Here is a 115343-nt window from a genome sequence, read left to right on the forward strand (position 1 = left end):
GACTATGGCACGAAGGTTCCACCTCTTCCCATTCCGAACAGAGAAGTTAAGCTTCGTCACGCCGATGGTACTGCGTAAAAGTGGGAGAGTAGGTAGTCGCCGTCTTATCAAGGCCCCGAGGTCAGTCCGACTTCGGGGCTTTTTTTGTGCATGTTACTCTGATATTTGTTTATTTTCCCGTTTTTTTATTTTCTATCGTTTTTAATTTGCACTTTCTTAATAAAAAGAATATCTTTAAATGTTTTTGTAATAGACAACTTCAAATAGTTATTGTTATCAATCTGAAACAATATAGATATTTTGCAGCATATTTAGGTTGGATTATTAAATATCGGATATTGTCCTGGTTATGAAAAAGTGTATATTTGGAGAAAATTGTATATGTTATTTTTTAGTGAGAGTTTAAATTAATTTTATATTTTAAGATCATGGGAAACAATATTCAGAAGCTTACTGATAAAATCTATCGTGAGGGTGTTGAAAAAGGAAATGAAGAAGCTCAGCGATTGATAAATGAAGCTCAACAAAAGGCTCAGAAATTGATTGCCGATGCACAAAAGGAGGCTGAGTCTATTATTGCCGATGCTCATAAATCGGCTGATGAGTTGGCCGAGAATACAAAATCGGAGCTTAAATTGTTTGCTAGACAGGCTGTCAATGCATTGAAGACTGAGGTGACTGATCTGTTGACGAATCAGACTGTAACCGATGCAGTGAAGGGGGTTACGGCCGATAAGGATTTTCTGAACAAGTTTATTCTGTCATTGGCTGTCCAATGGGCCGAGAAAGAGGAAATTGTGATATCTGTCAATGATGCGGAAGCCTTGAAAAAGTATTTTGCTTCTAAAGCTAAGGCGCTGCTTGACAAAGGAGTCAGGATAGAGGAAGTGAACGGTATGAAGTCCTTATTCTCAATTACACCTGCTGACGGTTCATATAAGGTGACATTCGGAGAAGAAGAATTTGAAAACTTTTTCAAGGATTTCCTTCGTCCGCAATTAGTTGAAATGTTGTTTTAACCTTAAATTATGAGTACGTATTATTGTCTGGTGGCTGGCTTGCCCGATATTTCATTGGAAGACGGGAAGCTCAGTTATTCAGTAGCTGATTTTAGGATGGATCTGTATCCGGAGCTGTCGGGCAAAGATCGGAGGTTGGTAGATCTTTTTTATCTGCAGTATGACAATGCCGATTTATTGAAGCTTTTGAAGAGCAAGGATGCTGAGACTGGTGGAAAAGGAAACTTTTCTGCGGAGGATCTGGTGTCTTTGATTGATGTGGTGCGTGACGGAGATGTTCCGGATAAGAAATATCCTTCTTACATGGCTGACTTTATCACTCGGTACATACAGCTTCCTGCAGAAGAAATATATAGGGCAGAGGATATGCTTTCTTCCTTATATTACGCTTATGCGATGGCATGTAGCAATCCGTTCATTTCTTCCTGGTTCGAATTTAATCTGAATGTCAATAATATTCTGGCAGCTTTGGTTGCACGTAAGTATAAGATGGATGTGGTGGAATGCATTGTTGGAAATACAACGGTATGTGACCAGCTACGTTCTTCGAATGCCCGTGATTTCGGATTGACGGAAATGGTCGGTTATTTTGAACCGGTGCAACGTATTGCAGAAATTGAAGATCTGGTGGAACGTGAAAAGAAGATTGACCAGCTGAAATGGAAATGGCTGGAGGATGAGTCTTTTTTCCACTATTTCACTATTGAACGTTTGTTCGTTTTCCTGCTGGAGCTAGAGATGATTGGACGTTGGGTATCGTTGGATAAGGAAAAGGGAAATGAATTGTTCCGTCGGATGATTCAGAATCTGAAGAATGAGGTTCAGATTCCCGAAGAGTTTAGAAAATAGTAAAATTAAATAAAATGGCAACAAAAGGAACTGTTTTAGGTGTTATTGCTAATATGGTAACACTGACTGTCGACGGTCCGGTATCCCAGAATGAAATCTGTTATATCCATACCGGAGGTGACCGTTTGATGGCGGAAGTTATCAAGGTGGTAGGCAAGAACGTATATGTCCAGGTGTTTGAAAGTACCCGTGGACTTAAAGTGGGAGCTGAAGCCGAATTTACCGGTCACATGTTGGAAGTGACATTGGGACCAGGCATGCTGTCGAAAAATTACGATGGCTTGCAGAATGACCTCGACAAGATGGAAGGCGTTTTCTTGAAGAGAGGACAGTATACTTATCCGTTGGATAAGGAAAAGAAGTGGCTGTTCAAGCCTATAGTGAAAGAAGGAGATGAAGTGGGTCCTTCAGCTTGGTTGGGCGAAGTGGAAGAGAATCATCAGCCATTGAAAATTATGGTACCGTTCCAGTTGACAGGAAAATATAAAGTAAAATCAATAGTACCGGAGGGTGAATATACGATTGAAGATACTGTTGTAGTCCTGACAGATAAGAATGGTAAAGAAATTCCTGTGAATATGATCCAGAAGTGGCCGGTCAAGAAGGCTATGACCAATTATCTGGAAAAACCGCGTCCCTATAAATTGCTTGAAACCGGTGTGCGTGTCCTTGATACGTTGAATCCGATTGTTGAAGGGGGAACAGGGTTTATTCCCGGTCCGTTCGGAACAGGAAAGACCGTTTTGCAGCATGCTATATCCAAACAGGCTGAAGCCGATATCGTTATTATCGCTGCCTGTGGTGAACGTGCGAATGAAGTCGTTGAAATCTTTACGGAGTTTCCGGAACTGGTCGACCCTCATACAGGGCGTAAGCTGATGGAACGTACTATTATCGTTGCGAATACGTCAAATATGCCGGTTGCTGCCCGTGAAGCTTCTGTCTATACGGCAATGACGATGGCCGAATTCTATCGGGCTATGGGATTGAAGGTCTTGCTGATGGCCGATTCTACTTCACGTTGGGCACAGGCGTTGCGTGAGATGTCTAACCGTATGGAAGAGTTGCCTGGACCGGATGCGTTCCCGATGGACCTGTCGGCTATCATTTCCAATTTCTATGGACGTGCCGGTTATGTGCATCTGTATAACGGGCAGACTGGTTCCATTACCTTTATCGGTACGGTATCACCGGCCGGAGGTAATCTGAAGGAGCCTGTGACCGAAAATACCAAGAAGGTTGCGCGTTGTTTCTATGCTTTGGAACAGGAACGTGCCGACCGCAAACGTTATCCGGCTGTCAACCCTATTGATTCTTATTCTAAATACCTCGAATATCCGGAATTTGAAGATTATATAACCAAACGTATCAATGACCAGTGGATCGGGAAGGTAAATGAATTGAAGACACGTTTGCTTCGTGGTAAGGAAATTGCCGAACAGATCAATATCTTGGGTGATGACGGAGTTCCTGTAGAATACCATGAAACATTCTGGAAATCGGAACTGATAGACTTTGTGATTTTGCAGCAGGATGCGTTTGATGAGGTCGATTCGGTTACTCCGATGGAACGTCAGGAGGAGATTGTAGATATGGTTATCGATATTTGCCGTGCTGATTTCAAGTTTGATAACTTCATAGAGGTTATGAACTATTTCAAGAAGATGATCAATATCTGTAAGCAGATGAACTACTCCAAATATAAGTCTGAACAATATGAGGAGTTCCGTAAACAGTTGGATGAACTGGTTGCCGAGAGGCGTGTGAAATAATAGGGCAAATCATTAATTATCAGAAAGAAAATGGCAACAAAAGCTTTTCAAAAAATATATACTCAAATTAGCCAGATAACAAAAGCTACCTGTTCCCTGAAGGCTACAGGAGTAGGATATGATGAGCTGGCTATGGTAAACGGCAAACTGGCCCAGGTGGTGAAGATTGCCGGTGATGATGTAACGCTTCAGGTTTTTGAAGGTACGGAAGGTATTCCGACCAATTCTGAAGTGGTATTCTTGGGAAAGGCACCTACGTTGAAAGTCAGTGAGCAGTTGGCCGGACGTTTCTTCAATGCTTTCGGAGAGCCGATTGATGGAGGTCCGGAAATTGAAGGAACGGAGGTGGAAATCGGTGGCCCTTCGGTCAATCCGGTCCGTCGTAAACAGCCTTCCGAACTGATCGCAACCGGTATTGCCGGTATTGACTTGAACAATACACTGGTTTCAGGACAGAAAATCCCGTTCTTTGCCGATCCGGACCAGCCTTTTAACCAGGTTATGGCAATGGTGGCTTTACGTGCGCAGACCGACAAGATTATTTTGGGTGGTATGGGTATGACAAACGATGACTATCTGTATTTTAAGAATGTATTTTCTAATGCCGGTGCACTGGACCGTATCATCAGTTTTATGAATACTACCGAGGATCCTCCGGTAGAACGTCTGTTGATTCCAGATATGGCTTTGACTGCAGCTGAATATTTTGCTGTAGAGCATAATGAGAAGGTTCTGGTTCTATTGACCGATATGACATCGTATGCCGATGCGTTGGCTATTGTATCAAACCGTATGGATCAGATTCCGTCGAAAGATTCCATGCCGGGCTCTTTGTATTCCGATTTGGCTAAGATTTATGAAAAGGCTGTACAGTTTCCAAGTGGAGGTTCCATTACCATCATAGCTGTAACTACATTGTCGGGAGGTGATATTACTCACGCTGTACCGGATAATACCGGTTATATTACTGAGGGACAGCTTTTCTTGCGTCGTGACAGTGATATCGGTAAGGTAATTGTAGACCCATTCCGTTCATTGTCACGTTTGAAGCAGTTGGTAAGCGGTAAGAAGACGCGTAAGGATCATCCGCAAGTGATGAATGCGGCCGTTCGTCTGTATGCCGATGCCGCCAATGCGAAGACTAAGATGGAAAATGGTTTCGATCTGACGAATTATGATGAGCGTGCTTTGGCTTTTGCTAAGGATTATGCAAACCAGTTGCTGGCTATCGATGTCAATTTGGATACGACCGAGATGCTGGATGTAACTTGGGGGTTGTTCAGCAAATATTTCAAACCGGAAGAAGTGAATATCAAGAAGGAGTTTGTTGACCAGTATTGGAAGAAGTGATTCATAAACAGACAGAAATATGGCTATAAAGTTTCAATATAACAAGACTTCGTTGCAACAGCTTGAGAAACAGCTCAAGATCCGTGTGCGTACGCTGCCTATTATCAAGAATAAGGAGAGTGCGTTGCGGCTGGAGGTAAAGCGTTGTAAGACTGAGGCAACGGAGTTGGAAGAAAGTCTGGAAGAACAAATCCAGATGTACGAAGCCATGTTCGCCCTTTGGAATGAATTCGATACTTCATTGATAAAAGTGAAGGATGTTCATCTGGGAGTTCGCAAGATTGCCGGAGTACGTGTACCGTTACTCGAAGATGTAGATTTTGAAATATCTCCTTTTAGTTTGTTCAGTAGTCCGAAATGGTATGCCGATGGTATCCATATCTTGAAAGGATTGGCGAGAACGGCTATTGAACGGGAATTTACGCTGGCAAAATTAGGCTTGCTGGAACATGCGCGTAAGAAGACGACGCAGAAAGTGAATCTGTTCGAAAAAGTACAGATTCCGGGATATCAGGATGCTTTGAGAAAAATCAAACGTTTCATGGAAGATGAAGAGAATCTGTCGAAATCGTCTCAAAAGATTCTGAAATCGCTACAGGAAAAAAGAAAGGAGGCTGAAGTATGATTGCTAAAATGAAAAAGCTGACGTTCCTTGTCTTTTATAAGGAATATGAAGATTTCCTGAAAGGTATCCGTGATTTGGGGGTGGTACATGTCGTTACCAAGTCTCAGGGATCTGCTGAAAATGTCGAATTGCAGGATACTTTGAAACTGTCGGCCCGGTATGCATCTGCCATAAAGATGTTGCAGGGGTTGAATGTGGAAAAGGATGGTTTGCATTCTGATGATTCCCGGAAGGGGGAAGATATTCTGGCAGAGATAGAAAGCCTGCAGCAGAAAATGCAGCAGCTGATGTATCAGAAGCAGTTGCTGGATAAGGAAATCGCGACCCTTGATCCTTGGGGAAATTTTGATCCGCAAAATATAACGCGTTTACATGATGCAGGTTATAATATCAGTTTCTTTGTCTGTTCTGAGAAGCAGTTTAAGGAGGAGTGGACAGAGATGTACCATGCAACAGTAATTAATACAGTCGGGTCTAAGCTCTATTTTATAACGGTGACACCTGTAGGTGAAGTCGTGGACCTTGATGTGGAAGCTGTTCGTCTGCCTGAAGTTTCTTTGGATACCTTGCAGCATAAGGTTGAAGATCTGACGGCTATGGAAACAGAAATCAACGGAAGACTAAAAAATATTGCAGCATCTTCAATACCTGGCTTGCAGAAAGCTCAGGCTGAAGTTTGTTCCCGCATTGAGTTTTCTAAAGTCGTATTGAATACCGATTCTTTGGCAGACAATAAGCTGATGCTGTTGGAAGGGTGGATTCCGGTCAAACAGCTGGAAGAAGTGAAAAGGTTCCTGGATACACAGGAAGTATATTATGAAGTTTCCGATCCGACACCGGATGATGATGTCCCGATTTTATTGGACAATAAAGGATTTTTCCGACTGTTCGAACCGATTATGCGTTTGTATATGCTTCCGAAGTATAACGAACTGGATCTTACTCCATTTTTTGCTCCGTTCTTCATGTTGTTCTTCGGCTTGTGTCTGGGAGATTCGGGGTATGGGGCCTTTATTTTGTTGGCAGTGACTTTATACCGTCTGTTTGCCAAAAAGATCAGTCAGTCTATGAAACCAATATTGACGTTGGTGCAACTGTTGGGTGCCGCGACAATGGTATGTGGTTTGTTGACTGGAACCTGTTTCGGCTTCAGTCTTTATGATATCCATATACCGTTCTTCCAGCATATGAAGGATACTGTGTTCCTGGACAACCAGCAGATGTTTAATCTTTCGTTGATTTTAGGAGCTGTACAGATTATTTTTGGTATGATTCTGAAAGCAGTGAACCAGACCATCCAGTTAGGGTTCAAGTATGCTGTAGGTACCATCGGATGGTTATTTATCCTGGTAAGTTCGGCAGTTGCATTTGCCGCTCCGGGACTTATGCCGATGGGAGGTACGGTGCATTTGGGCATTCTGGCTATCGGTGCATTGATGGTATATCTCTATAATAGTCCTGATAAGAATGTATTCGTCAATATCGGACTTGGCTTATGGGACAGTTATAACATGGCAACCGGTCTGCTGGGTGATATCCTTTCGTATGTGCGTCTGTTTGCTTTGGGATTATCAGGTGGCATCCTGGCAAGCGTATTCAACAGTCTGGCTGAGGGAATGAGTCCGGACAATATTATTGCCGGTCCGATTGTGATGGTCTTGATATTTGTAATCGGCCATTCAATCAATATGTTTATGAATGTTTTGGGTGCGATGGTTCATCCGATGCGTCTGACTTTCGTCGAGTTCTTCAAGAATTCGGGATATGAAGGTGGAGGTAAAGAATATAAGCCATTTAAAAAATAACAGAGTATAAAACTAATAAAATCGAATAAAATTATGGAAATGAATCTTTTGATTGCCTACATCGGCATTGCAATTATGGTAGGTTTGTCGGGTATCGGTAGTGCTTATGGTGTAACTATCGCAGGTAATGCTTCTATCGGCGCTTTGAAGAAGAACGACAGTGCATTTGGTAACTTCTTGGTGCTTACAGCTTTGCCAGGTACACAAGGTCTGTATGGATTTGCCGGTTACTTTATGTTCCAAAGTATCTTTAATGTGTTGACTCCGGAAATTTCGGCTATTCAGGCATGTGCTGTGTTAGGTTCCGGTATCGGTTTGGGACTTGTCGCTTTGTTTTCTGCCATCCGTCAGGGACAGGTATGTGCAAATGGTATAGCAGCTATCGGTCAGGGACATAATGTTTTCGGTAATACTTTGATTCTGGCAGTATTCCCTGAATTGTATGCAATTGTTGCTTTGGCAGCTACATTCTTGATGGGTTCAGCATTGGCTTGATAGTCTTTTGTAGGTCTTATAATTGAGGGCATCTTGTGGTCTTGTGGGTCGCAAGATGCCTTTTTTTGTAATTATTTGTAAAAAAGTGATACAATATGTGCATAAAAAAACATTTCGTTTTTCCCGTAATACAATATTTTTTTCCTAACTTTGGCGCTGATTAGAAATAATATAGACAAAAATGAAGGAGCTATTGAAACCTGATTACATTTTCGAATCTAGTTGGGAAGTGTGCAATAAGGTTGGCGGCATTTATACAGTCTTATCTACAAGGGCAAAAACCTTGCAGGACGCATTTCCTGACAGGATTTTCTTTATCGGGCCTGATTTTTGGCTGGAAAAGGAGAACCCATTGTTTTCCGAAGATGAAAAATTATTGGAAGCATGGCGTAGGCATGCTATAGAGCGGGATGGGTTAAAAATAAGGATTGGCAGATGGAATATACCTGGGAATCCTATCACTATATTGGTAGACTTTACTCCATTTTATGCTCAGAAAAACGACATTTATACCAAAGCGTGGGAAGATTTTAAAGTAGATTCACTTCATGCATATGGCGATTATGATGAAGCTTCAATGTTTTCATATGCTGCAGGTAAGGTCGTTGAAAGTTTTTATCGGTATAATTTGAGTGTACAGGATAAAGTCATTTATCAGGCACATGAATGGATGACCGGTATGGGAGCTTTGTATCTGAAAAAACATGTTCCGGAAATAGCGACGATTTTTACAACACACGCAACTTCTATCGGACGTTCCATAGCCGGGAACAATAAACCTCTGTATGATTATTTGTTTGCTTATAACGGTGACCAAATGGCACGTGAGCTTAATATGGAATCCAAACATTCTATAGAAAAGCAGACTGCTCATAATGTGGATTGTTTCACTACCGTAAGTGAAATTACCAATAATGAATGCAAAGAATTGTTGGATAAGCCGGCTGACGTTATTCTGATGAACGGTTTTGAAGATGATTTTGTCCCGAAAGCAAATGTCTTTTCCAAAAAGCGTAAGCATGCTCGGGAGATGTTCCTGAATCTGGCAAATAAACTGTTGGGAACGAGATTAAGCGATGATACATTAATTATCGGAACGAGCGGACGTTATGAGTTCAAGAATAAAGGTATCAATGTGTATCTGGAATCGTTGAACCGCTTGACGCGCGACAAAAATCTCAAGAAGGATGTTCTTGCATTCATATATGTTCCCAGTTGGGTCGGCGATGTCCGTGAAGACCTGCTTGAACGGTTGAAGAGCGATAAGGATTATGATACTCCTTTGGAATGTCCGTTCATTACCCATTGGCTGCATAATATGAGCCATGACCAGGTTCTGGATATGTTGAAGTATATGAATATGTCGAATGCGGCAGATTCAAAGGTGAAGGTGATTTTTGTGCCCTGCTATCTGGATGCCAGGGATGGTATTTTGAATGAAAGCTATTACGACTTGTTGATAGGACTTGACTTGAGTGTATATCCTTCCTATTATGAACCGTGGGGATATACTCCTTTGGAAAGTATTGCTTTCAAGGTTCCTACTATTACCACCGATCTTGCCGGATTTGGATTATGGGTGAATTCATTGAAGGGAGGAAAATATTCGGAACTGAAAGATGGTGTGAAAGTGATACACCGTACCGATTATAACTATTCTGAAGTAGCTGATGCTATCAGGGATACTATATCTGAATTCTCAAATCTCTCGAATGGGGAAATAAATAAAATCAGAAGGAATGCGGCTGCTATAGCTGAAAAGGCTTTGTGGAAACATTTTATCCAGTATTACTATGAAGCGTATGACGTTGCTTTGCGCAATAGGGATAAACGCTTGTCTGCTAATTAATAACGTTGAATCATTATTATACTAAATTAAAAGTGATATGAAAGTAAAAACTAATAATGCTAACGCTCCGGTTTGGAAAGAGATTACGGTCAAATCTCGTATCCCGGAATCATTAAAGATGCTGCAGATTATGGCCCGCAATCTCTGGTGGTCTTGGAATGATGAGGCAATTGAAATGTTTCGTGAATTGGATCCGGAGTTGTGGCAGGTCGTTGGACAGAATCCAGTAGCTTTGTTGGAAAGATTAAGCTATGAAAAGCTGGAGGCATTGTCGGAAGACAAAGGAGTTTTGGCTAAGATCAATAAAGTGTATGACAAGTTTGACGCATACATGAAAGAACCTGTGAACAAGAACCGTCCGTCTGTAGCCTATTTCTGTATGGAATATGGTTTGACCCATGTCTTGAAAATCTATTCAGGAGGTTTGGGTATTCTTGCCGGTGATTATTTGAAGGAGGCTTCAGACAGTAACGTTGATATGTGTGGTGTAGGTTTCTTGTATCGTTACGGATATTTCACCCAAAGTTTGTCCATGGACGGACAGCAGATTGCAAACTATGAACCTCAGACTTTCGGGAGCCTGCCGATTGAGCGTGTGACCAATCCGGATGGAAGTCAGATGGTTCTGGATGTTCCCTATCTGAATTACTATGTACATGCCTATGTATGGAGAGCAAATGTAGGACGGGTTCCATTGTATCTGTTGGATACTGATAACGAAATGAACAGTGAATATGACCGTCCTATCACTCATCAGCTTTATGGTGGCGATTGGGAAAACCGTTTGAAACAGGAAATCCTGTTGGGTATCGGTGGTGTATTGTTGCTGAAGAAATTGGGTATAAAGAAAGATATTTATCATTGCAATGAAGGACATGCCGCATTATGTAATGTCCAGCGTTTGTGTGATTATGTAGAAAGCGGAATGACATTCGATGAGGCATTGGAAGTGCTCCGCGCTTCTTCATTGTATACTGTACATACTCCGGTTCCTGCCGGTCATGACTATTTCGATGAAGGTCTGTTCGGCAAGTATATGGGTGGTTATCCTCAACGTATGGGTATTTCCTGGGATGACCTGATGGATCTGGGCCGTATAAATCCGGGTGACCATAATGAACGTTTCTGTATGTCTACCTTTGCATGTAATACTTGCCAGGAAGTCAATGGTGTAAGCTGGTTACATGGAAAAGTTTCCCAGCAGATGTTTTCCGGTATCTGGAAAGGTTATTTCCCGGAAGAGAATCATGTGGGATATGTTACAAACGGTGTACATTTCCCTACATGGTGTGCTTCTGAATGGAAAAAACTGTATAACAAGTATTTCGATAAGGACTTTATGAATGATGAGTCGAATCCGAAGATCTGGGAAGCTATTTACAATGTTCCTGATGAAGAGATCTGGAAGACTCGTCTGGCATTGAAGAACAAACTGATCAATTACATCCGTAATCAGTTCCGTGATACGTGGTTGAAGAACCAAGGCGATCCTTCACGTGTGGTTTCTTTGATGGATAAGATTAATCCTAATGCATTGCTTATCGGTTTTGCGCGTCGTTTTGCCACTTATAAGCGTGCCCATCTGCTGTTTACCGATTTGGACCGTTTGTCTAAGATAGTCAATAACCCTGATTATCCTGTCCAGTTCCTTTTTGCCGGTAAGGCTCATCCGCATGACGGTGCCGGTCAGGGACTGATCAAGAAGATTGTTGAAATTTCTAAGCGTCCTGAATTCTTGGGTAAGATTATTTTCCTGGAAAACTATGATATGAAGTTGGCACGTCGTCTAGTATCTGGAGTAGATATCTGGATGAATACACCGACACGTCCGTTGGAAGCATCTGGTACATCGGGTGAAAAGGCGTTGATGAACGGTGTAGTCAATTTCTCTGTACTTGACGGATGGTGGTTGGAAGGTTACCGTGAAGGTGCCGGATGGGCATTGACCGAAAAACGTACTTACCAGAACCAGGAACATCAGGATCAGCTGGATGCAGCTACCATCTATAGTATCCTTGAAACTGAGATCTTACCGTTGTATTATGCTCGTAACAAGAAGGGTTATTCTGAAGGATGGGTAAAGACAATCAAGAACTCCATAGCCCAGATTGCTCCTCATTATACAATGAAACGTCAGTTGGATGACTATTTCGACAAGTTCTACGGGCGTGAAGCCGAAAGATTCCATGCATTGGAAGCTAATAATTTTGCTAAGGCAAAAGAAATAGCCAAATGGAAAGAAGAAGTTGCTGCCAAGTGGGACTCAATCAAAGTCGTTTCTCTCGAGAAATGCGAGGAACTTCTGCAGGGTAACGTTGAGAGCGGTAAGGAATATACCATTACCTGTGTAGTGGACGAACAGGGATTGGATGATGTAATTGGCATTGAAATGGTTGTAACATACACCAATGAGGAAGGTAAGGAATATGTTTATTCTGTAACTCCGATGGAAGTGGTGAAACATGAAGGTAATCTGTATACATTCCAGATGACTCATAGCTTGTCGAATGCTGGAAGCTTCAAGGTTTCATACCGTATGTTCCCGAAAAACGCTGATTTTGCTCATCGTCAGGATTTCTGTTATGTACGTTGGTTCAATGAGGGTAAATTGAATTGATTTCATTTACAATCTTGATATATTAAAGCGAGGCGCAGTCTTCATGAAATCATGAAGGCTGCGTTTTTTCTTTGAAAAATTAAACTTTTCGAAAAGTTTTTTTGTTTATTCCATGCAGTCTTTGGTATATTAGCTCATTTTATAGATGAAACTTTAAATATAGAAAGGACAATATTATGGGAAAACTAAAAAGATATTGGATATTAACGTTTGTTTTTCTGACCGTTTTCCTGCAATCCTGTAGTGATGATGACGGTTATTCAATCGGGGATATCGGGATTGACTGGGTTACGGTCCATGTGGAAAGTGACGGTCTGTATACTTTTACAGGTGATACATGGGGAACTATGTTTCCGGCTGCCAATGCCATTTGGGGATATTATCCGGTAGAAGGTCAGCGTGCTTTGCTTTATTTCAATCCGCTTTATGACAATTACGGAGGTTATGATGTAGGTATCAAGCCTGAAATGATATATCCTATTCTGACAAAGTCTGTTGAGAGTCTGACTGCAGAGAATGATAAAGAATTGGGGGATGATCCTGCTTATATTACCGATTTATGGATTTCGGGCGGTTATATGAATCTGATGTTCAAGCAGAAGGCTCCGGAAAAGTTGAAGCATCTGGTCAGTCTGGTCAAAAGAGCATCGGAACCGGCCATTGCAGACGATGGATATATCCATCTCGAATATCGGTATAATACATATGGAGATACGTTGGACTATGTAGTGCCGGGAGTGGTTTCCTATAATTTGGACAGTTTGCCGTTAAATGAGGCAAAAGGTATCAAATTACGTGTCAACGATGCTATTTACGGTGAACGCTTCATAACCTTCACTCAGAAGGAAGAACCTCTTCCGGAATCGGCAAAACAGGTGATTGAATCGGATGTGATAAGGATCAAATAAGTTTTAAGTAAGATAGAATGAAAGGAAGTATCATTGTTCCTCTAGGGGAAGGTGATACTTTTTTCTTTATAGGCTTTGCCATGTATCTGATTTTTTTATTTTTGCAGATAAATTACATGGATTATGAAAATTCTGATTGTTGAAGATGATAAGGATTTGAGGGAAATCACTACTACTTCCCTGGAAAAGGAACGTTATGTGGTTTCTCAGGCTCCCGATTACCGGACTGCCTTGCAGAAGATTGAAGATTATGATTATGACTGTATTTTGCTTGATATCATGTTACCGGATGGAAACGGGCTGGATCTGTTGCAAGAGCTGCATGATTTAGGCAAAAAGACGAGTGTCATTATTCTTTCCGCACGTGATTCATTGGAGGATAAGGTTCAGGGGCTGGATTTGGGAGCCGACGATTATCTGCCTAAGCCCTTTCATTTGGCTGAGCTTCATGCCCGTATAAAAAGCCTGCTCCGTCGTAACCAGCGGGAAGGCGACCGGAAGGTTCAGTTCGGCAATATTGAACTTTTTCCGGATTCATTTAAGGTACAGGTGGGTGGAAAGGATGTAGAATTGAACAGGAAAGAATACGATATCTTATATTATTTCATGTCCCGTCCGGGGAGGTTGGTCAATAAGAATATATTGGCTGAATCGGTTTGGGGAGATCATATAGATCAGGTCGATAACTTCGATTTTATCTATGCTCAGATAAAGAATTTGCGTAAGCGGTTGAAGGAGGCGGGTGCGACCCCCGAACTGAAGTCGGTTTATGGTTTCGGATATAAATTTGTGGTTGAATGAAACTTTTTCATCTTGTATTATGGCGTATGTCTCTTGCTCTTATGGTAATTCTTACCGTATGGGCGGGATTGTTCTATATGGCCGTAATGGAGGAGGTGAATGATGAGGTGGATGACTCACTTGAGGATTATGCCGAGGCTTTGATAATACGTTCTCTGTCGGGAGAAACATTACCTGCGTCTAGTAACGGTTCCAACAATCAGTATTATCTGTATGAAGTGAGTAAGGCTTATGCTGAGGCTTATCCACATATAACCTACAGGGATGAAGATGTCTATATCACGGAGAAAGGGGAGAAGGAACCGGCGCGTGTCTTGATGATCATTTTCCAGACAGATGACGGTTCCTACAGAGAACTGGTTGTATATACGCCTACGATAGAGAAGTTGGATTTGCAACGCGCTATTTTAGGATGGATCATTTTTCTATATGTATTTTTGCTGTTGGTTATTATAGTTATCAATGCATGGGTATATAAATGGAATATGCGTCCGCTATATGTTTTGCTTGAGTGGCTGGACAATTACAGGTTGGGGCATAAGAATGATCCTTTGGAGAATACTACAAAGATTACGGAGTTCAGCCGTTTGAATGAGGCGGCAATTGAAGCTGCACGCCGTAACGAGTATTTATATGAGCAGCAGAAAATATTCATAGGAAATGCGTCCCATGAAATGCAGACGCCATTGGCTATTTGCCGCAATCGTCTGGAGTTGCTGATGGAAGAGGAGAATCTGACGGAACATCAATTGGAAGAACTGATGAAGACACATCAGACACTGGAAAACTTGTCTCGGATGAACCGTTCTCTATTGCTGTTGTGTAAGATTGAGAACGGACAGTTTGCCAATGTTCACCGCATCGCATTGAATGATTTGCTCGAGCGGTATATTTCGGATTATAGGGAGGTATATGCATATCGGAATATTGGACTGGATATGGAGGTGAAGGGTGTCTTTTATGTGGACATGGATGATTCGCTGGCTTCTGTTCTGGTGACAAATCTGTTGAAAAATGCGTTTGTCCATAATATAGATAGTGGAAAAATTCTGATTACTGTTACAGCCGACAGCTTTTGTATATCTAATACCGGTGGACATGAACTGGACGGTCAACGTATTTTTGAGCGTTTCTATCAGTCCCATAAAAAGGAAGGTTCTACAGGATTGGGTCTGGCCTTGGTTGATACGATTTGTAAGTCCAACCGGTTACGTGTAGTCTATCGGTATTCCGATGGCATGCATCAGTTTGAGATTAATCATCAAAACGATTGATTTTTTTCTCTGTTTTCAAAATCTTTTCAGATTTGTCTCTCATATTTGCAATACAATAATAATTAATAGAGTATTAATCCTAAAAAATGATTGCGATATGAAAAAGCTGATTTTCTTGTTAGTATGTCTTTTTTCAATTCAGACAGTGGCTTTTGCCGATAGTGACAAACCTATCCAGATCGGTCAGTTGCCGACTAAAGCCCAGCAGTTTATAACTACTTATTTCAAGAGCCATAAGGTTGCACTTGCCAAAGTAGAATCGGGTGTGTTCAGCAAAAGCTATGATGTTATTTTTACCAATGGCGAGAAACTTGAATTTGACAAGTCGGGTGATTGGACAGAAGTAAGCTGTGAGAAGACAAAGGTTCCGGCTGCCGTCATTCCGTCGGCCATTGCTTCTTATGTGAAAAGTACTTATCCAGATGCTTTCATCACTAAAATTGAACGGAACTCTAAAGAATATGATGTTGAGTTGTCTAACCATCTGGAAATAACTTTCGATACACAGTTCCGTGTGATAGACATTGACGATTGATTTGCTTTCGGATATAATGAATGGATAAGAGTGGATGCTCCTGGGCCGGGTACAGGTCCAGGAGCGTTTTTTATTTGAAGTCGGCCGGATAGGCAAGCAACTGGTACATGATGGCTTTTGCCATTCTGTAATGTCCATTTACATTCGGATGTAAACGGTCGGTAGTTGCGTCATGAAAGTATTGTGCATGCTCATCAAACATCGGGTAGAGTCCGCAAATGCTGTTCAAGTCAATGACAGGGACAGCCCATACATTGGCTGCTTCTTTAATGACATTTACATATTCGTCGACATACAGTCCTAGTTTATTAGGAAAAGCCTCTTCAGGCTGGATATTTTCATTGCTGAACCGGGCCTGTGCGCGGTGGATAGGTGTCATCAGGATTATCTGTTTTTCAGGGAAGTTGTGTTTCAGGTAACTCATCGCTTCGTTGATACGCCCGCGGAAAGTATTCTGGTTCATGTCGGCAATCCGTTTTCTGCGTATTTCCTTTCCTCCTCCTTTTACTGTTGTTTCTTCATAACTGTAGGTATACCATTCACCCAAAGGAATACCGGCATTATAGTCGTTTGTGCCGGCAAAGATAATGATTGCGTCAGGGTCGGTACCGGTTTCACTGTGGAGTGTCTGGGCCTGCTTCAGGATTCCGTTCCATTGATTGCCGTTGATCCCGTAGACCAAAGGTGTGATACCGAGCATTTCGGCCAGGTATTGCCAGTAGTTTTTGGTTGTTCCTACGTGTTTCTTATCGGTAATGGAATCTCCTAGAAAGGCTACTTTTTTCCCTTTCCATTGGTTGCCAATAACAGCAGTAGTATCCGGTTCAGAAGGTTGGGATGATGCGGATACCGGAAAAACCGGTGTCATGGCAAATAATCCGGAAAGTAAGTAAGTTACGCATTTCATGTACATGTTCTTGAATGGTTTAGGGTTAGAAATATAAGTATGAATAAAGCGAAGTTCCTCTGTTACGAGGCGCTTCGCTTTATAGTTATGAAAAAAGTCCGTAATCTATTATAGCAGGAGTTCTTTATTCCCACTCGATTGTGGCAGGTGGTTTTGAAGATATATCATAACATACGCGGTTTACACCTTTAACCTTGTTTATGATATCGTTTGAAACCTTTGCCATGAATTCATATGGCAGATGAGCCCAGTCGGCTGTCATGGCGTCGGTACTTGTTACGGCACGTAAGGCAACGGCACGTTCATAAGTGCGTTCGTCCCCCATCACTCCTACACTCTGTACAGGCAGCAAGATGACTCCGGCTTGCCATACCTGATCATATAGCGCTGTTTCTTTTCCGGTGCTGTCTGTTGTTTTCCAGTCACGCAGACCTTGGATGAAAATATCGTCCGCATCCTGCAGGATACGTACTTTTTCGCGCGTAATGTCACCGAGAATACGTACTGCAAGTCCTGGTCCCGGGAAGGGATGGCGGGTAATAAGATGTTCGGGCATGCCGAGCTCACGTCCTACACGCCGTACTTCATCCTTGAACAGAAGGCGGAGAGGTTCACAAAGTTTCAGGTCCATCTTTTCAGGAAGACCTCCTACATTATGATGGCTTTTTATTACAGTACCGGTAATTGATAATGATTCAATGCAGTCGGGATAGATTGTTCCTTGAGCCAGCCATTTGACATCCTTGATTTTGTGGGCTTCTTCATCGAATACATCGATGAATCCTTTACCGATAATCTTACGTTTGCGTTCCGGTTCGGTTACACCGGCCAGTTCCGAGAAGAATTTTTCACTGGCATCAACGCCGATAACATTCAGTCCCAGGCATTCATAATCATGGAGGACATTCTTGAATTCATTTTTGCGGAGCATACCGTGGTCGACAAAGATACATGTCAGGTTCTTGCCGATAGCTTTATTGAGCAATACGGCAGCTACGGATGAGTCTACGCCGCCGCTCAAGCCTAGCACAACTTTGTCATCGCCGAGCTGTTGTTTCAACTGTGCTACTGTTGTCTCGATGAATGAAGCTGCACTCCAGTCCTGTTTCCCTCCACAGATTCCAACAACGAAGTTTTTCAGCAGTTGGGTACCGTCTTCGGTATGGAAGACTTCCGGATGGAATTGTACACCCCATAATTTTTCTCCTTTGGCCTGATAGGCTGCAACGGCAACTTTATCCGTTGAGGCGATGATTTCGAAATTCTCAGGGATGGTAGTGATGGTATCTCCATGGCTCATCCACACTTGGGAATTGTCGCGTATATCCTTGAGCAGAGGATTGTTATGATCGAATTTGGTCAAGTGCGCGCGTCCATATTCACGGGTATTGGCCGGTTCCACTTTTCCTCCGTTGACGTATGCCATGAACTGTGCACCGTAACAGATACCTAAGATAGGATATTTGCCGCGGATATCACTTAAGTCAACCTTGAAAGCTTTTTCGTCATAAACTGAAAAAGGACTACCTGAAAGTATGACACCGATAACAGACGGATCATTGTGTGGAAACTTGTTGTAGGGGACAATCTCGCAATACATGTTCAGTTCACGGATACGGCGGCCGATAAGCTGGGTAGTTTGTGAACCGAAATCAAGAATAATAATCTTTTCCTGCATATTGTGTTCTGTAAATGATATGTTCAATACTGCAAAGGTACTGATTATTTTTTATATATGCTAGAAGTGGAAGTAAAAACATGACACGCCTTATGTCTTGCCGGAGGATGCCTAAGGAGCATATGCCACACCTATTTTATTATTAAAGGAAGAAGGGGAGAAGACGTTCAAGAATCAGCTTGAAATCCTGGAGAGCATGATAAACGCCTCGATGTAATGTATAGATAGCAAAAAGGTAGGGTGTTCTTTTGATAAATTGTTTTTATTGGAAAAATAAGTGAAAAACGGGGCTTTTTTTACTTAAATTTAATGCTTGACGTGTTTTTTCTTTAGAAAGAAATAGTTATTTTTGCATCGCAATTGAGAGAGGAAGGAAAGCAAAAGACCTCTTTCGGTGCAGCGTTTTTTAAACGAGTGTTTATAAATTTATTATAAAACCTTAAAAATTAAACAAAATGATTAAAGTAGGTATTAACGGTTTCGGTCGTATTGGCCGTTTTGTATTCCGTGCTGCTCAGAGCAGAAACGATATCCAGATCGTAGGTATTAACGACTTGTGCCCAGTAGATTACTTGGCTTACATGTTGAAATATGATACTATGCACGGTAAATTTAATGGTACAATCGAAGCTGATGTTGAAAACAGCAAATTGATCGTTAATGGTAAAGAGATCCGTGTAACTGCTGAAAAGAATCCTGCTGACTTGAAATGGGATGCAGTTGGTGCTGAATATGTAGTTGAATCAACTGGTCTGTTCCTGACTAAAGAAAAAGCTCAGGCTCACATTCAGGCAGGTGCTAAATATGTTGTAATGTCTGCTCCTTCTAAGGATGACACTCCGATGTTTGTTTGCGGTGTTAACGAAAAGACATATGTTAAAGGTACTCAGTTCGTTTCTAACGCTTCTTGTACTACTAACTGCTTGGCTCCTATCGCTAAGGTTTTGAACGACAAATTCGGTATTGTAAACGGTTTGATGACTACAGTTCACTCAACTACTGCTACTCAGAAAACTGTTGATGGTCCTTCTATGAAAGACTGGAGAGGTGGTCGTGCTGCTTCTGGTAACATCATCCCGTCATCAACTGGTGCTGCTAAGGCTGTAGGTAAAGTTATTCCTGAACTGAACGGTAAGCTGACTGGTATCTCTATGCGTGTTCCGACTTTGGACGTTTCTGTTGTTGACTTGACAGTTAACTTGGCTAAACCGGCTACTAAAGAAGCTATCTGCGCTGCTATGAAGGAAGCTTCTGAAGGCGAATTGAAGGGTATCCTGGGTTACACTGAAGATGCAGTTGTTTCTTCTGACTTCTTGGGTAACACTCACACTTCTATCTTCGATGCTAATGCAGGTGTTTACTTGACTGATACTTTCGTTAAGGTTGTTTCTTGGTATGACAATGAAATCGGTTACTCTAACAAAGTATTGGATCTGATTGCTCACATGGCTTCTGTAAACTGCTAATCAGTAATAAACAGTTTAATATAAGGGGTGTACCGTTGGTGCACCCTTTTTTTATGTTATTTCCTCTTCTTTATCCGTAATTTCTACTTTGATATCTTTATCTCTTTGGATTGTGTGGTCTGTCTGTTGTGGGAAATCTGGTTTCTGTTCGTCTTTATTGCATTCCGTTTTGTATGATCTTTGTTCCCGATACTTACTTGTAATACATACTTGAATGCTTGGGTAGATTTATCTTACAAGTCTTTGAGGTCTCTGCATCGGTATATGTGATTTAAGAGTATGTAAGAGGTAAGGCTCTTATAGACCTCTTTCAAAGTTTAAAAGTTTCCATTAAAGTGTAGTATAAGAGAACATAGTGGATGTATTGAAGCGATTAAAGGGGCTTACGGTAATTATGCTATCCGACCAGTAGTGTTTGCCGGTCGGCTTTTCCTGGTACAAAAAAAGCCACTTCAATTTGAAATGGCTTTTTGATTTATAAAAATTCTAAGAAGGACTTCCGAATTTACAGCAGATCAGTTCAGGTTTGATGGATTGGTATAGATCACGTTCATTGTTACTCGGTTTTCCGGATTTGTTGAAGTTTCCGGATTTTCGCCTCTGATGAGGGTTGCCGAGTTTACGTTCAGGTTGTTTTCTATTCCAATAACGTTACCTTGTGAGTCTGTTTCTGTTGTTACCGGAACCAGTAGGACTTTGTTCCAGTTTTTATTGTTTTCTTTCCATGTACTCCAATACGGTTCTCCTTTTTCAATTTCCGGACGGATTTCACTGAATATCTTGCTGACCAGCCGGTTCAGCTGGGAAAATGAATAGGAATTGTTTGAACTATTGTATGATGAAAGGAATGATGTCTTGTTGTCATATGTTTCGTTATTCTCAAAAAATTTCTTCATCTGGTCCTTTCTGACCATCAGCAAGGTTGGGGGAGTTCCCATTAGATATGGGCTTGTACTTGCATCTCTCAACTTGGTGAAGGATACAGAAATGGAGTTCAAGGTATCTTTGCTGTGGGCCTTATACATTTCTTCGATGGGCAATGTAACTTCTGTACAGAGCCCGGCCGGAGTCTTCAGGTAGGTACATTCCTTGTTGTCCTTCAGTGATGCCAGATTTGAATTCTTGAAGCGGGTTGACATGAACACTTCCTTGGTTGTGGCCATCGGCACTATGGTATGTACAAGTGTATCTTTGGTGGTATTGGTACTTTCGTTGGTAATTGTAGTCCAATACTTCACTGTCAGTTGCAGGTATATGTCCGAAATGTACAGGATGGATCCTTCACCTGCTGTGGTGTGGACATAGAGTCCTTTCAATACATTGTTTATAAATGCTTCCGAATCCTTGAAATATGGATGGACTGTCTTTCCGTTCTGCTCTATGGTATAGTTATATTTGTCCAGCATGTATTGGCAGAAATCCTTGTTGAGGTTGACGCTCACATGTGGATAATAGTCGGATGTATTATGCAGTGAGTCACTTACGGTTAGGTCGTATGCCGTGTAATCCTTGATTGCCAATGGTGTAGCCTGGGGGTTGTAATATTTCGCCGGATCCAGATTGCTGTAGTATAGATTTTTGTCTTTTCCGTCATCGGCGATTGCAGTAGTCAGTGTATCTACCTGAAGGCGGAGAGTTGCCAATGAATCCCCGAAATAGCTGAGATAGTAGAAACTCAGGGTTGCGTTAGTGATGTCTACTATACGGTCGGGTAGGGTAAAGTCTTCCGGGCAGGAAATCTGTGTCAGGAAATCAGAACTGAAAGTCCCGTAATCTTTATCCGTGAATTTTCCCAGATAGGCCGTACTTGAACGGGAGAATACCGAATCAAGCAGATGTGTTTCTGTTATAACAGAATACGATGTCGCCTTAGCCGGAATATAGTCTTCATCTACAATAAACTGTCCGATGCCGACTGTTTCATCATCGCAACCGTAGAGTGCAGCAGCGGCTAGTGCTATCGCTGCCAAGAACTTGAATTTCATTTTCGTTAGTTTTGAATATTTAAGTTATTCAGCCTTTCCTTCACATACCTGGTCATACAAGGTCTTGCATGCGTCGGCATAGGAATCTTCGGGCTGAAAGTCAACTACCGGGATATTCAGACTACGCGCATAGTCCATGATAGCCGGATCTATATTTTCACTGTTTTGGATAACACCGTCAGAGTATGCTATGGCCAATTTGCACAGCTCGGTATAGTTTACCGGGTCTTTGGCGATTTGGGCATCTTCGGCGGTAACGTCTCTGAATTCCAACTGTTTTTTGAAATTGGATGCCAGATCGGATTTGAATCCGTCACCGTAAACAGAGAAGATGACCTTTGAGTCTCTGAACGAGGGTTCGTCGTTATAGGCTTTCTTGATGTACAAAGGTACCATTGCACTCATCCATCCGTGGCAGTGGATGACATCAGGACACCAACGGAGTTTTTTCACCGTTTCCAGAACGCCTCTCGCATAAAAAATAGCACGTTCGCCATTATCTTCATACTCTTTACCGTTTTCATCGGTTGTCATCAGGCGGTGCTGGAAATAATCGTCATTGTCGATAAAATAGACTTGACGGCGGGCAGCCTGGATAGAGGCAACCTTGATGATAAGGGGATGATCTGTGTCATCGATGATGATATTCATACCTGAAAGGCGGATTACTTCGTGAAGCTGGTTGCGGCGTTCGTTGACATTTCCCCATTTAGGCATGAATGTACGGATTTCCAGACCTTTGTCCTGGATTGCTTGTGGTAGATTTTGACCGATTAGGGATAATTCACTTTCGGGTACGTAAGGAGTAATTTCTTGTGTAATGAATAAAACTTTTTTCGCGCTCATGTTATTATTATTGCTCATAAAGATTTTGCAAAGATATAAAAAAAATAGAGGTTTTGGGCAAGTTGGCTTTGTGAATTATTCTTTATAGTATGTTAATGAACTTTAGATAACGGTCGAGGAAAGCGGTTCTGAGTTTTTTTTCTGCTATTTTTAAATACTTTTTGCCGGTATGTTGCGCTATCTCCGGAAATATGGTTAAATTTGTCCCCAATTTTTAGAATTTAAAAACCAACTGGAATGAAGTTAATTCAAACAATCAACGAGCTTCGTGCGGAACTGGACGTTCTACGGAACGCCGGTAAGACTATCGGGCTGGTTCCGACCATGGGAGCCTTGCATGCAGGGCACGCTTCATTGGTGAAACGCGCCGTTGCCGAGAATGATGTAGTAGTGGTGAGTGATTTCGTTAATCCTACTCAGTTCAACGACAAGAATGATTTATTGAAATATCCCCGGACATTGGATGCCGACTGTAAACTTCTGGAAGAATGTGGGGCTACATTTGTCTTTGCTCCTTCTGTTGAGGAAATCTATCCGGAGCCGGATACCCGTCAGTTCAGTTATGCTCCTTTGGATACTGTGATGGAAGGGAAGTACCGTCCGGGACATTTTAACGGGGTGTGCCAGATTGTAAGTAAGTTGTTTCTGATTGTGGAGCCTACACGTGCTTATTTCGGGGAAAAGGATTTCCAGCAACTGGCCATTATCCGTGAAATGGTGCGTAAATATCCTTTCAACCTGCAGATTGTGGGATGTCCGATAGTACGTGAGTCCGACGGATTGGCTTTAAGCAGCCGCAATGCACGTTTGTCGGCTGTACAGCGTATGCAGGCCTTGCAGATTTCGAAGACTTTGTTTGCCAGTGTCGAATATGGAAAGAACCATACGCTGGCCGAAACCAAGGCGTTTGTCGAGAAATGCATAGATGAGGCCGAAGGTTTGCGTCTGGAATATTTTGAGGTGGTCGACGGCAATACTCTGCAGACAGTATCTGCATGGGATGAAAGCAGCTATATTGTTGGTTGTATTACCGTTTTCTGCGGTGACGTAAGATTGATTGATAACATTAAATATAAGGAATAAGAGAAATGATGATAGAAGTCTTGAAGTCTAAGCTTCATTGTGTGACTGTAACGGAGGCTAATCTGAATTATATGGGTAGCATAACCATTGATGAGGATCTGATGGATGCAGCCAATATGATTGCCGGCGAAAAGGTATATATCGTGGATAACAACAATGGTGAACGCTTTGAAACCTATATAATCAAAGGCGAGCGCGGATCGGGATGTATCTGTCTGAACGGTGCTGCTGCCCGTAAGGTACAGGTAGGCGATATAGTTATCATTATGTCGTATGCTCTGATGGATTTTGAGGAGGCGAAATCGTTCAAGCCGACTGTCGTTTTCCCTGATACGGCTACCAACCGGCTGGTGTGAAATTCTTCAAGTTCTTTTAATGAAAACGTCTTGATGTTTTTCGGAGAAGTTCAAGTTCTTTCTGAAAAAACATCAAGACGTTTTTTGGTATTGTACCAGAACATGTGTTTACAATGATTTTTCCTTTATCAGGCCCATACGGTAAGCTACCAGCAGGTTCTTCAAATCTTCTATCTGAATCGAAAGTTCCTTCCCTTTATCGGTGTCTTTTACCATAACCCGTTTGCTGCTCAGTTCAACCACCTGGATGGTTGATTTGATGTCCAGGCCTTCTTCTATGGCCCGCTGGGTAGAAGTGAAGGGTTCATGCTGTACAAGCTGGAATCCTCTGGAGTGGTATACCAGGGTGTATCCGGCGATACCGGTTTCCGGTTGATATGCTTTTGAAAATCCCCCGTCTATAACCATCATCTTTCCGTTTGCTTTGATAGGCTGTTCACCTTTTACTGCCTTTACCGGTACATGTCCGTTGATGATGTGGCGGTGTTCTCCTTCCACGTCGAATTCGTCCAGAATCATGTCGCATATATCTTCCCGTTCACGCAAGGTATAGTAGGCTCCTTTCTGTTCCTTGTGGGTTTCCTTATCTTCAATAAAGTATCGTTCGAAAGTGGCCATCTTGCTCTTGTCGAATGCAGGAGAGTCTTTACCGCACCACAGGTACCAGAGATAATCCATGGCGAAGGCTTTCTCTTCATTGTCTTCTTCCGAAAAATAGGCTGTACGTATGAGTTGTCCTACCCGGTTAAGCAGACTGCGTCCTTTATATTTCTTTCCCAATATTTCAATCTCTTTCAGGGTGCCGTCTTCATTCAGTGGCATGGATGCGTGGTACAGCAGGTTAGAGTTACATACATTATACATACATCCGAAACGGAACAGGCATTTCATGTGCTTGGCCAGTTTTTCACTGCTGGTAAAGGAATTATGTAATTTTTCTACTATTTCGGCTTCTTCTTCTGTCAGCCTGTAGGGATCGGCCGGATCGATGGTAGGGAAGTAGCCGTCGCGTAAAGGATATTCCTTACCGTTAAGTGTAATGGTTTTCTTATCGTAGTTTATCTTGTCCAGCAACAGGCGGTCTTTCATTCCGAATTCCGGACGCCGGCGTATCGTTTCCGCTTCCAGTTTGAACTGGATGATGCATATGGCCTTGTGCATCTGTGCAATCAGGCGGATGGTCTTGTCGTTGAACGTGGTCGATTCCTTGTCAATCTTAGGGCTGAAATATACGCAAGGGTCATCGGCGTATGCTTCCATGGCAAAGGTTGCCAGAGGCAGCAGGTTGATTCCGTATCCGTCTTCCAAAGCCGACAGATTACCATAGCGCATGGACAGGCGCAGTACATTGGCTATGCTGCAGTCGTTTCCCGAGGCGGCTCCCATCCAGAGGATATCATGGTTTCCCCACTGGATATCGAAGTTGTGGTAGTTGCAGAGTGTGTCCATAATGATGTGCGGGCCCGGACCACGGTCGAATATGTCACCGAGTATGTGTAACGAGTCGATGGTGAGCCGTTGTATCAGATTACACATGGCGATGATGAAGTTGTCGGCACGATGGGTATCGATAATCGTACTGATGATGACGTTGATATATGCCTGTTTATTGGGGTCCATGCTGCTTTCATGCAGCAATTCCTGTATGATATAGGAGAACTCCTCAGGTAGCGCCTTACGTACTTTGGAGCGGGTATATTTGGATGATACGTTCTGGCAGACTTTGACGAGTTGGTTCAGCGTAATGACATACCAGTCGACAAGGTCGTTTTCCACTTCTTTTACCAGCCGGAGTTTCTGTTCCGGATAGTAGATGAGCGTACAGAGATCCTTCTTTTCTGTTTCACGCAGTGTATTGCCGAAAATCTCATTGACTTTACGTTTGATGGCTCCCGAAGCGTTCCGTAACACGTGGCTGAATGCTTCGTATTCTCCGTGCAGGTCGGCCAGGTAGTGTTCCGTTCCTTTCGGAAGATTCAGAATTGCTTCGAGGTTGATGATTTCTGTACTGGCGGCAGCAATAGTCGGAAATTTATGGGACAACAGTTCCAGGTATCTCATGTCTTTCTGGATTGCTTCCAGTGTGGCTTGCTGATTTTTCATTTTATGATAAGGTTATTGTTCTTTATGGTTATAAAAATATCATCAGTATCAGTTGGGCAATGATTACACGGGTAAACATGCCTAACGGATAGACTGTGGCGTAACTTACGGCTGGATTGTCATTGGGAATGATGTCGTTTGCGTAATTCAGTGCCATCGGATTGGCCATACTGCCGCAAAGCATACCGCATGTATTGCCGAAATCCATCTTGCAGACCCGCAAAGATACCAGTGCCATAATGACAACCGGTATAAAGGTAATCAAAAATCCGATACCTACCCACAAGGCTCCTTCTGGGCGTACTACCGTTTCGAAGAAATGTGCTCCGGCGTCCAGACCGAGGCAGGCCAGGTAGAGTGCCAGACCGATACCTCGGAGCATCAGGCTTGCGCTCCGGGTAGTATAGGTTAGCATGTGGAAACGCGGGCCGTATGCTCCGATCAGTATTCCTACGATAATAGGCCCTCCGGCAAGACCCAGTTTGACGGGTGAACTGATGCCTGGAATGGCGATAGGAATGGAACCGACGATGAGTCCCAATACAATTCCGATAAAGATGGATGCAAGGTTCGGATCCTTCAATGTCTTGACGGTATTTCCCAATATCTTTTCTACGTTATGGATGGCGGCGGCTTCGCCTACTACAGTCAGACGGTCGCCTAATTGGAGGATAAGTTCAGGAGTAGCCAGCAGTTGCACTCCACTTCTGAGTACACGGCTGATGTTGATACCGTAATTATTACGCAGACGGAGTGAACCCAGTCTCTTGCCGTTTATTTCGGCGCGTGAAACTACAATATGCTTGGAAATCAACTGGCTGTCGATGGCATTCCAGTCTATGTCCTCTTTATTCCAGTCGCGGTTTTCCTGTTCACCGAACAGGATAGTCAGTGCTGGAGCATCCTTTTCGGTAGTGATTACCAGCAGACGGTCGTTCTCTTTCAATATTTTATCGGAAGTGGGAATACTTACTATCCCGTTTCTCCAGATACGTGAGATGACGAATTTAGGATAGCTCATTTTGGCTATATCCTGTATGCTTTTATTGAATATGGCTGGATTGTGTACCTGGAATGTAGCGATATAGGTATGGTTCGGATCGTCTTGTAAATGCTCTTCCATGTCGGACGGACGTACAAATAATTTCCTTACGACCACAATAGCCAGAATCACTCCTACAACGCCGAGCGGGTAGGTTACAGCACAACTTAAAGCAGCTCCGCTGGTTGGCTCACCTAACTGTTTCAGTGTCTGCTGGGCAGCTCCCAGGGCAGGAGTGTTGGTGGTTGCTCCACATAGAATGCCTACCATGTCTGGTAGCCCTATAGGGGTTACAAAGCTTAGTATCAGTGCCATTATAGTACCTAATACGATGACTCCCAGACCTAGCATATTCAGCTTGTATCCTCCTTTGTGGAAGGAGCTGAAGAAGCCGGGACCTACCTGCAGACCCAATGCGTATACGAAAAGTACAAGTCCGAAACTTTCGGCATACGACAACATCTGAGGGTCTATTGAAAAGCCGAGATGACCGGCGAAAATCCCCATAAAGAATACGAATGTTACGCCCAGGGAAATTCCTAATACTTTGATTTTTCCGAGAGCAAGTCCCACAGATATGATGAGGGACAGAATAACCACTGCCTGTAACGCGGAGTGGTCAAAAAATAGATTGTATAGCCATTCCATGCCGCAAAGATACGGACTTTTTATTTTTATTGATTGCTAATGCGTTTTTTTTTACGGTTCAGGTTATGTACTGATTCCAAATCGTGTTGTGTAGAAACAGAAAAGACTTGCTTCTGCCGTGCGGAAGCAAGTCTTTTATAAGATGTAACAGTCTTTTAACGGATGAAGAGCAGTTCACGGTATTTGGGGAGTGTCCACATCTGGTCGTCAACGATCAGCTCCAGTTTGTCTATGTGGTAGCGGATTTCTTCCAGCATCGGTTCGATGTTGTCGTGGTAGGCGATTGCCTTTTCACGTTCCTCTGTAATCTTGTTGGCTACTTTCCGTGCTTCAACCATGGCATCAACCTTTTCCTTGATGAAAGCGGTATGCTCGGCAATACGTTTGATAATGGCGACATTTTCAGCCGAAAGTTTTTTTGCTTCTTCTTCCGGGAAGATGGATTTCATCTTATATACATTGTCTACCAGTTTACTCTGGTATTCGATAGCTACCGGAACAATATGGTTCATTACCAGGTCGCCCAATACACGTGCCTCAATCTGGATTTTCTTTGTATAGGTATCCCATTTCACTTCGTTACGGGCTTTCAGTTCTTTCCGGTTCATCACATTGGTTGATTCGAACATCTGGATTGTTTCCGGTTTCAGGTAATTGTCGAAGATGACCGGACAGCTTGTTTCACAGTCCAATCCGCGGCGTGCTGCCTCCTGCTGCCATTCCTCACTGTAACCGTTACCGTCAAAGCGGATAGGTTTGCATGCTTTGATATATTTACGGATAACGTGGATAAGAGCTGAAATTTTGGGTTCTCCCTGTTCAATCAGTGTGTCGACTTCTTTCTTGAACAGAGTAAGCTGTTCGGCTACGGCTGTATTCAGGGCAATCATTGCACTGGCACAGTTCGCTTCAGAACCTACGGCACGGAACTCGAAACGGTTACCGGTGAAGGCGAACGGTGAAGTACGGTTACGGTCGGTATTGTCGATGAGCAGTTCCGGAATCTGAGGGATATCCAGACGCATGCTCTGCTTGCTGCCCAAAGAGGCCAGTTCGTTAGTTGAACTATCTTCCATGTGATCCAGTACCTTACTCAACTGAGTACCCAGGAATGAAGAGATGATGGCGGGAGGTGCTTCATGGGCCCCCAGACGGTGAGCGTTAGTGGCACTCATGATGGAAGCCTTCAGCAATCCGTTATGACGGTATACCGCCATCAGTGTATTGACTACGAATGTGATGAAGCGCAGGTTCTCTTCCGATGTCTTTCCCGGAGCCATCAACAGGATGCCCGTATCTGTTCCCAATGACCAGTTGTTGTGCTTACCCGATCCGTTGATACCCTTGAACGGTTTTTCATGCAGCAGTACGCGGAATCCGTGGTTACGTGCGATTTTGCGCATCAGTGACATGATAAGCATGTTATGGTCGACTGCCAGGTTACATTCTTCATAGATAGGAGCCAGTTCGAACTGGTTAGGGGCAACCTCGTTGTGGCGTGTCTTGACCGGAATACCCAGTTCCAGAGCCTGGATTTCAAGGTCCTTCATGAATGCGGCTACACGTGGAGGTATTGCACCGAAGTAATGGTCTTCCAACTGCTGGTTCTTAGAAGCTTCATGTCCCATCAGTGTACGGCCTGTAAGCAGCAGGTCGGGACGTGCGGCGTAAAGTCCTTCATCGACCAGGAAATATTCCTGTTCCCATCCCAGGTAGGCAACTACCTTCTTAACGTCAGTATTGAAATAATGGCATACATCTACCGCAGCCTTGTTTACGGCCCGCAGAGCCTTCAGCAACGGAGCCTTATAGTCAAGTGATTCACCGGTATAAGCAATGAAGATTGTAGGAATACACAACGTGTCGTCCACTACGAATACAGGAGATGACGGGTCCCATGCACTGTAGCCACGGGCTTCGAATGTATTACGCACACCGCCATTAGGGAAAGATGAACCGTCGGCTTCCTGTTGAACCAGCAGTTTTCCTGAAAATTCCTCCAACATTCCACCCTTGCCGTCGTGTTCTACAAAGGCGTCATGCTTTTCGGCTGTGCCTTCAGTTAGTGGCTGGAACCAGTGGGTATAGTGGGTGACCCCCAGTTCCATGGCCCATTTTTTCATTCCCTTAGCGACTTCGTCGGCAATACTGCGGTCCAGATTGGCTCCGTTGTCGATTACATCTACCAATTTGGCATACACCTTGCTAGGCAGATACTTGAACATCTTCTCACGGTTGAACACATACTTTCCGAAATACTCACTCGGGCGTTTCTCCGGGGAAACGACTTCAACCGGTTTCTTGTGAAACGCTTGTTCTACTACGTTAAATCTTAGTTTTGACATAATACCTCAAATATTCTATGGTTGTTATTTTTATGGCTGTTATTTTGTTCTTATCGTTTTTTCATTTTCATTGCTTTGTCTTACAGGTATCTGCAAATGCGTTGTACTGCCTCTTCGCATCTCTCTTTACGTTCGAATGCGGTTAATCTTATAAATCCTTCTCCTCCCGAACCGTATGCAATGCCTGGTGTGGAAAGTATCTGTGCATCGAATAGTAGTTTCTCAAAAAATTTCATGGACGACAGCGGCCTTGGTACCTTGACCCATAGATAGGGTGCATCTTTGCCCCCATATACTTTTAGTCCCATGTTTTCCAATGCCTTTTTTATCATGCGGGCATTGTTCATGTAATATATGATGTTTTTTCTGATTTGTTCTTTGGCTTCAGGTGAATAGAGTGCTTCGGCACCCTTTTGTGAAATATATGAAGTTCCGTTGTACCGTATCTTCTGATATTGCTCCCATATGGGGTTCAATTGTACTCTTTCTCCCGATAAGGTTACCGCTGTCAGTTCCTTTGGTACGGTTGTGTATCCGCAGCGTATACCAGTGAATCCGGCGCATTTGGAAAAACTGCAAATTTCAATTGCAACTTTCCGTGCTCCTTTGATTTCATAGATGGAGTGTGGAATATCCGAGCCTTGTATATATGCCTTATAGGTAGAGTCACATATTAATAAGGTGTCGTTTTCGAGTGCATAGTTGACCCACTTTTTCAGCTCGTGTCTAGGAAGTGCTATTCCGGTAGGATTATTGGGGTAGCAAAGATAGACGATGTCTACACGTTGGGACGGGAGTTCGGGTATGAAATGGTTGCTTTCTCTGCAGGGAATATAAATGACATTACTCCAGCTGCCGTCTTTTTCCATTTCTCCGGTTCGACCACTCAAGACACTTGAGTTGATGTACATGGGATGTGTCGGATCGGTTATACCAATCGTGTTGTCATGACGGAGAATGTTTCCGATATTTCCGATATCACATTTAGCCCCGTCATTGATGAATATTTCGCCGGGCTCGAATTGTATACCATATGGGGCATAGTCATTTTTCAGAATAGCATCAATGAGGAAGTTGTATCCCTTTACCGGACCGTATCCGCGAAATGTCGATTCTTTTCCCATTTCGTCAATGGCACGTTGCATGGCATCGGCTGCTGTTGCCGGGATGGGAAGTATCACGTCTTCTGTCCCTAAATGTATCAGGTCAGCCTTAGGATGGATGACTTTGAACGAATTCACTTTTTTTTCTATTTCCGAAAAAAGTGAGTTATCCGATAATTTGAGAAAATGTTCGTTCAGCAATGCCATTTTATCAAGTAATGATTATGAATTAAGCCCAATTGGTTACAAAAGTATGAAAAATATCCCATTTACAAAAACCGGCTTCTTGAATTAACAAAGAAATTTGTCAGAATGAAGGTTTTGATGCTGAATTTTTGTAAACTGAAGATATAGCGGGTAGAAAAATCAGATTGCTGTTGTTCCGGTGTGGATGTCATGAATAACCTTATTATATTTTTTTCAGAATATCATATTTTATTTTTACCTTTGTAGGCAAAATAAATCATATAAGATGGAAAAGTTGAGTTCTACTGGAGGCGTTTATAAGTTTTTTAGAGAAACGAAAGATTACGTCATGATTGCGTTAGGGATGTTGACTTATGGTATAGGGTGGACTGTTTTTCTATTGCCTAATGATATTCCTTCGGGTGCCGTTCCGGGAATTGCTTCAATCATTTATTGGGCTACCGGCTTTCCGGTCCAGTATACTTATCTGATTATTAATTTCTTGCTTTTGTTGCTTGCATTGAAAATTCTGGGGTTACGTTTTTGCCTGAAGACTATTTGGGCGGTAGCCGTCCTGACTTTGTTGTTGGCTGTCATCCAGGAAGTGGTGAAAGGAAGTCTGATTCATGACCAGCCATTTATGGCCTGTGTGTTAGGTGCTTCATTCTGTGGTGCAGGTATAGGCATTGCGTTTTCATCGAACGGAAGTACGGGAGGTACTGATATTATAGCTGCCATTGTGAATAAGTATCGTGACATATCGTTGGGAAAGGTTATCCTGATTTGCGATGTGATTATCATATCATCAAGTTATCTTGTCCTTCATGACTGGGAAAAAGTAGTGTATGGTTATGTTGTATTGTTTATTTCCAGTTTTGTTTTGGATCAGGTGGTGAACAGTGCCCGTCAGTCGGTACAGTTCTTCATTATTTCGAACAAATATGAGGAGATAGGACAGCGTATTAATAAAGATTTACATCGCGGAGTGACGTTTATTGACGGGGTAGGATGTTATACTCATAATAATGTAAAGATGATGTTTGTGTTGGCCAAGAAAAGGGAATCAACAGTGATTTTCCGGCTAATCAAAGATATTGATCCTCATGCTTTTGTCTCTCAAAGTGCCGTTATCGGAGTATTCGGAGAAGGATTCGACAGAATCAAAGTGAAATAAAGAAAGGTCTATTGTAAGTAAAACAGTCTGATGAACAGTATGATGACAAACGTGGAAGTAGCTAGGCGTATTGTTGCCGAAAATAACGGACAGTTAGAGCGCGAAAGTCTGCATGCTTTTGCAGATATTCTTGTTTACAGGAAATATAAGAAGGGTGAACGGATTCTTGATGAAGGTGAAGTCTGTACGTGTATGCGTTACATAGAAAAAGGGTTGACCCGTCAGTTCTATTATAAGCATGAAAAGGATTTGACTGAACACATTGCTTATGAGGGTGGACTGGTTATATGTTTGGAAAGCTATCTGAAACAGGCACCGACACATCTGATGATCGAGGCGTTGGAGCCTACTGTATTATGGGAAATCAATAAAGCGGATATTGAACAGCTGGCTGCCACCTATAATGATATAGGGGTTTTATACCGGAAATTCTTTGAATTTTCATTGATTGAATCCCAAGTCAAGGCTGATACTCTCCGTTTCGAACCTGCTCACGAGCGGTATAACAAATTGCTTCAGCTTCATCCGGAAATACTGAAACGCGCACCTTTAGTCTACATTGCTTCGCTTTTACAGATGACGCCCGAAACCTTAAGCCGCGTCCGTTCTTCTAATTTGAACAGCTGATTATTCTTCTTAGAAGAATACAAGTCCCACTTCAAAGGAGGGATGGTGTCTGTAGATTGAGCTGTGCCCATATTGCTTGGCCCAGCTATAGCCTCCCGAAACGAATATTCCGAATTTGTCGGTTATGTGATATTCCAGATTGAGACGGGGTTGTATTGCATACAATCGTGCGGGACACTCATTTGTGGGAGTATGGTTATCCAGTGTTTCGATATGGTAGAATCCGGCATCAGCACCGATGTCCATTCGGTGGGTTATCGGGTAGTATATGCCGGCACGATAAAATCCCGAAACGCTGAACTGATTGAAATCAAGTGCATAGGCTCCTGCTCCAAATTCCGTGTAGGTATATCGGTTCTTGAAGCGAATACCTACATTGGCTTTGTTGAGGTTACTTCCGGACACAAACATTTGGACACGGGTAGAAGGATTGATGTTGATGCATCCTATTTGCCGTGCATGTATGCTGTCTCTATTTATATTTATGAATCCGACTTGCAACCCTCTGTTGTTGTCGGCCGAAATGTTGGCTATACCTAACTGTAATCCGGTATTGGTTTCTGCATAATTGGCTAGGGCGGTTTGTACGCCACGGTTCTTGACTGCCACATTGCCAATTCCTGCCAGTTGTATTCCGTTGCATGTGTTTCCCGTGATGTTCATCAGAGCCGTAATCTGCATTCCTCTGAGTGTATCACCTGTTACGTTCATTAGTCCGGCTATAGCCACACCTTTTTGTTGTTTTGCTGCGATATTGGCCAGTCCGCCAACCATAAGACCTCCACTGTTTCCGCCACTGATATTCATTATACCACTGATAGCCAGTCCTCTTAACTTCTCTCCGGAAAAGTTTCCTAACGCTGAAACAGCCAGCCCATCGGTATTTTTACCGTTGACGTTTATAAGACCTGCCAAAGCAATTCCTCGTGTTGTCCGTCCTGTAACATTGGTAATGCCTGAAATCTGAAGGCCGGCCGCGTCAAGTCCCGTAATGTTGGTTATGCCTGCCAGTTGGATTCCTTTGGAATAATGATGGGAAATGCTTGATATGACATTGAAACCGAAACCGTTCAAACTCTTGATATTACTGAACAGCCCCAGGTTAAAATAAGTCTGCGGAGGGTCTTTCTTTTTATTGGTGATACTGACAGCTATGCTGGGGCCTTCCTTCAGCCCTTTTCTTTTGGACTGTGCATATAGAGAAGAAGTCCCTGTCAGGACAATACCCGACAGGAACAGTACTATTATTCTAGAATTGAATTTCATGAGATTTATTTTACATCTTGATATAGGAAGCGCTTGATACTCTTCTTCGGGGTCTTTTCAAACTCTTCCGGGTATATTTTTACTCTTGCTATCTGTGAATAAGCCGGTAGTTCCGCATTCAGATTGACACGGTTCGTTTCCATTGCGGCTTCTATGTCCTGATTACTCATTCCTTGTGCATAGGCCTCTTCGAAATCGGGATATATCAAGGCCATCAGTTTATGGTCGGTTTGCTGTATGATGATACTTTCGGCTACAAAAGGCATGTTGTTCAGTTGCTCTTCGATCTCTTCCGGATAAATGTTTTGTCCGGAAGGTCCCAGCAGCATGTTTTTGCTACGCCCTTTGATAGTGACATTCCCGTCCTTGTCCATAATTCCCAAATCGCCGGTATGGAGCCATCCGTCGGCTTCCAGTACCTGGGCGGTAGCTTCCGGATTTTTATAATACCCCAGCATGACATTGTCGCCTCGTGTCATGATTTCTCCAACAATGTTTTCAGGGTCGGGACTGTCTATCTTCACTTCCATGCGTGGAGCGGCTTTGCCGCATGATCCGGCACGGAACCGTTTCCAGTCTTCATAACAGATGATGGGGCCACATTCGGTCATTCCGTATCCTACCGTATAAGGGAAATCCAGACTTCTCAACAGCTTTTCGACTTCCTGATTGAATGCTGCGCCTCCGATGATGATTTCATAAAAGTTCCCGCCGAACCCTTGGATCATGTGTTCCCGCACTGCTGCCTTGATCTTGTCATTGATGATTGGTACTTTAAGCAATACTTTCATTTTCAAGGTCTCCAGTTTGGGCAATACACCTTTCTTGATAATCTTCTCAATAATCAGCGGTACAGCAATGATGATATTGGGCTTTACGTCGGCAAAGGCCTGGAAAATGATTTTAGGGCTGGGCATCCGTGTCAGGAAATAGATGTGGCACCCGCTTGAAAATTCGTAGAGGAACTCAAAGGCCAGTCCGTACATGTGTGCCATAGGCAGCATGGATACAATTTTGTCGCCTGCCTGTAACGGAAGGACTTCGAAAGCGAACTGTGTATTCGACCAGAGTGAGCGGTAGGGTAGCATCACCCCCTTAGAGAAGCTGGTTGTTCCTGATGTGTAGTTGATTACAGCCAGTTCTTCCGGATTGTCTCGTCGGTATGAAACATGTTCACGTCTGAAATTGCGGGGGAATTTTTTTCCGAACAGTTCGTTCAGGTGTTCGCGTGCATATTCCAATTGTGCACTACGGCTTACCAGTAGAGTGAAGTCGGTCATCAGGATGATACCTTCCAGCTTGGGCATTTCGGCTTCATTGAGGGCTTCCCATACCATGTCTCCCACGAAAAGAAGCCGGGCATCCGAGTGGTTCACTATATTATGGATGTTGTCGGCCTTGAATTCGTGTAGTATCGGTACCGCTACCGCTCCATAAGTGAGGATTGCCAGAAATGCCACCCCCCAGTGCGCACTGTTCCGTCCGCAGATAGCTACTTTGTCACCTGGCTTTATGCCGCTTCCTTCCAGGAGGAGATGCAGTTTTTCTATTTTTCTGGCTACATCCTTGTATTGTAGGGTCAATCCTTTATAATCGGTCAATGCATCGAGATCCCAATGCTTCTTTATACTTTCTTCTATAAAAGCGATAAAACTTTTTTCCATAACTGATTTGTTGAATTGCACACTTGGCGCACTATATGTGCAAATATATACGTTTATTCTTATTTATCCAATTAATTTGATTGGAAAAAGAGTCTGGAAAGCAGGAAACGGACGCCTGTCTGGAGAATAAAAAAGGCCTCTTCCCCAATAACGGATATGTATTTCCTATTTTGGAGAGCAGGCCTTTTTAATTATGATATGGAAATTGTGGTTATTCCTGATGGTTGCTGTAATATTTCATGAATTGGGTACGTTCGAACGGATTTATGTCGCCGGCCGCATTGGCATTCATTTTTCCCTTGAACTGGTTCAGGGTATCATAACCGTTACTTTCCATCCATTCTTTCAGTTCGTTTTTCATCGTTGCGATTTCCTTGTTGCCGTATTGATAGATGGCACTGCATATTTCTACTGCAGACGCACCTGCCAGAATAGTCTTGATAACCCCTTTGCCGCAATGTACACCTCCAGAAATGGCGTAATCTACCTGCGGTACCGCTGCCGATGCGATTGCTGTCCAGCGCAGGCGGTCGGCCAGTTCGCTAGGATTGCTCATGACGTTGGTGTTGGTAAATGTCAGGGTTTCGATATTGATATCAGGCTGGTAGAAGCGGTTGAACAATACGACTGCTGCCGCCCCGTTAGCATACAGTTGGTTGATCAGTGCAATCGGGTTGGTAAAGTTGCTTCCCAGTTTCATGATAACAGGAATATTTACGCTTTTCTTGATGTGGCGGAGAATGTCGATGTGGCGCTGTTCGAAACTTCCTGGGGTATAGTCCTTTTCAGTCTGCAAGGTAAGGATGTTGATTTCCAGTGCGTCGGCACCTGCATTTTCCATCATTTTGGCGAAATCCACCCATTCGCTGTCGCTGTAGCAGTTGATGCTGGCGATAACCGGGATTTTACATGCTTTTTTTGCCTGTTCAATCAGGTTGATATGTTCGTTCAGCGCATGTGAGCGTACGTATGTACCCAGATAGTCGTCTGCTTCGGGTGAGCCATATCCTTGCATGGCTCCAGCCTGCATGTTGATCTGTTCTTCGAATACAGATTTGAGCACTACGGCTCCAGCGCCTGCTTCTTCCAGTTTCTTTATTTTCTCCACACTGTTTGTCAGTCCGGAACTGCTGATGATAATCGGATTTTCCAGAGTCAATCCTGCGAATGTTGTTTTCAATTGTACCATATGATTAAAGTTTTAGTATATTCTTTCTCCAAAAATTTTGCTTCCTACACGGACCATCGTGCTTCCGGCGGCAACGGCTATCTTGTAGTCGTGTGACATTCCCATGGATATTTCCTTGAAATAGGGTTGTTCCTTGAAATAGTTTTCTTTCAGTTCGTTGAAGAACCTGTGCAGGCTTTCAAATTCTTTTCTTATTTCATTCTCGTCGTCGGTATTTGTGGCCATGCCCATAACACCTTCTATACGTACGTTGGTGAGTTCTTTCCATGCTTCTTCCTGTAGGAATGTCCTGCAACTTTCGAAAGTGAAGCCATATTTGCTTTCTTCTTGGGCTATATGGATTTCCAGCAGGCAAGGAATGATTCTATTGACTTTGGAAGCTTGTTTATTGACTTCAACCAGTAATTTGTAGGAGTCTACAGCGTGGATCAGCGCTACATAAGGGGCAATATACTTTACCTTGTTTGTCTGTAGATGTCCGATGAAATGCCATTCGATGTCCTCGGGCAGCTTTCCGTGCTTTTCATCCATTTCCTGAACCTTGCTTTCCCCGAATATGCGCTGGCCTGCATCATATGCGGCTTGAATGGCTTCGGCGGGATGGAACTTTGATACTGCTACCAGGCGGACATCTTGGGGCAGGTCATTGAGTACTTCCTTTAAATTAGTTTGAATGTCCATTTATCGTTTTATTTTTAATTATCTTTTATCTGCGTCAGGGAATTCCGGCTTTACGTCGGGTTCTGCCGAATACGGATATACATCCATAATGGCTGTTTCGGCTACAGAAGCGATTGTGTAGTCGGCCATCGTACCTTTCATGCCTTCATCCAGCTTCTTGATTGCGTCACGCAGGTCGGCTGCCTGAACCAAAACGGTTGTTGCCGTCTTTTTTTCGGCTCCGCTTTTTTCGTCCAGGGTGATGAAATAGAGTTTGCATTTGAACCATCTGTCGGCTGCGTCTTCTTCACAGGGAAAAAGTTCGCTATAGTTGGCGCGTTTTATATCGGATACGGTGAATTCTCCACTTATAAACGGGGTTATTTCTTCAATAATACGTGATTCGGCTTCAGTAAAACTGAGTGCATCGACCAGATAAGGTTCCGTGATTTTCTTATTCATGCCGTTCTCCATTACTTTTTCGTAACGGATTTTGCACTCAAACCAGTTGTGCATCATAATTCCTTTAGTTGCTGTTTTATTAGTTAATATTGTTATGCAAAGATATATTAAATATTGACATATGTGTTTGCCGGACGGTTTATTTATTACTTTTTTATGTTCTTCCCGGCTGATGTCCCGGATACCGTCTGACATTTATTTTATTATAATTGTTGTGGATTTTGTTCTTTCAAGCTATATTTGTAGCCATATTTCTAATAATCTATAAAAATATGCCACAAATATCCATCAGAGGAAATGAAATGCCAGAGTCGCCGATCCGGAAATTGGCACCGTTGGCCGAAGCTGCTAAAGAGAGAGGAATTCATGTATATCATTTGAATATTGGTCAGCCGGACCTGCCAACTCCACGAGCGGCCCTCGATGCGATTCGTAATATTGACCGTACTATTCTGGAATACAGTCCAAGCCAGGGATACAGAAGTTACCGTGAAAAGCTGGTGGGTTACTATGAGAAGTATGACATTCACTTGACACCGGATGATATCATCATCACCACCGGTGGTTCGGAAGCTGTACTGTTTGCCTTTATGAGCTGCCTGAACCCGGGAGATGAAATTATTGTTCCCGAACCGGCGTACGCCAACTACATGGCATTTGCCATTTCGGCCGGAGCCATTATCCGTACAGTGACAACAACCATTGAGGAGGGATTTTCTTTACCTAAGGTAGAGAAGTTCGAGGCGCTGATCAACGAGCGTACCAAAGGTATCCTCATATGTAACCCGAACAATCCGACAGGGTACCTGTATACCCGTCGTGAAATGAATCAGATCCGTGATCTGGTGAAAAAGTACGACTTGTTCCTGTTTTCCGACGAAGTTTACCGTGAGTTTATCTATACAGGTTCGCCTTATATCTCAGCCTGTCATCTGGAGGGCATTGAGAATAATGTTGTTCTGATTGATTCCGTATCCAAGCGTTATTCGGAATGTGGTATCCGTATCGGTGCGCTGATTACCAAGAATGAAGACGTACGCAAGGCGGTGATGAAGTTCTGCCAGGCCCGTCTGAGTCCTCCGTTGATCGGTCAGATTGCTGCTGAGGCTTCGTTGGATACGCCCGAAGAGTACATGCGTGAGAACTACGATGAATATGTGGAACGCCGTAAATGCCTTATTGACGGTCTGAACCGTATTCCCGGTGTGTATTCGCCCATACCTATGGGGGCTTTCTATACAGTGGCCAAGTTGCCGGTGGATGATGCGGAGAAGTTCTGTGCATGGTGCCTGAATGATTTTAACTACGAAGGAGAAACAGTTATGATGGCTCCGGCAGCGGGGTTCTATACTACGCCGGGAGCTGGTATCAATGAGGTCCGTGTGGCCTATGTGCTGAAAAAGGAAGACCTGGCCCGTGCCTTGTTTGTCTTGAGAAAAGCGCTTGAAGCATATCCGGGACGGGTGGAGGAATAAAGGATGAACTGGAAACTTTTTATAGCCCGGCGCATCTACAGAAGCAATGAGGGCGCAAAGGAAGTTTCAAAGCCTGCCGTACGCATTGCTATGGCAGGCATTGCCATCGGGCTGGCCGTCATGATCGTCTCGGTGGCTGTTGTTACCGGATTCAAACATCAGGTAAGGGATAAGGTCGTGGGGATCAGTTCGGATATTCTGGTTACCGGTCTGACGGAGGTGCAGTCGTATGAGATGCCTCCTGTTATAGGTAATGACAGTCTGATGCGGGCATTGCAGGCTATTCCGGGAGTGGGGCATGTACAGCGCTATGCTACCAAGCCGGGGATGGTTATGACTTCCGACAATTTTCAGGGTATTGTACTTAAAGGCGTGGCTCAGGAGTATGACATGACATTTTTGAAACAGTGTCTGGTGTGCGGTGATATACCGCACTTTACCGACAGTGTGCCGAGTAATGAAGTACTTGTATCCAAGACAATCGCCGACAAACTTTCATTGAAGGTGGGCGACAAGCTTTATACCTATTATGTGGAAGACGATATCCGGGCACGGAGAATGACAATATCAGGTATTTTCCAGACGAACTTTTCGACTTACGACAATATGTTCCTGATTACGGATTTGCGTACCGTGTGCCGTCTGAACAATTGGGAAGAAGGGCAGGTGAGTGGTCTGGAGATAGATGTACCCGATTTCAGTCAGAATGAAAGAGTCAATGAACAAGTGTTGCTTTCATTGCAAGGCAGGCATGACAAACTGGGTTATGAGTATTTCTCGCGTATGGTTCAGGAAGTTTATCCGCAGATTTTTGCATGGCTGGATCTGCTTGATCTGAATGTTTGGGTCATCTTGATTCTGATGACCGGGGTAGCCGGATTTACCATGATTTCCGGATTGCTGATCCTGATATTGGAGCGTACCAATATGATCGGTATATTGAAGGCTTTGGGAGCCGACAACAATTCCATCCGTAAGATTTTTCTCTCTTTTTCTGTATTCCTGATCAGAAAGGGGATGCTTTGGGGGAATGTAGCCGGGTTGTTGTTCTGCTTTTTACAGTCGTGGTTCGGTATCATCAAGCTTGATCCGGAGACCTATTACGTCGATACTGTCCCCATTGAACTGAATGTAGGTATATGGTTGCTGCTGAATGTGTGTACCCTGATCATTTCAGTCGTGATGCTGGTAGGTCCGTCTTATCTGGTCAGTCGGATTCATCCTGCACGTTCCATCCGTTTTGAATAAGCGTATAAAGGGCATGGAAAGAAGAGTTCTGGAATACCCGTCGAAAAGAACTTGTTTTTTTCGGGAAACTTCATGAACTTTGTGCCAGAATATCTTGATGTTTTCTTCAGGATTCCTTGTTTATTGGGATAAAATACCTTCTTCTTTTTATGAAATGCCAAGGTGTTTTCACTGCATTGCCCTGAACAACCACTAGAATGCGGTTGTTCAGGGCAATGCAGTGAAAAAATAATAAAATGTGTATTTATCCTATTTTACTGATTTTCTTTAATTTCTCTTCATCAAGAATCTTGATACGGCGTCCATCTATGATAATCAGTTTTTCTGCCGCAAAATTGGAGAGTGTACGGATGGCATTCGAAGTAGTCATGTTCGACAGGTTGGCGAGATCTTCCCGTGAAAGGTAGATGCTCAGCGTGCATTGGTCGCCTTCCACTCCATATGTGTCTTTCAGGAACAGCAAGGATTCAGCCAGACGTCCCCGGATGTGCTTTTGTGTAAGGTTGACAGTACGTTCATCGGAAATCCCCAGGTCTTTTGAAAGCTGCTTGATGAAGAACATGGCCAGCTCACTGTTTTCCATAATCAGTTTGATGATTACCGGCATGGGAATCAGACAGATGGTACATGGTTCGAAAGCAGCTGCAGCTGTTACGAAATTTTCCTCTGCAAAATAAGCCCGATAGGCAAAATACTCTTTGTTCTTGATAACCCGGATTATCTGACTGCGTCCTCCTACTCCATCTTTATAGATTTTCACTTTACCGTTCAGCAGACACATCAGGTGGAAAGGAGTTTCTCCTTCACAATAGATGGTTTCATTTTTCTTATACTTTTGAATGGTAAAATTTTGTGCCAGATATGCACGTTGTTCTTCGGTCAGAGGTTGCCACAAGTCGGGGATACTTTCGGCAATCTCGCTTTCTGTTAAATCCTTTTTAATCATAAATGCTGTAGAAACATGTTTTCCAGCACAAAGATAAAAAGAAAAAATTAAAAACTTAGTCATAAACGTTGAAAAATATGGTTAATAATAAAGGTATTTGTATATATTTGCCTTAAATATGAAACGGACAAGGAGAATATCTGGAATAAGGCTCAGAATCGTTTTGTGGTTGCTTCTGACGCTATGTTCGGTTTGGGGAATGGCCAGCGAGTATATGCCATCTGTTCCGCACCGTCCGTTTGTTCCTGATTCCATCATGTCACATATTTTTTATTCGGCCCAGGTTTATGCCAATGAGGTGGAGGAGTTCAAGGCCGACCTGTATCTGAAAGGAAGGTTTCAGGTACATAAAAGGAACCGTATCCTTAAATATATCCCCTATATGTTCCGTTTTGAAAAGGGGGTGGACAACTATATACATGAATCACTCAGTGAGCTCCATTATACGGCACCCGATATATACGACCGTAAGATCCGGGCGGTACAGACTACATTTCCTGGCGGTAACAGCCGTTTTTTCGATATTATGGACTTTATCCATTTCAACATTTATTCTCCTTCGGTGATGAAAGACAAGATATTGTCGCCTTTGTCGAAAAGTACCAGTATACATTATAATTATCTGCTGGATTCTATCGATTACCAGTCGGAAGGAGTAGTCTACAAGATCCGGGTGATTCCCCGATATCGGAGTACACAGTTGTTGGAAGGTTTTTTCTGGATCTCTTCAAGCGACTGGAATATACGGTACATGGATTTTATAGGGAAATACGATCTTACGGCATTCCATCTTGTCATGCAGATGGGAAAAACTCCTGAAACCCGATGCCTTCCCCAACTGCTGAACCTGGATGTAGTGTTCAAGTTTGTAGGGAACCACCTGGAGATGAAATATACCGGGTGGCTGAACTATTCGGAAGTTTCGTTCAGGAAGGAAAACGACTGGAATTTCGGCCGGTTGAAGAAAGATAAATATAATCTGTCGAAATCATATACGCTGACTTGCGATACGACCCGTCTTATCCAGAACCGGGATTCGTTTGCGCGTATCCGCCCCCTTCCTTTGGACGACTGGGAAGACAGCCTGTATCTGGCGTTCGACAAGCGGAGGGAGGTACACGTTGACGATACCATGCAGGTGGAAACGAAACTGAAGAAGAACCTGGTGTTCATGGGGCAGATAGGGGATGCCCTGATCAGCAGTTACGACATCGATTTTTCTCGTGTGGGAAATGTGACCTGTTCTCCGTTGATCAATCCTCTTCTTGTCAGTTACAGTCACCGCCGAGGTATTTCCTACAGGCAGGTGTTCAAATATAACAAACTGTTCCATAACGGGAAACTGTTGAGGCTGGTGCCTCAGATCGGTTATAATTTCACAAAGAAGGAATTTTACGCGAAACTGGACGGAGAATTTGTATATAATCCGCGGAAACACGGCTCCATTACCGTCAATGTGGGGAACGGTAACCGTATCTACAGTAGTGTGGTACTGGACCAGCTGAATGCCATGCCCGACAGTGCATTCAGTTTTACAGGACTGGAACTGGACTATTTCAAGGATGTGTATCTGAACGTGGCCCATAACCTGGAGGTTATAAACGGTCTGAATCTGTGGATGGGTATTTCCATGCATTGGCGTAATGCTGTAAACGGTACTCCCGAAGTGGCGGAGCGTGTCCGGCTGAGATATAACAGTTTTGCACCCAGAGTCAGAGTGGAGTGGACTCCTGGAATGTATTATTATTACAATGGTAACCGTAAAATCAACGTAGGTTCCAGGTATCCTACCTTTGTTTTCGATTATGAGCGGGGTCTTGATATCCTTCCTAATTCCGGAAAATATGAACGTTTTGAGATGTCGGCCGAACAGAAAATCCGTATCAATAATATACACACGCTTGCGTATCATTTGGGAAGCGGTTTCTTTACGAACCAGGATGACATGTATTTTGTGGATTACGTAGATTTTGCCAATATCAATCTTCCGCAAGGGTGGAATGATGATATCGGAGGGACTTTCCAGATGCTGGACGGACGTTGGTACAACGCTTCCCGCCATTATGTCCGTGGAAACATGACTTTCGAAACCCCGTTCCTGTTGTTGTATCCGGTAGGACGGTTGCTTTCATTTATCCAGAAGGAACGTATTTATGCCGGAATCCTGTTTATGCCTCATTTGAATCCTTACTTTGAATTGGGATATGGCATAGGTACGCATGTCTTTGATTTCGGGGTGTTTATTGGAAATGAAAAAGGTAAATTCACTTCCCTGGGGTGTAAATTTACCTTTGAGCTCTTCAACAGATGACGCCCGGAATAGAATGGCCGGTTCTGTCCGCTTTTATTTTCTCATATAATCAGTTTTGCTGTGGAATATGTACTGTATCTGCCGTTTCAGGCTCCAGAGTGGCCGTACAAGGTCAAACCAGGGAAAGATGCAGCACATGTTTTCCTGCAGGTCTTTTGCCGTATGGTGGAATACAGTCATTTCGCAGATAAAGCGGACAAGCCATAGCAAGAGGATGATTCCTGCAAAAATCCATTGCTGGGTGTATATGGAAGTTATGATTCCGGCAAGTGATGTCAGATGGAACAGGCCACAGGTCCATGTCTCTATACTGTTCAGCAGTCTTGCCGTGCCTTGGTAATAGTGTCCGGTTACCATCCTGCCTATCTTTTCCTCCAACCAGATTCGTTTATATGGCGGTACAGGCATACGTACAATGCTATCCGGTTCTATTGCGACTCTTGTGTTGCGTTCATTGGTTACGGCATTGATGAACAGGTCGTCCTCTCCCCGTTGCAGCTGCAGATGGTCGGAGAAACCTTTGTGCTTTTGATAGGTACTTTTACGGTATGCCAGGTTTCGTCCGATGCCCATGTAAGGGCTTCCGGCAATGGCTCTTCCCAGGTAACGTACCGACAGGAAGAACATATCCAGAACAAGAGTTTTGGCAAACCAGCCCTTCTTTGGCATGAAGTTGCTGTATCCTAATACAATGTCGGTATGTGGAGTCATTTGTCTGGCCAGGCTTCGCAGCCATTGGTTGCTTACCGGGCGGCAGTTGGGTTCGGTCACAACCAGCCATTCGTTGCGGCTTGCCCGTATACCCATGGCAATACCCAGTTTTTTACGGCTTACGTAACGTGCTGTTTCGGGGATGAAGGTATGATATAGGTTTTTATACTTCTGCTCCAGCAGTTTCAGAATATTTTCATCTTCTCCTGCCGACTTGTCGTTGACTACAATGACTTCGAATTCAGGGTAATCCTGTTCCAAGATAACAGGAAGGTTCTCTTTTAATGCATTACCCGAGTCTTTGGTCACAATAAGTACCGATAAAGGTGGCAGTTCTTCGGATATATCTTTGAGCGGGTTTTTGCAGCGTTTATGGATTTTGTTGTAGATGGAGAAAATGTAAATGAGCTGGATGATAAACAATATGCAGCATATTCCTGTCAGAATACAGGTTTCGGGGTAAAAATCGAATGTCATCATTGTTTTTTGTTTCTAAAACTCTGCAAAAATAGAGCATTTTTTCGATTCCGGTATAACTTCTGTCTGAGAAAATGAGAATCATAACCGATAGAAGATAGAACAGGGAGAAGGATATTTACCGGTGATGTGTCATCCGGTAAAATCCTTCTCCCGTCCAAGTTTATCTGATACTTTATTTGGAATCCGTTTTTCTAGATCAGTTCATCCGAAGTATAGCTTTTGGGAAGCTCACGGCAATTATAGCAGGATGCCATGATTTCACCATAGGCGCCAGCCGAACGCAGTGCAATCAGATCTCCGCGCTTGGTCTTGTTCAGATCGATGGCCTTGCCGAATACATCCGACGATTCACAGATCGGCCCCACTACATCATATGTTTCCGAAGGTTCTTCCGAGGTGATGTTTTCAATCTTGTGGTATGCCTGGTAGAGAGCCGGCCGGATCAGGTCGGTCATACCTGCATCAACGATTACGAATTGTTTGTTTGTACCCTGTTTTACATAGGTGACTTTGGTAATGAGACTGCCACACTGTCCAACTACCGAACGTCCCAGTTCGAAATGTAATGTCTGTTGTGGACGCAGTTTCAGGTGCTTGTGATAAGTGGCGAAATATTCGGCGAAGTCAGGAATCGGGCGGCGGTTAGGATGAGCGTAGTCTATACCCAGACCCCCACCTACATTGATGTGTTCTACGATAATCTGTCGGGCATACAGCTTTTCCTGCAGTTCGTTTATACGGTTGCAAAGAGCTACGAAATCGCCCATGTCCAGAATCTGGGATCCGATGTGGAAATGCAGCCCTACAAATTTGACGTTTCCCATTTCCAATGCCAGGTCAATGACATGATCCATATCTTCCATGCTGATACCGAATTTGTTCTCAGCCAATCCGGTTGTGATGTTTGCATGGGTGTGTGCCCCTACATTCGGATTGATGCGGAAGGCCACACGTGCAATCTTGCCTTTGGCTGCAGCCAGTTCGTTGATGACTTCCAATTCGGGGATAGATTCTACGTTGAAGCAGAATATGTCATAATCCAGTCCCAGATTGATTTCCTTGTCGGTCTTTCCTACACCGGCATAGACAATCTTGCTGGGAGGAAATCCGGCTTTTATGGCGGCTTTGATTTCGCCTCCGCTTACACAGTCCACGCCCAGTCCGCTTTCGCGTATGATGTTCAGTATTTTAGGATTGGCATTGGCTTTGACAGCGTAATGTACACAGAATTTGTTGTATTTGCCGCTTTCTGTACGGATAACGTTCAATGTATCACGCAGCAGGTTCGTATCGTAATAGTAGAACGGAGTTTCCAGCGTACGGAATTGATTAATAGGGAATTTTCCTTTCATAAAGTTGTTTTTTGTATTGATATGATATAAGAAGCTAAAGCGGATGACGCGACTCAAGGAATCGTACCATCCGCTTTGCAAAGTATCTTTTTCCCCAGCGGAATGTTATCCGCCGTTGCTATATTATTTATGGTTAAATAATGTATCGCTTAAAGATTGGAGCGCTTTCTTTTTGTCTGCTTCACGGATCAGGAATGAGATATTGTAATTGCTGCCTCCGTATGAGATCATACGTACCGGAATATCACGCATGGCATCCAGCGCCTTAGCTTCGAATCCTACATTTTCCCATTCCAAATCACCTACAACACAAACGATACACATGTCGTGGTCTACCGTTACGGTTCCGTATTTTTTCAGATCGTTTACAATTTCGTTGAGGTGTTTTGTATTGTCTATCGACATCGATACGCCCACTTCCGAAGTGCAGACCATATCAATGGCGGTCTGGTAGCTTTCGAATATTTCGAATACTTTACGCAGGAATCCGTGTGCCAGCAACATACGGCTTGATTTGATCTTGATGGCTGTTATATTGTCCTTTGCGGCAACGGCTTTAATCTTGCCTTTTTCTGTTTCATTTGAAATCAGTGTTCCGGGAGCAGTCGGTTCCATCGTATTGAGCAGACGTACCGGAATGTTTGCGTATTTGGCCGGCTGTACACAGGTAGGATGCAGGATTTTGGCGCCGAAGTAAGCCAGTTCTGCAGCTTCCTCGAAATGCAGGTGGCGTACCGGTGAAGTTTTTTCAACTATACGCGGATCGTTGTCATGCATACCGTCGATGTCTGTCCATATCTGGATTTCGGATGCATTTATCGCTGCACCTATCAAAGATGCGGTATAGTCACTTCCGCCACGTTGCAGGTTGTCGACTTCGCCGTAAGCGTTCCGGCAGATAAATCCTTGTGTAATATAAATTTCGTAATCAGGATTTGCTTCCAGCTGTGCCTGCAATTTTTCACGGATGTAGTTCAAGTCCGGTTCGCTGTTCTTGTCTGTACGCATGAATTCCAACGCAGGGATCAATACGGCTTTCACTCCTTGTTCCTGCAGGTAATTGGTAACCATGTTGGTTGAAATGATTTCACCCTGTGCCAGGATTACTTTTTCTTCGAACAGGGTAAATATATCTTTGGTATAGGAACGGATATAGTCGAACACTGATTTCACGAATTCCAGAGTCTTCTGTTTGTATTCTTCAGTAGAATAGAGTTCATCAATATGCTGCTTGTATTTAGCTTCCAGCTTATTGATGATGTCATTAGCACCTTCTGGATTTTTCTTGTACAGATAATCCGAAATTTCTACCAATGTATTGGTTGTCCCTGACATGGCAGACAGGACTACAATCTTCTGTTCGCCGTCAGTAATCAATTTGGCAACATCTTTCATTCTCTGTGCCGAGCCTACCGATGTTCCTCCAAACTTTAAAACTTTCATTTCTGGTTTCGAATTTTAATTGTTCTAAAATATATTGTTTTCTTTATTATTTGCGCAAAGATACAAAGTTTTTTATCTACTTTTTAACTTTTAAAAGTAAAATCTCTGTCTTTTCGTTTTTTTAGTATTCTGTCGTTTCTGTCAGGTGGTGGTTTGCGCAACAGAATACTTTACCTGGATATTCTTTCAGCAGGTTGAGGTTATGGGTAGTCATGATGATGGCAGAACCTTGCCGGCAGATTTCCCGGAGCAGTTTGACGATGTTTTTTCCTGTTTCTACGTCCAGGTTTCCGGTAGGTTCGTCGGCCAGTATAATCTCGGGTCTATTCAGGATAGCCCGTGCGATGACGATACGCTGTTGTTCTCCTCCTGAAAGTTCATTGGGCATTTTATAGCCTTTATTTTCCATACCTACCAGCTTCAGAACTTCTTCAATACGGTTTTCGATGTCGTTTTTCTGTTTCCATCCGGTGGCCTTCAGTACGAATTGCAGGTTGTCGTGCACGGTACGGTCGGTCAGAAGCTGGAAATCCTGGAATACGATACCAAGTTTTCTTCTCAAGGCGGCGATATGTTTGCGCTTGATGGTACGCATGTTGTATCCCAACACGGTAGCTTCTCCTTCGGCTATTTCCAGTTCTCCGTATATGGTTTTCAGGAATGTTGATTTTCCGCTTCCCACTTTGCCGATCAGATAGACAAATTCTCCCTTTTCCAACTTGAAGTCCACACCTTGAAGGACAGTCAGTTCCTGCTGGTTGATCGTCACTCCTTTATATAAGATAAGAGGTAGTTCTGTCATGCCGGTAATGGTTTAATGTTTTTTCCAGGTGTCACTGTGACGTTCTTTCAGTTCTCTTGCCAGATCTTCTATGCGATAACCTTTCGATGTCAACAGCACTATCAGGTGGTAAAGCAAGTCGGCTCCTTCATAGATAAGACGTTCATCGGTTCCGTTGCAGGCCTCGATGACTGTTTCTACGGCTTCTTCACCTACTTTCTGTGCCATCTTGTTCACACCCGACTTGAACAGGCTGGTGGTGTATGACTTTTCCGGCATTTCCTGGTGACGCTTGTCGATAAAGTCTTGCAGTTCTTTCAGAAACATAATATCCTGTTCGTTCTTTTCTCCCCAGCAGGTATCTGTGCCAGTGTGACATACTGGTCCGTCGGGATGTACTTTGATCAGCAGAGTGTCATTGTCGCAATCATTTTGGATGGAAACTACATGCAGAAAGTTTCCACTCTGTTCGCCTTTAGTCCACAGACGTTGTTTGGTACGACTGTAGAAGGTGACCTTTTGAGTTTCCACTGTCTTTTCATACGCTTCCTTATTCATGAATCCTAACATCAATACCTTTTGTGTATAGCTATCTTGGATGATGGCCGGAACAAGTCCGTTCATTTTGTCAAAATCTATTTCCATTGTATATTGTTTAATTGTTCTGTTATCACGTTTAAATTCTTACATTAATGCCTTCTGCACGAAGATACGACTTTAAATCGGGAATCTGTATTTCACCGAAATGAAAAACACTGGCAGCCAGTGCGGCGTCGGCTTTTCCGTAAATAAATGTATCCTTGAAGTGCTCTTTCTTTCCGGCGCCGCCTGATGCGATAACCGGGATAGAGAGTGTATTGCTGAGAGTGGCCAGTGCTTCATTGGCATATCCGTTTTTCACTCCGTCATGGTCCATGCTGGTGAACAGGATTTCTCCGGCACCGCGTTCGTTGGCTTCTTTTGCCCAGTCGAACAGGTAACGGTCGGTTTCCACACGTCCGCCGTTCAGATAGCACTTCCATCCATTTTCCGTTTGGCGGGCATCGATGGCCACTACGCATACTTGCGAGCCGAAATGACCCGCTATTTCATCAATCAGTTTCGGATTTCTGATGGCTGATGAATTGATTGACACTTTGTCGGCTCCGGCGCTTAGCAGACGGTCCACATCACTTAATTCATGGATCCCTCCACCAACCGTGAACGGAATACTGATATGGGCGGCTATGCGCTTTACCAGATCGGTAAAGGTCTTTCGGCCTTCAAAACTGGCGGTTATGTCAAGGTATACCAGTTCGTCGGCACCCTGGTCACTGTAAGCCTTGCCCAGTTCGACGGGATCGCCCGCTTCACGGAGGTTGACAAAATTTGTCCCTTTAACGGTTTGTCCGTTTTTGATGTCAAGACAGGGTATAATTCGTTTTGCTAGCATAATCTTTCATGTTTAGAGATAGCAGACCAGATCCTTGAGTGAGATTCTGCCTTCATATAAAGCCTTTCCGAACACTACGGCCGGGATTCCTGCTTCGTCCAGCTTCCGGATATCGTCCAGACTGCTTACTCCACCGCTTGCTATCAGATGCAGGTCGGGAAATTCCGTAATGATATCCTTATAAAGTGGAATGGAAGGACCTTCCAGCATACCGTCACAACTGATATCGGTACAAAGAACTTTGGTAACACCTTTTTCTGTATAGCTTTTTAGAAATGGCATCAGTTCCATCGGACTTTCTTCTTTCCAGCCATTTACCGCTATCCTGTTGTCTTTGACATCGGCTCCCAATATGATTTTTTCACTGCCGTATCGGGTAAGCCAGGAGTTGAACAATTCCGGATCCTTTACTGCTACACTTCCGATGGTAGCCATCTGGGCCCCGTTTTCGAAGGCGATGACCAGGTCTTCATCACTTTTTATACCTCCACCGAAATCAATAATCAGTGAAGTGTGTCCGGCTATCTGGTCGAGTATCTTATAGTTGATGATATGATGTGAAGCGGCTCCGTCCAAGTCGACAATGTGCAGACGGCGTATGCCATGAGCCTCAAAATCCTTAGCTACTTCTACCGGATTTTCATTATATACTTTTTTTGACCCGTAATCGCCTTGTGACAGGCGTACGCATTTACCGTCGATGATGTCGATGGCCGGAATAAGTTCAATCATATTCAATCGTATTAACTAATTATTTTATTTATAGTTCCAGAAAGTTGGTCAGTATCTTTTCGCCTGTTTTCCCGCTCTTTTCAGGATGGAACTGGGTGGCGTAGAAATTATCCTTGTGCAGCGCAGAGCTGTAAGGAAGTATATAGTCGGTCTGTGCAGCGGTAAATTCGTTCAGAGGTACATAATAGCTATGTACGAAATATACGAACTCTTCCTTGTCGAAACCTTTGAATAGTCCGCTGTTGGTTTGGTCAATTGTATTCCACCCCATGTGCGGTACTTTGTCTTCGTGGCGTTGCGGGCGGAAGCGTTTCACATCTGTGTCGAATATACCTAGGCAGTCTACATTGCCTTCTTCCGAATGTCTGCACATCAGCTGCATCCCTAGGCAAATGCCTAGTACAGGTTGTTTCAACTCTTTTATCAATGTGTCCAAATTGTTGGCGTGCAGGTATTCCATGGTGTTTTTGGCTTCACCTACACCGGGAAATATTACCTTGTCGGCTTTCTGCAATGTTTCCCGGTCGGCAGTGATTACCGGTTCCACCCCTAAACGGCGGAGAGCGTAATCGACCGAAAAGATATTGCCTGCATTGTATTTTATGATGGCTACCTTCATTCTTTTTTGTTTGTTTCTTGGAAATGCAAAAATAACTAATTATTGTTTACTTGCTAGTATTTATAACAGAAAGTTATTCTTTTACTTGAAGCTCTGACAAGTTATTGGTTTTTTATGCACTTTGAATTGAATGTTTCGGATCAATAAGAAGAAAGCGGAAAGAAAATTTTCAATCAGCTATTGCAGGTTAAAAAAAATGTTGTACCTTTGCATCCGCAATCGGGAAAGATTGCAAGTGAAACCAAAACATATTGGTGCGTTAGTTCAGTTGGTTAGAATACATGCCTGTCACGCATGGGGTCACGGGTTCGAGTCCCGTACGCACCGCTGAGGATGGTTCCGTAGCTCAGCTGGATAGAGCAACGCCCTTCTAAGGCGTGGGTCCTGCGTTCGAATCGCAGCGGAATCACATGATATAAGGAAGTTCCAAGCTTGAATAAGTGGGGACTTCCTTATTTTTTAGCCCTTTTCTTTGTGTACCTTTTATTAAAGGTATTTTCACGAATATCTTTTCGGATACCGGAATAATATACTTAGAATCGATACAATGCCTAGTACCATAGGGTAATAGAGGTATCCGATGATGCTGAGCGGTGACAGGTGGGTGAGTTCTGCGGCTATCAGCATCTGTGCACCGTAAGGGATAATTCCTTGTATGACACATGAGAAAGTATCTAATATACTGGCGCTTTTCCTTTTATCTATTCTATATTTTTCAGCGATGTTGTTGGCTAACGGGCCTACGGTTATGATGGCAATGGTATTATTTGCCGTACAGAAGTTGGCCAGACTTACCAGAGCGGCTATACTGAATTCTGCTCCACGTTTGTTTTTTACATGTCGTGTCAGTTTGCGTATGATATAGTCAATTCCTCCGTTGAAGCGGATCAGTTCCAGCATGCCTCCAGCCATCAAGGTAATGATGATGAGTTCCCCCATACCCGTCATGCCTTCTCCCATGGCATTGAACCATCCGAAGATATCGAAACTGCCGTATATTATTCCGATAATTCCGCTGGAAATAATACCTAACAGCAATACCAGGGTTACATTCATGCCGGCAACGGCTGTTCCTAATACGATAATGTAGGGGATAACCTTGATCCATTCAATGTTCTGTACCGCAGCTGTGGTTTCAATCTGCATGCCATAAATGATATAGTATCCGAAAACCAGCAAAGCGGCAGGAAGGGCTATCATAAAGTTGACTCTGAATTTGTCGCGCATCACACAGTTCTGTGTACGCGTAGCGGCTATGGTTGTATCGGATATAAAGGAGAGGTTGTCTCCAAAGAAAGCGCCTCCTATTACCAGGGCTGTCATGAAGGGGAGATCTACCCCTGTTTTCATCGCGATGCCTGCAGCTACCGGAGTGAGGGCCACGATGGTGCCGACCGATGTCCCTATTGATAATGATATGAAGCATGAAGCCAGGAAAATGCCGGCCAGCAGCAAATTGTCGGGCAGTAGGGTCAGTGTAAGGTTGACTGTGGCATCAATGGCTCCCATGGCCTTAGCCGATTGTGCAAAAGCACCTGCCAGGATGAATATCCAGATCATGATCATGATATTTTTGTTGGCAGCCCCTGATGAATATTGGAAAATGCGGTCGTTGAGGCTGAGTCCTTTGGTGGTAGCCACAGCATAGACCGATGCCACAAGAAATGCTATTGTAATGGGTACCTTATAGAAATCATTGACTATAAGTGATGTTATCAGGTATAGGCAGAGGAATACTACAAGCGGTGTCAGTGCCCATCCGTTAGGTTTGTTTGTTATCGTTGTGAGTTTGTTCGAATTCATTCTTGAAGTTCTTTTGTTTGTTTTGCAGTGGGTTTGGCTTGTGGCCTGTAAGATAAACAGTTGCAAAGATAGCGTTTTATACACAGACATCAAGGGGGAATGTCCTTTAAAATGAAGAAGTGGAATGATGCTTTCAAGGGAAAATTGAAAGGGTATAGACTCCGAGGAAATGCCGGTTATGGCTTTGGTAGTCTATACCCTTTTTGTAATGTGTTATGATAGAAAAGGATAATTTTTTCTAGAATCGGATTACAAGGTTACGCCAGTCTTGAAAATGGCTATTTCACGGTATCCTTTCTTTTCGTTGTTCACCCATTCGCCGCTTGCTACACGGATAACATAGTCGATAAAACGTTTACATGTTTCTTCCATCGGTTCATGTTCTACGATAACACCTGCATTGAAGTCAATCCATCCTGGTTTATGGGCAGCCAGACGTGAATTCGTAGAAATTTTCATGGTAGGTACATATGTTCCGAACGGCGTTCCTCGGCCGGTTGTAAACAATACCATGTGACAGCCGCATGAAGCCAATGCAGTAGCGGCTACTAAGTCGTTTCCTGGAGCAGACAGCAGATTCAGTCCTTTGGTCTGCAGGCGTTCACCATAAGGCATTACCCCTGATACATAACTTTTCCCGCATTTCTGGGTACAGCCCAACGCTTTTTCTTCAAGGGTGGAGATACCGCCAGCCTTGTTACCCGGTGAAGGGTTTTCACCTACAGGTTCGCCATGTGACAGGAAATACTCTTTGAAGTCATTTATCAGGTGTACAGTTTTGTCAAACAGTTCCGGAGTCTTGCAGCGGTTCATCAGGATAGTTTCAGCCCCGAACATTTCCGGAACTTCTGTCAGTACTGAAGTTCCTCCTTGTGCAATCAGAAAATCGGAGAACATGCCTAACAACGGGTTTGCTGTAATGCCGGAGAAACCATCGGATCCACCGCATTTCAATCCGACACGAAGTTCGGACAATGGAATATCTACGCGTACATCCTGTTTGCATTTGGCGTACAGTTCACGCAATATCTTCATACCTTCTTCGAATTCGTCATCCACTTTCTGTGCTACTAGGAACTTGATTCGCTCTTCATCATACTTTCCGATGAATTCGCGGAAAATATCGGGTTGGTTGTTTTCGCATCCCAATCCTACTACCAGTACAGCTCCTGCATTAGGGTGGAGCACCATGTCACGCAGTATCTTTTTTGTATTTTCATGGTCATCGCCCAGCTGTGAGCAACCGTAATTATGCGGGAACGCCATGATGGCGTCGATACCTTCTTCATTGGTTTCACGGCGAAGAGCCTCGGCGAGCTGGTTTACAATGCCGTTTACACAACCTACGGTAGGGATGATCCATATTTCGTTACGGATTCCCACATCACCGTTCTTACGGCGGTATCCTTTAAACGTAAGGTTTTCCTGTGGAATATCCAGTTTTACCTCTACCGGATTATAAGTGTAGTCCAACAGGCCAGCCAGGTTGGTCTTGATTTCTTTTTCACAGATCCAACTCCCTTGCGGCACCTCTTTGATGGCGTGTCCGATGGGGTAACCATATTTGATGATGTTCTCACCCTCCTTGAAGTCCTTCAAGGTTACTTTATGACCTGCGGGGACATCTGTCTTGAGTGTGATTTCCTGTCCGTCTACATTGATGGTTTCGCCGGCTTTCAATGCCGAGATGGCTACAGCTACGTTGTCTGCCGGATTGATTTTCAAATAAGTTTTTTCCATAAGTTATTATGTTAGTATGATTTCTGGGTTAGTCATTGTTTCGGTGTGCGTCAAGATAAAAATCTATGTTATCTATAGACAGCAGGTTGATGGGCATATAATTACACTCCTTGACCTTCTTTTTCAGGATGAGGTGGTTGCATAGGCTTTCCACACAGCTATATCCCTGTAAGGTTGGTTGTTGGGCGATGATAAAGTCAATCAGCCCTTCTCTCAGACAGGCTACATTCCTGCCCAACAAGTCGTATCCCATCAGGTGGAAGTCGTGTCTTTCATGCTTGAGCATATATTCGCCTATGATGTAGGCTTTTGAATTGAAGGTAATGCCATAATGGATATCAGGATGTTCTTGGAAAAAACGGTCCAATATCCCTTCATCTTCTTTCGGCTGTTTGGCGTATAGGTTGAGTTCCATTATCTTTATATGTGGGTTATGTTCCTGCATAAAAGTCTGGAAACCTTCTTCCCGTTTGAGCTGTTGGCTGGAACCGAGTCTTCCCTCGTTAATTTGTCTGAATATTACCAGATCGGAGCTGTCACGCATCAACATTTGCATGATACGGGCTGCAAAATATCCGCTTTGGCGGGCATTTTGTCCGTAAAATGTGAGAGGCTCCAGTCGGGGAATATTGAAGTCAATAAAGACATAAGGTATTTCTTGTGCTTTTAGCCTGCGTATCACTTCTTCAGTTTCGGGTTCGATGGTAGGGACAATGATGTATCCGTCCGGTTGGACTTCCGTCAGTATGTTGCTGGCCGCCACGAATGCACCGAACTCATATTGGTCGTAATATTCCGTTATCAGTGAAATCTGGAAGTCCGAAAAGGCTTTCATTGCCTGTTGCATTCCGTTCTCCACATCTTCCCAATAATCGCCTGCCGAGTGCGAGGGCAACAGGCAGGCAAATGTGTATTTTCGGTTCGATGCAAGGGCGCTGGCATACATGTTCGGCTGATAGTCGAGTTGTTTCAGTATTTCTTCTACTTTTTTCCGGCTGGCTTTTGAAACTCCCGACCGGTCATGAAGTACGCGGTCCACAGTTCCTACGGATACTCCGGCAAGCTGTGCTATATCCTTGATTCTTACTCTTTCCGATTGCTTGTTCATAGACCTTTCTATACCTTAATTTATATGCTGTGGCAGCATTTGATTGCCTATTAAAAAAAATCGATACAAATATATAACTTTTTTTGGTATTTCAAAAATAAATCGTACCTTTGTGTGCGTGCACAAAATGGATATTCCAATAAAATGTCAAGATTTGGAATAAGTTGGCACCCGGAAGGATTTTTCAAACAAACTTATTTTATAAATAGTAAAAAAATAATCTACAATGGGAAAAATTGTTACTTTAGGCGAAATCATGTTGAGACTGTCAACTCCTGGAAACACTCGTTTTGTTCAGTCTGATAATTTCGATGTTGTTTACGGTGGTGGTGAAGCAAATGTTGCGGTAAGTTGCGCTAACTATGGTCATGATGCATATTTTGTAACAAAATTGCCGAAACATGAAATCGGTCAGGCTGCAGTAAATGCTTTGCGTAAATATGGTGTGAAGACAGATTTTATCGCTCGTGGTGGCGACCGTGTAGGTATCTATTATTTGGAGACGGGTGCGTCTATGCGTCCTAGCAAGGTTATTTATGACCGTGCCCATTCTGCAATTGCTGAGGCTGATCCTTCTGATTTTGATTTTGACGCTATTATGGAAGGAGCTGACTGGTTCCATTGGTCTGGTATTACTCCGGCTATTTCCGATAAGGCCGCTGAACTTACCAAATTGGCTTGTGAAGCTGCAAAACGTCACGGTGTGACTGTGTCTGTCGACTTGAATTTCCGTAAGAAATTATGGACAAAGGAAAAAGCCCAGTCAATCATGCGTCCTTTGATGAAATATGTTGATGTTTGTATAGGTAACGAGGAAGATGCCGAACTTTGCTTGGGATTCAAGCCGGACGCTGACGTAGAAGGAGGTAAGACTGATGCTGAAGGATATAAAGGTATTTTCAAGGCTATGGCCAAGGAATTCGGGTTTAAATATGTAATCTCCACTTTGCGTGAATCTTTCTCTGCAACTCATAATGGATGGAAAGCTATGATTTATAACGGTGAAGAATTCTATACTTCAAAACGTTATGATATCAATCCGATTGTAGACCGTGTAGGTGGCGGTGATTCATTCTCTGGTGGTATTATCCACGGTCTGTTGACTAAACCTAACCAAGGTGCGGCTTTGGAATTTGCAGTTGCAGCTTCTGCATTAAAGCATACTATCAACGGCGACTTCAATCTGGTTTCTGCAGAAGAAGTTGAAGCTTTGGCTGGTGGTGATGCAAGCGGTCGTGTACAGAGATAATTAATATGAAAGAAAAATAACTAAGGTTATAGAAAATGGCTAAATTTGACAAAATCGCAGTGTTGGAAAAGATAGGATCAACCGGTATGGTTCCTGTCTTCTATCACAAAGATGTAGAAATTGCAAAGAAAGTGGTTAAGGCTTGCTATGATGGCGGCGTACGTGCTTTCGAGTTTACTAACCGTGGTGACTTTGCTCATGAGGTATTTGCCGAAGTGGTTAAGTTCGCTGCAAAGGAGTGTCCTGAAATGGCAATGGGTGTAGGTTCTGTAGTTGATCCTGCTACGGCTGCGTTGTACATTCAGTTAGGGGCTAATTTCGTGGTAGGTCCGTTGTTCAATCCTGAAATTGCAAAGGTATGTAACCGTCGTCTGGTTCCTTACACTCCGGGTTGTGGCAGTGTATCAGAGGTAGGTTTCGCACAGGAATTGGGTTGCGACCTTTGTAAGATTTTCCCGGGTGATGTTTTGGGTCCTAAATTGGTGAAAGGTATGTTGGCTCCGATGCCATGGTCTAAGTTGATGGTTACAGGCGGTGTTGAACCGACTCAAGAGAACTTGACTTCATGGATTAAAGCTGGTGTATTCTGCGTAGGTATGGGTTCCAAGTTGTTCCCGAAAGATAAGGTAGCTGCTGAAGACTGGGCTTACATTACTGATAAATGTAAGGAAGCTTTGGGTTATATAGCAGAGGCCCGCAAATAAATTTTCTGAAAAAGTTCATTTTGTTTAAAGGTGTATAAAGTGAGAGCGTCGGATGCATGGTGACATACATTCCGACGCATTCTCTTTTTATAGACCTTGTGCTTTATTTTTTTGCAGGACAGAAGCGGTTGGTATTTGACATGTAGGATAGAGATGGCTCATAGAAATAAAGTGAGTAAGGGAATGCTTATTACCGACAGTAGAGTGGTAAGGAATGTTCCTTGTGCCATGGTGGTTTCACCCTTGCCGTATTGGATGCAGAATAATGTTCCGTATGAGGCTACAGGCATGGCGCAAAGAATGGTGTTGATGTCATTTATAGTGGAGTCTACACGGCACAGGCGTGAGAGGTATAGAATGATCAGTGGAACAATGATTAGCCGTAAAGCGGCCATCAGGTAGATACCGGTTGATCCGAACATGCGTTTGATAGGGATTTGCGCTATTGATGAACCGATGATAAGAAGGGCCGAAGGTACCGTCATGTTTCCCAGGAGAGTGAAGGGGGTACTTATTACATTGGGAAGCTTATATCCGGTAGCCACAATTAGGATGGATAAATAAGAGGCTATCATGGCGGGGCAGTACAATGTGTGAATATCGAATTTCATTTTGTCTTTTCCACCGCTTACAAAAAGAGTTCCGAAAACAAATATCAATAGAGTGCTTGGGAAGTTCAGGATGCTGGCATAGAATACGGCGTTGGCTCCGAATATGGATGCTACGATGGGGTAGCCGATAAAGCCTACATTGCCGAAGGCAAGCATAAAGCTGTAAATTCCTCTTTCTTCTGTTTGGATGGGCAGGTATCGTGGAATAAGAAAGGCTCCCAGAATAAGTAGGACATAAGTGGCAAAGCCAACAATCAACAGGGGGAGGATAAGATGTTTGTCGGGGAGTGTGTCGCCCATTACAGAAGAAAGAATCAGGCAGGGGCAAGTTACGTTGATGACAAACGTTGATAATTTCCGGTCAAAGTCGGAGTCCATCATCTTTTTCTTGGTCAGAAAATATCCGACGATGACAATGATGAACAATATGATCATCTGTGAGACAATTGCGTTCATAGAGCTTTTTTTAAGTTGTTTCTGAAAAAACTACATTAAATTCCGGCTGCAAAGTTAACGCTTTATTTTGTATACCTGTTCTACTGGTTTATTGGATTTTTATTGTCTGGCATAAGGAATGTTTTATTAAAAACAGTTTTTGATAAACGGGCCTGTATTCTTGTCCAATCGGGAATTGTAGAGGATGAATATAAAATAATTGGGCTCTTGTTTGGAATCTTTTTCATATACTGGCTGATACTTCTTTTAAAAATGCAGATATAGTGTCGAGTTCCTTGTTGTCGAGTTCTGTATCCCATTCCAAAGTGATGGTACCGGCAAATTGACGGTCTGGAAGATTTTTCCAGACTAATTTGATCCGGTCTTCCCAGTAAGTGTTTTTTTCCTGGAATTTTCGGATTGCCTTTTTCAGGCATTCATTTGTGGTATTCGATTTTTCTTTAGCCAATGTGAAGAGGCAATTAACTTTTACCAGTCCGTCTTTCGGGGATACGATGAACTGACAGATGGTTTGGTTTACAGCCAGGCTAAACTCGTTTGTAAGTTTGCTTACATCGGCTGTTCCTCCTAACATGAGATAAAGTCTACGGGCATCGTCGGCCAGAACTTTGCTTCTCTGCCGGTTACAATATTTCCAGTATCCTAGTGTTGCGATGATAATGGCACATATGATCAGGTCTATGTAATTGCTGGTGAATCCCAAGCTATAACATGCAATCAGTACAATCGCTGCCACCAATATGATGAGAATGGATATTCGGGTCTTTTGTTTCATGAGTTTGGTTTGATAGGATGAATTTGTATAATGCAAATGTAACAATTCAGTGAAAATATACAAGTCTTTATGCTTCTCTTTTTATTTAATGACCGTACGATTCTTTTGTGGATGCAACGTTTCTTTGTTCTCTAATAAAATTAAATATGTCCTGAATATTAGCTTAAAATGTTTTTTGAATATGTATTTTTCTTATAAATTTGCAACCTAATTTTAGGGCACATAGGTCTATGTGTTATGGTGCATAGGTCTGTATGATTTTGAAGAGAATAAAACAATAATAAAGTATGAGTAAAAAATTTACTGAATATTCACAACTTAACCTTTCTGATGTCAACAAGGAAGTGCTGAAGAAATGGGATGAGAACGATGTTTTCTCCCGTAGTATGACTGAACGCGAGGGACATCCGTCGTTCGTATTCTATGAAGGTCCTCCTTCTGCAAACGGTATGCCGGGTATCCATCATGTGATGGCCCGTACTATCAAGGATACTTTCTGCCGCTTCAAGACTATGAAGGGATTTCAGGTAAAGCGTAAAGCCGGATGGGATACACACGGACTGCCGGTAGAATTGGGTGTGGAAAAGGCTTTGGGTATTACTAAAGAGGATATCGGTAAAACCATTTCTGTAGCTGAATATAACAGACATTGCCGTACGGATGTGATGAAGTTTACCAAGGAATGGACTGACCTTACCCACAAAATGGGGTATTGGGTCGATTTGGATAATCCGTACATTACTTATGATAACCGTTACATCGAGACCTTGTGGTGGTTGCTTCAGCAGTTGTATAAGAAAGGTCTGTTGTATAAGGGATATACCATTCAGCCGTATTCACCTGCAGCCGGAACAGGTTTGAGCTCACATGAGCTGAACCAGCCAGGATGCTATCGCGATGTGAAGGATACGACTGTAGTCGGACAATTTAAAATGAAGAACCCGAAGCCGGAAATGGCTCAATGGGGTACTCCTTATTTTATAGCATGGACAACTACTCCATGGACTTTACCTTCGAATACTGCTCTTTGTGTAGGCCCGAAGATAGATTATGTGGCAGTGCAGACCTATAATGGCTATACAGGAGAAAAAATGACCGTAGTATTGGCTAAGCCGTTACTTTATGTTCATTTTAATAAGAAAGCCGAAGGTATTGCGTTGGAAGATTACAAGCCTGGAGATAAGCTGATTCCGTTCAAGGTAGTGGGTGAGTACAAGGGTACTGATCTGGTAGGAATGGAATATGAACAGCTTATTCCTTGGGTAAAACCAGTAGAAACAGATAAGGACGGCAACTGGAAGGTGGCTGTAGATAAGGCTTTCCGGGTAATTCCGGGTGATTATGTCACTACTGAAGATGGTACCGGAATAGTTCATATTGCTCCTACATTCGGTGCCGATGATGCCAATGTAGCCCGTGCCGCAGGAATCCCGTCGCTGTTTATGATAAACAAGAAGGGTGAAACCCGTCCGATGGTGGATTTGACAGGAAAGTTCTATCTTTTGGACGAGCTTGATGAAACATTTGTAAAGGAATGTGTGGATGTAGACAAGTACAAGGAATATCAGGGACGATGGGTAAAGAATGCTTATGATCCTCAGTTTACTGTCGACGGTAAGTACGATGAAAAGGCTGCTCAGGCTGCTGAATCTCTCGATATCTATATCTGCATGATGATGAAGCAGAATAACCAGGCATTTAAGATTGAAAAGCATGTACACAACTATCCGCATTGTTGGCGTACAGACAAACCGGTATTGTACTATCCGCTTGACAGTTGGTTTATCCGGTCTACCGCTTGTAAGGACCGTATGATCGAGCTGAACAAGACTATCAATTGGAAACCGGAATCGACTGGCTCTGGACGTTTCGGTAAATGGCTGGAGAATTTGAACGATTGGAATCTGAGCCGTTCCCGTTACTGGGGTACTCCACTGCCCATCTGGCGTAGCGAAGACGGTGAGGAAATCTGTATCGGTTCGGTAGAGGAATTGTATAACGAGATAGAAAAGTCGGTTGCCGCAGGCGTTATGACTGAAAATCCGTACAAGAAACTAGGTTTCGTTCCGGGGGTATATACAAAAGAAAATTATGATAAAATAGATTTGCATCGCCCGTATGTGGATGATATTCTTCTGGTATCAGCTTCGGGTAAGCCGATGAAGCGTGAAACAGATCTGATTGACGTATGGTTTGATTCTGGTTCTATGCCTTATGCACAGTTGCACTATCCGTTCGAAAATAAGGAACTTGTGGACAACCGTACTTATTATCCGGCCGATTTTATTGCAGAAGGGGTAGACCAGACCCGTGGATGGTTCTTTACGTTGCATGCTATTGCCACTATGGTATTCGATAGTGTTGCTTATAAGAATGTGATTTCAAATGGTCTGGTGCTTGATAAGAATGGCAATAAGATGTCTAAACGTCTGGGTAACGCTGTCGATCCATTCAGCACTATTGAAAAATATGGTTCCGATCCATTGCGCTGGTATATGATTACCAATTCGTCACCGTGGGATAACCTGAAGTTTGATACAGATGGTGTGGACGAAGTACGTCGCAAATTCTTTGGAACGTTATACAATACTTATTCGTTCTTTGCATTGTATGCTAATGTAGATGGTTTTACATATGCGGAGGAAGATGTTCCGATGGAACAGCGTCCGGAGATTGACCGTTGGATTCTGTCTCTATTGAATACCCTGATTAAGGATGTGGACGCATGTTATAACGACTATGAGCCTACTAAAGCCGGTCGTCTGATTACTGATTTTGTGAATGATAATCTAAGTAACTGGTATGTCCGTTTGAACCGTAAGCGTTTTTGGGGAAGTGCTATGTCACAGGATAAACTTTCGGCTTATCAGACATTGTACACTTGCCTGGAAACTGTGGCTAAGTTGATGGCACCTATTGCTCCGTTCTATGCCGACCGGCTGTATATGGATCTTGTCAGTGTGACTGGTCGTGATAAGGTTGTATCGGTGCATCTGGCTGATTTCCCGGTAGCCGATGAAAGTTTGATCAATAAGGAACTGGAGGCCCGCCAGCAGATGGCACAAGATGTCACTTCCATGGTATTGGCTTTGCGTCGTAAGGTAAATATCAAGGTACGCCAGCCGTTGTTGTGTATCATGATACCGGTTGTAGACGAAGAACAGAAACATCATATTGACGCTGTGAAAGACCTTATCATGAACGAAGTCAATGTGAAGGAGGTTAAACTGGTGGACAGTGCTTCGGGTATTCTGGTAAAGAAGGTGAAGTGTGACTTCAAGAAATTGGGTCCGAAGTTCGGTAAACAGATGAAGGCTGTAGCTGCGGCTGTAGCCGGTATGTCTCAGGATGCTATAGCTGAACTGGAAAGACAGGGTAGTTATACTTTTGATCTTGACGGTACACCGGCGGTGATAGAGGCAGCCGATGTGGAAATATTCAGTGAAGATATTCCAGGATGGCTGGTTGCCAATGAAGGTAAACTTACTGTTGCTCTGGAGGTGACTATTACCGAAGAACTGAGACGTGAAGGCATTGCCCGTGAATTGGTGAACCGTATCCAGAATATCCGTAAGAACAGTGGATTTGAGATAACTGACAAGATTAACATTGTTTTATCGAAGAATCCTGATACAGATGCGGCTGTAGAAGAATATAAGTCTTATATTTGTAACCAAGTATTGGGTGGATCACTTACATTGGCCGATGAAGTTGCCGATGGGACAGAATTGAACTTCGATGATTTTTCACTTTGTGTAAAAGTAACAAAATTGTGATATGAACCAATTCCCCGAAGTTTTTCGGGGAAACTATTATTAACTTAAAACTTTAAACCTATGGCTGAAAAGACAAGATATTCTGACGCTGAACTCGAGGAATTCCGCGCCATTATCATGGAAAAACTTCAGCTCGCTGAACGCGATTATGAGAAGCTGAAAAGCAGTATTATGAATCAGGACGGAAACGATACCGACGATACATCACCTACTTATAAAGTGCTGGAAGAAGGTGCCAACACATTATCGAAGGAGGAGACGACACGTCTGGCTGCACGACAGCTGAAGTTCATTCAGAATCTGCGGGCTGCTTTGGTACGTATTGAAAACAAGACTTATGGAATCTGCCGTGAAACAGGTAAGTTGATTCCTGCAGAAAGATTACGTGCCGTACCTCATGCCACATTGAGCATTGAAGCGAAGCAGCATGCTAAAAAATAAATGATAGCTGACCATTAGTGTCCCGTTAAAATCGGGACAAATTAATATTAATCAAACAATCCCGGAAAAAGGGAAGAATTGAGTTCTTTGACATCGTTGAAATTAGTCTTATCAAACAGTTCCTTAAGGCATGTTTTGTCCGTAAGAGAAATGCTTAGAATTTGTAGAACTTCATATGTTGACCGTTCCAGTTGCATATCATGTTGCACTATAGCAACAAGGCAATAACTGATAATGGCAGTACTGATTTGGATTCGAACAGCGTTCTCCGTAGTACCCCAAAACTTCTTAATTTTGAGGTGCTGCTTTAGCCATTTGAAGAACAACTCAACCTGCCAGCGGTTTTTATACAGTTCGACGATTTCAAGTGAAGTGAGATGAAAAGCATTGGTAAGAAAGACAAACTCTCTATCCTGATTTTCGTCTCTGTACTTCACTAAGCGCAACCGCTCAGGATACTTCTGCCGAGTGATTATGTCGGTAAGTTCTATTACAGAATCGGTAAGTACATTCTTTGGCAATCTGCGTCTCCATCGGATACATTTAAACTGTAGATTCTTCTTGGCTCTCACCACAAAGAAAGACTCGTGCAAATGTATCTTATAGAGTTCTTTGAAGGCATTGTAACCACGGTCAAACACATAGTAAGACTCTGATTCATAAGGAATATACTTCATTGCTTTTGAATCGTGGACAGATGCTGTAGAGAAGTGGAAGTATGCTGGGACTTGTGCTTCCAAGTCATACAACACATGAGCTTTTACACCACCTTTCTTCTTACGAAACTTGGCCCACCAAAAGATAGACAGACATAAAGGTATTGTCGTAGAATCGAAAGCATACACATGCCCTTTCAACTTAAAAATATCTGTTGCCTGTTTTTTCCGAGCCTGTTCCATCATGAAGAATGCAAAGTCTTCAAAGATGCGGTAATCTCGATTTTGGTTGGCTGAAGCAAATGTCGTTTTAGCAATAGGATTCCGTCCTATTCCAAGATGATAGCATTTGGTATGATGCGCTTCCAGCGCCACGACTACATCGCGTAAACTTTCACGATTACTAAGCTGACCAAACATCAGTGCAAGAAGTTGGTTCCAGCACGTGAATGACTTGACATACCGATTGCCATTGTATTTGTCAACTAAGTGGCGAAACTTATCTTTATCAAGAAATTCTACCAATTGGGCAAAGATATATTTGTTTTTGTTCATATGCAGTCTATCTTATAGACTACAATGTAGCAATTTCAAATCGTCGCACCCTAAAAATGCTTGTAAAAGACTATATTTCAACTATTTCAAAGACCGATTCCCTTTTTTAACGGGACAGTAGTGATAGCTGACATTTGTCATTCAGATTTTGGGGGATGAAACAAGCATAATTCCGCTTGAAAAAGCGTCTATGTTTTCTGATACCGTTTTCTGGATGACAAATGTTTTAATGGAACTACACTTAATTATGAAGAAATTTTTTACGCAAGGACGACTGGCGGCTGTAATTGTGGTAGCGGTATTGGTTATCGACCAGATTATTAAGTTTGCGGTAAAAACCCATATGTGTCTGTATGAGAGGATACATATTACCGATTGGTTCTATATCTATTTTACGGAAAATAATGGTATGGCTTTCGGCATGGAGGTTTTGCCTAAACTGTTTCTGACATTGTTCCGTATCGTTGCTGTAGTGCTGATTACATGGTATTTGTATAGTCTGACTAAACGTGTGGAGAAGGTGAAGACGGGTTATATGGTATGCCTGGCTTTTATTCTGGCTGGTGCTATTGGTAATATTATCGACTGTGTCTTTTACGGTGAGATTTTCAGTCAAAGTACACCTGGGACGGTAGCTGGTCTGGTACCGTGGGGACACGGTTATGGAGAATTGCTTCATGGTAAAGTGGTGGATATGTTTTATTTCCCAATTATTGATACATATTGGCCTGATTGGGTTCCTTTCTGGGGAGGGGAACATTTCATCTTTTTCAGTCCGATTTTCAATTTTGCCGATGCTTCAATCAGTTGTGGTATCATTGCTTTACTGATTTTCTACGGTAGTTATCTGAACAAGAATATACCCGGATCAAAAGAAACGAAAAAATGAGAAAATTGTTTGGCTATATCTGTGTCGCTGCTTTTTTGACTGGAATGGGGGCTTGTGGCAAGAAGATTCCTGATGATATTATACAGCCGGGTGATATGGAAAATCTGTTGTATGATTATCATCTTGCTTCTGCTATGACAGGTTCTTTACCGTATGATGAAACATATAAGAAAGATGCATATTTTAAATATGTTTTTCAGAAACATCATGTTACCGAAGCCGAATTTGATTCTTCGATGGTGTGGTATACCCGCCATAGTGATGTGTTGTCTGATATCTATACCCGGTTGAAAGGACGGTTTGAGGACGATGCCAGAAATATGAAAACTCAAGTAGCGAAACGTGATAACCAGATTGATGTCTCCATGTCGGGTGATACGGTTGATGTGTGGCAAGACCGTACTTTATATTGGTTGACAACTTCTTCGCTAACCAATAAGATCTTGTTTGATTTGAAAGCAGATACCAGTTTTCGTACACGTGATGCAATGGTTCTGACGGCCGACTTTCATTTTATGCCGAAGACTGTAAGTTCTGGTGGACGTGCCGTTATAGGGTTAAATTTCTATTTTGATAATGATAGTGTGCAAGGTATTACCCGGACTATAACAGCTTCCGGACCACAGCGGCTGTATTTGCGTCCGGACTCGGCTTTTACAATACGTAATATCAGCGGATTCGTTTATTATTCGAATGAGAAGAATGTTGAGGGTAGTCTGCTTGTCAACGATATTCACTTGACACGTTATCATATGAAGTCCCCGGCCACGATCGTTTCGGCCGATTCATTAATACATACAGCTGATAGTGCAACTGTACGCCCGACCGATTCGATATCTCCTGTCAAGATAGATACAGTGCACAAACCTTTGCATATGTCTGGAAGACAGGTACGGTTACAGGAAAGATAAATGCAGATTGGTGGAATGAAACGGATAGCGACTCATAGAGTTTACGACTTGTCTATGGACAAGATGTTGTCGAATCAGGTTGTAGAAATGGATGATGCGGGAATTGTGTGCAGATACTTTCCGTTGGAAACGGAAATCCAAGGGACCGAATGGTTGCCCGGTGCTGTAATAGTTTCTCGTTTCCCTTTGCTGCGTAAGGATGAGGAGAGTTTTGAGGTGTTTCTGGACCGTATAAGATATCAGGAGAAGAAAAAAGAAGAAGGAACATCTTGCAATATGCTGCGGGCATATTGGGTACATCCTTTTAATGTTTTGCAGATGGAATTCTTTCCCCATAGCCGTATATTCTCCTTATGAGGACCTTCTTCTGAATTCTGCACATACGATGGCAGTCGCTACGGCAACGTTGAGCGATTCGCTGGTTTCACATCCTTCGGGGTAGTTTGGTATCAGGATGCGGCGGTTAATGTGCTGTGCTATCTTGCTACTTATCCCGTTTCCCTCATTTCCCATAACGATTACGCCGTTTCTTTCCAATTCCTGCGAATAGATGTTTTCCCCGTCTAGGAATGTTCCGAAAATTGCTACTCCTTCTTTTGCCAGTCCGACAAGTATTTCTTCCAGGTTACAGTAATGGAGTTTGACACGTGCTATGGCTCCCATGGTAGCTTGTACGGTTTTAGGATTATAGATATCGGCTGTACCGTTTGAGCAGAAGATATGTTCAATTCCGAACCAGTCGGCTATGCGCACTATTGTGCCTAGGTTGCCCGGATCTTGTACATCATCGAGTGCCAGGCAGAGTGATTCCCGTGCAGAGTCAGGGTTAAAATCGTAATGAGGCTGTTCAAATATGGCCAGAACTTCCTGTGGATTTTTCAGCAGACTGGCACGTGATAGCTCTTCCCGGCTCACCTCGAACACTTCGTCAGCCTGAGTATAGCTGTTGTTCTTTTCAAACCATTCGGGAGTGGCTGCAAGCAGCCGGCAGTGGAAGTGTCCCAGTAAGTCGCCTACAAGTTTATGACCTTCGGCCAGAAAGACCTGGTCTTCTTTTCTGTTCTTCTTTAATTCGAGAGAATGTATGTATTTTATCTTATTCTTGCTTAACATCTGCTTTGAGGATATGAAAAATAACAAATATTCATAGACAAAGCTAAGAAGATATTTTTAATTATTAGTTATCTTTGCTTCAGAAATTGCATAACTCTTGTGTTGTCCTTTATGAAGAAGCCGCCCCGTATATCCATTATCCATATTGTTGTATTTCTTTTGATGTTGACCGGTTGCTCTGTCAACAAGTTTATTCCCGAGGGACAATATTTGTTGGATAATGTCAAGGTGGAGTCGGATAATAAGGAAATAAGGCCTTCTCAAATGAACCAGTATGTGCGTCAGACACCTAATGCCAAGTGGTTCAGCCTGTTCCGTTTCCCTATGTACATATATGGGGCATCCGGTCTGGATTCTACAAAGTGGATTAACCGGTTTTGGAGGAAGATAGGTGACGCTCCCGTCATTTATGACCGTGTACAGGCAGAGGAGACACAAAATGAAATCAGAAAGGCTGTGCAGAATATGGGATATATGGGTGCTACGGTTGATCTGGAAGAGGACAGTGACGGTAACCGCATGAAGATACGCTATGTTATCCATTCGTCAGAACCGTATATTGTGGATCATCTGGCTTATGATATTGCCGATAACCGGATCCGTGATTTCCTGCAGGCCGATTCTGCCCGGAGTCTTCTGGATGAGGGTATGCGTTTTGACGTAAATGTACTTGATCAGGAAAGGTCGCGTATCACGCAGGATTTGCAGGGTAGGGGATATTATCGTTTCAATAAGGACTTCATTACGTTCAGGGCCGATACGATGTTGAATACCCATAAGGTAGACCTGACAATGAATATACTCCCTTACCGCCGGCGTAAGGAAGATCCTCCGCAGGAGCATAGACAATATAGGTTACGTAAGGTAAATTATCTGTTTGATACAGACTTGTCATCGCTTTCCGAATCTGCTTTCCGCGGGTTTGATTCTCTTTCTTATCAGAATGTCAATTTTTACTATAAGGATAAACTTTTTCTTCGTCCGCAGGTAATTACCGATTATAATTATCTTAAGCCGGGCAGGATATTCAGTAACCGTGACGTACAGGATACCTATACAGCCTTGTCGCGCCTGCATATCCTGAAGTATTCCACTATCCGTTTCAATGAGGTACAGGAAAATGATTCCATTTACCTGGATGCTTATGTGGCACTTTCCAGAAACAAGAATAAATCGATTTCATTTGAAGTGGAAGGGACTAATTCTGCCGGTGACTTGGGGGCGGCTGCTTCCGTTTCGTTTTCGCATAAGAATCTTTTCAGAGGATCAGAAACGTTTACCATCAAACTGAGAGGTGCTTATGAAGCGGTAACAGGACTGGAAGGATATGCCAACAGCAATTATACCGAATATGGTATAGAAAGTAGCCTTAACTTTCCGGAGTTCATGTTCCCGTTCCTTTCACATGATTTCAAACGTAAAATAAGAGCGACGTCAGAAGTAGGTATCAAGTACAACTGGCAGTTCCGTCCGGAGTTTGAACGTACATTGGCTGCTGCGTCATGGAGTTATCACTGGTCGCGCAGAGGTAAAGCTACACATCGGTTGGATCTGGTAGACATTAACTATATCTATATGCCTTATGTATCGGATGCCTTCAAGAGTTATCTTGACCGGATGGATGAAGTCAATCCTTTATTGCGTTACAGCTATGAGGATCTGTTTATTGTACGTCTGGGTTATACGTATACGTATAACAGTTCAGGAGCTTCGTCCTTGAAAACATCTCTCCGCAACTCTTATTCGTTCCGTTTTAATATTGAAGAGGCAGGTAATTTGCTGTATGGCTTTTCCAGACTTGTAAACAAGAGCCGTAAGGACGGGGCTTATCAGTTAGGAAACATCAGTTTTGCCCAATATGTAAAGGCCGATTTCGATTATGCCAAGAATTTCATGATTGACGAGCGTAATTCACTGGTATTCCATACAGGATTGGGCATAGCCTATCCGTACGGGAATTCCAAGAGTATGCCGTTTGAAAAGCTGTATTTTTCGGGTGGTGCAAACAGTGTCCGTGGTTGGAGTGTACGTTCATTAGGTCCCGGTTCCTATAAAGGAGACGGGAATAGTATCGATTATGTGAACCATACCGGAGATATCAAACTGGATATCAATCTGGAATACCGTACTTTTCTGTTCTGGAAGCTGAACGGTGCCGTATTTGTTGACGCGGGGAATGTATGGAACATCCGTGAGCAAGGAAACAAGTCGGAGGGACTTTTCCGTTTCGACCGTTTTTACAGGCAGATAGCCGTGTCTTACGGGTTGGGTATCCGCTTTGATCTGGATTTTCTGATTTTGCGTTTTGACGCGGGAATGAAGGCCGTCAATCCGATGTATACGGGTCGTGACCGGTATCCGATCATTTCACCGAGGCTAGGCCGGGATATGGCGTTTCATTTTGCTGTAGGATATCCGTTTTAATTTATTATATATGGAGAATAGAAATGTTTGTACGAAAGAGGAACTCCAGGCTTTGAAAGAATGGTTTGATGCTGCATCGTTGCCCGAGAGCCTGAAAGTGGATAAAGCTGTATCCATTCCACATCTGAAAGAAACGGTAGAGCGGCTTTTCGATCAGGCTGAGGTGTGTTATGAAAATCCGAAGATGCAGGGATGTATTATTCTTCTGGAGAATATCAAGGCCCGGCTGGAATCCCTTCAGGGCTGATTAGATGAATGAATGTTGAAGGAGTACTGTCACTGAAAGTTCAAACTTTCCGGGACAGTACTCCTTGTTTTGTGTCAGAGTTTCTGGTCTGAGATGAGGCGTGCGATGCGTGTCTTGCTTTGTGCCCCTTTCGTGAGCAGATATACATGCTTGTAGGCGTCACGGTTCAATTCTGTCGGTGATCCGTTGATGAGGATGATGTTGCGGTCATTGGCGAACTTCAGGATTCCGTTCACATTGTTGGGGTGGAGTTTCCCGATTTCATCCATCATGCAATGGAGCTTGAAATCCTTGAACTTGCGTGAGGCACTTTCCTTGAATACATTGAGCAGCATGATGTTTATCATGGCCTTGACCAGGATGTCAGTTCCTTCCGAACCCACATTCGATAGTTTCTCCACAAAACCGGTGTCGTTGTTGTTTTCAATGATCCGGAAACGCAGTTCGAACGAGTCGTACAGGCGGATATTGTCGTAGCGGTATGCATGGATTTCCTTGATGAAGTCTCTCAGCAGCGCGATAGCTTCCTGTTTGACCAGCTGTTCGTTCTCGCTCGAGAAGAGGTTGGTTCCCGGAGTCAGGTCGTATGCGTGTTCGTTGTAATATTTCTGGATGGCACGCAGGCTGTTCATTACCCGGTTGCTGCTTTCTTCCACTTTCATTTCAATCCGCTGGATTACTCCTACAAAATTGCAGGTCTGGAATCCTTTGTTGACTTTATCGATGATATCCTGGATATCGTCTTCCGAGGCTGTCAGCATGGACGTATCCATGCTGATCCGTTTGAAGATATCCGAGTGTTCGTTATTGATCCGTCGCACGAATTCATTGATCTTGTTTTCACGGACAAAATCATGCAGCTCTTCGGCGAAATGGATGTATTCCCAGTCTTCATTGAACTTGGTCTTGAACTTGAACGTATTGTCTTCGTCAAAATGTCCGGTAAACTGGTTCACATATTTGCGCAGGCTGCTTTCCAACTGGTTATGCTGGTTTTCCAGCCGGCTCAGTTCTGCAATCAGTTCCGTGCAGCTTTTCTGTACGGAAATTTCCAGTGCGGGAAGGTTCTCCGGCCGGAAAATATCCTGATGAGGCTTGTACCAGTCGTAGACGTTGATTTTGTCAAAGGCTTCCATGTCCGAAGTCAGTTCCCGTACCTTATTATCTGCCTCTTTCAGTTCCTTGTTCAGTTTGCTTATCTGTTCCTGCAGTGTAGAGACTTCTTTCCGTAAAGATTCCTTTTCCTGGGATAGCAGGCGGTTCTGTTCATCCAGTTTATGTTGCCATTCTGGTATATTGTCCATCAGGTCACGTTTGTCCTTTTGGTACTCGATGATTAAAGTTGCGTGGTCTTTGATGAACAGCAGTTCCTGGCCTATCTGTTGCAGTTGGCTGGCAATATCCTGCAGCCGTTCAGTGTCAACCCCTTGTTCATGCAGGTCTTTCTGCATGTCACTTTCATACCGGGCTTTGGTGTCGGTAATGCGTTTCAGTTCCTTCTCCTCTTCTGCCTTCAGATTATCTGCCTGCTCCTGTTTTTCGTTTTTCAGATTCTGTTGGGTCTCGCTCCATGCCTGCTTGAGTACATCCTGTTTTTCTTTCTTTTCTTCATTCAGGTTTTCCAGTCTTTCCTCCAGTTGCATGAGTTCCTGCCGGAGCCTTTTCTTTTCAAGTTCCAGATTATGTATCTTCTTTTCGCGTTCTTCATTTTCCTTTTTCTTCCAGATATCCAGGTCAAGCATATCTTTCTGATATTGCTTTTCCAGCTTCTCAAGTTCGAATTCCTGTAGGGAAATGATATCTTTCTGTTCCTTGATACGTGGTTGGTATTTATCTTTCAGTTGCCCGGTCAGGAGTTCTTTCTCTTCCTGCAGGCGGATTGTTTCGGCTGCTATTTGTTTCAGCCGTTCTGTGCCAGCTTCCTTTTCCTTCTGGTAATCATTGATAGACTTTATATGTCTTTCAATGTGGCTCAGGTCAATTGAAATTCCGTAAAAGGATGTACCGTTGTCCTGAATACGGGGCGACAGACCAGTCTGCCAGAGAATCGTTTCGTCACACAACCTTCCGATATTTTCCTCCCATCCCGGTTTATTGTCTTTCAGCCATCCTTGTAATGTATCTTTACTGCTTGTCAGGAATGTATCCAGTTCCTCGACACGCGGTTTCAGGCGGAGCTGCTCCTGCTGGAGTTCCCCAAGTTTACGGTCCTTTTCATTCAAACCTTGCTGGAGCTCTTCATTCCATTTCAGGGTAAGTTCCTTGATGATGAGCTGTGAGTGCCCGATACGGTTTTTTTTACTGGTATGCATTCCCGTATACGATTGTATACGGTGTTTCAGTTCTTCCTGTTCGGTTTCATAGAACTGTTCTTTCCTGCACAACTGTATCTGGTAATCGAGCCCGGTCAGGGCACTTTGTTTTTCGCTTTTCAGCGGATAAAGCTCCTGTGAAAGCTGTTCGTATTCCTTATAGAGTGCTTCAACGGCGCTTTCATGTTTATGCCGTTCCTCCTCAATCCGTCTGTTGAAATCATTGTTCAGCTTTTCCTGCTGTTTGATTTTTACACTATGGTATTCGTTCCATTGGGCGTTGAGGCCCTCAATCAGTGAATTGTACTTGTCGGCTATGGTATTGAAATTGGCTGTAAGGTCCTGTTGTTCCTTCATCAGTCCGTTATAACGGATTTCCCATTCTTCCTTATGTGAAGAACGTTCAATGATCCGGCCTATATTTTTCCGGTCGTATTCCTTTTCTTTGTCCTGTGCCTTCTTCAGTTCATTCTTGAGTACTGCCAGTGTTTCCTGATAAGCGTCACAACGTTTCTTTGACTGTTCCTGGAGCTCCTGGACTTTTCCTGTCAATACATTCCTGCCGTTTTCTGTTTCCTGTTTCTTCTGTTGCCACAAGGAAAACGCTTTTTCTGCCTGGCTATGGGCAACAGCCAGTTCACGGCAACCTTGTACCAATGCCGTCTGCTGGTGTGATATCTGTGCCGACAGGGAAGTGATTTCCTGTGCCTGTTTCTGAGTTTCACGCTTTTGGAACTCTTCGATGTCATGCAGTCGTACTTCAAAGTTTTTGAGGTGTTCCTTGTAACTGTTGAGGTCTACAGCCGTTTCATCTTCATTGATGGAAGAGATGATGGTCTTTTTTATGAACTCCGCGTCCAGTTTGGAATTCAGCAGTACATTCTGGATGGTACGTGGAATATTCTGGTATTGTCTGCTTTCCATCAATGAATATTTTCTCATGTCGGTAGAAACCCCGTTTCCATACAGAATGTTTCTATATTCGTCGAAAGTATAGATGATGCGTGAATAATCGATGCCAGCTTCATCCAGTTGTTGTCTTATCCGGTCAGCTCCGCTGTAGGCAGTCAGGGTCTCACCGTCAATGAAGAATTCCTTGCGGTAGGGAGAATCGATGAAACGGTAGTTTATGCGGTTCATCGATTTGAAGCTGAGAATACAGAACGCGCCGTTTTCGGTAGCCACTTCATAGATGATATATGAATTGGCGTACGGGAAATAGTATTCTGTATAGCTTTGTTTTTCTACAGGAATGCCCAGTTTTTGGGTGTCGGCGTTATAGAAGAAGAGAATGGCGCGCAAGACAGTACTTTTACCTACTCCCTGCGTACCGATGAAATGTACGTTTCCGTCGAGATAGATATCGTCGGCGTACGGTATATTGGCGCTGTTTATAAAGATAATTCTATTCAGGTTTCTCATCGTTGTCAGTGTCTTCGTAAATGTTAATGCTTTCTACCAGACGTTCCAGGTAATTCCATGATGCCATGACTTTGTAAGTGTTGGTCTTTTCGTTTTCCAGTTCCAGAAAAGATTCCTTGGTGAGCTGGCGGATCATGTTTTCGAGTACCTCTTTCCGTATATCTTTGTCGGAGAAATGTTTCCGTATGCCGTCCAGTTTGTTCTGCAGCATTACGTTGATGTTGGCTTCCACCAGAATCTGTTCAGGCTGGAAACGGTATCCGGGGCCGAATGTCTCGTCGTAAGTCTTGAAAAGGTCGAGCACGTCAATCCAATAATAGGCGCGCAGGATTTTCTGTTCCAGTGTCGTTCTGGGTTCTGTTCTCGAAAAGTAGAAATATTCGTTACCCCGTTCCAGCGTATAGCCTATCTGTGAAAAGAAGACCGACAATGCCTCAAAATCGTCGTCAATCATGTCATAGAGGTCTCTGGTCTCTTCATTGGTGCTGTTGGAGCTGATGAACTGTCCTTTCTGCAGACAGTCGAATATTTCGGCCGTGTGGTCGGGTATATGTATATTCAATTCCATAATTATCTGTTTATAGGTTTGCCGATGATATGGGTCATGCCGGATAGATCAGGGCATATTCATATTCTTTATAATGACCGAACCGGTCGCTGATACGGAGCTGTGACTCATAAAGTGACACAAGCTGACAGAAGAGGGTAGTGCGTTCTTTCTCTCCGATCTGGTGCCTGAACCGGTAGTTCAACAGGAAACTGAACAGGTCATCGGGCTGGGCCGAAGCGTCTTTCCAGAGCTTTTCGGTCTGGCATTGGATGTAGTTCCCTATAATCTCTTCCAGGCTGACGGCAGGTTCGTAAGCCGACTGGTGCGACAGATCTTCATCACTGAATGCTCCGGCTTCGTTGCTTTTCACACTTTTGCGGTATTGCAGGTTCTTCAGGACTTTCAATATCACCGGTTGCGCTTCATCACTGTTCAGATAGTTGATCGACAGTTTGAAGGATGTCGGTAACGCCCCTTCTATCAGTACAGAATGTTCGCGGTCGAGCACTTCCGCCAGATTGCTTTTGGCGCGCAGTTCAAACTGGTCTTGCAGATACTTGATTTTCCGTATCTTCTCAACCAGGATAATCTGACTCTTAATCTGGTTCAAGTAATTGATGATATCCTGCTGGGCCCGGATCAGGCTGTGGGCCGAAAGTTGCAGTTCCCGTCGGAGTTCAAGCAGGATTCTGCCCAGTTCTTCATCGGTAGCCTGCTGGAAGAATGTACGTTCTTCATGGAGGATCAGGTTTTCGGTCGTATCAATCAGTTGCTGTATGTTGATCCGTTTCTTGTCGAGATTCTCCAGTTTGGCAATCTTTATCCGGTATGTGGGCTCATGCTTGAATGCATTGTCTATGCTGGCCTGCAGGTTCAGGATATTACGTATGGTGGTACGGGCTATTTTCTGGAATGTAATCTTGATGTTCCTCACATAGCTGGCTTTCCGTGAAGCTATGTTTTCTTGCAGATAATATCCCATCAGTTCATGCAGGTAGTCGATATTGTCGTTTATGATGGCCGTATTGATTTCTTCGTTGGCTTCTAGAAGCAGTTCGAAGAAGTCGAGAAAACGTGCGTCAAGTTGTACAAAGTTCCCGTTTTGGAGGATCACTTCCTTTTCAATGAGCAGCCGCAGACGGTTCTCATCGTTTTTCAGCAGTTCCAGCGCTTCTGAATATTTGAAGTTGACAATATTCCTTTTTTCGAACATTTCTGTCAGTAAAGCTTTGGCTGCCGATAGTGTGTTGATAATTTCTTGTATAGAGCGGAATGTGTACATAATATCATATAAAACCCCGCAAAGTTATAACTTGGCGGGGGATTTTCCTAATTTTTACAGTGTGTAAATCCGGATGGGACCATGGTCCAGCCAGACTTTATTCCACATCCTTAGGGTAGTTGCTTTCCGTTTTCTGTACAGGTGTCTGCCTTGTCTTTGTTGTAACTTTCTTTTTACCCAGTTTCTTGGCCCGTTCCCAGGCCGCTTTACGGGATTCATATTGTTCGCGTTGGCGTTCGAGGTAGTTATCTGCCATAATGATGGTTGTTTTTAGTTCCAGTTCAGCCGGTCCTGCAGTTGTTTCAAGGCTGTATTGTAGTCGTCTATGAGTTCACGCATAACTTCGTGCACGGGTTGCAGTTGTCTTACCAGCGATGCGGCTTGGCCGATTTCCAGTTCTCCGTCATGAATGTCTCCTTCAAAAATACCTTTCTTGGCTCTTCCTTTGCCGAGCAGTCCGCGTAGTTCATCGGCCGTGGCTCCGCGCTGTTCCGCTTCGGCTACCTGTTTGTAGAAGTCGTTTTTTACCAGCCGGGTGGGCGAAAGCTGTTTGAGGGTGAGTATGGTGTCTCCCTCATTCAGTCGCAGGCAACGGTCCTTGAATGTAAAGTGTGCCGAACTTTCCTGGGTGAGTGCAAAGCGTGTACCCATCTGTACGCCGTCGGCTCCCAATACCTGTGCAGCCAGTATGCCTTCACCGGTAGCAATACCTCCTGCTGCAATGAGCGGAAGGGTGCAACTTTTCTTTATGGCCGGTATCAGGCAGAAAGTGGTGGTTTCTTCCCGTCCGTTATGGCCGCCCGCTTCAAATCCTTCGGCTACGATGGCATCGACTCCGGCTTCTTCACATTTGGCGGCAAACCGGGTGGAAGAAACTACATGGGCTACGGTTATTCCGTTGTTATGCAGCCATTCGGTCCATGTTTTGGGATTTCCTGCAGATGTAAAGACTATCTTGACTCCTTCATCTACAATGATCTTCATGATGGTATCCATTTCGGGATACATGAGCGGTACGTTGACTCCGAAAGGTTTGTCGGTCGCTGCCTTGCATTTACGTATATGTTCCTGTAAGGTCTCGGGATGCATGGATCCGGCTCCCAACAATCCCAGTCCGCCGGCATTACTTACGGCCGATGCCAGTCTCCATCCGCTGCACCATACCATACCTCCTTGGATAATAGGGTATTTTATACCGAAAAGATGACATATTCTATTCATGATTCAAAAGTTTTTCTACAAATTTACGGTTTTCTTCGGTATATCCAAATGATTTTTCAGGAGGTTGCCTTGAATATGGGGCGTGACTGCTGCGTTTCTGTCTCGAAACCGAACCAGTAGTCTGTTCCGTCCGTATCGTTTCCCGGCAGCAGGCACAGTCGCAACCCTTCGTGATATTCACCGTATACGACATTCCATTCGGAGGGAGGGCCGACGTGTTTGGTACGTATGCGGTAAGCCGGCTGTTTTTTCAGTGACATTCCGGCTTCTATCCAAGCCAGTGTGACCGGCGTTTCGTATTGGGGATAGTTTTCCTTACAGAATTCGTATAAGATAACGCCCCGGCGTTCCTGGCTCATAGGCTGGTCAATGACACCGATCTGTATCAGATGCTCCAGAAAACGGTGCAGGAAATCGGGTTGTTCCGTAATAAGCTTGTGGCTGATTCCTTTCCATATTGCAGTATTGTAGTAACCGTCGAGCAGTCTGGACAACTGACGGGCAGTCTGGAGCTCGTAGGGCGAAATTTCTCTTGTCTTCAGCACTTCATAGGGAGGAAAGGGGGAGTAGCAGATTCCCAGTTCATCTGCACGGTTTCTCATTTCCGTACCCGGAAGAAGCTTCAACGATTCCAGTTGGATTTCACCTGCATTGTATCCGGCCAGAATACGTACGTCTTCGAAAATCTCCTCCAGATGGTATAAGGGAAGTCCGGCTATCAGATCGGCATGTGTCTCTATATTGGGGAGGGAACAGAGATATTCCAGCCCTTCCAAAGCATCTTGCAGGTGTCCTTTTCTTTTACAGGCCGCCAGAACTTCTTCGTGCAGGCTCTGGATTCCGGCTTCCAGGTGCAATGAGCCTTTGGGCATTTTTTTCAGTTCCTCTTTCAGCTCGTCTGAAAGTAGTGCCGGATGTATTTCCAGATGGAAACGGATTTCCGGATATTCCTTAAACAGGTCGAGAAGTTCTTTAGCGCGCCGGTTGTTGTAGTTGAATGTGCGGTCCAGCACCCGTATGTTACGGATGCCGTGTTGCCGGATAATGTCGATACGTTTTCTGATCATTCCGATCGGCAGATTACGTACCGGCTTTTCTCCGCCGCTTACACAGAAGGCACATGTGTTAAAACATCCGCGTGTCGTTTCGAGTTGGACGAACGGTTTGCTCCAGTTGAAGAACGGGCTGTTTTCAGGGGCTTCCAGCCGGTCGAAGTCCAGAACACGCGCCAGTCCGTTATCGTGATAGATTGCAGTGGCTGTATCCAGGAAACAGAGTCCCTTGACTTCATTCCATAGCCGCCGGTCATTCCAGCAGTTTATCCATCGGGCAAACGATTCTTCACCTTCTCCCCTGAAAACACAGTCTACAAACCGGTTTGTTCTCAGAAATTCTTCATTATCGCCCAAAAATTCGGGTCCTCCCAGGGTTATGCAGCAGTCGGGTAACAGGGCTTTGACTCTTGCCAGTATGTGCAGGAGGATTTCATGGTTGAACAGCCAGCAGGTGGCGGCAATGATGTCGGGATGCAGGCGATAGATTCCACTTGCCGTTGTACCCGGATTTTCGTTGATGGTAGCCGACACTATCTGCCATCTGATGTCAGGGTTGTCTGCTATCTGTGCCTGTAGGGCCGGCAGTGCCAATGAGGAGTGGGCGTATGAACTGTTTAGGTCGAGCCAGACTATATTCATGGATCTTTATATAGGTTGATTATATATTTTATGACGAGGGCAAGACAGTTAAAAGTAAGGCGAAGAACTTTGCACACACAGAATGTAGACAAAATTCTTCGCCTCCCGGGAATAACGGTTATCCGTTATCCTATATCCTTTGATTGTTAAGGGATCAGATACTGTGAACTGATAGATTCGTTATTCATGACGCGGCGTATCGTTTCGGCAAACATGTCGGCGATGGAAAGTTGTTTCACTTTGGCGCAACGGTTTGAATAAGGAATACTGTCGGTAAATACAATTTCTTCCAATTGTGAGTTCTGGACACGTTCTGATGCCGGTCCGGACATTACGCAGTGTGAAGCAATGGCACGTATGGATTTGGCACCGGCCTCTTTCATGATATCGGCAGCTTTGGTAATGGTACCGGCTGTATCGACCATATCGTCAATCAGGACAACATTCTTGTCTTTAACGTCACCAATAATTTGCATGGAAGCCACTACATTGGCTTTTTCACGTGTCTTGTGGCAAAGAACCAAAGGCACATCCAGGTACTTGGCATAAGTACTTGCACGTTTTGAACCGCCTACGTCAGGAGTTGCGATGACCAAGTTGTCCAGATGTAAAGCCTGGATATAGGGTGCGAAAATAGTAGATGCATACAAGTGGTCGACAGGGATGTCGAAGAATCCCTGAATCTGGTCGGCGTGCAGATCCATTGTAATCAGACGGTCAATTCCGGCTACACTCAGCATGTCGGCTACCAGCTTGGCACCGATAGAAACACGTGGCTTGTCTTTACGGTCCTGACGAGCCCATCCGAAGTAAGGGACAACAGCGATGATGCTCTTTGCCGAAGCGCGTTTGGCTGCATCGATCATCAGTAGAAGTTCCATCAGATTGTCGGAATTGGGGAATGTAGACTGTACAAGAAATACATGCTGTCCACGGATGGATTCTTCATAGGATACAGAAAATTCACCGTCGGCAAAATGAGTGATGTTCATATTACCTAGTGGACAACCCAAACTGGTACATATTTTCTCTGCAAGGTATCTAGAGTTAGTACCCGAGAATACTTTAAATGGTGATGTTTTGCTCATTGTAAAATAGATATATTGCCTTAAATTGTCTGCAAAGTTAGTCCATTTCTTTCAGTCAGCCAATGAAATGACCGAAAACTTTAATCCACAAGTTTTTTTAGCTTTCTGAAATATTCGATCAGATTCTTGTAATTGTAGTCAAAATCAGGATTGAATTTGCTCCAGAGACCTCCCAGAACAGCGGCTCCGCCAAATCCGTAGTCTTTGACCTGCAGGATGTTATTTTCATCGATACCCCCCAATGCGATGACATGCTTGTCAATGATTCCGCTTTTGGCGGCGGTACGGATCTGTTCAGGGGTAAAGGCCGCATGGTATCCTTCTTTGGAAATGCTGTCGAATATGGGGCTCAGGAATACATAGTCCGATTTCGGCTTCTTTTCCTGTACCTCCTCCAGTGTATGGCAGGATGCGCTGATGTGTCCCGAATAGTTCTCGGGTGCAACAGGATTCCGGCTGTTCAGGTGTATTCCTTTCAGTTTATATTCTTCCTTCAGGTAGAAGTGTCCGTGTACAACAATCCGTTTCCGGTATTTTTCCGGAATCAGTGTAAGCAGGCGTTCCGCATAGACAGGTGCCGTATTCGGCTTGCGCAGATGCAGGATGTCCAGCCCTTCGTCAAAAAGGGTGGTTATTATCTTGTCTTCTTCTACGAAATAGGTAGGTGTCGTTATTACTATCAGTTTCATTTATCTGCAATTGTAGAACAAAGGTAGTAACATGTTTGTAATATTCCTAAATTTAGGCAATCATTTTTCTGGAATACGGTGTAACCGGGTTATCGGTGCCCGTCAGTATCTGCCGCTTCAGTTTTTTCTTGTTGTAATGTCAGGTATTCTTCATAAGTCCTTTTCCAACGGTTGTGGGTCCATAGCCAGTAGGCTGGCTGGCTGTTGATACATTCTTCCAGAATCCTGAAATACATGTCGGTAACTTCGAAGTCGGGATACTGTTTGATGTCCTTGACCATGCGTGAGAGTCTGCATGTGTAGTGACCGCGTTTTATTCTTCTTACATCACCGAAAAAGATGAGGGCATCCACTTGCTTCCCGATCTTTTCCGTCCCGGTAAAGACAGGAGTTTTCCGGTGGAGGAAGTTGCACCAGTGATGGGTGCTGCTCCATTTGGGGGCTTGGTCGGAAATGAATCCGATGATTACCTTCTGTCCGCTCCTTTTCCAGTTGATGATGTATCGCAGCGTTTCTTTCATCGGGATGTTGTATCCTTCTCCTTTACTTCTGATCTTGAGCATCAGTCGGTCAAAGGCTTTGTTTGAGAGCGGGTGATAGATCTGTCCGCAAACGGTATTGCTGCTCACTTCATGGATGCGGATACCGAGTGAAGAGATCCACTCCCAGTTACAGTAATGTCCCAGGTAGACAAAGGCAAACTGCTTGTTCTCGTTTTCCATAGCCTGGATCATTTCGGCCACTCCTTCAAACTGCATGCGTTTCCTCAGGTTGGCGTTCGAAATGGTCATCAGCTTGACCGTTTCTACCATATAGTCGCACAGAAAACCATAGAACCGTTTTTCTATATCACGTAATTCTTCGGTAGTCTTGTCGGGAAAAGATTGTCTTAGGTTTTTATGTACAATTTCTTTCCGGTATCCTACCAGGTGATAGAGTATAAGATAAAGTACATCCGAAATCCTGTATAGTATCCAGAACGGAAGCAGCGAGAGCAGGTAACAGAGTCCGGAAAGAATATGATAAAGAATTTTCATATATGTTTATGAACTTGGTTGTCGATAATTGGTGGCAAAGGTATAGTTTCTATGGCAAATGTCAAAAAGATAATGTGCAGAAACGACAAAAAAACGGAGGCAAGCAACTTGTTGACAGGGTGTTGCTTGCCTCCGTTTTTTTTGTTCATTTCTTTTTCTGCGGCTTCAACAGTTCGCGGTGGAATCTCATTTCAGCACGTTGGATATCGTATATTTTTTTTGCCGGCAGGATCTTCTTGAATTTCCGTACATATTCCAGATCCAGCTGGTCGGCCGTAATCCGTGACTGGATGACAGCCTCTACGATGTCATTATACTCCTTGTCGCTCAGGTTAGCTTCTTTCCCTTTGCGGATTTTCCGCCAGGCCTCTTTGTTGCATTGGCTTTTCTTGTCCTGTAGTTCGAAGTAGAGCGGGAAAAACTGTTTGGCTTCCTGACTGGTCAGATTCGCTTTTTCTGTCAGAAAAGCTTCCTGACGCGCCCTGAATTCCTCTCTGCTCAGTTTCTTTTGCGCGTATAGGCTGACCGATGCACACAGAAGCAATATCAGGATATACGCCTGTTTCTTTATTGGTTTCATACATGAATGTTAATTATAGATAGACGGTGTCGCATCTGTCAGGTATTGATAGAGTTCATAATCGTCCATCATGGTTTGGTTTACGATAGGGTCAAGCACTTCATCCGGCAGTTCGGATATGTTTTCAGCCTGTGGTACCGAGGGGTCCTGTACCGACGGTTTCCGGTCTGTAATGACACGTACGGTGAACATCAGTCCTACAAACATGGCAGCCATGTAGATCCATGGCTTTACACGGTTCCACATAGAGATATGAGGAGTTTCCGGAACTTCTTTTTCAGGAAGACGTTCCATCAGGTTGTCAGCAAAACCGGAGAAATATCCTTCGGGTACCCGATACGGATTTTTCTTTCCGTATTTCTTTAATAATTCGTTTTCTTCCTTCATATTCGTTATCCTCCTTTGTTGTACTCTTTAGATATTTATTTGTGTAAAAGGTTTAATCGTTTGTCTTTAAAAAATCCTGGATTTTTTTTACTGCGTGGTGGTATGAAGCTTTCAGGGCTCCTACACTTGTACCCAGAATTTCAGACATGTCCTCATATTTCATTTCCTGAAAATATTTCAGGTTGAATACCATACGTTGTTTTTCGGGCAAAGTCTGTATTGCCTTTTCAAACAGCAGCTGCGTTTCGTCTCCGTCAAAATAGGGGTCACTTTCCAGTTTGTTTACCATGTTGGTCTCTGCGTCTTCAAGTGACATCTGGTTCTGCGCCCGTTGTTTGTTCAGGAAGTTGAGACATTCGTTCAAGGCTATCCGGTACAGCCATGTTGACATTTTTGCGTCACCACGGAAATATTCCAGATTACTCCATGCCTTGATGAAAGTATTCTGCAGCAGATCGTTTGCGTCTTCGTGCGACAACACCATCCGCCTGATCTGCCAATACAGCTGTTCGCTGTATTCCTTGACCACTTCACCGAAAGCTTTCCTTTGCAGTGAAGGGTCTTGCAGTTGTTCTATTATCTCTTCTTCATTATATTTGCTCATGGTCAGATTCCTGTTCGTTGTGTTAGATGCCTGTACTTTTGGGGGGTTAACTTCATTAGCCTTCTTTAACAGACGGCTGAATTGTAAGTTGCAGATTTTCTTGTGCCAGGACCGTATTCGGGAAGATGGCCCGGGCTTCTTCCAGCAGTTGGTCTTCGTTGTCGTACCGTGCCGAAAAATGTCCGATTACCAGTTTCTTTACCTTTGCGTCTCTTGCTATGCAGGCTGCCTGGCGGGCTGTAGTATGTAATGTCTGTCTGGCACGGGTCAGTTCCGTCTCGGCAAATGTAGCTTCGTGGAACAACAGGTCCACCCCTTCTATCTGTTCGGTTATCCGGGGCAGGTAGACGGTATCCGAGCAATAGGCGTAGGAACGTGGTGGGTCTGAAGGAGTGGTGAGCCGTGAGTTCGGTATCACTTCTCCTTCCTCCGTAACGAAATCCTCGCCGTTCTTGATGCGGTTGAGCAGGCAGACTGGTACTTTATAGAAATCGGTCATGTCTCTCTTGATATGGTTCGGGGTCGGTTTTTCACAGAACAGAAAACCGCAGGTCGGCACCCGGTGGCGCAAAGGAATGGTTTCTACGCTGACGGAACGGTCGTCATAGATAATGGCCTTTTCGCTAGGATTGATAGGGTGGAATATCACTTTATAAGACATGCCCTGGCAGAAGAAGTCAATCTGTGGGGTAAGGAGACGTTCGAGTTCAGGATGACAATGGATATGCAGGTCGGCCGTGCGTTCCAGCATGCCGAATGTAGAGATCAGTCCTATCAGGCCGAAGCAATGGTCGCCGTGAAGGTGAGAGATGAAGATATGGTTCAACCGGCTGAATTTTAACCGTGAACGTCTCAGCTGTACCTGTGTACCTTCGCCGCAGTCTATCATAAACAGCTTCTCCCGTATGTTTACTACTTGCGATGTAGCCTGATGTCGGGTTGTAGGCAGAGCCGAACCGCATCCTAGTATGTTGACTTCGAACTTTTCCATGTGTACAAACTTACGGAAAATATCTGGAATATCCGCCGAATTGCAGCAGATTAACGCAACAGGATTTGATAATTAGGGAGTTAGAAGAAAAACGCAGAAGTTGGGCAGACAATTGAAAACCGTCTTAAAGCAGATTAAAGCAAAAGAACGGTTTCCTAATCATTACCCGATGAAAGTGCAGATTTAACAGTCCTTGTTTCATTTTGCGGCGTTCTGCGCAGCTTTGCTTATCAATAGGTAACTCGTTGATTTATAGTTTTGCAACCAAAAAGAAACGAGTATGGCAAGAAGCACATTCAAGGTGCTGTTCTACGTGAACGGCAGTAAGGAAAAGAACGGAATTGTCCCCATCATGGGACGGGTTACAATTAATGGTACGGTAGCACAGTTCAGCTGCAAGCGGACTATCCCGAAAGAGCTTTGGGATGCCAAAGGGAACAAGGCAAAGGGCAAGAGTCTGGAAGCGAGGGAGACTAATCTTGCACTTGACAACATCAAGGCTCAAATCATCAAGCATTACCAGCGTATATCCGACCGTGAAGCGTATGTAACGGCAGAAATGGTTCGCAATGCCTATCAGGGATTGGGCGGTGAGTATGAAACATTGCTCAGTGCTTTCGACAAGGAAAATGAAGTGTTCAAGAAGCGTGTCGGAAAAGACAGGGTCAGGGCTACCTATATGGCAAGGATGCGGGCAAGAAACCATGTGGCAGCATTCATCAGGTCACATTACAAGCGGAACGACATCTCCATGCCTGAACTTACGCCCGACTTCATCAAGGAGTTCGCCGTGTTCCTTTCCAACGAAGCCGGACTGCACAACGGTTCGATATGGGAAAACTGCATGTGGCTGAAAGGTGTGGTGATGCGGGCACATTTCAACGGACATATACCGAGAAATCCGTTTGCCCAGTTCCATATAAGCCCGAACACGAAAGAGCGTGAATATCTGACGGAGAATGAGCTGAAAACATTGATGGAATTTCAGTTCAAAGACCCCAAGAACTCCTATCTCCGTGATATTTTTGTTTTCGCCAGTTTTACCGCCCTCTCATTCGTGGATATAAAGGAATTAAGCAACAACCAGATTGTGGAAGTGAACGGTGAGAAATGGATTATTTCCAAACGACACAAGACGGGTGTACCGTTTCAGGTGAAGCTGCTGGATATTCCCTTGCAGATAATCGAGCGTTACAAGGCTTTTCAGGAAAACAATCTTGTATTCCCCAATCTCAACTATTGGTCAATATGCAAGCGTATGGGAAAGATGATAAAGGAATGCGGCATCACCAAGAAAATCAGCTTTCATTGCTCAAGACATATCATTTCTTTTTACTCATTGAAAACAAGAAACTTACAAAGATTATCAGCTTAACAGGTAACGATATGGAAACCAGCGGGCTTCTATATTCTACAATGTTCTGCACTAATCAAAAGAACGCTTCTCTCATTTGCAAAAGTAGTGTTTTTATCCCTTATTACCAAAGTTATTCCTCTGAAAAATAGAGAAAATTTAGCGTTACGTATAAAGCACTTCCAAAACATTCTCTGCCAAAGCTGAATCATAAATACGTATGGCATTGTTTTCATCTGTGTTGTAACCAAGATAGTTAATATTGCCATACCATATCAGGGATTTGTCAATGATTGCAACGTCAATAGCCAATGTGTCATTAATCCTAATACTTGCTCCTATGCCTTTTAGCTTTTCCTCTTTTTCCAAATTACTTTTGATAAAAGCGACAACTTCCACACCCCGCGCCGATAGTTCTTTTAGCATCTCAAGTACGGAAGAGTGCTTGGCAAACCAAAGTTTTGTAGCGGAAATGACAACCGAACGCTTTGCCTGGTGTAAATCCTTGAAAAATTCACTTTGGTATGTATGTCCATTAAAAATAACGCTTTGACTTTCGTTGAACAAGTCTATTGGCGCGTTTGACTTAATCTGATAACCGACAGATGCATATCCTCTCAATCTACGCTTGTACATCACATCACACATCGGCACGCGAATGTCGATGTAATCGTAAATCTGAACTTCTTTCTTACCCGGATATTCCCGATGCAGCCGTCCGGAATATTGCGCGATGATACCTTTCCATGAGACAGGCAATGCCAAGAACAAGGTGTCCAACCGGGGATAGTCGAAACCCTCACCCACATATTTCCCGGTTGCTACTATAACAAGCGGTTCCGATAGTGGCATGTTTTGCAAGTATTCCATTTTCTGACGCTTCTCCTTTGCCGATTCGGAACCGACAAGAGTAACCACATGTTTACAGTGTGGTATTAACGCGTTTGCCAATGTTTTGACATGGGCGGTAAGGTTGGTCAGTACAATTGGTGAACGTCCTTCTTTCAGAGCCACGCATACATCCTCTATTATAAGTCCGTTCCTATTTTCATCTTCAGCCATTTTCTGAACCATCCGGGCATAAGTGGACTTATCATCCGTCAACTCCCTATAAGAAGTAAAGCGATGAACAAGCAGACGTGTGAATGTCTGGGATGCCATTTGAGCTTTTGCGTCTGCCGAATAACGGATTGGGCCGCATTGCATGAAGATGATAGGCTGATGTCCGTCCTTGCGGATTGAGGTGGCTGTCAATCCATAGACATAGCGAGCGTTGGCATACTTCAGTATCCGTTCAAAATTTACCGCTGACACATGATGGCATTCGTCCACAATCAACATTCCGTAATCCCGGACAAAAGGTTTTACCCCACTGTCTTCCAAGCAGGATTGCATCAAGGCTATGTCTATTTTTCCATGCAGTGAATTTCCATTGGAATCCAATGTTCCGAATGGCGAAAAGACTTTCCTACGACCACGTTTCTTAAGAAGGGCATCTTCCGTAAAGTCTATTTGCAGGAATTCTTCCAAGCGGGATTTCCATTGGGCCAGCAAGGCTTTTGTGTGTACAAGTATCAACGTGTTTACTTGCCGCTCAGCAATCAAACCGATCGCCGTAACCGTCTTGCCAAATGCGGTGGTGGCATTCAATACTCCGTTGTTATGGGCAGTCAAGTTGGTTATGGCCGCTTTCTGTTCTTCACGAAGCTTGCCTTTAAACTCTACAGTTATATTCTTCCCTTGGTAGGTCTTGTCTTCTATACGATAAGTTACTTGGTTATCTTCCAAAAGTGTAACGACCGCATCTTCACATCCACGAGGCATTGCAATGTAATCGTCTTCCATATCGGCACAAGAGATGATGCGAGGAATATTGTAAGTGGACAATCGCATACCTTGTCTGGCATAAAACTCCGGATTTTTGAATGACGCGGTTCGTTTTAGGTGGTTCACGACCTTTGCAGAAAATCCCTGTAAGGGGATATACAGCATATTGGAGCGTATGAGGACGGGATTGGCAGGGAAATCATTTTGAGTAATCTTTTGAGGCACAGGTGTCTCCCAAGGTTTCGACTCGCTGGTAGTAGACAACTCGCCCAATTCCGAAGCCGTTTCATGTTTTGCCAATATTGCGTCAACCGCCACTTCGGATATCCGTTTTATTTCAAGCAAATAATTCCATTGGTCTTCGTATGCCATGAAGTTTTCGTCCACAAACACGCTGTTCCCTTCCTTGCGGGCTTTGCCTTGCAGTGGCAACGCCACCAAATTGCCGAATCCTCCATCAGGCAACCTGTCCTGATTAGGAAAGAAACGGTCGTATGATTTGAAGTCCATCCTTCCGTATCTTTCTGTCGCTTCCGTCAATATCGTATTTCCAAGCCTTCGTGCCTTGGATGCAGGCAACGGCTGTTCAAAGAACATCCAAACATGTGCGCCGTTCCCGGAACGGGAGCGTTCAATGGAGCAAGGAACATTCCAATCCTTGCAGACCCCGACATACGCCAACACATCTTTCTTGTATCCATGTTCGCATGACTTGTCATCAAAATCCGCGCACAGGAAGTTACACGTATTGTCGGCAAGAATGGCATAGGCACCGATTACATCCTGCCCGTCCGAACTCTTCCCTTCAAGATGTCGATAGATATCCTCATACTCCAAGGGCTTGAAAGCCCTGTTGGGGCATTCCGTACATTTATATCTTTTCTTGTCACACAATTGCCTATCCCATTCGTTCCGACATACAGGCTGGTAGCCGGATTTTCCGCTTGTCCGGCTGTACCATCTCCGCGCGAATACATCCTCACGTCCTTTGAAGAGATTGCGGAACACATCCACTTTTTCTTCCAAAGACAAATGTCGCTTTATAATGGGTTGTGTCAAGTGAGTACCTTTGCTGCAGAGCAAAGACTGTAGTCTGTCTACCTCCTTATGAAGAAGCTCATTTTCCATAAGAAGTTTGTTGTATGCCGCCAACAGTTCTTGGTATGTAAGCTGTTTTCCCATATCATTCAAAGCAACGGTGTCATATATAAAGGTAGGTACACAATGCCATCTTCTGTTTTCACATCCTTGTCGTGAAGCACGTAGGGTGTGGATAACTGGGAGCCATACTTGGCTATGCACTTTCTCAATGAATTCAGTGTGTAACGTTGCCCGGACTTCACCTCTATGGGGGAAATATTATGCCTGCTGGTCGTTACAGGTTTGGCTATCAGGAAATCAATCTCCATGCGGTCATCTGCCGATGTCCGTGAACTGTTGCTGAAGAAATAAAGTTTGTGTCCTGCCGCACGAAGCATCTGCGCTACGATGTTCTCCACCAGCATACCTTCGTTCACTTCCAGCTTGTCAAACATCAGCTTCCGATAAAGGTCTGCACTTACTATTCCCCGCTCGTCGAAAGCATGGCTGATGAGCAGTCCGGTATCGCCCATGTAGCATTTCAGCGTGGTGCGTTCTTCATTCAGTTTCAGCCCGATACTAGGCTCCGTTGAGTTATAACAGCAGTTAATGATTTTGGCGTCACTTAACCAAAAGAAAGCCTGCGAATAGTCACGCATACGGGCTTCGCTCTGCAAGGCGGACAAAACAAACTTCTTTTCATGTTTCTGCAACTGTCCCGGTATTTCCTCAAAAATAGCGGCAACTTTGGTTTCCTGATTGTCTGCATATTTGTGAATGTCATTGCGATAAAGAGCCAATATGTCACGCTTCACCTCATCTACCTTTTCAAAATCCCGCGTTTCCACATATTTGGCGACAGCCTGCGGCATACCCCCGACAATCAAGTATTGCCGGAAATAATCCATTGCCCGGCGGTGGAAAGCCTCCATAGGAAGACGTTTGTCAAACCGCATCTGTATGTAAGGCATCAGCATCTCGTCTCCCATAGCCCACAAAAATTCCTCAAAGTCCATCGGAAACATTTCGATGGCGTGTTCTTCGGAAGGCAGCATAATGTCCTTGACATTCTTCTTAATCGAAATCAGTGAACCCGTCTCAATGTAATCATAACGTCGGTCCGCCACCAAATGCTTGATGGCTGCACGGGCACGAGGACAAAACTGTACTTCATCGAATATGACTAAAGAACGGGCTTCTTCGTCTTTCGTTTGACGTGGAGTAAGCTTCCGCCTGAAGTAAAGCTCCAAATTCATGAAAAGCATGTCGAGGTCATCCAAATAAAGGTTGAAAAACTCCATCACTTGCGGATTTACCTTACTGAAATCCACCAAAATGTAAGACGCATATTCCTTACGTGCGAATTCTTCCACGATATAGCTTTTTCCTATACGTCTGGCTCCTTCTATCAGAAGGGCGGTATCACCTTTATGGTTCTTCTTCCATTCCAACAGTTTATCGTATATCTTTCTTCTCATAATTCACGCATTCATCTTTATTTTTACATTGACATTTCACATATTCAAGGTTATTGCGCTTGCAAAAATACACTTTTTCTTGGATTGTAAAGAACTTTAGGATGTTTTTATTCCAATCTGTAGTTTGACATTGGTATATCGCCACATTGAAAAGCGAATACATTGTGCCACCGATTTACATCATCCAAACTTTACCCCCTCTTTCCGAAACATACGAGAAAAAAAGAAGAAGCGGTATGCTTATCTTGTAAGTTGGAAACGTAGGAAATTTCGGACTTGGCACAAGAGATGGCATAATGGTTCTCACGCTATAGCGTGGGCTGCTATTATCATATCTGTGCCAAAGGTTTCCTACGACCTCCAACTTAGACGTGGTAGCATTGCAGTTCCACGCTCTTGCATTTTATAACCGCCTGTAAAGGGACTGACAGGCATTGAATAGTAAACATATATGGAACAACAATTTAGCCAAAGTTGCGGTATGCCCTTGACAGATGAGAACAGAGGAACAAATGTCGATGGAAGCCGTAGTGAAGATTATTGCGTCTATTGCTACAAAAATGGTGAGTTTACCCAAGAGTTTACAATGACCCAAATGATAGAGTTTTGCCTGCAATTCTTTGACCAATGGAATGTGCAGGCTGAATATAAGCTGACTCCCATACAAGCAAAAGAACAAATGCTCCAATACTTTCCACACCTGAAACGGTGGAAGGAAAAGGATGAACGGACACTGGCGGAAAAAGCAACGCATTTGCTTTCCCAATGCGAGAACGTGACCATCGTTTCCATTGACGCCAACGGTTATCCCCGCCCCGTGCAGATGTCCAAGATAGGTGCAAGAGGTTTCCACGAGGTTTGGATGGCGACAAGTGCAGATTCCGTGAAAGTGAATGATTTTAGGACGAACAACAAGGCGGGTCTTTGCTACGATTACTATGGGGATGGCGTTGCCCTGCGTGGTACGGTAGAAGTAGTCACTAACGAGACTATCCGCAAGGAAATGTGGAAAGACTGGCTCATTCATCATTTTTGTGGTGGACCAAGTGGCCCAAATTATGTACTTCTACACTTTATTGGCAAGGAAGCAACCTTTTGGATTAACGGCGAATTTTCTCACTCTAACATCTGATATTAGACAATGATTAAAGAAATAGTCACAGATAGGCTTATACTGCGACCTTGGCAAGAATCCGATGCTAAGGCTTTATATAAATACGCTCAAGACCCTGCAATCGGGCCTATTGCGGGCTGGCCACCCCATACTTCCGTGGAAGATAGTCTGAACATCATCCGTACTGTCTTTGCTGCTCCCGAAACTTACGCAGTAGTCTTGAAAGAAACAGATGAACCGGTCGGGAGCATAGGCATCATGTTCGGGGATGGTCTGCACAGTGCCGAAATGCAGGAGAATGAGGCAGAGATAGGTTATTGGATAGGCAAGCCGTATTGGGGACAGGGTTTAATACCTGAAGCCGTGCGCCGTCTGATTAAACGATGCTTTGAGGATTTGGGAATAACTGCCGTCTGGTGCGGCTACTATGACGACAACACAAAATCTCGCCGGGTGATGGAGAAGTGTGGTTTCCGTTTCCATCATACGGAAGAGGGCAAGACTTCTCCTCTTGGGGATATTCGCACGGAACATTTTATGCGAATGACGAAGGAGGAATGGGAATCTGCTCAACATTTATCTATACGTTCGTTGGCAGAACAAGACATTCCAGAAATGCGGGAATTGTTCCGCGCCACTGTTCTTACTATCAATTCCAAGGACTACACGAAGGAGGAAGTAGAAGACTGGGCTTCGTGCGGTGACAGCATAAAACATTGGAAAGAGCTGCTTGCAAAGAACAATTATATCGGTGCGCTTGACGGACAAGGTAGAATCGTAGGTCTTTCCTCTATGAATGCTAACGGCTATCTGCACTCCATGTTTGTCCACAAGGACTGGCAAGGAAAAGGTGTGGCAACCTTGCTGCTTTCGGAAGTAGAAAAGATAGCTCATGAATACGGAGTGTCCAAAATTACTGCCGAAGTCAGCATCACCGCACGTTCTTTTTTTGATAAACGAGGTTATACAGTGGTACGAGAACAGAAAGCAAGAGCTAAAAAGCTGTATCTGACAAACTATGTAATGGAAAAGGCATTAAATGTTATCGAATAATATGGGAAACTCTGATTGGTTCAAAGGATTTGAGAAAGGAATTGCTAAACTTACAGCAGAACAAAGAGAACAATTCTTTTCGGAATGCGGAAAGAATTGTGTGAATGGCGGTACGCTTTCCGTTTATAGAAAACTCTATGAGGACGCAAAAGGTGACTTGGATGTTTTCTTTCAAATGGCAAATGATTTACCGGGAGTAAAAGGAGAGGTGGTAGAGAAAGGGCGTATATATCATCTTATTTTCTTAGCGTGTACTTGCGATTTGTGCAAGAAAGGTTATATCACTACACCTTTACTCTGTGAATGTTCCCGTCAGAGTGTCATTTATTCTATGCAAAGCCTTTGGAGAGAACAGAAATTTAATGTCATGCTCTGCCATTCCATTTTGCAAGGTAAAAGGGACTGTAAGATAAGGATTGAAGTGATATAGGGCACATCCATCTTATTAATTGAATAAAACAATGTAAGCAGGCAAAAAGAAAAATAAAGCCATTTTTCTTTTTGCCTGCTATATTTCACTATATTTGCATCCGTAAGAGTTACCCGAACAGGCAAAGCGATGCAGACCACGGCAATTGGGATAGTTGCCAACTCATTACCTAAAAACGAGGTAATTCTTCTAACTCTCTTGATTTCAGATGGGTATATTCCTTATACAGATTTACGGAAAATCTCCGGAATAACCTTGCAAAAAAGGAAAAATGAAGTCCCAATTCATTGCCCTTAATTATGCTTTCCAATTTGTATTTAATAAAATGCTGCATTGTTATTACGTGAGTCGGGATATTTTTCTGAAGATTTGGTATCTTTGTATAAAATGGAATAGATGTATGAAAGTTTTACTTATTAATGGAAGCCCCCATAAGGAGGGAAACGCCTTCATTGCTCTGTCGGAGGTGGCGAAAGCATTGAACGGAAATGGTATAGAGACAGAGATTGTATCCATCGGAGTAAAAGCCGTGCAAGGCTGCATCGCTTGTGGACGCTGTGTGGAGTTAGGCCGTTGCGTGTTTAATGATGATTTATATAATATGGTCAGAGAAAAGTTGGAGACTGCCGATGGAATTGTAGTGGGATCTCCTGTCTATTATGCTGGTCCTAACGGTTCGCTTTGTGCGTTGCTCGACCGTCTGTTCTATTCTGCCGGGGACTTGCTTGCTTATAAGCCAGCGGCGTGTGTTGCAGTATGTCGTCGTGGGGGAGCCAGTGCTACGTTCGATCGTCTGAATAAATATTTTACCATCAATAATATGCCGGTGGTGTCATCACAATATTGGAATAGTGTCCATGGGCGTCTTCCAGGTGAAGCTGTCAAAGATATAGAAGGTTTGCAGACGATGCGTACGTTGGGCCGTAATATGGCATGGATGCTGAAGAATCTGAAACAGGGTGGGGAGCCGATTCCGGAGCAGGAGCCATGGACGCCTACTCACTTTATCCGTGACTGATTATGAACGGGGTATTTGAATCATACAGGAAAATAAATCCTCACAAAAAAGATGAAGGTCTTTTGGGAAAATGCCAAGTCCTTTATCTGTAAAGTTCAAGTTCCATGGGAGAAAACTTCAAGGTCTTTGAATGGAAACATCAAGTCTTTGGAGATAAAAGGCCAGGTTCTTGTCATAGTACGGTTTTATCCGGAAAGGATACGGTCAAAAAGAAAGAAAGGCTGTCCCAAACTCAGTTTGGGACAGCCTTCACTATTTCTAGAGGGCCTTAGATTATTTCTTACCTTCCAACTGTTCTTTCAAAGCAGCCAGAGCGTCGATGTCACCCAAAGTAGTAGAAGCTGCCTGATTCTGGATCATCGGAGTTTCTTCCTTCTTAGATGCCTTCTTTGCTTTCTTTTCTGCTTTTTCTTCTGCCTTGGCAGCATCTTCGAAAATACGGCTGTGAGACAAGATGATACGTTTAGCGTCCTTATTGAATTCAATTACCTTGAACGGCAACTTTTCATCCAACTGAGCCTGTGTTCCATCTTCCTTAACCAGGTGTTTAGGAGTAGCGAAGCCTTCAACACCGTAAGGCAATGCAACTACTGCACCTTTATCCAGCATTTCGATGATAGTACCTTCGTGGATAGAACCTACTGTAAATACAGTTTCGAATACATCCCATGGGTTTTCTTCCAACTGCTTGTGGCCTAAGCTCAGACGACGGTTTTCCTTGTCTATTTCCAGAACAACTACATCGATGTCGGCACCGATTTGAGTGAATTCTGACGGGTGTTTGATCTTCTTTGTCCATGACAGGTCAGAGATGTGGATCAGACCGTCAACACCTTCTTCGATTTCTACGAATACACCGAAGTTTGTGAAGTTACGTACTTTAGCTACGTGCTTGGAACCTACAGGATATTTTTCTTCGATTGATTCCCATGGATCTGGTTTCAACTGTTTGATACCCAAAGACATCTTACGTTCTTCGCGGTCCAGAGTCAGGATTACGGCTTCTACTTCGTCACCGACTTTCATGAAGTCCTGTGCTGAACGCAGGTGCTGTGACCAAGACATTTCTGATACGTGGATCAGACCTTCAACACCCGGAGCGATTTCGATGAATGCACCGTAGTCGGCCATAACCACTACTTTACCCTTAACATGGTCGCCAACCTTCAAGTTAGGATCGAGGCTGTCCCATGGGTGCGGAGTCAATTGCTTCAGACCCAAAGCGATACGTTTCTTTTCGTCATCGAAGTCAAGGATAACTACGTTCAGTTTCTGATCCAACTGAACAACTTCACGAGGATCGCTTACACGGCCCCAAGACAAGTCTGTGATGTGGATCAGACCGTCTACGCCACCCAGGTCGATGAATACACCGTAAGATGTGATATTTTTAACAGTACCTTCAAGTACCTGTCCTTTTTCAAGCTTGCTGATGATTTCTTTCTTCTGCTGTTCCAGTTCGGCTTCGATAAGAGCCTTGTGAGAAACAACAACGTTCTTGAATTCCTGGTTGATCTTTACAACCTTGAATTCCATAGTCTTGCCTACGAATACATCGTAGTCACGGATAGGTTTAACATCGATCTGAGAACCCGGCAGGAATGCTTCGATACCGAATACGTCAACGATCATACCGCCCTTAGTACGGCACTTGATGTAACCTTTGATAATTTCTTCGTTTTCAAGAGCTGCGTTTACACGGTCCCAAGAACGGGTAGCGCGAGCTTTCTTGTGAGACAAGATCAACTGACCTTTCTTGTCTTCCTGGTTTTCGATGTATACTTCTACTGTATCACCTACTTTCAGGTCTGGATTGTAACGGAATTCGCTCAACGGAATGATACCGTCTGACTTGTAACCGATGTTTACTACTACTTCGCGTTTGTTCATTGCGATTACAGTACCGTCTACAACCTCACGGTCATTGATCTTGTTCAAAGTACTGTCATAAGCCTTCTCCAAGTCTTCTTTGCTGACATTGGTTACTGCGTCACCGTTTTCATAAGCGTCCCAGTTGAAATCTTCAATAGGAGCGATGTTCTTTAAGTTTTCCATTAATTAATAATAAGTTGTTAAATAACTAATTGTGTTAGACTTTATATTGTTTATCTAAATTCGCGCGCAAAGGTACGACAAATAATTGGAACATAAAACATTTCCTGCAAAAATTCATGAAGACGACTTGATAAAAAATATTAATCTTCCAGTGAATAGTTTACGGTCGTTACCACGCGTACCTTCTTGATGTAGGGGGTATTGGCGTCTCTGTCGGTGATTGAAAACTGTCCTTGGCTTGCGCTCTTTATCTTGCCCAGTTCGCTTTCCGAGTCTTTGGCGAACTTTTCGGCTGCTTCGCGTGCATTTTTTGTGGCTTCTTCAATCATCTGCGGTTTGATCTTGTTCAGCCCGGTATATTCATATTGTACATTGTAGCGGTAGTCTCCTCCGGTAACGGCTATGCCTTTCTGGAGCAGTTCGCCCTGTTCGGCAATCAGTCCTCTCACCAGGTCTACCTTGTCGGATGTAACCGTGATGACCGCCGTTACGTTATAACGGAAAGTGGAGTTGTTGTTGCTGTAGCGTTCGGCTTCCAGGTCGATGATTTCGGGAGCGTTTACACTGATTTCCTTTTCATCGATTCCTTTTGCCTTCAGGAACTGGATGATGGTCTGGTTCTTGGCTTTGATGTCACTGTACAGGGCGGTGAGGTCGTTGCCCAGGCTTTTGTAGACGAGCGGCCAGGTAACTTTGTCGGCCGGGACCTCCATTTCGGCAAGTCCTTTCACGTTGACGTTACGGTCTCTGTCTGCGAATTCCTTGAATCCTCGTTGGATAAATACTCCCAGCAAAATGATGCCGATAGTCAGGATAACGGCTTCTGTTCTGAAATTTCTCATGATAATTGGTTTTAGAGTTAATGATGGTCTTGTCTTATCTTATCGGTTGGCGTCAGTCGTTTGAAAAATGGTAGCGTGTAAGTTCGTCTATCGGTTTTTTGATGAAAAGTCCTACAGGAAGGTTATAGGCGTGTGCCGCCTCCATGATTTCATCTTTGAATATCCATGCTACAGAGCCAGCGAATGACACCGGCAATATTTCCGGATAAAGCAATACGTTCCTTTTAAAGAATTCCTTGAAACAGTCGGTAAGAAACCGGTGTACCGGTTCCATTTCCTTGTGACTATATATATAAGGTGTAATTCCGGCCAGGAATCTGTTGGCCTGCGGTTGTCTGTATACCCGATCTATGATGTCGGCCGGAGTCATTTTCAGGTTCTCTAGCAGTCCTTGTTTCAATACTTCGGGCAATTGTCCTTTCAGGCAGTCGCCGATGAAGCGTTTGCCCAGATAGGCGCCGCTTCCTTCATCGCCCAGGATGTAGCCTAACGGTGAAATGTTATGGGTAATCTTTTTCCCGTCGTACAGGCATGAATTCGAGCCGGTTCCGAGGATGCAGGCTATTCCTTTACGGTTCTTGCATAAGGCGCGTGCGGCTCCCAGCAGGTCGCTTTCGACCGATACGTCGGCAAAAGGAAAATTTTCTTCCAGAATGTGTCGGATGCCGTCCGTGTGGGTCGGTATGCAGCCTGCCCCATAAAAATGGATGGCCGTACATCTTCCGGATGCCGGTAGCTGGGGGATTAATCCTTTTTCTATGATTGTACGGATTGTCTCTTCCGGCTGGTGGACAGGGTTTATTCCCTCGGTCTGTATCAGTTTGCAGTCGTCTGTGCCGGAACCATAGCACCAGTCCGTCTTTGTGGAACCGCTGTCGGCTATCAGTATCATAAAGCTATTCGGATTTTTAAGGTTGGGGAATAAAATGAAAAAGGCGGAGCGGCGGGATTCCTAGTCTGGATATCCGTTGAATAATAATGTAGGATGTCAGGACCGGACTACCGTTGCTTCGCCTTATGGGGAGTTTTAGTGACAGTGTCCGCAGCCGCCTCCACAGCAGCCGCTTCCGTCATGGGCTTCTTCTTCACCGCATCCGCCGCCACATCCGCCGCAGCTGCCTCCACAGCATCCGCCGCTCATCTGGTTTACGATTTCCTGGATTTCCTGGTTGGTGGCCGGACGCATTTCAATGACCGAACCTTCGAAAATCAGGTCCTTGCCCGCATGCGGGTGGTTCAGGTCGAGGGTGACCTTTTCGTCTGTAATTTCGCCTACATTGGCGTAGAAATGGTGTCCTTCCGCATCGTTCAGCATGATAATGTTTCCAGGGAAGATATTGTCGCTGTCGAATTTCCCGTCCGCGTCACAGAACATAGTCTTGTTTACCTGGCGTACGTTGTCTTCGTCGCGTTCGCCATACGCTTCATTGCAGGGAATGGTGAAGTTGAAGCTGTCTCCTTTGCTTAAAGCGGTAATTTCCTTTTCGAATCGGTCCAATGTATATCCGATACCTGAAATGAACTGGAAAGGATGTGCTGCGGGAGCTTCCTCCAGAAGTTCTTTTTTGCCGTCAGCAATAGCATACAGCTTGTACGCTACAGTGATGTATTTATTTTCCATGTCTTGATAAAATAATTGTTTTTATTGATGTTTTAGCTTGCAAAGCTACGAAATAAAAATCGTATTTCCTTGTCCGGCAGATGAAAATGATATTAAAAAAGAACATTCCCTTGGTTTAAACTTCAGGTTATCATACTTTTTGACTGTTTTTGTTAGAGATTGTAATACCTTACGGTTAGTGGTAATCTGACGCTAAAACGGGTTGATGTATTATGAATAGTAATTTTAGACGAAAAAAAAGTTTCATTTTATTTGTTTGTTTGAAAAAAGCCTTTACCTTTGCACGAGAATTAAAAAAACGATAAAGAAACAAAATGGGATTTACAACTTACATATTAGTGAACCTGGCAGTCCTGTCTATTATTCACGTCGTGGTTATGTTACCAAGAGGTGAGAAAGGTTCATGTATGTAGCTGTACCATAAGGATATGTATTTAAGCCTTTCTCACCCAACCACTGAGAGAGGCTTTTTACTTAATGAAAGGAATTATGATGAAACACCAGTTACGCAGTTCAATGAGTACGGAAGGCCGCCGGATGGCAGGTGCCAGAGCTTTGTGGGTAGCCAACGGTATGAAAAGAGAGATGATGGGTAAGCCTATCATTGCTATTGTCAATTCGTTCACGCAGTTCGTTCCGGGACATACACATCTTCATGACATAGGCCAGTTGGTCAAGGCCGAAATCGAGAAACTGGGCTGTTATGCCGCCGAATTCAATACAATAGCCATCGATGACGGTATAGCGATGGGGCATGACGGTATGCTTTATTCACTGCCGTCACGTGACCTGATTGCAGACAGCGTGGAGTACATGGTCAATGCACATAAGGCTGATGCCATGATCTGCATTTCAAACTGTGACAAGATTACTCCGGGTATGCTGATGGCAGCCATGCGTCTGAATATTCCGGCGGTATTTGTTTCCGGCGGGCCGATGGAGGCACATAAACTGAACGGAGAGAATGCCGACCTGATTACCGCCATGATCAAAGGGGCCGACCCGACTGTAAGTGACGAAGAGATGGCCAAGATAGAAAGTTGTGCCTGTCCGGGATGCGGCAGTTGCTCCGGTATGTTTACCGCCAATTCCATGAACTCCCTGACTGAGGCTATCGGATTTTCATTGCCTGGGAACGGGACTATCCTTGCCACTCATACCAACCGTATCCAGCTTTTCAAGGATGCTGCCAAACTGATTGTCGAGAATGCGTTCAAATACTACAGAGACGGTGACGACAGCGTGCTGCCACGCAGCATAGCCACCCGTCAGGCTTTCCTTAACGCCATGACTCTGGATATCGCCATGGGTGGTTCTACCAATACGGTACTGCATCTGCTGGCTGTAGCGAATGAGGGTGGGGTGGATTTCAAGATGGCCGATATCGACCGTTTGAGCCGTCATGTACCCTGTCTTTGCAAACTGGCTCCGAATACACAGAAGTATTCCATCCAGGAATGTAACCGTGCGGGAGGTATCCTGAATATTCTGGGAGAACTGAACAAGGCTGGATTGCTGGATACTTCATGCAAGCGTGTGAACGGTCATACATTGGGTGAAGACATTGAAAAATACAGTATCTTGAAGGCTGAAATTGATCCGGAAGCTCAGCGTATCTATTCGAGTGCGCCGGGAGGGGTCTTCAGTACAAAGATGGGTTCCCAGAGCAAGACTTATGACACGCTGGACACCGACCGTGCCGAAGGATGTATACGTGACGTGGAACACGCTTACAGTAAAGACGGTGGCTTGGCTGTGCTTTTCGGGAATATAGCTCAGGACGGTTGCGTCGTGAAGACAGCCGGTGTAGATCCGAGTATCTGGAAGTTCTCCGGTCCGGCCAAGGTTTTCGATTCACAAGAAGCTGCCTGCGAAGGAATTCTGGGCGGTAAGGTTGTGAGTGGTGATGTGGTTGTCATTACCCACGAAGGTCCTAAGGGTGGTCCGGGTATGCAGGAAATGCTGTATCCTACCTCTTATATCAAATCAAGGCATCTGGGTAAGGAATGTGCGTTGATTACCGACGGACGTTTCAGTGGAGGTACCTCAGGCTTGAGTATCGGCCATATTTCACCGGAGGCAGCTGCCGGAGGTAACATAGGCAAGATTGTAGGCGGTGATATCATAGAAATAGATATCCCTAACCGCAGTATCAATGTGAAGTTGAGCGATGAGGAACTGGCTGCCCGTCCTATGGCACCGGTTACCCGTAACCGCCAGGTTTCGAAAGCCCTGAAGGCCTACGCCAGCATGGTAAGTTCGGCCGACAAGGGTGGGGTTAGAATTATTGACTAAAAAATGAAATGCTATGAGTAAGGAAAAAATATCAGGGTCTGAAGCGTTGATGAGGGCATTGGAAGCCGAAGGGGTCAAGACAATCTTCGGCTATCCGGGTGGAGCTATCATGCCGGTTTTCGATGCCTTGTATGATCATCTTGACAGACTGAATCATATTCTGGTACGCCATGAACAGGGAGCTGCCCATGCGGCACAAGGCTTTGCCCGTGTTTCGGGTGAAGTAGGTGTCTGCCTGGTAACCAGCGGCCCGGGTGCTACCAATACTATTACAGGTATAGCCGATGCCATGATTGACAGTACGCCGATTGTGGTGATTGCCGGCCAGGTAGGTGCCGGATTGTTGGGTACCGATGCTTTTCAGGAAGTGGATCTGGTGGGTATTACCCAGCCTATTTCAAAATGGAGCTATCAGATCCGTCGTGCCGATGATGTGGCATGGGCCGTTGCCCGCGCGTTCTATATAGCCCGTAGCGGACGTCCGGGACCGGTAGTGCTTGACTTTGCCAAGAACGCCCAGCAGGATCTGACAGAATTCGAACCTGTAAAGTTGGATTTTATCCGCAGTTATGACCCGGATCCTGAAACTGATCCGAAAGCGGTAGCCGAAGCAGTCACTTTAATTAATGAATCAAAAAGGCCATTGGTTCTTGTAGGGCAGGGAGTTGAGCTGGGTGGTGCCCAGGAAGAGTTGAAAGCTTTCGTTGAAAAAGCCGATATCCCTTGCGGATGTACCTTGCTGGGACTTTCGGCTTTACATTCCGATCATCCGTTAAACAAAGGTATGCTGGGTATGCATGGTAATTTGGGGCCGAATGTCAAGACAAATGAATGTGATGTGCTGATAGCCGTAGGTATGCGTTTTGATGACCGTGTGACCGGTAAACTGGATACATATGCCAAGCAGGCTAAAATCATCCATCTGGATGTGGATCCTTCTGAAATAAGCAAGAACGTCAAGGCTGATGTCCCTATCCTGGGTAACTGTAAACGTACGTTGAAGCTGCTTACTGAACTGATCCAAAGCCATAAACATACCGAATGGATAGAGAGTTTCAAACCATACGAGGAAAAAGAATTCAAGGAGGTTATCGAGAAGGAAGTCTATCCTACCGAAGGTCCTATCAACATGGGGGAAGCTGTACATGCCGTGAGTGAGGCTACTCATAATGAGGCTATCCTGGTGACCGATGTAGGTCAGAACCAGATGTTTGCCTGTCGTTATTTCAAGTATACAAAGAACCGTAGTGTGGTAACTTCCGGTGGTATGGGTACCATGGGATTCTGTCTGCCGGCAGCGATCGGTGCTACTTTTGGTGCTCCCGGCCGTACGGTTTGCGCATTCATGGGAGACGGAGGCCTGCAGATGACTATGCAGGAATTGGGAACCGTGATGGAACAGAAGGCGCCTGTAAAGATTATTCTGTTGAATAACAATTATCTGGGTAATGTACGCCAGTGGCAGGCCATGTTCTTCAATCATCGTTATTCATTTACTCCGATGATGAATCCGGACTACATGAAGATCGCTTCCGCTTATGAAATACCTTCGCGCCGGGTTATTGAACGTGCTGACCTGAATGATGCTATCCAGGAGATGTTGAATACAGACGGGCCGTTCCTGCTGGAAATATGTGTAGTGGAGGAAGGCAATGTCTTGCCGATGACTCCTCCGGGAAGTTCTGTAAATTACATGATGTTGAACTTGGATTGCTAATGAGAGGTAATAATATATGGAAAATAAGAAATTATATACGATAATTGTTCATTCGGAGAATCTGGCCGGTATCCTGAATCAGATAACGGCTGTGTTCACCCGCCGGCAGATCAATATTGAAAGTCTGAACGTTTCGGCTTCTTCAATCAAGGGGGTACATAAATATACCATTACCTGCTGGACAGCTCCGGATACGGTTGAAAAGGTTGTCAAGCAGATTGAGAAGAAGCTGGATGTAATCCAGGCACATTATTTTACGGACGATGAGATCTTCCAGCGTGAAGTGGCCATGTATAAGGTGTCTACTCCCGAGTTCCAGAAGAATCCTGAAGCATCGAAAGTGGTACGTCGTTACAGTGCACATATTGTGGAGGTGAATCCTACTTTCTCTATTGTAGAGCTGACAAGCATGAGTGAGGACATCACGAACATGTATCAGGAACTGAAAGCCCTGAATTGCGTGCTGCAGTTTGTACGTTCAGGAAGGATAGCTGTTTCAACCAGCTGTTTTGAACGGGTGAACGAGTATCTGGCTCATCGTGAAGAAAGATATCAGAAGGAAAAACAGCAATAAAAATACAGTTGCCTTATGGCTGAAGAGAATAAAATAGGGACTTACAGTTTTATAGCCGAACCGTTTCATGTGGACTTTACCGGGAAGCTGACTATGGGAGTATTGGGAAACCATCTCTTGAACTGTGCCGGATTCCATGCCACCGAGCGGGGGTTCGGGATGGCCGAGCTGAACGAAAATCATTATACGTGGGTCTTGTCGAGGCTGGCTATTGAATTGGACCGTCTGCCTCTTCAGTATGAACGGTTCAGTATACAGACATGGATCGAGAATGTGTACCGTTTGTTTACAGACCGTAATTTTGCCATTCTGGACAAGGACGGCAAGACTATAGGATATGCCCGTTCCATATGGGCGATGATCAGCACTGAAACCCGTAAGCCGGTGGACCTGCTGACCTTGCACAAGGGAAGTATCCTGAATTACGTTTGTGACAAAGAGTGCCCGATCGGGAAACCGGGCCGTATCAAGGTTGCGGAAAAAGAGGTGGCTGGAGAACATGTGGCTTGTTACAGTGACATTGATGTCAACGGGCATGTCAACAGCATCAAGTACATTGAGCATATTCTGGATCTGTTTCCTATGGAGCAGTTCCGTACGAAACGTATCAGCCGTTTTGAGATGGCTTATGTTGCGGAAAGCTATTACGGTGACAAGTTGACTTTCTATTGCGACAGGATGTCGGAAAACGAATACGATATTGAAGTAAAGAAGAACGGTACGGAAGTTGTCGTTCGGAGTAAAGTGATATTTATTTGATTTTTTAATAACATACAGCTCTTCGGGGCTGTGATAAAAAGATTGTAAAAATGGCAAAAATGAATTTTGGCGGTGTTATTGAAAATGTAGAAACCCGCGAAGAATTTCCATTGGAAAAAGCACGTGAAATCTTGAAAGATGAAACAATTGCAGTTCTTGGTTATGGTGTACAGGGTCCCGGACAGTCATTGAACCTGCGTGACAATGGCTTTAATGTAATCGTAGGCCAGCGTCAGGGCAAGACTTATGAAAAGGCCGTTGCCGACGGATGGGTACCGGGTGAAACTCTGTTCAGCATTGAAGAGGCTTGCGAGAAGGGTACTATCATCATGTGTCTGCTTTCTGATGCTGCTGTAATGTCTGTATGGCCTACAATCAAGAAACACCTGACTGCAGGCAAGGCATTGTATTTCTCTCATGGTTTCGCTATTACATGGAATGACCGTACAGGCGTTGTTCCTCCTAAAGATATCGATGTCATCATGGTTGCTCCTAAAGGTTCAGGTACTTCATTGCGTACCATGTTCCTGGAAGGTCGTGGCTTGAATTCTTCATATGCCGTTTATCAGGATGCTACAGGTAAGGCTATGGACCGTACATTGGCCCTGGGTATCGGTATCGGTTCCGGCTACCTGTTTGAAACAACATTCCAGCGCGAAGCAACTTCTGACCTGACAGGTGAACGTGGCTCTTTGATGGGAGCTATCCAGGGATTGTTGCTGGCTCAGTATGAAGTGTTGCGTGAAAACGGTCACTCACCTTCTGAAGCCTTCAATGAAACTGTAGAGGAACTGACTCAGTCACTGATGCCTCTGTTCGCAAAGAACGGTATGGACTGGATGTACGCTAACTGCTCTACTACGGCACAGCGCGGTGCTTTGGACTGGATGGGCCCGTTCCACGATGCAATCAAACCGGTTGTAGAAAAATTGTACCAAAGCGTCAAGAGCGGTCATGAAGCTCAGATTTCTATCGATGCAAACTCTCAGCCGGATTACCGTGAGAAACTGAATGCCGAATTGAAGGCTTTGCGTGAAAGCGAAATGTGGCAGACTGCCGTTACAGTACGTAAGCTTCGTCCTGAAAACAATTGATGTGAATATGGAAGGGTAGAGGAAATCTACTCCTGATATATTTTTTCTGGAATCCTCCTGCGTCGGGTCTTCCCTGGTGCAGGGGGATTTTTTTGCCGGTTCATGTAACGGAATGTTAACTTCTATGTAATGATGTGAACAAGCGTAAGGTATAAGTTTGCAGCAGAATTTAAACCAATCATTTATATTTTATGCTTGAAAGCTACATGAATAAGTTAAATTTTGGGGGGCATAGACGTGCTTTTGTCTGTGCTTCCTTGTTGTTTGTGAATGCGATGGCATTTGCAGGTATTAAGGTAACAGGTATTGTTAAGGATGCTAATGGGGAACCGTTGGTAGGTGTGAGTATTGTTGAGGTAGGAACGGGCAATGGAACAATTACCGATATAGACGGTAAATATACATTGGAAGTGGAATCGGATGCAAAATTAAAGTTTTCGTATGTCGGTTTCGCCGATAAGGAGCTGGCTGCCAAATCTTGTAAAGTTGTCGTCTTATCGGAGGATAACAAGGTTTTGAATGAAGTTGTGGTTGTCGGTTATGGTAGTATGCGTCGAAAGGATGTGACCAGTTCCATTACTACAGTCAAGGCAGAGGATCTGAATTTGGGAGTCATGATTACTCCGGCACAGATGCTTCAAGGAAAAGTGGCCGGACTGGTAGTCTCTACAAGCAGTAATCCGAATGAGTCACCTAGCATAACATTACGTGGAGCGTCAACTTTGGTAGAAGGTGCTATGGAACCTTATTATGTAGTGGATGGTGTTCCTGGAGTTGACCTGTCATTGGTCTCTGCCGATGATATTGAATCCATTGATGTCCTGAAAGACGCAACAGCAACGGCCATTTATGGTTCTAAGGCTGCCAATGGTGTCATTATAGTAACAACTAAGAAAGGAAAGAGAGGTTCTGCCCATGTGAGCTATAACGGATATGTGGCTGTTGAAAAAGTAGCAAAAGACCTAGATTTGGCAACGGCTTCCGATTTGCGTAATTATGCTAAGACCAATAATTTTGAGCTGACCAGCGATGAGGGAGCGGATACTGACTGGCAGAAAGAGGTAGAACGTACCGGCTTGTCGCATAGCCATAATTTGGCTGTCAGCGGAGGAAGCGAAAAGTCGAGCTATAATGTGAGTCTGAATTATTTGAGTCATGAAGGTGTGATTACCGGAACTGACATGGAACGTTTTACGGCAAGGGCATTGGCGCAGTCAGAGGTGCTGAAAGATCATCTTACCTTGTCACTTGGAGTAAATGCAAGTCAGACTACGAGCAATGAAGTTCCGACCGGATCATCCGGGGCCAGTGTTACGGATGCCATGGTCTATTATTCTCCTACACAGCCTGTCCGGAATGAAGACGGTTCATGGTTCCGTTCGAACAGTGTTTCTCAGTATTATAACCCTTTGTCAATGATTTATGAAGATATCCAGAAAACCGTATATAAGCGGATGCAGATTACCGGTAAGGCCGATTTCAAGATTATAGACGGATTGACGTGGAGTGCTCATTTTTCGTACATGACCGACCAGAGTACTCAAAGTATCTATCATTCGACCAAATCCCAGATAGTAAACAGTAACGGGGAAGCCAGTCGTAACACTTATTTCGGAGACAAGAAAGTTTTTGAAACGTATGGGAACTATCAGAAGACGTTTGCCGACAAGCATCGTCTGGGACTTATGGTAGGATATTCATGGGAAGAGACGAATACCAACGATGGATTCGGTGTTACGGTAAAGGATTTCTATAACGATTATGTCAAATATTATAATCTTAGTTACGCCAATTCTATTGATGGTATGAACGGAGTGGAAAGCGGGGTAGAATCGACTCTCCGTATGATTTCATTGTATGGACGTGCCAACTATTCGTTCAATAGCAAATATAATTTCCAGGCCACTGTACGTCGTGACGGTTCTTCAGCCTTCGGTAAGAACAACCGCTGGGCAACTTTCCCATCTGTATCGGCTTCATGGCGTTTGAGTGAAGAGGAGTTCATCAAGAATATGAATGTGTTCGATAATCTGAACTTGCATGTGGGTTATGGTGTTAGTGGAAACTCTCTTGGTTTCGATGCGTATACAGCTTTACAGACCTATGGCGTTTCCGGTTGGTTCCAATATACGGATGCAAATGGTGTGACCTCCAACAAGCATACTTTGGGAGCAAACAGCAATTCGAATCCGGATTTGAAATGGGAACGTACCGGAATGTTCAACATCGGACTTGATTTCGGTTTCTTTAATAACCGTTTGAACGGTACTGTCGAATACTATGATAAGCGGACTTCTGATCTGATCTATTATTATCCGGTTTCTACAAACCGCTATCCGTTCGATATAATGACGGCAAATGTGGGCGACATCAGCAATAAGGGTATTGAAGTGACAATCAACGCAATTCCGGTAAAGACAAAAGATTTTACATGGGAGACCACATTGAACCTTTCACATAACAAGAATATCGTTAAGAAATTGTCAAACCAGCAGTTCTCGGTAGATTATATTCCTCAGGCAGATTCAAATATAGCAAGTAATTCGGGAGTATATCTCCAGCGTATTATGGAAGGATGTCCTATCGGCCAGTTCTATACATATGAATGGGCTGGATATAATGAAGATGGAATCTCACAATTTTATGTACATGATCCTGAAACCGGTGAGCGTACCGGTGAGACAACCATACAGCCTACAGAAACCGACCAGACCAAGACGGGTTGTGCACAGCCTAAGCTTACTTACGGATGGAACAATACCTTGACTTACAAGAACTGGTCTCTGAATATGTTTTTCCAGGGGGTGTTGGGTAATAAGATCTTCAATATTCTCCGTGCACAATACAATACGGTCAGTCTGATATCACAAGGTAAGAATGTATTGAAGGAAGCACTTACCGACCAGAAATACGGAGATGTGAATTCTCAATATCCGTCCGACAGGTATCTGGAGAACGGAAGTTACCTGCGTCTTTCGACATTGACTCTTGCCTATAATTTCGGAAAGGTATCCGATTGGGCCAGCAACCTCTCTGTCTATGCCACTTGTAACAATGTGTTTACGGTAACAGGCTATAAGGGAACAGATCCTGAAGTGTCTTTGGGCGGATTGACACCAGGCATCCAAGGGCGTGACAATTATTATCCTCATACACGTACTTTCATGGTAGGTTTGAAAGTCAGTTTTTAATTTGAAAAAGAAAGAATAAAGCAATGAAAAATTATATGAAAATAAGTCTTGCCGCAGCAATCGTTTCTTTAACGGCAAGTTGTACCGATCTGGATGTGGACGTGAAGTCACAATATATAGAATATCCGACCGAATCGGAAGTTGCACTGGAAGCGAAAATGGCCGATGTGTATTATGCTTTCCGCAGTGCGTTGGGTAATAAATACAACCGTTATCAGACATTCTCTTCCGATGAGGCTTCGGGTATCAGCTTTGATGGTGATTATTACGATGGAGCTGAAAATGTCAATCCTACGTTGCACAATTTCAAGGCAGAAGACGGTCCGCTTGATTATTGGTCGGATCTGGCAAGCGGTATCACCAAATGTAACAAGGCTATCGATGAACTGGGTGAAAGTACAGACAGACTGACACTTTCATATATTGCATCGGCCCGTGTGATGAGAGCTTTCTATCATTTCATACTGATGGACAGTTACGGTGATGTACCTATCTTGAACAAGTTGTATGATGACGATGAGGCTATAGAGCGTAGCCCGCGTAAAGATGTTGCCGAATTCATTGAAAACGAACTGCTTGAAAGTATTCCGTATCTGTCGGAAGCCAATAATGCTGCAACCTATGGTAAGCCCAACAGATGGATGGCCGAGGCCTTGCTTGTCAAGTTGTATATTAATTGGGCTGTCTATACTTGTGGTGATGTTACCAGCTATGATGCGGCATCGACAGTGAATACAAAGCTGGATGACTGTGTGAAGTATTGTGATGATATCATCAATAGCGGTCTGTTCAATCTCAATGATACATACCGTTCCAAATTCTTGTATGACAATGGTTCACAGATTACAGATTTCATTTATGCAATGCCATACGACTGTGTGAATGCACAGGGATTACTTTATGGGCGTTACCGTACTTTCCGCCGGATCGATGACGGCGAACCGATAGGGTATTACGGCGGTTCGATGAAGAACTCATGTGCTGGAATCGCTGCCATGAATCCCGAATTCTCCGATCTTTTTACGCTGGAAGGTGATGACCGTAACAAAGCTGTTCTGGGTGGAAAGGTATATGTACATGACCCGTTGACAGGCGAAGAAACAACTACACCGTATATGTATAATGGAGAGCAGCTGGAGCTTACTAAGGAGATAACCTTGAAGGCCGGTGGAGAAGAACAACTGAATGCCGGAGCTGATGCAAACGGATGGCGTCAAGGTTATCGTTCCATCAAGTTCTACCCGAATCCGAATGAATACGCACAGTACAGCCGTAACCAGAGCAATGATGTTCCTATATTCCGTTTTGCAGATATTATTCTTACCAAGGCTGAGGCTATACTGAGAGGCGCACAGGCAACTGGAGAGGACACACCACAATCCTTGTTTAACCAGATCCGTAGCTATGTACATGCTCCGTTGATTGACCATACTCCTACCTTACAGGATGTGCTTGATGAACGGGGACGTGAATTCTTTGATGAGAACTGGCGTAGAAATGACATGATACGTTTCGGAACATTCGAAAGTGAATATGGTTTCCACAAAAAAGGATTCCCTAATGCCAGCTTTGACAAGACAAGACGTATTTTCCCTGTTCCTCAGGATGTACTGAATGAAAATGTAAACTGGAAACAGAATTTTGGTTATTGATTTTATAAAGGTGCCCCCGGCTTATGCAGCAATGCAATGGCGGGGGCTTTGTTTTTATTTGATATGATGAAAAAGATATTTGTTTTGGCTTTTTTTGTATTCGGACAGGCTGTGTCCGTTTCGTTGCATGCAGTGGCAGGTGGCCGGACCGACAAGGATTCGGTGAGTTATGAACAGATGGGGGGTATTTATTATGCCTATCATTATGACAGTACTGCTGTAAGGACACCGGTCCCTGAAGGTTACACTCCGTTCTATATCAGCCATTTCGGAAGACATGGATCCCGTTGGTTACCTTCCGACAGCCGTTACCAGGCTGTATTGGAGCAGTTTGCAGATACTACAAATCTTACGGTAACCGGTCGGGATGTGCGTACACGTTTGCTGAAAATATGGGCCGATGCCGAAGGACGTGGAGGAGATCTGACCGGTTTGGGAGCCATGCAGCAGGCTTCACTAGCTTCCCGCATGTATCATTCTTATCCTGAAGTCTTTCACAAGGATGCAGTTGTCTCGGCACGTTCCAGCATTGTAGGGCGTTGTATGATGAGCATGACAGCCTATCTGCTGAAACTTCAGTCGTTGGGACCTACCCTGAAAATAACGGCAGAGGCAAACCGTCGTTTTATGCCTTATATAGCTTATTCTTCACCCGAGGAAGATTCATTGATAGCCAGTACTCCAAGAATCATCGAAGTATCGCCCGAGCGTCTGATTGCATCGCTGTTCCGTAACCCCGATAAGGTGAAAAATAAGATGGATCTGTTGAGTGAACTTCATTGCATCGCTTCTGACATGCAGAATGTAGATATAGGTGTATCATTATATGATATATTCACACCGGAAGAAATGGCTGCAGTATACCATGCCAGTAACAGGAATATGTGGATCTGTAACAGCCGGAATGTTATCAGTGGAGATATTCCGGTCAGGTCGGCTGTGTCATTATGGAAGAATATTGTCGCTTCTGCCGATTCTGCCATTGCTTGTGGTTATCCTCAGGCTACCCTCCGTTTCGGGCATGATACCAGTCTTTACCGCCTTCTTACCCTGTTAGGGGTGTATCATGAAGAATGTAGGATGGATAAGATCATTCCTATGGGAGCCAATCTGCAGATAATATTTTACCGTAATTCCCAGGGGAATATATTGGTGAAATTCTTGCATAACGAACATGAACTGTTGTTACCTCTGGAAAGTGATGAAGCTCCCTATTACGATTGGGATGATGTGAAGTCATTTTATTCCGCTTATGAATGATGGTAGAGATTTCATGATTATCTTTTGTGCAGAGGGTTGCTTGTTACCGGGAATTTGATAAATTTGCAGGAAAGAACCATTAAAGACGGATTGATTATGGAAACAGATTTTTTGAAGATTATAGAAACGCGGCGCAGTTGCCGTAAGTATAAGAAAGAACAGGTCAAGGATTCGGAACTGAAAGCTGTGCTGGAAGCCGGGACATATGCTCCGACCTCCCGTGGGATGCAGTCTCCCTACATCGTAGCTGTTCAGAATGAGGCCGTACTCCGAAAATTGGCTGGGATGAATGCCAAAGTGATGGGCGCAACTTCTAACCCATATTATGATGCTCCTACTTATGTTCTGGTGTTTGCTTCTCTGGACTCTCATAATCCGGTGCAGGATGGAAGTTGCGTTTTGGAGAATATGATGTTGGCTGCACATGCCATCGGATTGGCCAGTTGCTGGATTCACCGTGAACGGGAGATGTTCGAAACTCCCGAAGGTAAGGAGCTGATCAGGGAATGGGGATTACCTGAGAATATTATCGGTGTAGGTGCATTGGCTTTAGGGTATGCCGACGGAGATCTTCCGAAGCCGAAACCCCGTAAAGAGGGTTATTACCGAATTGTCAAATAAAAGAGGGTGTGTCAAAATGCATACCCTCTTTTTTTATGACAACGCCCCGACTTTCCCAAGCCGAGGCGTTGTTATTACCTAAAGATTTTGTATCTTTAAGCATAAGCAAAGTAATATGGCAAAGATACATTTTCGTTCTTACAATCCCAATCAAATCGTCCTTTTCCCACAAAGAATAGATGAAAATATTCCATCGGACGATCCTGTACGTATTCTGAATGCTATGGTTGACAATCTTGACCTTAGTTCGTTCCATAAATTGTATAAGGAGTTCGGCCGTTCTCCCTATCACCCACGAATGATGCTCAAAGCTGTTTTGTATGCCTATATGAACAATATCTATTCCTGTCGTAAGATAGAAAAGTCCTTGCTGCGGGATATTCATTTCATCTGGCTTGCCGGTTATGAGAAGCCGGATTACCGGACTATAAACCGTTTCCGTAACCGTGTTAAGGATGAGATAAACGGAATATTCACACAAATAGTCCTCATTCTGGCATCCAAAGGATTCATAAGCCTTGACGTTGAATATGTTGACGGTACAAAAATTGAATCAAAAGCCAACAGATACACATTCGTATGGCGTAAGAACGTAGAACGTAACCGTGCCAGGCTTCTTGAGAAGATACGTATTCTTCTACAGCAGATTGATGAGGTCGTAGCACAGGAGAATGCCGGTATTGAAAATACCGCTACCGAGTTTACCCCTTCCATGCTGGCGGATATGATATCAGAGTTAAAAGCCTCCCTTGAAAATGCACCAGCCGCATCGGACAAGGAAGAAAAGAAAGCTAAGAAACAAAAGGTAAAGCAAATCAAGCAATTGGAATCGCACTGTGAGAAACTTGCCGAATATGACAGGCACATGAGAATACTCGGCCAACGAAATTCCTACTCCAAAACAGATTCTGATGCTACATTTATGCATATGAAGGAAGACCCTATGGGAAACGGGCAATTAAAACCGGGATATAATCTACAAATCGGAACCGAAAACCAGTTTATGGTCGATTTTGGACTCTACCCTAATCCTACAGACACTCTTACATTGATTCCTTTTGAAAATTCGTTTCATGAACGTTATAACCGTTTCCCATTAGAAGAGGTTGCCGATTCCGGTTATGGCTCGGAGGAGAACTATAGCTTTATGGAAGAAAACGGAATAGAAGCATATGTCAAGTACAATTTCTTTCATAAGGAGCAAAGAGCAGACAAATATGTGACAAATCCTTTCAAACAGGAAAACCTATATTATAACAAGGAGAAAGATTATTATGTTTGTCCCATGGGGCAACATATGAAGCGGACAGGTGTAAGGCATTCTAAAACTGAAAGTGGATATATTACAGAAAGCATTGCCTATAGGGCTGCCAGATGTGAGGGATGTCCTCTCAGATGTATGTGTTTCAGCTCAAAGTCACCAAGACGTACCATAGAAGTCAATCAAAGGCTGAAAGAATACAAACAAAAAGCGCGTGAAAGGCTTACCTCAGAGAAAGGTATCAAACATAGAGGGCAAAGATGCATAGAGCCTGAAGCCGTCTTTGGACAAATCAAATACGACATGGGATACAAAAGGTTCAGGCATTTTGGAAAAGACAAGGTCACAATGGACTTTGCCTTCTTTGCCATTGCTTTTAATATAAAGAAAATGTGTGCTAAAATCAAAAATCAGAAAATGACAGACAAAAATTATCAAAATATAAGGGTGGCATAAGCCATCTACAGCACATTATACCACCAAAGGCATGGACATAGGAAAAACATAAATCATACTCTATGAAAAATGGCAAAACGATGATTATATAACGAAAAAGAGGATGCATCATTTTTGACACATCCTCATTTTGATTTTTTCCCGAATTCTGGATCTATTTTCAGTAAAGCTGTTACGGCAAAGGTAGCTGTACAGCATACCATAATCCAGATGAAGAAATTCCGGTAGCCTAATGTCTCTTGAAGCCATCCGGCTATCATTCCGGGTAGCATCATACCTAGTGCCATGAATGCTGTACAGATGGCATAATGGGCTGTGGAATGTGTTCCCCGTGAGAAATAGATCAGGTACAGCATGTAGGCGGTAAATCCAAAACCGTAACCGAACTGTTCGATGAAGATGCATACATTAATCCAGAAAAAGGGAGTGTGCTGGAAACAGCTCAGGTATACATAGACCAGATCGGGCAGGGATATTGCCCATACCATGGGCCAGAGCCATTTGCTCAGTCCGTCGCGTGCCACGGCTATTCCTCCCAGAATTCCTCCCAGGGTAAGTCCGATGATTCCTACCGTTCCCTGGACAATACCTATCTGTTCGGTCGCCATACCCAAACCTCCCTTTTCAATCGGGTCGAGCAGGAAAGGGATACCCATTTTTGCCAACTGGGCTTCCGGAAGACGGTAAAGCAGCATGAAGAGAATGGCGATTCCGACCTGTTTTTTTCCGGAAGAATGAACCGAATGTCATCAGGAATTCAGTTATCAGATTTCTGGCCGAAACGTGGCTTGCAGGTCGGTCGCTTGCCGGGCGAGGCAGGATAAAGGCATGGTAGAGCCAGAGAGCAATGAAAATACCTGCCATGAGAAAGAAAGTGATGCTCCAGGAATAGGGGATGTTTCCGCTGCTCTTTTCCAGATAGCCTGCCAGCATGATGAGCAGGCCTTGTCCTGCTATATTGGCTATGCGGTAGAATGTGCTCCGGATACCTACGAAAAAGGCTTGTCCGTGACTGTCAAGTCCGAGCATGTAGAAACCGTCGGCAGCAATGTCGTGG

92 protein-coding genes, 2 tRNA genes, 1 rRNA gene and 3 pseudogenes (1 of these 98 only partly in view) are annotated in these 115343 nt (G+C 43.9%); 49 read left to right on the forward strand and 49 right to left on the reverse strand.

The annotated features are described in order from the left end of the window. The 14 genes from rrf to BQ7489_RS14790 all read left to right on the forward strand — a co-directional run bounded on the left by rrf (window position 1) and on the right by BQ7489_RS14790 (window position 15899). Window positions 1-105, forward strand: a 5S ribosomal RNA gene (rrf, locus tag BQ7489_RS14725). A gap of 323 nt (window positions 106-428) precedes the next feature. Beyond that, window positions 429-1019 (forward strand): V-type ATP synthase subunit E family protein, encoded by a 591-nt coding sequence (locus BQ7489_RS14730; protein WP_072531686.1) that lies wholly within the window; start codon window positions 429-431, stop codon window positions 1017-1019. Between the two features lie 9 nt (window positions 1020-1028). Then, window positions 1029-1868, forward strand: a complete 840-nt coding sequence (locus BQ7489_RS14735; RefSeq protein WP_072531687.1) for a DUF2764 domain-containing protein — start codon at window positions 1029-1031, stop codon at window positions 1866-1868. A 14-nt stretch (window positions 1869-1882) separates the two neighbouring features. Beyond that, the gene (locus BQ7489_RS14740; RefSeq protein ID WP_072531688.1) at window positions 1883-3640 is read left to right on the forward strand and encodes a V-type ATP synthase subunit A; all 1758 of its coding nucleotides are present in this window, start codon (window positions 1883-1885) and stop codon (window positions 3638-3640) included. A gap of 30 nt (window positions 3641-3670) precedes the next feature. Further along, complete coding sequence (locus tag BQ7489_RS14745; protein WP_072531689.1) at window positions 3671-4990, forward strand: V-type ATP synthase subunit B; 1320 nt, start codon at window positions 3671-3673, stop codon at window positions 4988-4990. Window positions 4991-5009: 19 nt separating this feature from the next. Then, window positions 5010-5615, forward strand: coding sequence for a V-type ATP synthase subunit D (locus BQ7489_RS14750; protein ID WP_072531690.1), 606 nt, complete (start codon window positions 5010-5012; stop codon window positions 5613-5615). Continuing rightward, window positions 5612-7420 (forward strand): V-type ATP synthase subunit I, encoded by a 1809-nt coding sequence (locus BQ7489_RS14755; protein WP_072531691.1) that lies wholly within the window; start codon window positions 5612-5614, stop codon window positions 7418-7420. Before BQ7489_RS14750 ends, BQ7489_RS14755 begins: the two co-directional genes overlap by 4 nt. Before the next feature lie 33 nt (window positions 7421-7453). Continuing rightward, window positions 7454-7915, forward strand: coding sequence for an ATP synthase subunit C (locus BQ7489_RS14760; protein WP_021971454.1), 462 nt, complete (start codon window positions 7454-7456; stop codon window positions 7913-7915). A 181-nt stretch (window positions 7916-8096) separates the two neighbouring features. Beyond that, window positions 8097-9764, forward strand: coding sequence for a glycogen/starch synthase (locus tag BQ7489_RS14765; protein WP_072531692.1), 1668 nt, complete (start codon window positions 8097-8099; stop codon window positions 9762-9764). Window positions 9765-9801: 37 nt separating this feature from the next. Next, entirely contained in the window at window positions 9802-12381 is a 2580-nt protein-coding gene (gene glgP, locus BQ7489_RS14770) for an alpha-glucan family phosphorylase (RefSeq protein WP_072531693.1), read from the forward strand. A 176-nt stretch (window positions 12382-12557) separates the two neighbouring features. Beyond that, on the forward strand, window positions 12558-13289 hold the full coding sequence (locus BQ7489_RS14775) for a NigD1/NigD2 family lipoprotein (protein WP_072531694.1): 732 nt from the start codon (window positions 12558-12560) through the stop codon (window positions 13287-13289). Window positions 13290-13412: 123 nt separating this feature from the next. After that, window positions 13413-14090: a response regulator transcription factor gene (locus BQ7489_RS14780; protein ID WP_072531695.1), complete on the forward strand. Its 678-nt coding sequence runs from the start codon at window positions 13413-13415 to the stop codon at window positions 14088-14090. Continuing rightward, window positions 14087-15364, forward strand: a complete 1278-nt coding sequence (locus BQ7489_RS14785) for a sensor histidine kinase (protein WP_072531696.1) — start codon at window positions 14087-14089, stop codon at window positions 15362-15364. The genes BQ7489_RS14780 and BQ7489_RS14785 overlap by 4 nt, the downstream gene beginning before the upstream one ends. A 97-nt stretch (window positions 15365-15461) precedes the next feature. Further along, complete coding sequence (locus BQ7489_RS14790) at window positions 15462-15899, forward strand: PepSY-like domain-containing protein (RefSeq protein WP_072531697.1); 438 nt, start codon at window positions 15462-15464, stop codon at window positions 15897-15899. A gap of 70 nt (window positions 15900-15969) precedes the next feature. On the opposite strand, the gene BQ7489_RS14795 is transcribed toward BQ7489_RS14790, so the two are convergent. After that, window positions 15970-16812, reverse strand: coding sequence for an SGNH/GDSL hydrolase family protein (locus tag BQ7489_RS14795; RefSeq protein WP_072531698.1), 843 nt, complete (start codon window positions 16810-16812; stop codon window positions 15970-15972). A gap of 118 nt (window positions 16813-16930) precedes the next feature. Further along, entirely contained in the window at window positions 16931-18484 is a 1554-nt protein-coding gene (gene guaA / locus BQ7489_RS14800; RefSeq protein ID WP_072532219.1) for a glutamine-hydrolyzing GMP synthase, read from the reverse strand. A gap of 455 nt (window positions 18485-18939) precedes the next feature. Here guaA and gap point away from each other — a divergent pair, with 455 nt between their 5' ends. After that, entirely contained in the window at window positions 18940-19950 is a 1011-nt protein-coding gene (gap, locus tag BQ7489_RS14805) for a type I glyceraldehyde-3-phosphate dehydrogenase (RefSeq protein ID WP_072531699.1), read from the forward strand. Window positions 19951-20465: 515 nt separating this feature from the next. On the opposite strand, the gene BQ7489_RS14810 is transcribed toward gap, so the two are convergent. Then, complete coding sequence (locus tag BQ7489_RS14810) at window positions 20466-21935, reverse strand: DUF4270 domain-containing protein (protein WP_072531700.1); 1470 nt, start codon at window positions 21933-21935, stop codon at window positions 20466-20468. A gap of 24 nt (window positions 21936-21959) precedes the next feature. Further along, entirely contained in the window at window positions 21960-22781 is an 822-nt protein-coding gene (locus tag BQ7489_RS14815; RefSeq protein WP_072532220.1) for a glycogen/starch synthase, read from the reverse strand. 237 nt (window positions 22782-23018) lie between these two features. Between BQ7489_RS14815 and panC the strand changes: the two genes are divergently transcribed. Both panC and panD read left to right on the forward strand, forming a co-directional pair. Next, entirely contained in the window at window positions 23019-23864 is an 846-nt protein-coding gene (panC, locus tag BQ7489_RS14820; RefSeq protein ID WP_072531701.1) for a pantoate--beta-alanine ligase, read from the forward strand. A 5-nt stretch (window positions 23865-23869) separates the two neighbouring features. Then, window positions 23870-24220 carry an aspartate 1-decarboxylase gene (panD, locus tag BQ7489_RS14825; RefSeq protein ID WP_072531702.1) on the forward strand — a complete coding sequence of 117 codons (351 nt, stop codon included), beginning with the start codon at window positions 23870-23872 and terminating at the stop codon, window positions 24218-24220. A gap of 108 nt (window positions 24221-24328) precedes the next feature. Here panD and BQ7489_RS14830 read toward each other — a convergent pair whose 3' ends face one another. From BQ7489_RS14830 to BQ7489_RS14845, 4 genes are all read right to left on the reverse strand, one after another. Continuing rightward, on the reverse strand, window positions 24329-26323 hold the full coding sequence (locus tag BQ7489_RS14830; RefSeq protein ID WP_072531703.1) for a fructose-1,6-bisphosphatase: 1995 nt from the start codon (window positions 26321-26323) through the stop codon (window positions 24329-24331). Window positions 26324-26351: 28 nt separating this feature from the next. After that, entirely contained in the window at window positions 26352-28013 is a 1662-nt protein-coding gene (locus BQ7489_RS14835) for a putative transporter (RefSeq protein WP_072531704.1), read from the reverse strand. A gap of 155 nt (window positions 28014-28168) precedes the next feature. Continuing rightward, window positions 28169-30358: a glutamine synthetase III family protein gene (locus tag BQ7489_RS14840; RefSeq protein WP_072531705.1), complete on the reverse strand. Its 2190-nt coding sequence runs from the start codon at window positions 30356-30358 to the stop codon at window positions 28169-28171. A gap of 80 nt (window positions 30359-30438) precedes the next feature. Beyond that, window positions 30439-31668, reverse strand: a complete 1230-nt coding sequence (locus tag BQ7489_RS14845; protein WP_072531706.1) for an LL-diaminopimelate aminotransferase — start codon at window positions 31666-31668, stop codon at window positions 30439-30441. Window positions 31669-31933: 265 nt separating this feature from the next. Between BQ7489_RS14845 and BQ7489_RS14850 the strand changes: the two genes are divergently transcribed. Both BQ7489_RS14850 and BQ7489_RS14855 read left to right on the forward strand, forming a co-directional pair. Further along, complete coding sequence (locus BQ7489_RS14850; RefSeq protein ID WP_072531707.1) at window positions 31934-32821, forward strand: YitT family protein; 888 nt, start codon at window positions 31934-31936, stop codon at window positions 32819-32821. A 39-nt stretch (window positions 32822-32860) separates the two neighbouring features. After that, complete coding sequence (locus tag BQ7489_RS14855; RefSeq protein WP_072532221.1) at window positions 32861-33448, forward strand: Crp/Fnr family transcriptional regulator; 588 nt, start codon at window positions 32861-32863, stop codon at window positions 33446-33448. A 9-nt stretch (window positions 33449-33457) separates the two neighbouring features. On the opposite strand, the gene BQ7489_RS14860 is transcribed toward BQ7489_RS14855, so the two are convergent. The 5 genes from BQ7489_RS14860 to BQ7489_RS14880 all read right to left on the reverse strand — a co-directional run bounded on the left by BQ7489_RS14860 (window position 33458) and on the right by BQ7489_RS14880 (window position 38749). After that, on the reverse strand, window positions 33458-34714 hold the full coding sequence (locus BQ7489_RS14860; RefSeq protein WP_072531708.1) for a hypothetical protein: 1257 nt from the start codon (window positions 34712-34714) through the stop codon (window positions 33458-33460). A gap of 5 nt (window positions 34715-34719) precedes the next feature. Next, a complete protein-coding gene (locus BQ7489_RS14865; protein ID WP_072531709.1) occupies window positions 34720-36378 on the reverse strand; it encodes a long-chain fatty acid--CoA ligase in 1659 nt (552 codons plus the stop codon). Window positions 36379-36589: 211 nt separating this feature from the next. After that, window positions 36590-37567 (reverse strand): dihydroorotate dehydrogenase-like protein, encoded by a 978-nt coding sequence (locus tag BQ7489_RS14870; RefSeq protein ID WP_072531710.1) that lies wholly within the window; start codon window positions 37565-37567, stop codon window positions 36590-36592. Window positions 37568-37579: 12 nt separating this feature from the next. Next, window positions 37580-38248, reverse strand: coding sequence for a YggS family pyridoxal phosphate-dependent enzyme (locus tag BQ7489_RS14875; protein WP_072531711.1), 669 nt, complete (start codon window positions 38246-38248; stop codon window positions 37580-37582). 18 nt (window positions 38249-38266) lie between these two features. Further along, window positions 38267-38749: a DUF4494 domain-containing protein gene (locus BQ7489_RS14880; RefSeq protein WP_113745300.1), complete on the reverse strand. Its 483-nt coding sequence runs from the start codon at window positions 38747-38749 to the stop codon at window positions 38267-38269. 212 nt (window positions 38750-38961) lie between these two features. Between BQ7489_RS14880 and BQ7489_RS14885 the strand changes: the two genes are divergently transcribed. After that, window positions 38962-40164 carry a pyridoxal phosphate-dependent aminotransferase gene (locus BQ7489_RS14885; protein ID WP_072531712.1) on the forward strand — a complete coding sequence of 401 codons (1203 nt, stop codon included), beginning with the start codon at window positions 38962-38964 and terminating at the stop codon, window positions 40162-40164. Between the two features lie 3 nt (window positions 40165-40167). Then, entirely contained in the window at window positions 40168-41412 is a 1245-nt protein-coding gene (locus BQ7489_RS14890; RefSeq protein WP_072531713.1) for an ABC transporter permease, read from the forward strand. 244 nt (window positions 41413-41656) lie between these two features. On the opposite strand, the gene BQ7489_RS14900 is transcribed toward BQ7489_RS14890, so the two are convergent. Continuing rightward, window positions 41657-42358: a Crp/Fnr family transcriptional regulator gene (locus tag BQ7489_RS14900; RefSeq protein WP_072531715.1), complete on the reverse strand. Its 702-nt coding sequence runs from the start codon at window positions 42356-42358 to the stop codon at window positions 41657-41659. Between the two features lie 118 nt (window positions 42359-42476). On the opposite strand from BQ7489_RS14900, the gene BQ7489_RS17595 reads away from it, so the two are divergent. Continuing rightward, on the forward strand, window positions 42477-44669 hold the full coding sequence (locus BQ7489_RS17595; protein ID WP_072532223.1) for a DUF5686 family protein: 2193 nt from the start codon (window positions 42477-42479) through the stop codon (window positions 44667-44669). A 33-nt stretch (window positions 44670-44702) separates the two neighbouring features. On the opposite strand, the gene BQ7489_RS14910 is transcribed toward BQ7489_RS17595, so the two are convergent. The 8 genes from BQ7489_RS14910 to hisH form a co-directional block, all read right to left on the reverse strand. Further along, window positions 44703-45860 (reverse strand): glycosyltransferase, encoded by a 1158-nt coding sequence (locus tag BQ7489_RS14910; protein WP_072531716.1) that lies wholly within the window; start codon window positions 45858-45860, stop codon window positions 44703-44705. A gap of 191 nt (window positions 45861-46051) precedes the next feature. Next, a complete protein-coding gene (gene lysA / locus BQ7489_RS14915; protein ID WP_072531717.1) occupies window positions 46052-47212 on the reverse strand; it encodes a diaminopimelate decarboxylase in 1161 nt (386 codons plus the stop codon). A gap of 123 nt (window positions 47213-47335) precedes the next feature. After that, window positions 47336-48655, reverse strand: coding sequence for an aspartate kinase (locus BQ7489_RS14920; RefSeq protein WP_072531718.1), 1320 nt, complete (start codon window positions 48653-48655; stop codon window positions 47336-47338). Between the two features lie 121 nt (window positions 48656-48776). Next, window positions 48777-49457 carry a cell division ATP-binding protein FtsE gene (locus BQ7489_RS14925; protein ID WP_072531719.1) on the reverse strand — a complete coding sequence of 227 codons (681 nt, stop codon included), beginning with the start codon at window positions 49455-49457 and terminating at the stop codon, window positions 48777-48779. A gap of 12 nt (window positions 49458-49469) precedes the next feature. Then, entirely contained in the window at window positions 49470-50096 is a 627-nt protein-coding gene (gene hisIE / locus BQ7489_RS14930; protein ID WP_262483202.1) for a bifunctional phosphoribosyl-AMP cyclohydrolase/phosphoribosyl-ATP diphosphatase HisIE, read from the reverse strand. A gap of 16 nt (window positions 50097-50112) precedes the next feature. After that, window positions 50113-50868, reverse strand: coding sequence for an imidazole glycerol phosphate synthase subunit HisF (gene hisF / locus BQ7489_RS14935; protein ID WP_072531721.1), 756 nt, complete (start codon window positions 50866-50868; stop codon window positions 50113-50115). A 12-nt stretch (window positions 50869-50880) separates the two neighbouring features. Continuing rightward, entirely contained in the window at window positions 50881-51600 is a 720-nt protein-coding gene (gene hisA / locus BQ7489_RS14940; RefSeq protein ID WP_072531722.1) for a 1-(5-phosphoribosyl)-5-[(5-phosphoribosylamino)methylideneamino]imidazole-4-carboxamide isomerase, read from the reverse strand. A 28-nt stretch (window positions 51601-51628) separates the two neighbouring features. After that, window positions 51629-52219 (reverse strand): imidazole glycerol phosphate synthase subunit HisH, encoded by a 591-nt coding sequence (gene hisH, locus BQ7489_RS14945; protein ID WP_072531723.1) that lies wholly within the window; start codon window positions 52217-52219, stop codon window positions 51629-51631. A gap of 253 nt (window positions 52220-52472) precedes the next feature. Between hisH and BQ7489_RS14950 the strand changes: the two genes are divergently transcribed. Both BQ7489_RS14950 and BQ7489_RS14955 read left to right on the forward strand, forming a co-directional pair. Continuing rightward, window positions 52473-52546: transfer RNA gene (locus BQ7489_RS14950), tRNA-Asp, on the forward strand. A gap of 8 nt (window positions 52547-52554) precedes the next feature. Then, a tRNA-Arg gene (locus tag BQ7489_RS14955) sits at window positions 52555-52628 on the forward strand. An 89-nt stretch (window positions 52629-52717) separates the two neighbouring features. Here the strand turns inward: BQ7489_RS14955 and BQ7489_RS14960 are convergent. From BQ7489_RS14960 to BQ7489_RS14970, 3 genes are all read right to left on the reverse strand, one after another. Next, complete coding sequence (locus BQ7489_RS14960) at window positions 52718-54022, reverse strand: Na+/H+ antiporter NhaC family protein (protein WP_072531724.1); 1305 nt, start codon at window positions 54020-54022, stop codon at window positions 52718-52720. A gap of 249 nt (window positions 54023-54271) precedes the next feature. Further along, the gene (locus tag BQ7489_RS14965; protein WP_072531725.1) at window positions 54272-55762 is read right to left on the reverse strand and encodes a UxaA family hydrolase; all 1491 of its coding nucleotides are present in this window, start codon (window positions 55760-55762) and stop codon (window positions 54272-54274) included. 28 nt (window positions 55763-55790) lie between these two features. Then, window positions 55791-56870 carry a LacI family DNA-binding transcriptional regulator gene (locus BQ7489_RS14970; protein ID WP_072531726.1) on the reverse strand — a complete coding sequence of 360 codons (1080 nt, stop codon included), beginning with the start codon at window positions 56868-56870 and terminating at the stop codon, window positions 55791-55793. A gap of 226 nt (window positions 56871-57096) precedes the next feature. On the opposite strand from BQ7489_RS14970, the gene BQ7489_RS14975 reads away from it, so the two are divergent. Both BQ7489_RS14975 and BQ7489_RS14980 read left to right on the forward strand, forming a co-directional pair. Next, complete coding sequence (locus BQ7489_RS14975; RefSeq protein ID WP_072531727.1) at window positions 57097-58119, forward strand: sugar kinase; 1023 nt, start codon at window positions 57097-57099, stop codon at window positions 58117-58119. A 35-nt stretch (window positions 58120-58154) separates the two neighbouring features. After that, window positions 58155-58823 (forward strand): bifunctional 4-hydroxy-2-oxoglutarate aldolase/2-dehydro-3-deoxy-phosphogluconate aldolase, encoded by a 669-nt coding sequence (locus tag BQ7489_RS14980; protein WP_072531728.1) that lies wholly within the window; start codon window positions 58155-58157, stop codon window positions 58821-58823. Window positions 58824-58981: 158 nt separating this feature from the next. On the opposite strand, the gene BQ7489_RS14985 is transcribed toward BQ7489_RS14980, so the two are convergent. Further along, the gene (locus BQ7489_RS14985) at window positions 58982-59890 is read right to left on the reverse strand and encodes an AEC family transporter (protein ID WP_072531729.1); all 909 of its coding nucleotides are present in this window, start codon (window positions 59888-59890) and stop codon (window positions 58982-58984) included. 223 nt (window positions 59891-60113) lie between these two features. After that, window positions 60114-60665, reverse strand: coding sequence for a hypothetical protein (locus BQ7489_RS14990; protein ID WP_162617823.1), 552 nt, complete (start codon window positions 60663-60665; stop codon window positions 60114-60116). A gap of 287 nt (window positions 60666-60952) precedes the next feature. Between BQ7489_RS14990 and ileS the strand changes: the two genes are divergently transcribed. Continuing rightward, window positions 60953-64441 (forward strand): isoleucine--tRNA ligase, encoded by a 3489-nt coding sequence (ileS, locus tag BQ7489_RS14995; RefSeq protein ID WP_072531731.1) that lies wholly within the window; start codon window positions 60953-60955, stop codon window positions 64439-64441. A gap of 60 nt (window positions 64442-64501) precedes the next feature. Next, window positions 64502-64882 (forward strand): TraR/DksA family transcriptional regulator, encoded by a 381-nt coding sequence (locus BQ7489_RS15000; protein ID WP_072531732.1) that lies wholly within the window; start codon window positions 64502-64504, stop codon window positions 64880-64882. Window positions 64883-64929: 47 nt separating this feature from the next. Here BQ7489_RS15000 and BQ7489_RS15005 read toward each other — a convergent pair whose 3' ends face one another. Further along, complete coding sequence (locus tag BQ7489_RS15005; RefSeq protein ID WP_072529666.1) at window positions 64930-66093, reverse strand: IS4 family transposase; 1164 nt, start codon at window positions 66091-66093, stop codon at window positions 64930-64932. A gap of 247 nt (window positions 66094-66340) precedes the next feature. On the opposite strand from BQ7489_RS15005, the gene BQ7489_RS15010 reads away from it, so the two are divergent. From BQ7489_RS15010 to BQ7489_RS15020, 3 genes are read left to right on the forward strand one after another with little or no spacing between them, the layout of a single operon-like run. Beyond that, window positions 66341-66982 (forward strand): lipoprotein signal peptidase, encoded by a 642-nt coding sequence (locus BQ7489_RS15010; protein ID WP_072532224.1) that lies wholly within the window; start codon window positions 66341-66343, stop codon window positions 66980-66982. Further along, complete coding sequence (locus BQ7489_RS15015; protein WP_072531733.1) at window positions 66979-67893, forward strand: DUF4296 domain-containing protein; 915 nt, start codon at window positions 66979-66981, stop codon at window positions 67891-67893. Before BQ7489_RS15010 ends, BQ7489_RS15015 begins: the two co-directional genes overlap by 4 nt. A 15-nt stretch (window positions 67894-67908) precedes the next feature. Further along, window positions 67909-68250: a hypothetical protein gene (locus tag BQ7489_RS15020; protein WP_162617824.1), complete on the forward strand. Its 342-nt coding sequence runs from the start codon at window positions 67909-67911 to the stop codon at window positions 68248-68250. On the opposite strand, the gene BQ7489_RS15025 is transcribed toward BQ7489_RS15020, so the two are convergent. After that, window positions 68245-69006: a TrmH family RNA methyltransferase gene (locus BQ7489_RS15025; protein ID WP_072532225.1), complete on the reverse strand. Its 762-nt coding sequence runs from the start codon at window positions 69004-69006 to the stop codon at window positions 68245-68247. The genes BQ7489_RS15020 and BQ7489_RS15025 overlap by 6 nt on opposite strands. A gap of 111 nt (window positions 69007-69117) precedes the next feature. On the opposite strand from BQ7489_RS15025, the gene tamL reads away from it, so the two are divergent. Continuing rightward, window positions 69118-71430, forward strand: a complete 2313-nt coding sequence (gene tamL / locus BQ7489_RS15030; RefSeq protein ID WP_072531735.1) for a translocation and assembly module lipoprotein TamL — start codon at window positions 69118-69120, stop codon at window positions 71428-71430. A 10-nt stretch (window positions 71431-71440) separates the two neighbouring features. After that, a complete protein-coding gene (locus tag BQ7489_RS15035) occupies window positions 71441-71677 on the forward strand; it encodes a DUF6965 family protein (RefSeq protein WP_072531736.1) in 237 nt (78 codons plus the stop codon). A 74-nt stretch (window positions 71678-71751) separates the two neighbouring features. Here the strand turns inward: BQ7489_RS15035 and BQ7489_RS15040 are convergent, their stop codons facing one another. The 13 genes from BQ7489_RS15040 to BQ7489_RS15095 all read right to left on the reverse strand — a co-directional run bounded on the left by BQ7489_RS15040 (window position 71752) and on the right by BQ7489_RS15095 (window position 85534). Next, window positions 71752-75411 (reverse strand): ATP-binding protein, encoded by a 3660-nt coding sequence (locus BQ7489_RS15040; RefSeq protein WP_072531737.1) that lies wholly within the window; start codon window positions 75409-75411, stop codon window positions 71752-71754. Continuing rightward, complete coding sequence (locus tag BQ7489_RS15045; protein WP_072531738.1) at window positions 75395-75979, reverse strand: condensin complex protein MksE; 585 nt, start codon at window positions 75977-75979, stop codon at window positions 75395-75397. The genes BQ7489_RS15040 and BQ7489_RS15045 overlap by 17 nt, the downstream gene beginning before the upstream one ends. Before the next feature lie 34 nt (window positions 75980-76013). Continuing rightward, window positions 76014-77243 carry a hypothetical protein gene (locus BQ7489_RS15050; protein ID WP_072531739.1) on the reverse strand — a complete coding sequence of 410 codons (1230 nt, stop codon included), beginning with the start codon at window positions 77241-77243 and terminating at the stop codon, window positions 76014-76016. Window positions 77244-77340: 97 nt separating this feature from the next. Next, window positions 77341-77499, reverse strand: a complete 159-nt coding sequence (locus tag BQ7489_RS17600; protein WP_162617760.1) for a hypothetical protein — start codon at window positions 77497-77499, stop codon at window positions 77341-77343. A 14-nt stretch (window positions 77500-77513) separates the two neighbouring features. Continuing rightward, entirely contained in the window at window positions 77514-78464 is a 951-nt protein-coding gene (locus BQ7489_RS15055) for an NAD(P)H-dependent flavin oxidoreductase (protein WP_072531740.1), read from the reverse strand. 56 nt (window positions 78465-78520) lie between these two features. Beyond that, a complete protein-coding gene (locus BQ7489_RS15060) occupies window positions 78521-80158 on the reverse strand; it encodes a B12-binding domain-containing radical SAM protein (RefSeq protein ID WP_072531741.1) in 1638 nt (545 codons plus the stop codon). 146 nt (window positions 80159-80304) lie between these two features. Continuing rightward, window positions 80305-81246, reverse strand: coding sequence for a ribose-phosphate pyrophosphokinase (locus tag BQ7489_RS15065; protein ID WP_072531742.1), 942 nt, complete (start codon window positions 81244-81246; stop codon window positions 80305-80307). Between the two features lie 80 nt (window positions 81247-81326). After that, window positions 81327-81935, reverse strand: a complete 609-nt coding sequence (locus tag BQ7489_RS15070; protein WP_072531743.1) for a thiamine phosphate synthase — start codon at window positions 81933-81935, stop codon at window positions 81327-81329. An 89-nt stretch (window positions 81936-82024) separates the two neighbouring features. Next, window positions 82025-82972, reverse strand: coding sequence for a lysophospholipid acyltransferase family protein (locus BQ7489_RS15075; protein WP_072531744.1), 948 nt, complete (start codon window positions 82970-82972; stop codon window positions 82025-82027). Window positions 82973-83117: 145 nt separating this feature from the next. Beyond that, window positions 83118-83552, reverse strand: coding sequence for a hypothetical protein (locus tag BQ7489_RS15080; protein ID WP_072531745.1), 435 nt, complete (start codon window positions 83550-83552; stop codon window positions 83118-83120). 9 nt (window positions 83553-83561) lie between these two features. Continuing rightward, window positions 83562-83939: a hypothetical protein gene (locus BQ7489_RS15085; protein ID WP_072531746.1), complete on the reverse strand. Its 378-nt coding sequence runs from the start codon at window positions 83937-83939 to the stop codon at window positions 83562-83564. A gap of 52 nt (window positions 83940-83991) precedes the next feature. Next, window positions 83992-84543, reverse strand: coding sequence for an RNA polymerase sigma factor (locus tag BQ7489_RS15090; protein ID WP_072531747.1), 552 nt, complete (start codon window positions 84541-84543; stop codon window positions 83992-83994). A gap of 55 nt (window positions 84544-84598) precedes the next feature. Further along, window positions 84599-85534 (reverse strand): ribonuclease Z, encoded by a 936-nt coding sequence (locus BQ7489_RS15095; RefSeq protein ID WP_072531748.1) that lies wholly within the window; start codon window positions 85532-85534, stop codon window positions 84599-84601. A 280-nt stretch (window positions 85535-85814) separates the two neighbouring features. Here BQ7489_RS15095 and BQ7489_RS15100 point away from each other — a divergent pair. Beyond that, a pseudogene (locus BQ7489_RS15100) lies at window positions 85815-86855 on the forward strand (phage integrase SAM-like domain-containing protein); the annotation flags it as partial. A gap of 198 nt (window positions 86856-87053) precedes the next feature. On the opposite strand, the gene BQ7489_RS15105 reads toward BQ7489_RS15100, so the two are convergent. Then, on the reverse strand, window positions 87054-89843 hold the full coding sequence (locus tag BQ7489_RS15105; RefSeq protein ID WP_239496964.1) for a TOTE conflict system archaeo-eukaryotic primase domain-containing protein: 2790 nt from the start codon (window positions 89841-89843) through the stop codon (window positions 87054-87056). A 59-nt stretch (window positions 89844-89902) separates the two neighbouring features. Beyond that, complete coding sequence (locus BQ7489_RS15110) at window positions 89903-91273, reverse strand: ATP-binding protein (protein WP_072531751.1); 1371 nt, start codon at window positions 91271-91273, stop codon at window positions 89903-89905. 451 nt (window positions 91274-91724) lie between these two features. Between BQ7489_RS15110 and BQ7489_RS15115 the strand changes: the two genes are divergently transcribed. The 5 genes and pseudogenes from BQ7489_RS15115 (at window position 91725) to BQ7489_RS15135 (ending at window position 94888) form a co-directional block, all read left to right on the forward strand. Next, window positions 91725-92405, forward strand: coding sequence for a zinc ribbon domain-containing protein (locus BQ7489_RS15115; protein ID WP_072531752.1), 681 nt, complete (start codon window positions 91725-91727; stop codon window positions 92403-92405). A 9-nt stretch (window positions 92406-92414) separates the two neighbouring features. Continuing rightward, window positions 92415-92951, forward strand: a pseudogene (locus BQ7489_RS17675) (GNAT family N-acetyltransferase); the annotation flags it as partial. A gap of 51 nt (window positions 92952-93002) precedes the next feature. Further along, window positions 93003-93440, forward strand: a complete 438-nt coding sequence (locus tag BQ7489_RS17680; protein ID WP_239496996.1) for a GNAT family N-acetyltransferase — start codon at window positions 93003-93005, stop codon at window positions 93438-93440. A 1-nt stretch (window position 93441) separates the two neighbouring features. Continuing rightward, window positions 93442-93870 (forward strand): hypothetical protein, encoded by a 429-nt coding sequence (locus BQ7489_RS15130; RefSeq protein ID WP_072532226.1) that lies wholly within the window; start codon window positions 93442-93444, stop codon window positions 93868-93870. A gap of 400 nt (window positions 93871-94270) precedes the next feature. Next, window positions 94271-94888, forward strand: coding sequence for a flavodoxin family protein (locus tag BQ7489_RS15135; protein WP_072532227.1), 618 nt, complete (start codon window positions 94271-94273; stop codon window positions 94886-94888). A gap of 273 nt (window positions 94889-95161) precedes the next feature. On the opposite strand, the gene rpsA is transcribed toward BQ7489_RS15135, so the two are convergent. From rpsA to BQ7489_RS15155, 4 genes are all read right to left on the reverse strand, one after another. After that, window positions 95162-96943, reverse strand: coding sequence for a 30S ribosomal protein S1 (gene rpsA, locus BQ7489_RS15140; protein WP_072531753.1), 1782 nt, complete (start codon window positions 96941-96943; stop codon window positions 95162-95164). A 140-nt stretch (window positions 96944-97083) separates the two neighbouring features. Further along, a complete protein-coding gene (locus tag BQ7489_RS15145) occupies window positions 97084-97785 on the reverse strand; it encodes an SIMPL domain-containing protein (protein WP_072531754.1) in 702 nt (233 codons plus the stop codon). A 52-nt stretch (window positions 97786-97837) separates the two neighbouring features. Then, window positions 97838-98677 carry an ATPase gene (locus BQ7489_RS15150; protein ID WP_072531755.1) on the reverse strand — a complete coding sequence of 280 codons (840 nt, stop codon included), beginning with the start codon at window positions 98675-98677 and terminating at the stop codon, window positions 97838-97840. Between the two features lie 135 nt (window positions 98678-98812). Further along, window positions 98813-99406 carry an FKBP-type peptidyl-prolyl cis-trans isomerase gene (locus BQ7489_RS15155; protein WP_072531756.1) on the reverse strand — a complete coding sequence of 198 codons (594 nt, stop codon included), beginning with the start codon at window positions 99404-99406 and terminating at the stop codon, window positions 98813-98815. A 492-nt stretch (window positions 99407-99898) separates the two neighbouring features. Here BQ7489_RS15155 and ilvD point away from each other — a divergent pair, with 492 nt between their 5' ends. The 10 genes from ilvD (at window position 99899) to BQ7489_RS15205 (ending at window position 114286) form a co-directional block, all read left to right on the forward strand. Then, window positions 99899-101701, forward strand: a complete 1803-nt coding sequence (gene ilvD / locus BQ7489_RS15160) for a dihydroxy-acid dehydratase (protein WP_072532228.1) — start codon at window positions 99899-99901, stop codon at window positions 101699-101701. A gap of 13 nt (window positions 101702-101714) precedes the next feature. Further along, window positions 101715-103418, forward strand: coding sequence for a biosynthetic-type acetolactate synthase large subunit (gene ilvB, locus BQ7489_RS15165; protein WP_072531757.1), 1704 nt, complete (start codon window positions 101715-101717; stop codon window positions 103416-103418). Between the two features lie 16 nt (window positions 103419-103434). After that, window positions 103435-103992, forward strand: a complete 558-nt coding sequence (ilvN, locus tag BQ7489_RS15170; RefSeq protein WP_072531758.1) for an acetolactate synthase small subunit — start codon at window positions 103435-103437, stop codon at window positions 103990-103992. 15 nt (window positions 103993-104007) lie between these two features. After that, window positions 104008-104751, forward strand: a complete 744-nt coding sequence (locus BQ7489_RS15175; protein WP_072531759.1) for an acyl-[acyl-carrier-protein] thioesterase — start codon at window positions 104008-104010, stop codon at window positions 104749-104751. A gap of 50 nt (window positions 104752-104801) precedes the next feature. After that, window positions 104802-105845: a ketol-acid reductoisomerase gene (ilvC, locus tag BQ7489_RS15180; RefSeq protein WP_072531760.1), complete on the forward strand. Its 1044-nt coding sequence runs from the start codon at window positions 104802-104804 to the stop codon at window positions 105843-105845. Window positions 105846-106051: 206 nt separating this feature from the next. Next, window positions 106052-109036: a SusC/RagA family TonB-linked outer membrane protein gene (locus tag BQ7489_RS15185; protein ID WP_072532229.1), complete on the forward strand. Its 2985-nt coding sequence runs from the start codon at window positions 106052-106054 to the stop codon at window positions 109034-109036. Window positions 109037-109059: 23 nt separating this feature from the next. Next, the gene (locus BQ7489_RS15190; protein WP_072531761.1) at window positions 109060-110688 is read left to right on the forward strand and encodes a RagB/SusD family nutrient uptake outer membrane protein; all 1629 of its coding nucleotides are present in this window, start codon (window positions 109060-109062) and stop codon (window positions 110686-110688) included. 63 nt (window positions 110689-110751) lie between these two features. Then, complete coding sequence (locus BQ7489_RS15195; protein ID WP_162617825.1) at window positions 110752-111948, forward strand: histidine phosphatase family protein; 1197 nt, start codon at window positions 110752-110754, stop codon at window positions 111946-111948. Window positions 111949-112044: 96 nt separating this feature from the next. After that, complete coding sequence (locus BQ7489_RS15200; protein WP_072532231.1) at window positions 112045-112569, forward strand: nitroreductase family protein; 525 nt, start codon at window positions 112045-112047, stop codon at window positions 112567-112569. Window positions 112570-112684: 115 nt separating this feature from the next. After that, window positions 112685-114286, forward strand: coding sequence for an IS1182 family transposase (locus BQ7489_RS15205; protein ID WP_072530211.1), 1602 nt, complete (start codon window positions 112685-112687; stop codon window positions 114284-114286). 125 nt (window positions 114287-114411) lie between these two features. Here the strand turns inward: BQ7489_RS15205 and BQ7489_RS15210 are convergent. Next, window positions 114412-115343 (reverse strand): annotated as a pseudogene (locus tag BQ7489_RS15210) (MFS transporter); it runs 338 nt beyond the window's last position.

Origin of the sequence: Bacteroides ilei, assembly GCF_900128495.1 — a bacterium.
In the GTDB taxonomy this organism is placed as follows: domain Bacteria; phylum Bacteroidota; class Bacteroidia; order Bacteroidales; family Bacteroidaceae; genus Phocaeicola; species Phocaeicola ilei.

What these genes read in the sequence shown, in the direction of transcription:
- BQ7489_RS14730 (WP_072531686.1), top strand. Translation starts at nt 429, where the DNA reads ATGGGAAACAATATTCAGAAGCTTACTGATAAAATCTATCGTGAGGGT.
- BQ7489_RS14735 (WP_072531687.1), top strand. Translation starts at nt 1,029, where the DNA reads ATGAGTACGTATTATTGTCTGGTGGCTGGCTTGCCCGATATTTCATTG.
- BQ7489_RS14740 (WP_072531688.1), top strand. Translation starts at nt 1,883, where the DNA reads ATGGCAACAAAAGGAACTGTTTTAGGTGTTATTGCTAATATGGTAACA.
- BQ7489_RS14745 (WP_072531689.1), top strand. Translation starts at nt 3,671, where the DNA reads ATGGCAACAAAAGCTTTTCAAAAAATATATACTCAAATTAGCCAGATA.
- BQ7489_RS14750 (WP_072531690.1), top strand. Translation starts at nt 5,010, where the DNA reads ATGGCTATAAAGTTTCAATATAACAAGACTTCGTTGCAACAGCTTGAG.
- BQ7489_RS14755 (WP_072531691.1), top strand. Translation starts at nt 5,612, where the DNA reads ATGATTGCTAAAATGAAAAAGCTGACGTTCCTTGTCTTTTATAAGGAA.
- BQ7489_RS14760 (WP_021971454.1), top strand. Translation starts at nt 7,454, where the DNA reads ATGGAAATGAATCTTTTGATTGCCTACATCGGCATTGCAATTATGGTA.
- BQ7489_RS14765 (WP_072531692.1), top strand. Translation starts at nt 8,097, where the DNA reads ATGAAGGAGCTATTGAAACCTGATTACATTTTCGAATCTAGTTGGGAA.
- glgP (WP_072531693.1), top strand. Translation starts at nt 9,802, where the DNA reads ATGAAAGTAAAAACTAATAATGCTAACGCTCCGGTTTGGAAAGAGATT.
- BQ7489_RS14775 (WP_072531694.1), top strand. Translation starts at nt 12,558, where the DNA reads ATGGGAAAACTAAAAAGATATTGGATATTAACGTTTGTTTTTCTGACC.
- BQ7489_RS14780 (WP_072531695.1), top strand. Translation starts at nt 13,413, where the DNA reads ATGAAAATTCTGATTGTTGAAGATGATAAGGATTTGAGGGAAATCACT.
- BQ7489_RS14785 (WP_072531696.1), top strand. Translation starts at nt 14,087, where the DNA reads ATGAAACTTTTTCATCTTGTATTATGGCGTATGTCTCTTGCTCTTATG.
- BQ7489_RS14790 (WP_072531697.1), top strand. Translation starts at nt 15,462, where the DNA reads ATGAAAAAGCTGATTTTCTTGTTAGTATGTCTTTTTTCAATTCAGACA.
- BQ7489_RS14795 (WP_072531698.1), bottom strand. Translation starts at nt 16,812, where the DNA reads ATGTACATGAAATGCGTAACTTACTTACTTTCCGGATTATTTGCCATG.
- guaA (WP_072532219.1), bottom strand. Translation starts at nt 18,484, where the DNA reads ATGCAGGAAAAGATTATTATTCTTGATTTCGGTTCACAAACTACCCAG.
- gap (WP_072531699.1), top strand. Translation starts at nt 18,940, where the DNA reads ATGATTAAAGTAGGTATTAACGGTTTCGGTCGTATTGGCCGTTTTGTA.
- BQ7489_RS14810 (WP_072531700.1), bottom strand. Translation starts at nt 21,935, where the DNA reads ATGAAATTCAAGTTCTTGGCAGCGATAGCACTAGCCGCTGCTGCACTC.
- BQ7489_RS14815 (WP_072532220.1), bottom strand. Translation starts at nt 22,781, where the DNA reads ATGAGCGCGAAAAAAGTTTTATTCATTACACAAGAAATTACTCCTTAC.
- panC (WP_072531701.1), top strand. Translation starts at nt 23,019, where the DNA reads ATGAAGTTAATTCAAACAATCAACGAGCTTCGTGCGGAACTGGACGTT.
- panD (WP_072531702.1), top strand. Translation starts at nt 23,870, where the DNA reads ATGATGATAGAAGTCTTGAAGTCTAAGCTTCATTGTGTGACTGTAACG.
- BQ7489_RS14830 (WP_072531703.1), bottom strand. Translation starts at nt 26,323, where the DNA reads ATGAAAAATCAGCAAGCCACACTGGAAGCAATCCAGAAAGACATGAGA.
- BQ7489_RS14835 (WP_072531704.1), bottom strand. Translation starts at nt 28,013, where the DNA reads ATGGAATGGCTATACAATCTATTTTTTGACCACTCCGCGTTACAGGCA.
- BQ7489_RS14840 (WP_072531705.1), bottom strand. Translation starts at nt 30,358, where the DNA reads ATGTCAAAACTAAGATTTAACGTAGTAGAACAAGCGTTTCACAAGAAA.
- BQ7489_RS14845 (WP_072531706.1), bottom strand. Translation starts at nt 31,668, where the DNA reads ATGGCATTGCTGAACGAACATTTTCTCAAATTATCGGATAACTCACTT.
- BQ7489_RS14850 (WP_072531707.1), top strand. Translation starts at nt 31,934, where the DNA reads ATGGAAAAGTTGAGTTCTACTGGAGGCGTTTATAAGTTTTTTAGAGAA.
- BQ7489_RS14855 (WP_072532221.1), top strand. Translation starts at nt 32,861, where the DNA reads ATGATGACAAACGTGGAAGTAGCTAGGCGTATTGTTGCCGAAAATAAC.
- BQ7489_RS14860 (WP_072531708.1), bottom strand. Translation starts at nt 34,714, where the DNA reads ATGAAATTCAATTCTAGAATAATAGTACTGTTCCTGTCGGGTATTGTC.
- BQ7489_RS14865 (WP_072531709.1), bottom strand. Translation starts at nt 36,378, where the DNA reads ATGGAAAAAAGTTTTATCGCTTTTATAGAAGAAAGTATAAAGAAGCAT.
- BQ7489_RS14870 (WP_072531710.1), bottom strand. Translation starts at nt 37,567, where the DNA reads ATGGTACAATTGAAAACAACATTCGCAGGATTGACTCTGGAAAATCCG.
- BQ7489_RS14875 (WP_072531711.1), bottom strand. Translation starts at nt 38,248, where the DNA reads ATGGACATTCAAACTAATTTAAAGGAAGTACTCAATGACCTGCCCCAA.
- BQ7489_RS14885 (WP_072531712.1), top strand. Translation starts at nt 38,962, where the DNA reads ATGCCACAAATATCCATCAGAGGAAATGAAATGCCAGAGTCGCCGATC.
- BQ7489_RS14890 (WP_072531713.1), top strand. Translation starts at nt 40,168, where the DNA reads ATGAACTGGAAACTTTTTATAGCCCGGCGCATCTACAGAAGCAATGAG.
- BQ7489_RS14900 (WP_072531715.1), bottom strand. Translation starts at nt 42,358, where the DNA reads ATGATTAAAAAGGATTTAACAGAAAGCGAGATTGCCGAAAGTATCCCC.
- BQ7489_RS17595 (WP_072532223.1), top strand. Translation starts at nt 42,477, where the DNA reads ATGAAACGGACAAGGAGAATATCTGGAATAAGGCTCAGAATCGTTTTG.
- BQ7489_RS14910 (WP_072531716.1), bottom strand. Translation starts at nt 45,860, where the DNA reads ATGATGACATTCGATTTTTACCCCGAAACCTGTATTCTGACAGGAATA.
- lysA (WP_072531717.1), bottom strand. Translation starts at nt 47,212, where the DNA reads ATGAAAGGAAAATTCCCTATTAATCAATTCCGTACGCTGGAAACTCCG.
- BQ7489_RS14920 (WP_072531718.1), bottom strand. Translation starts at nt 48,655, where the DNA reads ATGAAAGTTTTAAAGTTTGGAGGAACATCGGTAGGCTCGGCACAGAGA.
- BQ7489_RS14925 (WP_072531719.1), bottom strand. Translation starts at nt 49,457, where the DNA reads ATGACAGAACTACCTCTTATCTTATATAAAGGAGTGACGATCAACCAG.
- hisF (WP_072531721.1), bottom strand. Translation starts at nt 50,868, where the DNA reads ATGCTAGCAAAACGAATTATACCCTGTCTTGACATCAAAAACGGACAA.
- hisA (WP_072531722.1), bottom strand. Translation starts at nt 51,600, where the DNA reads ATGATTGAACTTATTCCGGCCATCGACATCATCGACGGTAAATGCGTA.
- hisH (WP_072531723.1), bottom strand. Translation starts at nt 52,219, where the DNA reads ATGAAGGTAGCCATCATAAAATACAATGCAGGCAATATCTTTTCGGTC.
- BQ7489_RS14960 (WP_072531724.1), bottom strand. Translation starts at nt 54,022, where the DNA reads ATGAATTCGAACAAACTCACAACGATAACAAACAAACCTAACGGATGG.
- BQ7489_RS14965 (WP_072531725.1), bottom strand. Translation starts at nt 55,762, where the DNA reads ATGGAAAAAACTTATTTGAAAATCAATCCGGCAGACAACGTAGCTGTA.
- BQ7489_RS14970 (WP_072531726.1), bottom strand. Translation starts at nt 56,870, where the DNA reads ATGAACAAGCAATCGGAAAGAGTAAGAATCAAGGATATAGCACAGCTT.
- BQ7489_RS14975 (WP_072531727.1), top strand. Translation starts at nt 57,097, where the DNA reads ATGGGAAAAATTGTTACTTTAGGCGAAATCATGTTGAGACTGTCAACT.
- BQ7489_RS14980 (WP_072531728.1), top strand. Translation starts at nt 58,155, where the DNA reads ATGGCTAAATTTGACAAAATCGCAGTGTTGGAAAAGATAGGATCAACC.
- BQ7489_RS14985 (WP_072531729.1), bottom strand. Translation starts at nt 59,890, where the DNA reads ATGAACGCAATTGTCTCACAGATGATCATATTGTTCATCATTGTCATC.
- BQ7489_RS14990 (WP_162617823.1), bottom strand. Translation starts at nt 60,665, where the DNA reads ATGAAACAAAAGACCCGAATATCCATTCTCATCATATTGGTGGCAGCG.
- ileS (WP_072531731.1), top strand. Translation starts at nt 60,953, where the DNA reads ATGAGTAAAAAATTTACTGAATATTCACAACTTAACCTTTCTGATGTC.
- BQ7489_RS15000 (WP_072531732.1), top strand. Translation starts at nt 64,502, where the DNA reads ATGGCTGAAAAGACAAGATATTCTGACGCTGAACTCGAGGAATTCCGC.
- BQ7489_RS15005 (WP_072529666.1), bottom strand. Translation starts at nt 66,093, where the DNA reads ATGAACAAAAACAAATATATCTTTGCCCAATTGGTAGAATTTCTTGAT.
- BQ7489_RS15010 (WP_072532224.1), top strand. Translation starts at nt 66,341, where the DNA reads ATGAAGAAATTTTTTACGCAAGGACGACTGGCGGCTGTAATTGTGGTA.
- BQ7489_RS15015 (WP_072531733.1), top strand. Translation starts at nt 66,979, where the DNA reads ATGAGAAAATTGTTTGGCTATATCTGTGTCGCTGCTTTTTTGACTGGA.
- BQ7489_RS15020 (WP_162617824.1), top strand. Translation starts at nt 67,909, where the DNA reads ATGAAACGGATAGCGACTCATAGAGTTTACGACTTGTCTATGGACAAG.
- BQ7489_RS15025 (WP_072532225.1), bottom strand. Translation starts at nt 69,006, where the DNA reads ATGTTAAGCAAGAATAAGATAAAATACATACATTCTCTCGAATTAAAG.
- tamL (WP_072531735.1), top strand. Translation starts at nt 69,118, where the DNA reads ATGAAGAAGCCGCCCCGTATATCCATTATCCATATTGTTGTATTTCTT.
- BQ7489_RS15035 (WP_072531736.1), top strand. Translation starts at nt 71,441, where the DNA reads ATGGAGAATAGAAATGTTTGTACGAAAGAGGAACTCCAGGCTTTGAAA.
- BQ7489_RS15040 (WP_072531737.1), bottom strand. Translation starts at nt 75,411, where the DNA reads ATGAGAAACCTGAATAGAATTATCTTTATAAACAGCGCCAATATACCG.
- BQ7489_RS15045 (WP_072531738.1), bottom strand. Translation starts at nt 75,979, where the DNA reads ATGGAATTGAATATACATATACCCGACCACACGGCCGAAATATTCGAC.
- BQ7489_RS15050 (WP_072531739.1), bottom strand. Translation starts at nt 77,243, where the DNA reads ATGTACACATTCCGCTCTATACAAGAAATTATCAACACACTATCGGCA.
- BQ7489_RS17600 (WP_162617760.1), bottom strand. Translation starts at nt 77,499, where the DNA reads ATGGCAGATAACTACCTCGAACGCCAACGCGAACAATATGAATCCCGT.
- BQ7489_RS15055 (WP_072531740.1), bottom strand. Translation starts at nt 78,464, where the DNA reads ATGAATAGAATATGTCATCTTTTCGGTATAAAATACCCTATTATCCAA.
- BQ7489_RS15060 (WP_072531741.1), bottom strand. Translation starts at nt 80,158, where the DNA reads ATGAATATAGTCTGGCTCGACCTAAACAGTTCATACGCCCACTCCTCA.
- BQ7489_RS15065 (WP_072531742.1), bottom strand. Translation starts at nt 81,246, where the DNA reads ATGAGCAAAACATCACCATTTAAAGTATTCTCGGGTACTAACTCTAGA.
- BQ7489_RS15070 (WP_072531743.1), bottom strand. Translation starts at nt 81,935, where the DNA reads ATGAAACTGATAGTAATAACGACACCTACCTATTTCGTAGAAGAAGAC.
- BQ7489_RS15075 (WP_072531744.1), bottom strand. Translation starts at nt 82,972, where the DNA reads ATGAAAATTCTTTATCATATTCTTTCCGGACTCTGTTACCTGCTCTCG.
- BQ7489_RS15080 (WP_072531745.1), bottom strand. Translation starts at nt 83,552, where the DNA reads ATGAAACCAATAAAGAAACAGGCGTATATCCTGATATTGCTTCTGTGT.
- BQ7489_RS15085 (WP_072531746.1), bottom strand. Translation starts at nt 83,939, where the DNA reads ATGAAGGAAGAAAACGAATTATTAAAGAAATACGGAAAGAAAAATCCG.
- BQ7489_RS15090 (WP_072531747.1), bottom strand. Translation starts at nt 84,543, where the DNA reads ATGAGCAAATATAATGAAGAAGAGATAATAGAACAACTGCAAGACCCT.
- BQ7489_RS15095 (WP_072531748.1), bottom strand. Translation starts at nt 85,534, where the DNA reads ATGGAAAAGTTCGAAGTCAACATACTAGGATGCGGTTCGGCTCTGCCT.
- BQ7489_RS15105 (WP_239496964.1), bottom strand. Translation starts at nt 89,843, where the DNA reads ATGGAAAATGAGCTTCTTCATAAGGAGGTAGACAGACTACAGTCTTTG.
- BQ7489_RS15110 (WP_072531751.1), bottom strand. Translation starts at nt 91,273, where the DNA reads ATGAGAAGAAAGATATACGATAAACTGTTGGAATGGAAGAAGAACCAT.
- BQ7489_RS15115 (WP_072531752.1), top strand. Translation starts at nt 91,725, where the DNA reads ATGGAACAACAATTTAGCCAAAGTTGCGGTATGCCCTTGACAGATGAG.
- BQ7489_RS17680 (WP_239496996.1), top strand. Translation starts at nt 93,003, where the DNA reads ATGCGGGAATTGTTCCGCGCCACTGTTCTTACTATCAATTCCAAGGAC.
- BQ7489_RS15130 (WP_072532226.1), top strand. Translation starts at nt 93,442, where the DNA reads ATGGGAAACTCTGATTGGTTCAAAGGATTTGAGAAAGGAATTGCTAAA.
- BQ7489_RS15135 (WP_072532227.1), top strand. Translation starts at nt 94,271, where the DNA reads ATGAAAGTTTTACTTATTAATGGAAGCCCCCATAAGGAGGGAAACGCC.
- rpsA (WP_072531753.1), bottom strand. Translation starts at nt 96,943, where the DNA reads ATGGAAAACTTAAAGAACATCGCTCCTATTGAAGATTTCAACTGGGAC.
- BQ7489_RS15145 (WP_072531754.1), bottom strand. Translation starts at nt 97,785, where the DNA reads ATGAGAAATTTCAGAACAGAAGCCGTTATCCTGACTATCGGCATCATT.
- BQ7489_RS15150 (WP_072531755.1), bottom strand. Translation starts at nt 98,677, where the DNA reads ATGATACTGATAGCCGACAGCGGTTCCACAAAGACGGACTGGTGCTAT.
- BQ7489_RS15155 (WP_072531756.1), bottom strand. Translation starts at nt 99,406, where the DNA reads ATGGAAAATAAATACATCACTGTAGCGTACAAGCTGTATGCTATTGCT.
- ilvD (WP_072532228.1), top strand. Translation starts at nt 99,899, where the DNA reads ATGAAACACCAGTTACGCAGTTCAATGAGTACGGAAGGCCGCCGGATG.
- ilvB (WP_072531757.1), top strand. Translation starts at nt 101,715, where the DNA reads ATGAGTAAGGAAAAAATATCAGGGTCTGAAGCGTTGATGAGGGCATTG.
- ilvN (WP_072531758.1), top strand. Translation starts at nt 103,435, where the DNA reads ATGGAAAATAAGAAATTATATACGATAATTGTTCATTCGGAGAATCTG.
- BQ7489_RS15175 (WP_072531759.1), top strand. Translation starts at nt 104,008, where the DNA reads ATGGCTGAAGAGAATAAAATAGGGACTTACAGTTTTATAGCCGAACCG.
- ilvC (WP_072531760.1), top strand. Translation starts at nt 104,802, where the DNA reads ATGGCAAAAATGAATTTTGGCGGTGTTATTGAAAATGTAGAAACCCGC.
- BQ7489_RS15185 (WP_072532229.1), top strand. Translation starts at nt 106,052, where the DNA reads ATGAATAAGTTAAATTTTGGGGGGCATAGACGTGCTTTTGTCTGTGCT.
- BQ7489_RS15190 (WP_072531761.1), top strand. Translation starts at nt 109,060, where the DNA reads ATGAAAAATTATATGAAAATAAGTCTTGCCGCAGCAATCGTTTCTTTA.
- BQ7489_RS15195 (WP_162617825.1), top strand. Translation starts at nt 110,752, where the DNA reads ATGATGAAAAAGATATTTGTTTTGGCTTTTTTTGTATTCGGACAGGCT.
- BQ7489_RS15200 (WP_072532231.1), top strand. Translation starts at nt 112,045, where the DNA reads ATGGAAACAGATTTTTTGAAGATTATAGAAACGCGGCGCAGTTGCCGT.
- BQ7489_RS15205 (WP_072530211.1), top strand. Translation starts at nt 112,685, where the DNA reads ATGGCAAAGATACATTTTCGTTCTTACAATCCCAATCAAATCGTCCTT.